Source organism: Pseudomonas sp. ML2-2023-6, from assembly GCF_037055265.1.
Classification (GTDB): domain Bacteria; phylum Pseudomonadota; class Gammaproteobacteria; order Pseudomonadales; family Pseudomonadaceae; genus Aquipseudomonas; species Aquipseudomonas kulmbachensis.
The window spans coordinates 3901657-4012057 of record NZ_CP146347.1 but is presented as its reverse complement, the minus strand read 5'-3'; the positions used below and the strand labels follow the sequence as shown (position 1 = coordinate 4012057).

The window sequence follows — 110401 nt, the reverse complement described above, 5'->3', positions numbered from 1 at the left end:
TCTGTCGATACCCACAAGAGCACCGGCGATTACAGTTTTACGGTGAGCAACTGAGTTGATTGTCAGCGCAATGGTCATCTGCCGGTTTGTACACTTTTGCGTGCTGCTGCTGATGTTCGGGGCCTGTGCATTCAGGCCCTTGCTGCTCGGCGCCTACCCAGCCATCGACATTGATCGGCAACTGCGCAAGGTCAAACGCGGCCTGGCATGGCTGGGACTGCTCAGCGGTGTGGCCTGGTTATTGTTGACCACCCATTCCATGGCCGGTAGCTGGCCCGAAACACTAGAGCCCGCCACGCTGTGGCTGGTGCTGGGCAGCACTTTTTTCGGTCAGGTCTGGGCCTTTCATCTGCTGTTTTGCGTGTTGCTACTGATTGCCTTGTATCGCCCGGGACGTTTTTACCTCGTGTGGACGCTGAGCTTTCTATTGCTGGCCACTTTGGCGCCGGTGGGGCACGGCGCGATGCTGGATGGCTGGCGCGGGCAACTGCTGATGCTCAACCAACTGGTGCATTTGGTGTGTGTCGGGACCTGGGTCGGAGGCCTGATGGGGTTGTTGCTGATCCTTGTACGTCCTGCCGGGCAAGCCGTGAGCGCGGTTTTGCAGCGCTTCAGCAATCTGGGGTTTGTGTTGGTTGCCGGGATCATTCTTACCGGGCTGATCAATACACGAGTATTGACCGGGGCACTCTGGCCTACGCCATTGTTTGAAGGCTTCGCACTGATCCTGTTGATCAAAGTGACGCTGGTGGGCGTGATGCTATTGCTGGCGCTGTTCAATCTGCTGATGAGTCGCGCGGGGCACTTGGCCATTTTGCGCAGCAGCGTGGCACTTGAGTGGCTCTTCGGGCTGGCGGCCGTGGCTGCGGTTTCATTGCTCGGAACCTTGCCGCCACTGGTGGTGCGCTGATTCCTGTAGCCGCTGTCGAGGCACGAGGCTGAGATAAGGGCCGTAGGTCCTTCAAATTTTCGGGGCCGCTGCGCAGCCCATCGCAGCCTCGTGCCTCGACAGCGGCTACAGGTCTAAATCAATAAAAACACGCCCAGCAACGCGCCGAACACTAACCACTTTTCCAGGTAATAACGGGTGCGGTTGCGCTTTTTCAGTTCTTTGCCGCGCAGGCGAATCTTGTACAACCGGGTAAATGCGCGGTTCAAGCCCCCGGTTTTGTCATTGTCATCGTTTGGTGAACTGGCAGAGGCCATGACCGTGCGGCTGAACCACCGGTTGAAGGCGCTGGCCCAGCGATATTGCATCGGCCGTTCTACATCGCAGAACAGGATGATGCGGTTTTTGTCCGTGGCGTTTTCGGCGTAATGGATAAAAGTTTCATCAAACATCACGGCTTCGCCGTCACGCCACGCGTAGCTCTGCCCGTCGACGTTGATATGGCAGCCCGGATCATTTGGCGTGTCCAGGCCCAAATGAAAGCGCAGCGAGCCCGCATAAGGATCGCGATGGCGCACCAGCTTCGAACCGGGCGGCAACTCGGCAAACATGGCGGCCTTGATCGTGCCGATGCTGTTGAGCAGCTCGATGGTTCGCGGGCACAGTTCGACCGCTGACGGGTGATTGTCGCCATACCACTTCAGATAAAAGCGCTTCCAGCCGCTCTTGAAGAACGAATTGAACCCAACATCATTCGGTTGTTCAGAACGTTTGATTTCACCCGCCTGCATCAGGCTTCGCGCTTCTTCGCGGATTTCCTGCCAATGGTCCTGCAAGGGCTGCAGTTCGGGAAAGTCCGCAGGCTTGAAGTAAGGCTGGCTGGGGACTTTGGAGAACAGGTACAGAAAACAATTGATCGGTGCCAGGAAGGTCGAGTGATCGCTCAGCTGGCGCCCCAGCTTATGGCGTACTTTGCCCCGCAGGTGGACATATGCGATGGACAAAACGTAGACAGCAATAATGATGAGTTTCAAGAGTATCGTCACAAGTCAGGAGAAACGCAGCCCTGCATACACGCAAGTGGCCCGATGTCCTGTAGGAGATATCGGGCGCTGGTGTCGCTTGTTGGGAGCCAAGTCGTAAGGTTAAAACAGCACTTTGGGCATTTTCCAGCTTTTCATCCTGTTTTTGCACCTCTTTGGGTACAGTCTTTGGTCGTGTTGCGGGCAGGATGGTGGCCGGTTCTCATTCTGTCGAATTAAGGCATCGACCTCGGCAGGCCCCCTGAGCTGTGGCGGGGCCACGGCGGGTGACAGGGCGAGAACGACGCGATGTCGTCAGCCGCAGGCTTTGAGGTTGACCGGGCCAACGAACTCGTTGCCACGGCCCATCACGCACGCGACCGCCTGGTTGCGTTGACGTTCCCAGGCCTGGACGGGGTAGGTTTTGTTCCAGGCCTCGTACAGCTGTTGGTCCTGTTTTGATAGACGTAAATTGTATTGCTTGCTCATGTAAAAGTAGGTGCGCGCGATCATGCCGCGGATGGAAGGTCGGGGCATGACCTTTTTAGCCTTGAAATCGACCTGTGTCAGGCACGAGCCATATTGGCCCTTTTGCTCGGGTAGCCAGCCAAAACTGAAGTTGTTTCTGTCCCCATTTACCTCACCAATGCTGGGCACCAGGTTGTGCAGGTCAGCTTCTGCGACCTTGTACACGGGATCGTTACGTGTGCAGTTTTTTCGCCCACCACTTTGCCAGCATTGGCGCTGATGGCCGATCTGCCAGGCCGGAACGATGTGTTCCCATTCTATGCGCGCTGCCCGGTTGGCATTCTTGCGCGGGATGTAACCACAGGCTTTGAGGTCGACGCGGTTGCCGGTGTATTTGCAACCGCAATAAAACTCGGTGGACTGTGGTGCGTAGAGTTTCCAGGCGACTTTCTTGGCTGCGCTGAAGGTCTGCGGGGCTTCGGCCTGAACGCTTAGAACGGTGAAGAGACTGACCAGTGCCAGTAAACGAACCTTCATTTACTCAATCTTCCTCAAGCACGGTCCAGAAAATATTGACCCCGCCATCATCGCGATGGGCAACGGTGACGTTGTCGTTTTCGGAAATTTCTTCCAGCAGGCGCTCCCAGAACTCAGGGTTGTCGCCTTCGAGTCGCTCAAGTACCGCCATTTTGTCTTTTTGAGCTTTTGGCGAACTGATGATTTTTTGTATGCGCGTGCCGAAAATTTCGTAGGGGCTCGGAGGGGTCGGCTCTTTAGCCGCTTTTTTAGCCATGATGCGATCCTTGGTGTGCTGTATGCGCATACAGTATTTAACTGTGCCAGATTTGGCAACTGTTTGGTGTATTGGCGAGCATCTTCGACTGTTAATCAGCGCCAAAAAAAGGCCGCCTCCCACAGGGGAGGCGGCCTTTTCACGTTCAAATCGCTAGCGCTTCAAGCGTGCGACTTAGTACTCCCAGAACATCCGCTGCAGCTCTTTGCTGTCTTGGGTTTTGGTCAGTGCGACCATGGCCAGGATGCGAGCTTTCTGAGGGTTCAGGTCGTGGGCTACAACCCAATCGTTTTTGTCGTCAGGCTGCTCTGCGTTACGCAGTACGAAACCGCCGTTGTTTACGTGGGAAGAGCGAATGATTTGCACGCCATCCTTACGCAGGGCTTGTAAGGTTGGAACCACACTCGAGGCTACTGAACCGTTGCCTGTGCCAGCGTGGATGATGGCTTTGGCGCCGGATTGTGCCAACGCTTTGTAGGCGGTGTCGTCGACGTTGCCATAGGAGTAGGCGATGCCTACGTTTGGCAGGCTCTTGATGTCTTTAATGTCGAATTCGGAATCCATGGTGTGACGCTTGGCCGGCAAGCGGAACCAGTAGGATTTGCCTTCAACGACCATGCCCAGTGGGCCCCATGGGCTTTTGAATGCTTCGGTCTTGATGTTGATCATTTTGCTGACATCACGGCCGGACTGGATCTCGTCGTTCATGGTGACCAGCACGCCTTTGCCGCGAGCTTCTTTGCTGCCGGCAACGGCAACAGCGTTGTACAGGTTGAGCATGCCGTCAGCCGACATCGCGGTGCCTGGGCGCATGGAGCCAACAACAACAATCGGTTTGTCGGTTTTTTCGACCAGCGTCAGGAAGTAAGCGGTCTCTTCCAGAGTGTCGGTGCCGTGGGTGATAACGATACCGTCGACATCCTTGCTGTCAGCCAGTTCGGCGACGCGGCGGCCCAATTGCAGCAAGTTTTCGTTGGTGATGCTCTCGGATGCAATTTGCATCACTTGTTCGCCACGTACGTTTGCCAGTTGGCTCAGCTCGGGAACACCGGCGATCAGCTTGTCGATGCCGACTTTGGCTGCGGTGTAAGTGGCGCTGTTTGCAGAGCTTGCGCCCGCACCGGCAATGGTGCCGCCTGTAGCCAGAATGATGACATTAGGTTTGGCGACAGCTTCTTGTGCCTGAACAGTCGGCAGTGCCAGCAGAAGGGCCAGTGCGCCCGGAACAATCGTTTTCAACACAGCATTTTTCATTGTTTTTTCTCTTATTAGTGAGTGTGCCGATGTACACACCGAGCACGGCGCGCGCCATCCTTAGGCCACGAGCGGTGTTAGAAAGGCATTATTTGTGCCAGAGCGAGGAGTGTTGTGTTTTGAGGCTAACTAATTGATTTATAAGCATTTAATTTGTTGGTAATTTATTTTGTAATTAAATAAGACGGTTTTCCGAACAAAAGTCGATTTTGTGTTCGGAGAGTCGACTGCTGGTCGGTGAGGGGCAGGTTTTTTTCACGTTGACAAATAACAACCAGCTTTCCATAGTAAGGTTCAAGCAAACGTTTGCGCCGCTTTTTTTGAACCTGCATCTGCAAGTTCTCACCCATGACCTATTGCCAGTGACACGGTTTTTGGCAGTCAGGCGGAGCGCGAGCGGGACGTTGCTCACAATAATCATAAGATCGGAGTTACTTCCATGAAGCTGCCATTTGCTGGACGCCTCCTTGCTGTCGCCATGCTGGCTGCGGCATCCCTTACCCTCCCTGTTGCTTATGCGGATACGCCTCAAAAACCCAAAGTTGGCCTGGTGATGAAATCGTTGGCAAACGAGTTCTTTGTCACCATGCAGAAGGGCGGTGAGGACTATCAGAAAGCGCATTCGGCCAGTTTCGACCTGGTCTCCAACGGGATCAAAAATGAAACCGATACTGCAGGCCAGATCGACATCATCAATCAGATGATCATCGCCAAGGTCGATGCACTGGTGATTGCTCCCGCGGACTCAAAAGCTCTGGTTTCGGCCATCAAAAAAGCCAAGGACCGTGGCATCGTGGTAGTCAATATCGACAACCAGCTGGATCCCGAAGTGCTGAAAAGCAAAGGCATCGAAGTGCCGTTTGTAGGGCCCAACAACCGGCTGGGCGCTCGTGAAGTCGGGGAGTACCTGGCGACCAAGCTGCAGGCGGGCGACGAAGTGGGGATCATCGAGGGCGTATCGACTACCACCAATGCCCAGATGCGCACTGCAGGTTTCAAGGATGCGATGACCGCAGCCGGGATGAAAATTGTGCCGGTGCAGTCGGGCAATTGGGAAATTGACGGCGGCAACAAGGTCGCAGCGGGCATGCTCAGCGAGTACCCGAACCTCAAGGCCATCCTGGCGGGCAATGACAGCATGGCACTGGGTGCGGTGTCGGCCATTCGTGCTGCTGGTAAGGTCGGTAAGGTGCAGGTTGTAGGCTACGACAATATCGATGCGATCAAGCCGATGCTCAAGGATGGCCGAGTATTGGCCACGGCTGATCAGGCGGCAGCCCAGCAGGCAGTTTTTGGTATTGAAACCGCGCTCAAGCTGGTCAAGAAAGAGCCGGTCGAGAACCTCAAGGATGGCGTCATTGATACCCCTGTCGAACTGGTCATCAACAAGTAATCCAATTCGCTGTCGCAGGCACCTGCCCGGTTGGGCGGGTGCCCGGAGAAATGTTATGTCTGCTCCTGATGCCAGCGTGGTCCTCACGGTCAGCGGGATTGGTAAAACTTATACTCAGCAGCCGGTACTGGCAGGCATTGATCTGTCGCTGTATCGCGGCGAAGTGCTGGCTCTGACCGGCGAGAATGGCGCGGGTAAAAGCACTCTGTCGAAGATCATTGGTGGCCTGGAAGTTCCGACTCTTGGCCATATGCAGTTCAATGGTCAGGCCTACACCCCCGGCAGTCGCTCACAAGCCGAGATGCAGGGTGTGCGCATGGTCATGCAGGAACTGAACCTGTTGCCCACGCTGACGGTGGCTGAAAACCTGTTTCTGGATAATTTGCCCAGCCGCATGGGTTGGATCAGCCGTAAGCAATTGCGCAAAGCAGCCATTGAGGCCATGGCCCAGGTTGGGCTGGAGGCGATAGACCCCGACACCCTGGTCGGGGAACTGGGTATTGGTCATCAGCAAATGGTCGAGATCGCTCGCAACCTGATTGGCGACTGCCATGTGCTGATCCTTGATGAGCCCACGGCGATGCTCACTGCACGTGAAGTCGAAATGCTCTTTGTGCAAATCGAACGGTTGCAGGCACGGGGCGTGGCGATTGTTTACATCTCTCATCGCCTTGAAGAGCTGGCTCGGGTGGCGCAGCGGATTGCCGTGCTGCGTGACGGTTGCCTGGTGTGTGTCGAGCCCATTGCCGATTACAGCAGCGAGCAGTTGGTCAATCTGATGGTCGGGCGTGAGTTGGGTGATCAGCTGGATTTGGGCGAGCGCACCTTAGGGGATACTGCGCTCAAGGTCTGTGCGATCAGTCGTTCGGACAAGGTGCAAGATGTCTCTTTTGAGGTCAGAAAGGGCGAAATATTTGGCATTTCAGGGTTGATCGGGGCAGGGCGCACTGAGCTTTTGCGGTTGATTTATGGCGCTGACTTAGCCGATAGCGGCACGGTTGCAGTGGGCTCTCCGGTGCAGGTGGTCAGTATCCGTTCGCCCGCAGATGCGGTGAGGCAGGGTATCGCCCTGATTACCGAGGACCGCAAGGGCGAGGGGTTACTGTTGACCCAGTCGATCAGTGCCAATATCGGCCTGGGCAATATGCACCGGATCTCCCGAACGGGTGTGGTCAATGGCCAGCAGGAAGCCGCACTGGCTCAGCGCCAAATAGACGCAATGGGCATCCGCAGCACCGGCCCCGAGCAAGTGGTATCGCAACTCTCCGGCGGCAACCAGCAGAAGGTGGTGATCGGTCGCTGGCTGGAGCGCGACTGTACGGTCCTGCTGTTCGATGAACCCACTCGCGGTATCGACATTGGCGCCAAGTTCGATATTTACCGGCTGTTGGGCGAGTTGACGCGCCAGGGCAAGGCGCTGGTTGTGGTGTCGAGTGATCTTCGCGAGTTGATGTTGATCTGTGACCGGATCGGCGTGCTGTCTGCGGGGCGTCTGATCGATACTTTTGAACGTGACAGCTGGAGCCAGGAACAATTACTGGCAGCCGCTTTTGCCGGTTATCAAAAACGAGATGCGTTGCTCGCAGAAGCCGCGCCAAAGGAAGCCTCATGAAAGCCACCCTCGTGCCGCGAAAAAATGCACACAACTATTACGGAATGGGCACCTATCTGGGGTTGGCGGGCGCTTTGCTGGCCATGATTGTCCTGTTCTCCAGCCTGAGTGACCATTTTTTCTCTTATGACACGTTAAGCACCCTGGCCAATCAGATCCCGGATTTAATGGTGCTGTCTGTCGGCATGACCTTTGTACTGATTATCGGTGGTATCGATCTGTCGGTTGGCTCGGTGCTGGCCCTGGCGGCATCTGCGGTCAGCGTGGCGATCCTGGGATGGGGTTGGAGCGTTTTGCCCGCAGCGCTGTTGGGCATGGGCTGTGCAGCTCTCGCCGGGACAATTACAGGCTCGATCACGGTGGCCTGGAAAATCCCCTCGTTTATTGTGTCGCTGGGTGTTCTGGAAATGGCCCGGGGTGCGGCCTACCAAATGACCGGTTCGCGTACGGCCTATATCGGCGACGCTTTCGCCTGGCTTTCGAACCCGATTGCCTTCGGTATTTCGCCTTCTTTTATCATCGCATTGCTGATTATTGTGGTGGCTCAGGCCGTACTGACACGCACGGTGTTTGGCCGTTATCTGATCGGGATTGGTACCAACGAGGAAGCCGTACGCTTGGCCGGTATTAATCCAAAGCCCTACAAGGTTTTGGTTTTCAGCATGATGGGCTTGCTGGCCGGGGTGGCTGCGTTGTTCCAGATATCTCGTTTGGAAGCGGCGGACCCTAATGCCGGTTCGGGTCTTGAGTTGCAGGTTATTGCAGCCGTGGTGATTGGCGGCACGAGTCTGATGGGTGGGCGCGGTTCGGTGATCAGTACCTTTTTCGGGGTGCTGATTATTTCGGTATTGGCTGCCGGGTTGGCTCAAATCGGCGCAACCGAGCCTACCAAGCGTATTATTACCGGTGCTGTCATTGTGATAGCAGTGGTATTGGACACTTACCGCAGTCAACGTGCACAGCGACGGAATTAAGCGATGGCAACTATTAAAGATGTCGCGGCAATGGCAGGCATTTCGTATACGACGGTTTCTCATGTTTTGAACAAAACCCGTCCCGTCAGCGAGCCGGTCCGCTTGAAAGTTGAGGAAGCCATTGCGCATCTCCAGTATGTACCCAGCGCTGTAGCGCGCTCCCTTAAAGCAAAAACGACAGCGACTATCGGTCTGTTGGTGGCCAATAGTCTGAACCCATACTTTGCCGAGTTGGCCCGAGGCATCGAGGACTACTGCGAGCGCAACAATTACTGCGTGATCCTGTGCAACTGCGACGACGATCCTGACAAGCAGCGCAACTACCTGCGAGTGCTGCTGGAAAAACGGGTCGACGGGCTGGTTGTTGCTTCCGCAGGGGGCGACCTGGGGATGGCGAGCGGGCTGGTCGGGGTTCGAACGCCGATGGTGATCGTCGACCGCAGCCTTGAAGGTGTTGATGCTGATTTGGTGCGAATCGATCACGAGTTGGGCGCTTATCTGGCCACGCGTCATTTGCTCGACCTGGGCCATCGTGCCATCGCCTGTATTGGTGGGCCGGCTATTACCCGTGTTGCGCAGCAGCGTACGGCCGGGTATCTGCGGGCCTTGGCAGAGGCGGGTATTTCGGCCCCTGAGCACTGGATGGTCGAAAGTGATTTCAGCAGTGTTGGTGGCTATCAGGCCGCTGTCGGTCTGCTGGAGAGCAACCCGCCCTCGGCCATTTTTGCCTGCAACGACATGATGGGCATCGGCGTATTGCGGGCCGCTGCCGAGCGCAATATCCGGGTGCCGGAGCAATTGTCGGTTATCGGTTTTGATGATGTGCAGATGAGCCGTTATGTCTATCCATCGCTGACCACTGTCGGGCAGTCGATTCTGCAATTGGGCGAAATGGCCGCACAGTTATTGTTGCGCCGTATTGCATCGCCCGAGCGGGCTGTCGAGCAGAAAATCGTCAGCCCTGGGATTGTGCTGCGCGAATCCACCAAAGCTTATGTTGAGACGCCGCTTAAGTACCCCCAAAAAATCAATGGATGAGTGTCGATAGATGCAAGCAAATGTAGTGGTGATTGGCAGTCTGAACATGGACCTGGTCACGCGAACCGAGAGACTGCCGCATCCGGGAGAAACCGTGTTTGGGCAGTCCTTTGCCACGGTGCACGGAGGCAAGGGGGCCAATCAGGCAGTAGCGGCATCGCGCCTGGGCGCCCGGGTAGCCATGCTCGGGTGTGTCGGTAGTGACGCTTATGGCACGCAACTGCGCGAAGGGCTGCTGGCTGACCAGATCGATTGTCAGGCGGTGCGTACCGTGTCCGGTAGTGCAAGTGGTGTGGCGCTGATTACGGTCGATGCCAAGAGCCAGAACACCATCGTGGTCGTTGCGGGTGCCAATGGCTGCCTTGAACCGCAGGACATCAAGACCTTTGATCAGGTTTTGCAAGGCGCGCAAGTGCTTGTTTGCCAGCTTGAAGTGCCGATGGAAACTGTAGGTTGTGTGCTCGCTCGCGGGCGTGAGCTGGGTAAAGTTGTGATTCTCAACCCCGCGCCTGTGAGTGGCCCGCTGCCAGGGCACTGGTACGCCACCATTGATTATTTGATTCCGAATGAGAGCGAGGCGTGGGCACTCAGCGGGGTGACGGTTGACTCGCTTGAGTCGGCAGAGCTGGCGGCTCGTCGGCTCGTCGGGTTCGGGGCGGGCAAGGTGATTGTGACACTGGGCGCGCTGGGCGCTCTGTTTGTCAGCGCGCAGCGTGTTGCGCACTTTGCTGCGCCCAAGGTTGAAGCTGTGGATGCCACTGCGGCGGGAGACACCTTTGTGGGAGGCTTCTCGGCCGGGCTGGCGGCTGGCATGGATGAAGACGATGCAATCCGCTTTGCCCAGGTTGCGGCGGCGCTGTCGGTCACCCGTGCAGGTGCCCAGCCTTCCATTCCACTGTTGCGTGATGTCCAGGGTTTTGCCAAGTCATGAAAAAAACACCTTTGCTTAATATCGCCCTGTCGCGGCTTGTCGCTTCGTTGGGGCATGGCGACATAGTGGTGATCGCGGATGCTGGTTTGCCAGTGCCCAAGGGGGTTGAACTGATTGATCTGGCTCTGACCCAAGGCGTTCCTGATGTCGCCAGTACTTTGCGTGCGTTGCTCAGCGAGATGCAGGTGCAAAGCCATGTGCTGGCCCATGAACTGCTGCTAGCGCCTTGCCCGGCACTGACATGCATTGAACAACATGCCAGTAACGATGAGTTGGGTTCGAGGCTCTTGCTCACCCACAGCGCCTTCAAAGAGCTGTGCCAACAAGCAAGAGTGATTGTTCGTACCGGGGAGTGTCGCCCCTACTGCAACATTGCCCTGGTCTCGGGTGTAACCTTTTAGATAAAAATACAGGGAGTTGTTTATGTTGCGTTTTAACCGGTTTTTTAAACCATTGATCAGGAGTGTCCTGCTTTTGTCCGCTATCACGATTTCAAGTGTTCAGGCTGCAGACAAAATTGATTTGATTATCGACACGGACCCCGGTGCGGATGATGTTGTCGCGCTACTGTTGGCGCTGGCTTCGCCAGAGCAATTGAATGTGCGGGCGATTACCACCGTGGCGGGTAATGTGCGGTTGGACAAGACCTCGCGCAATGCTCGGCTGGCGCGGGAGTGGGCAGGGCGTGAAGACGTTCCGGTCTATGCCGGGGCGCCCAAGCCGTTGGTACGCTCTCCTATCTACGCCGAGAACATTCACGGTCAGGAAGGTGTGACAGGTGTACCTGTGCATGAGCCTGCGAAAGGGCTTGAGCCTGAAAATGCGGTTAACTACTTGATCGATACATTGCGGGCGGCCAAGCCTGGCAGCGTGACCATTGCCATGCTCGGGCCACAGACCAACCTGGCCCTGGCGTTGATTCAGGCACCCGATATTACTAAGGGGATCAAGGAAGTCGTACTCATGGGAGGCGCTCACTTCAACGGGGGGAATATTACCCCGGTCGCCGAGTTCAACCTTTATGCAGACCCGCATGCAGCCGATGTGGTGCTCAAAAGCGGCGTCAAGCTGACGTATGTGCCGCTCGATGTAACGCACAAGATTCTGACCAGTGAAGCGCGTTTGAAACAGATCGCTGCATTGGGCAACACGGCCGGCAAACTGGTTGGCGATATCCTCAATGAATACGTCAAAGGTGATATGGAACACTACGGGTTGCCAGGCGGGCCCGTGCACGATGCCAGCGTTATCGCATACCTGCTAAGCCCGGAGTTGTTTACCGGGCGTGAAGTGAACCTGGTAGTGGATACGCGCGAAGGGCCAACCTTTGGCCAGACAATCCCGGATTGGTACAACACCTTGAATCAGCCAAAAAATGCCTTCTGGGTCGAAGACGGGGACGCACAAGGCTTTTTTGATTTGCTGACGGCACGGCTGGGCCGGTTGAAGTGATCTAAGCGCGCGCAGGTTCAGGTCAGTTTCGCGAGTTCACCCTGTTTGTACTTTTCGAAAACCTGACTGACAAAAGCTCGGGCTGCATCTGTCCCGAGCTCTTTGACTAAAAGGTCGATGCCGATGATGGCCAGCTCTTCAGGGCTGCCTGGGCTGTAGGAACACTGGCCTTGAGGCCACTTGGCCTTGATATCTGCGTCGATGCTGACTGTTGTCATGGGGTGCTCATGAGGGGGCGTGAAAAACGATTTTAGCAAAAAGCCACCCTTAAGCTATCAGGAGACCAAAGTTTTCCTGTCTCAACTTTGACATCAGGTCTGTGGTGCATGCCACACTTGCGCTTTTCAAGAGCGGTGCAGGCCATGCAAATTGATTTAAACGACCCTGAGGGCCTGACCCTTGCTGCGGTGCGCCAGTTGCTGGCTTCGGCGGGTGACGATGAACACACTCAGCTGCGCGTGAGCAAGGCGGGTATTGCTTACATTTCATCTGGCGTAGTGGGCGGTGTAGATACCGACGGGCTGCTTTTCAGGTTGGAAACCTGGGCGGCTGGATCTGGCTATGTCGGAAAAGTCGCGGCTAGCGATGAGGTATGGGTGATGCAGATTTTCAACGCCCTTAAAGACAACTGGCCTAACCCGCCATTTGACTACATTGATGTGTACTGATTTCGTACACATATTTGGCAATGATTAGATGCGTGCGGTAACAGTCCGCGTGTGCAAAATCGTGCATGCGCAGGCCAATCAAGTGGGTGCAGTCAGGCGCCATGCAACCTATTTTCGAAAAAGCTGTCGCAAGGGTTCAGACTATTTATCTTAAGGAGGCTTCATGTCTTGGAAGCTAGTGTCATTGGGCTCGTTGTTGGCAGTCGTAGCACTGTCAGGGTGCAGCACCCAGAATTCAGTTAAAGAACCCGTCGCTGATGCAGGGCATAGCCGTTGCGATGCTAAATCAGCAGAGTTTGTGATCGGTAAAAAGGCTTCGTCCGAGCTTCTGGAGCAGGCCCGCGTAAAGGCCGGTGCGCAAAACGCGCGGATCTTGTCGCCGCACGACGTAATGACGCTTGAGTACCGTTCGGATCGTTTGAATCTCAATGCGGATGACGATGCAATCATTACCCGGGTTAACTGCGGCTAACGTACGGCTGACGATGCATCAGGCATAAAAAACCCCGTCACATGGACGGGGTTTTTTTGTTCGAGGGAGATTTACTCCGGACGAACCTGTGCAGCTTGCATACCCTTTTGGCCTTTCTCAGCCACGAAGGAAACGGTTTGGCCTTCTTTCAGGCTTTTGAAACCGTCGCTTTCGATAGCTTTGAAGTGTACGAACAGGTCGTCACCGCCACCTTGAGGAGTGATGAAGCCGAAGCCTTTTTCATCGTTGAACCATTTTACGGTGCCGGTTTGGCGATTAGACATGGTGTATCTCCAAGAAACTTATATTTTCAGTAGTACTGTGCTGCTCAGGCCAACTGGGCACACCGAGCTATCATAGTCGAAATGTGCGCTTTGGGAGCCCCCCCGAGCTGCAGATTGCTGCAATGTTAGCTTTTGTCTGCCGCTTAAAACCTTCGAAACCCCCGTATTACGGGGGTTTGATGGCCAAAAAGACTTGGAAAAAAAGCAGTCACGAATATATATTTTTTAAGCAAAAAGGATTTTTAGGCCGCTTTTGCTCTGAGCAAGACCCAAATTGGCCCTGAAAGCAGGGTCTATTTTGTTGCCCGGCAGGTCTGTATTGCATCCAGAGCCTTGGTACGAAGCTCGGCGCTCGGCTGAGTCGTCTTGCTCATCAACTGCTTGATCTCAGCAGTCGAGAACTTTTCAGACAGCTTGTCCGCGCCGCATGCGCAATGCTGCTGGGCTGTTTTGGCATCGACGTTTTGGCTTGCCGCTGCGACGCAGTCTTTCATGTAATCTTTTTTGGCCCCGGCTGGCCAGTTGTCGGCCTGGGCACTCAGGGGCAGCAGCATTGCCAAAGGTGCTGCGAGGGCGAGGAGGCGGATCATGCGCATAAGATGCTCCTTGTAAGTATTAAAACCGAGTGTGTATCACTGAGTATCTGAAAGGTTAGTGCAGCTCAAGTTCACCATGCTTGTAAGAATGTTTCCTTTATTTGGATGCAGGGCAGGGTCTACAACAGAGAGCGGACATCTGTGCTAGCATGCCGCCCTTGGCTGTTTTGTGCTTTTGTGTACTCCCTGAGTCGCAATGCCGGGCCATTAACCTTATTGATTTGAACTCCAGTCACTCTGGTTCGGTTCTCGTTTGGCCGCAAGGCTCCTGCCACTGTGAGGCAGGCATACTCCCGAATCGCGTACTGGCTCATCCCAACCCACGTGACCTTTGGTAGGGGTCACCACTAGGAGAGGAGGCGCCATGCCAACTATTACTCTTCCCGACGGCAGTCAACGCTCTTTCGATCATCCTGTATCTGTTGCTGAGGTAGCCGCTTCAATTGGCGCGGGCCTGGCAAAAGCCACCGTGGCCGGCAAGGTCAACGGCAAGCTGGTTGATGCCTGTGACCTGATTGAAAACGACGCCACTTTGCAAATCATCACGCCAAAGGATGAAGAGGGGCTGGAGATCATTCGTCACTCTTGCGCCCACTTGGTCGGTCATGCGGTGAAACAACTGTTTCCGACGGCCAAAATGGTGATCGGCCCGGTGATCGATGAAGGCTTTTATTACGATATCGCCTATGAGCGTCCGTTTACTCCGGATGACATGGCCGCTATCGAAGCGCGCATGCAGCAACTGATCGAAAAAGATTACGACGTCATCAAAAAAGTCACTCCGCGTGCCGAAGTGATTGATCTGTTTTCCGCTCGTGGCGAAGACTACAAGCTGCGTTTGATCGAAGACATGCCGAACGAACAGGCCATGGGTTTGTACTTCCATGAAGAGTACGTCGACATGTGCCGCGGGCCTCACGTCCCGAACACGCGCTTCCTGAAGTCGTTCAAGCTGACCAAGTTGTCGGGCGCCTACTGGCGTGGCGATGCCAAGAATGAGCAGTTGCAGCGTATTTACGGCACTGCCTGGGCTGACAAAAAGCAGCTCGCGGCTTACGTTCTGCGTATCGAAGAAGCCGAGAAGCGCGATCACCGTAAAATCGGTAAGCGTCTTGGCCTGTTTCATACCCAGGAAGAAGCACCGGGCATGGTGTTTTGGCACCCGAATGGTTGGACGCTTTACCAGGTACTTGAGCAGTACATGCGCAAAGTACAGCGCGATAACGGCTATCTGGAGATCAAGACTCCTCAGGTAGTGGATCGCAGCCTGTGGGAAAAGTCCGGGCACTGGGCCAACTACGCCGAAAACATGTTCACTACCCAGTCGGAAAGTCGCGATTACGCGATCAAGCCGATGAACTGCCCTTGCCACGTGCAAGTGTTTAATCAGGGTCTGAAAAGCTACCGTGAGTTGCCGCTGCGTCTGGCGGAGTTCGGTGCTTGCCATCGTAATGAGCCGTCGGGTGCCTTGCACGGCATCATGCGTGTGCGTGGCTTTACTCAGGACGATGCCCACATCTTCTGTACTGAAGAACAGATGCAAGCCGAGTCGGCAGCTTTCATCAAGCTGACCCTGGATGTGTACGCTGACTTCGGGTTCAAGGACATCGAGCTCAAGCTGTCAACGCGTCCTGAAAAGCGCGTGGGTTCTGATGATCTGTGGGATCGCGCTGAAAGTGCATTGGCCTCGGCCCTTGATAGTGCGGGTCTGCCCTACGACTTGCAGCCGGGTGAAGGCGCCTTTTACGGACCCAAGATTGAATTTTCTCTGAAAGATTGTCTGGGTCGTGTCTGGCAATGTGGTACCCTGCAGCTCGATTTCAACCTGCCTATCCGTCTTGGCGCAGAATATGTGTCCGAAGACAACAGCCGCAAGCACCCGGTTATGCTGCACCGTGCGATCCTTGGATCGTTCGAACGCTTTATCGGTATTTTGATCGAGCATTACGAAGGTGCGTTCCCTGCGTGGCTGGCGCCAACCCAGGCAGTGATCATGAATATCACTGATAAACAGGCAGATTTTGCTGCTGAAGTTGAAAAAACTCTCAATCAGAGCGGATTTCGTGCCAAGTCTGACTTGAGAAATGAAAAGATCGGCTTTAAAATCCGCGAGCATACTTTGCTCAAGGTTCCTTATCTCTTGGTTATCGGAGATCGGGAAGTCGAGATGCAGACTGTCGCTGTGCGTACACGTGAAGGTGCTGACCTGGGCTCGATGCCCGTCGCGCAATTCGCTGAATTCCTCGCACAAGCGGTTTCCCGGCGTGGTCGCCATGATTCGGAGTAATTATTATTAAGCGTGAAATGAGACAAGATAAACGAGCTGCACCGAAAGCCCCGATCAACGAGAATATCTCTGCACGCGAGGTTCGGTTAATTGGGGCTGAAGGCGAGCAGCTTGGGATTGTGTCAATTGAAGACGCGCTTCTTAAAGCTGAAGAGGCCAAACTGGATTTGGTGGAAATTTCCGCTGATGCAGTACCCCCAGTTTGTAAGCTGATGGACTACGGCAAATCTATCTTCGAGAAGAAGAAACAGGTTGCCGCTGCAAAGAAAAACCAGAAACAGATCCAGGTTAAAGAAATCAAGTTTCGTCCAGGGACGGAGGAAGGGGATTACCAGGTAAAACTGCGCAACCTGGTACGTTTCCTGAGTGATGGGGACAGGGCCAAGGTATCGTTACGATTCCGCGGCCGTGAGATGGCCCACCAGGAGCTGGGTATGGAACTGTTGAAGCGGGTTGAAGGTGACCTGCTTGAGTACGGGACCGTCGAACAGCATCCTAAGATGGAAGGACGCCAGCTGATTATGGTCATCGCCCCGAAAAAGAAGAAGTAATCACTAGGGCACGGCAGGCCTTTTGATTATGTTTATCAACTGAATGCGGAGTACCGAACATGCCAAAGATGAAAACTAAAAGTGGTGCTGCTAAGCGGTTTCTGAAAACTGCTAACGGCATCAAGCACAAGCACGCTTTCAAGAGCCACATCCTGACCAAAATGTCGACTAAGCGTAAGCGTCAATTGCGCGGTAGCAGCTTGCTGCATCCGTCTGACGTGGCAAAAGTGAAGCGCATGCTGCGCCTTTGCTAATTTCGGTCAAGAATAGAGGAAGTAACTCATGGCTCGTGTAAAGCGTGGCGTTGTCGCCCGTAAACGTCACAAAAAAATTCTGAAACTGGCTAAAGGCTACTACGGCGCACGCTCACGCGTATTCCGTGTTGCCAAGCAAGCGGTAATCAAGGCAGGCCAATACGCCTACCGTGACCGTCGTCAGAAAAAACGTCAGTTCCGCGCTCTGTGGATCGCTCGTATCAACGCTGGTGCACGTATTAACGGTCTGTCCTACAGCCGTTTCATCGCCGGCCTGAAAAAAGCTTCCATCGAGATCGACCGTAAGGTTCTGTCTGATCTGGCAGTGAACGAAAAAGCGGCGTTTGCTGCGATTGTCGAGAAAGCTAAAGCCACTCTGGCTTAAGTACCCCCGACAGTCACCTGGGCTTGCCTGTGTAAGCCCGGGTGCTAAACGTCTTAAATAGGGGAAGAGCCTTCAAGCTCTTCCCCTATTTTGTATCTGGAGTCTGTACATGGAAAACCTGGATGCGCTGGTCTCTCAAGCACTAGAGGCTGTGCAAAGCGCTGAAGATATCAATGCCCTGGAGCAAATCCGGGTTCAATACCTTGGCAAAAAAGGCGAATTGACTCAGGTGATGAAGACCCTGGGCAATCTGCCGGCCGAAGAGCGTCCGCAGGTCGGTGCTCTGATCAACGTTGCCAAGGAGCGTGTCACAGAGGTTCTCAATGCGCGCAAGGCGTTGTTTGAAGAGGCTGATCTGGCCGCCAAACTGTCCGCCGAGTCCATTGATGTAACCCTGCCTGGCCGTGGCCAGACCTCAGGCGGCCTGCATCCGGTTACCCGGACTCTGGAACGTATCGAGCAGTTCTTCACCCATATAGGCTACGGCATCGCCGAAGGTCCTGAGGTCGAAGACGACTATCACAATTTTGAAGCACTCAACATCCCAGGCCATCACCCGGCCCGGTCGATGCATGACACCTTCTATTTCAATGCAAACATGTTGCTGCGCACCCATACCTCGCCGGTACAGGTCCGCACCATGGAATCGAAACAGCCGCCGATCCGCATCGTCTGCCCAGGCCGTGTGTATCGTAGCGACTCCGATATCACCCACTCGCCGATGTTCCACCAGGTCGAAGGCCTGTTGGTCGATCGCGATATCAATTTCGCCGACCTGAAAGGGACGATCGAAGAATTCCTGCGGGTGTTCTTCGAAAAAGAACTGGCTGTGCGCTTCCGTCCTTCGTACTTCCCGTTCACTGAGCCTTCGGCTGAAGTGGATATGGAATGCGTGATGTGCAGCGGCAAAGGCTGCCGTGTCTGCAAGCAGACAGGCTGGCTGGAAGTCATGGGCTGCGGCATGGTTCATCCGAACGTACTGCGCATGTCCGGGATCGATCCAGAAGAGTTTTCGGGCTTTGCCTTCGGCATGGGCGTTGAGCGTCTGGCCATGCTGCGTTACGGCGTGAACGACTTGCGTCTGTTCTTCGACAACGACTTGCGGTTCCTCGCGCAATTTCGCTAGTCGTAACGAATTCTTAGGAGAGCAGGATGAAATTCAGTGAACAATGGCTGCGTGGTTGGGTTAACCCGCAGGTAGGTCGCGACGAGCTGGTTGCTCGTCTGTCGATGGCCGGTCTTGAGGTCGACAGCGTTACGCCGGCCGCCGGTGTATTCAGTGGCGTGGTCGTGGGCGAGGTGCTGAGCACCGAGCAGCACCCCGATGCCGACAAGCTTCGTGTTTGCCAGGTCAGCAATGGCTCGCAGACTTTTCAGGTAGTTTGTGGTGCGCCTAACGTGCGCCCAGGCCTGAAAATTCCGTTCGCCATGATCGGTGCCGAGCTGCCAGGCGACTTCAAAATCAAGAAAGCCAAGCTGCGTGGCGTCGAATCCAACGGCATGCTGTGCTCGCAAGCAGAGCTGCAAGTGGGCGAAGGTAATGACGGCCTGATGGAGCTGCCGGCCGATGCGCCGGTTGGTGAAGATATCCGTGTTTACCTGAACCTTGAAGATGCCAGCATCGAAGTAGACCTGACCCCGAACCGTGGTGATTGTCTGTCGCTGGCTGGTCTGGCGCGTGAAGTTGGCGCGTTGTACGCGGCACAAGTGACCCGTCCTGTTGTGGCCGTTGTACCGGCAGCGCATGACGAAGTTCGCTCTGTCGAAGTGCTGGCTCCTGCAGCTTGCCCGCGCTATTTGGGCCGAGTTATCCGCAATGTCGACCTGTCCCGGCCGACTCCGCTGTGGATGGTTGAGCGTCTGCGTCGCGCCGACGTGCGCAGCATTGATGCGGCTGTAGACATCACCAACTATGTGATGTTGGAGCTGGGCCAGCCGTTGCACGCGTTTGACCTTGCCGAAATCAATGGCGGCATCCGCGTTCGCATGGCCGAAGAGGGTGAGAAGCTGGTATTGCTCGACGGTCAGGAAGTTGCCCTGCGTAGCGATACGCTGGTGATTGCAGACCATACCCGCGCCTTGGCAATTGCAGGGGTAATGGGTGGCGAGCACAGCGGCGTAACCGCCAAGACTCGCGATTTATTCCTTGAAAGCGCTTTCTTTGATCAGATTGCTGTCGCTGGTAAAGCCCGTTCCTACGGTCTGCACACCGACGCATCGCACCGCTACGAGCGTGGCGTAGACTGGAAGCTGGCCCGTGAAGCCATGGAGCGCGCCACTGGCCTGCTGCTTGAAATCACTGGCGGCGAAGCCGGCCCGATTATCGAAACCGTAAACGAACAATACCTGCCGTCGATTGCGCCGATCACCTTGCGTGCCGCGCGTATCAGCCAGATGCTGGGTATGGAAATGGACTCGGCCGAAATTGAGCGCCTGCTCAGCGCCCTGGGCCTGACCATTACCGCTGAAGGGGCAGGGCAATGGCGCGTAGAAGTGCCAAGCCATCGTTTCGATATCAGCCTTGAAGTTGATCTGATCGAAGAGTTGGCACGTCTGTACGGTTACAACCGTTTACCGGTTCGTTACCCTCAGGCCCGACTGGCACCGCAAGCCAAGGCTGAAGCACGTAGCGACCTGCCTGAGTTGCGCCGTCTGCTGGTAGCGCGTGGTTATCAGGAAGCGATTACATACAGCTTCATCGACCCGAAACAGTTCGAACTGTTCAGCCCAGGTGTTGAGCCGCTGTTGCTGGCCAATCCGATCTCCAATGATATGGCCGCCATGCGTGCCTCGTTGTGGCCGGGCCTGGTCAAGTCATTGCAACACAACCTGAATCGTCAGCAAGATCGCGTTCGTTTGTTTGAAAGCGGTCTGCGTTTTGTCGGTCAGTTGGAAGGTCTCAAACAAGAGCCGATGCTGGCGGGTGTGGTTTGCGGCAGTCGCCTGCCTGAGGGCTGGGCCCAGGGGCGCGATGTCGTTGATTTCTTCGACGTCAAGGCTGATGTAGAAGCCGTGTTGGGTTTTGCGGGTGCTCTGGATGCATTCACTTTTGTGCCGGGTACTCACCCTGCGCTGCACCCGGGTCAGACCGCACGTATTGAACGTGATGGCCGAGAAGTCGGCTATGTAGGTGCAATCCATCCTGAACTGTCGAAAAATCTGGGTCTCGACCGACCAGTGTTCGTCTTCGAGCTGGTTTTGGCCGAAGTGGCACTAGGTAAAATGCCTAAATTCCATGAGTTATCGCGCTTTCCTGAAGTACGTCGTGACTTGGCGTTGTTGGCCGACCGTGACGTTGCAGCCAGTGCTGTGCTGGATGTAATTCGTGAAAATGCAGGCGAGTGGCTCACGGACCTAAGGTTATTTGACGTTTACCAGGGTAAAGGTATTGATCCGCATAGAAAAAGCCTTGCAGTCGGCTTGACCTGGCAGCATCCATCGCGCACTCTTAATGACGATGAGGTGAATACCACTACGCAAAATATCCTCACCTCGCTCGAAACAAGGTTGAACGCCACGTTAAGGAAGTGACGTATGGGGGCTCTGACGAAAGCTGAAATGGCGGAACGTCTTTATGAAGAGTTGGGCCTGAATAAACGCGAAGCCAAAGAATTGGTGGAATTGTTTTTCGAAGAAATCAGGCACGCTCTTGAAGACAACGAGCAAGTCAAATTGTCAGGTTTTGGCAATTTTGATCTGCGTGACAAGCGACAGCGGCCTGGCCGCAATCCGAAAACGGGAGAAGAAATCCCGATCACGGCTCGCCGTGTAGTCACTTTTCGTCCAGGGCAGAAGTTGAAGGCCCGAGTAGAGGCTTATGCTGGAACCAAGTCATAACGACGAGCTCCCGCCGATCCCAGGCAAACGCTACTTCGCCATTGGCGAAGTCAGCGAGCTGTGTGGGGTAAAACCACACGTGCTGCGCTATTGGGAGCAAGAGTTTCCTCAACTCAACCCCGTGAAGCGTCGCGGAAATCGCCGGTATTATCAGCGCCAGGATGTGCTGATGATCCGGCAAATTCGTGCGCTGCTCTATGATCAAGGGTTCACCATTGGCGGCGCGCGCTTGCGGCTTTCCGGTGATGAAGCCAAAGATGACACCACGCAGTACAAACAATTGATCCGCCAAACAATCTCCGAATTGGAAGATGTTTTGCTGGTTCTCAAGAAATAACAAAGGCTTTCAAAATACTTTCGTATTTCAAAAGCTTAAGGTATATTTCTCGACGTTCTATCAAGTTGTAACGCCTAGTCGGGGCGTAGCGCAGTCCGGTAGCGCACTAGCATGGGGTGCTAGGGGTCGAGTGTTCGAATCACTCCGTCCCGACCATATTATTCAATGACTTAGCCACCTTTTGGGTGGCTTTTTCATTTCTACCCTAGTGACTTTTCGAGTGACCTTGGGTTTTCCTGCTATCCCTGCCTCCTCTTCAGGATCGTCAGCGCTGGTGCGCGTGAGTCGGTTACTGATACCTTGTTTGCAGCCTCAATCAGTTGGTCCAGCTCTGCCGCTGAGTAGTGACTGGTGATGCTGCCGTTCTTATGGCCGAGCAAAGCTTTGCGATCCTCCTCAGTCACGCCTGCTGCACGCAGCCTTCTGCCAAAGGTGTGCTTCAGGTCGTGAATGCGGATCCGGGCGAAACCATCATGTGCCGGCCGCAAATACTTCTCCTGCCATTTCTTCGCTGCCCTGACCCTGGCCTTCTTCCAGGCTGAGTCATTCATGCGGTGAACCATTGTTTCGTCCCCGTCGCCGTCTGGCTTGCCGAAAGGGAAGACGTACAGCTTGTGCTGGCCTCGCTGCTTCTCAATGACCGACTTGGCCACCGTGTTGAGAATCACCAGGCGCTCGTCCCGGTTCTTCACGCCAGACCTTGCGCTTCGCCCGCCGAACCCGGCCGGAATTAAAAACACTGTGGTATCCAGCTCCGGTACCGCGATTTCCCAATCCCACTGAAGCTTGCAAACCTCTTGCTCCCGACACCCCGTATTGACCTTGAACATGGCCATGGTTTGGAGGTGTGCCGGCAGCTCAGCGAACAAGATCGACTGTTCTTCCCAAGAAAGCGGGTAGGGCTTGCGGCAGTTCGTCTTCTCATCCAGGAGCGAGATCATCGGCACAACATCGAGCCATGGTCTGCGCTCATCATCACGCCATTTGCGCGCGCATAGATTGAGAACCCTGATTGCCCGTTGAAGGGCAATATTGACCGTGCGATTCGTTACAGGCTTGCCCTCTACAGGGTGCAGCTTGGAATGAATGTACGGTGCCAGGGAGTCGTCATCGATGTGCGTGATCGGCATGTCCCCAATGAACGGATCAAGCTGAGCCATATAGGTTGCAGATATATGGATTGACGCCTGATCCTTCACCTCCAGCAAGAAGCGGGTAGCCGCTTCCCGCCACGTCCTGACCTTTTTGACACCGTAGACCTTTTCCTGTCGAAGCTTTTCCAGCAAGTGGATCAGGTACTGCTCGGCTTCTTGGCGGTCACAAGTGCCAGTACTCTCTTGAATTCGTTCTCCTCTGTACTTTTTGTCGATTTTCCAGATGCCGCTCGGCATTTTCTGGAGGCCGGTGATTGCTTTTTGGGCCATGGCGTAGCTCCGTTATCTTTGCCTTGGCGCTCGCTGCGAGGCCGATTGTTGTCCTGATTGACTGCTTTTTCAATCAGCCTGCTTGCGATATACGCATCTACCCACTCATCGAGCTCGATCCGATCAAAGCCGACACCTTGGGTACCGATGCGGAATTCACGGACGTGGGGCCTGACTGTTTTGTCGAATTCGCCGCGGCACATGCCGAGGTAACCAGGTGCTTCGCCGGCGCGAAGAATGCGCGGCAGGTGCTGTCCGACCTTTGCTGCTGTTGCGTTTGCCATAAGTTACCTCTGCGCCAAAAGCGCCATGCATTTGGCTAGGGCTTTGCGGGAAACCATTCGGTGTCGTATTCGGGTTGCGAAACCCGTTCAGGCGTTATATGGGGCAGGTCTCGCTCGAAGTTGAGGTTACCGCGTGGCTTTTCAATCCAGTCAGCGGCTTCGGACATGAACCGTTCTTTGTAAATTCGAAGCAGGTGGTCAGCTTCTTTTTCGTATTTACCTTCTCGATAGTTCGCCTCGCAGAGACCGCCTCGACATACCCGCCACACCGTGCGTTTTTTTTGGCGGGGGGCTCTTCGATAGCTTTGATCTTTGCATCCATGGCTTCACAGGCGTAACGCATATGGTCGATGGTTAGGATGGACACCCATTTGTCCGTACCGACGCTCATCGAACATCCGTGATGAGACTTAATTTCAGTCATGACTTCGTCCTTGCCGCTGTGGCGGCCTACTTTGAAGGATGAGGTTTTTTTCTTCCAAGTTATCGAGGCGACAGGTATTGTTGTTTGTTCTATTAAAGGATTTCAAAAAATGGATACAGAGTCAGCCGCTCTCGCAATCAATAGAGCAGAACAGGTTCTTGATACTGCTTATTTTGGGCTCAAGATTTTGGAAAGTGGTGATCGCTCTGAACGATCCGCAGGACTAAGGAATGTACTTTTATTTGGCAGGTCAGTTACCTTTGTTATCCAGAACCTTAAGTCGATAGTAGGTGAGGATAGATTTAATGCGTGGTACTCACCTCTCCAAGAAAAGATGCGTTCGGATCCGCTGATGAGATATTTCGTAGACGCTAGGAATAATCTTGAAAAGCAAGGTCGGCTAGATGTTTCGGTATCTACGACCATCCATAACTTCAACTCAAATGATTTGGCTAAATTAGAACAACCTCCATTTCAGACCAATTCTTTTTTTATGGGTGATTCGACTGGAGGGTCAGGCTGGATAATGGATCTTGGGGGCGGGGAGTCAGTAAAGTATTACATTAATATTCCGAGATCAATGGGGGGAAGTTAAGCAGGTATTTCATAGTCTCCCAGATAATATACCGGCAGAGCTTAAAGGGTTGGGTGTTGAAGAGTTGTCATCTATTTATTTGGGGCGGTTGAAAGAGTTGCTTGTGGCAGCCAAGAAGGAGTTTCTCTTGGGTCCGAAAGAAAGACCATATCTTCGCCTTGTTAAATAACGTTGCTGATAGCTAATAGTTAGTATTCGCTTTGGTTGTCTTATGCGAATTATTTTACTCCAATCGCAGAGTTTGAGAGTTATGCGGCTTTGGCTTGGTGTTTTTCGGCTCTCCAAGGATCGTTGGTTCTTGCCAGTGCTGCCATCGGTGGTGGGCTGACGCTGTTGCCACACATATGCACCTGCTGGGTTTTGGTGAAGGGCTTGCCGTCGGCGCCGTGGCTGATGACGTAGTCGCCCGGGAAGCCCTGGGCCTTGTACAGCTCGGCCGGCTGTAGCATCCGCAGGCAGATATCGACGATCACATACGGCGTGCCTTTGATTGTCACCGTGACGAGTGCCAGACGGTCGCGGGTGGTGATTGTCGGCGCTGGCTCGCTGGCGTCGCTCACATTCTCTGTGCCGTAATAGCTGATTAGGAAAGCTGCGACCCGCAGGGCACCGGCTTCAACCTCTGGTGAGAGCTGCAGCTCGACCAGCGAACTCTTACCGTCACCGCCCGCTGTGATGGTAGGTGCCGGATCATCCAGGCCCTGGCCGACACTGGCGCCGAACTGACGCTCAAGGAATGCCGTCATCAGCCCGTGATGGGTACCGCCTGCGCTGATGGTGTGCAGTGGGTCGTTCAAGTCCCGGGCATCGCAGTTACCGCGCAAGTGCACCAGGTTGGCAGTAACTAGTTGTTGCTGGCTGCCGGTATTGGTCACTGTGGTCATGGGGTCGGTGATGCTTTTCGCGGCAGTGGTGTTGAAGCCGCCATTCATTTGCGCCATGAACACAGTCGAGACTCCCATTGCATGCGCGGCACCGGCAGGCCGCTTGTAGTTACCGCCGCTGGTGATGGTGGGCAATGGCTCATCTGACGCTTTGCCTTCGTCGGTGAACCTGAACTTCACCAGGTGCGCCGCTGCGATCGCATGCTTAACGCCGCCTGCTACAACTGTACCCAAGGGTTGATCCAGTCCAGGTACACGCGGTGCTTGGCCTGCTCTCTCCCCGTAACCGGTTTGAACGAGTGTTGGGCTGACTATCGAGAAGGCGCCTCCCTTTGGGTAGGAGGTCACGGTGCGTAGAGGCTCGTCGGCAGACTCCACGCTTTCCCCTGACCAGTTCGCGATCGGCACGATAAATGGGTTGGCGGCATCGAGGACGAACTTGCGCATGCCTTTGGCAACGCGACGCAGGGTGGCCGGGGCCAGATCCTTTTTTCGACCAAAGATGCTTTTGCTTGGGATCGACCAGTCAATGCACTCGGCGGCGGTTCGCCATTTCTGCTGGCCCTTGGCGGGGTTCTTGGCGTGGGTTGGTTCGGGCCACACGATGGGCTGGCCATCGCAACGGGCAATCATGAACAGGCGTTCCCGGCTGGTGGGGGCCCCGAAGTCGCAGGCCTTGATTACGCGCCATTCGACGGCATAGCCCAGGCGCTGCAACTCCGCGACAAACACAGCCCAGGTTTGGCCGCGACGTTTCGGGTCGGGTACCAGAAATTGCGCGCTGACCGGCACCACTTCACCTGGCTCAGCAGTCCCGCCACCCAGCTTGATGACGCGCCCAGTCGATTTGCAGCGCTTGGCTATAAGCGGCCCCCATTGCAGGATCTGCTTCACGTTCTCCAGGCTGATTACCCGGGGTTGCTTCATACCGGCCCACTTCAAACCGATCCACGACAGGTTACGAATTTCGCGCTTGCGAGGCTGCCCGTATCGATAACCTGGTGGTCGATGGCGACAACTGTATTGTGCAAGCCAATGAAGTCCAGATCGATAAATGTCGGGCTTACAATATCGGCGGGCAACGAGACGGGGTCGTGGTCAACGGGGATAACTGCTCGATCAGCCACCTGAATGCGCTAGTTTGGAAGGACTCGGTGGGCAAGACCGCCCTGATCGTCAATGGCGCCAACGCCATGATTAACGGGGTGATCACCACCAATAACTCGGACAACGATGGGGTGGTGGTTAACGGCTCGGGCTGCACCACGAACGTCAACGTGAAGAACTTTAGTGCTCCGGGTCGCACCGGCTTGAAACTTAACGGCATCGGTAACGACGTTAAGGGCGACCTCCGCAACTGTGCAGTAGGGTTCAACTACCTCTCCGGGACCGATAACCGGGTAGACTTGAGTATTGTGACCACGGCTGGACAAGTGGCTGTCACTGGGCTGGGTCCGCGATCCGGGGACAGGATGAACATTCGTAGCCGTGGCAACACTATTGGGGGTTGCAAGACGAACCTCCAGACCGTTCCAGTGGCCATGGATATTACGACCTACACCATTGTCGTTATGGCTCATGGCTTACTGTATACGCCGCCTGGCGCCGTGAGCCCCAGCTGGTTGACCTCTTCGCCCGACTCGTCTGCCTGGGATGCGGCGAATCTGCGGGTGGTCACCACGACCGCGACTGAGGTGGTGGTGGGCTACAAGCTGGCCACTGCCGCCCCTGCTGGGACACAGGCGCGTATCGGTATCACGATCGATCTAACCTAATAGCTCATGTCCTATGGCGCTTCGCCTTAGGACAAATACAAACCGCGGCCCTCACCTCGCGGCAACTGCTGAAGGTCTTCGCATAAGCCGGCTTTGTTCCCACTCATGTGGAGTGCTTTTTTTCCAATCAGCCAAAGCCGACACCAAACTGTAGGTGTAGGTGTAGCCGTTTTCTAATAGAAAGGTGGGTAACACGTTGTTTGACCTTGCCAGCTTTTTTACTCTGACTGGGCTGAAAGGATGTTGTATTCCAAGTGGCCGAGCAATGGTGTCGATACAGTGAGCGACTGCGAGCAACAGCCTGAAAGGCACTGATGGCACATGCCTTTTAATATCGGCCACGGCACACACCGAATTCACATACTCATCTATGGAAGGGCCAGGGTTCATGGTCATATTGAAGAGGGAAAAATTCAACTTGTTATGTTGCTGTTTAGTAAGCACCCATAACATAGCGATGCATAGTTCTTTTACATAGGTGCCCGCTTTTCTGGTTTCGCGGTTTCCGGTATAGACGAAGTATCGATTTATAACCGATTTAACCAATCGAGAAACGTTGCCGCCTTCACTTGGGCCAAAAACCACACCCGGCCGAACAATGACTAGGTGGCGTGTCTGTTGGTTGGCCGCCAGCCATACTTGGTGGATCTTCTCAGCCGCGAGCTTTGAGCCGCCATAAGCAGTGGTAGGCACAGGCAAAGAACGCTCGTCTCTAATTTGCTCGCTAGGACCATACGTCGCAATGGAACTGGTGAAAATCATATTGTGGCAGCTTACTTTTTCAGCCCAGGCGCAAACATTATCAGCCCCCAGTAGATTCGTTTCGTAATACTCGAAATCTTCATGGCCTGGCTCTCGGTGTACCGCTGCAAAATTGGCAATGAGAAAAACACGTTCTGCCGGGACCCAAGTTACAGGGTGTCTAACGTCACCGTTGATTTCTTCTATATGTGGAATCTGTGAAATTAAAATTTCCCGGTAGGGGAAGGGCTTTTGATCGACCTGCTCTTTGTCATACAAATAAACCTTGTCAACCGTTTTTGACTCGATTAAATGTTTGGCAAAGAAAGTACCAATAAAACCAGAGCCTCCAAAGATCACCGCGCAGTTCATGATTTCCCTTAAATATTATTATACTGAGATCAATTAATTAGCCTGAAGGCGTATGGCTATCATCCTGAGTTTTCAGATTTTATCAACTACGTAGCGATCCAATTCGACTGGATCGATCGCGTAATAAATTTTTTATCCAGTCCCGCACGGGATTTTTATCGTCCGGAGAAAAGACATGCCCATAACGGCGCAGCAACTGCTGCAGATCTTCCCAAGCGCCGGCCCATCAGCCGGCGTTTTTGTTCCTGTCTTAAACACAGCGATGAATCGCTTCCAGATCATTGGCACTAATCGCATCGCAGCCTTTGTCGCGCAGGTCGGCCACGAATCCGGCCAGTTGATGCGCCTGGTGGAAAACCTCAACTACAGCGCCGATGCGTTGTGCAAAACCTGGCCCAGTCGTTTCAACTCTGAGTTAGCCAATGCAGTCGCACGCAAGCCAGAACAGATCGCGAACATCGCTTACGGTAACCGCATGGGAAACCGCGCCGGGCGACGGTTGGAAGTATCGCGGGCGCGGTCTGATCCAGATCACCGGCAAAGACAACTACCGCGCCTGCGGCGAAGCGCTTGGGCTGGACTTGATCGCCCTGCCTCAGCTTCTGGAAAAGCCACAGCATGCCTGCATGTCCTCGGCGTGGTTCTGGGCAACCAATGGACTGAACACCCTGGCCGATGCCGGGAAGTTCGACGCCATCACTCAGCGCATCAATGGCGGCCAGAACGGTGCGGCCGAACGGCAGGCGCTGTACGCCCGGGCGCTCAAGGTGTTGGCGTGAAGACCGATGGGGTGAAGTGGGGCGGGGTGCTGCTAATCTCCTGGCCCTGATGGCAGGCAGCGCGTGGGCTGCGTGGACGTGGCAGGCCAACGCCTACGGCCAGCAGTTGGCAGCTAAGGAGGCTGCCCATCAAATCGAACGCACAAATCTGGCCAATGCCAACTCTGCGCAAATTTTGGTGGAGCAGGGCAAGCGCATTGCTTTGGAGCAATGGCTGGCAGCCAGCGACCAATCCCATTACCGAGCCCTGACTGATGAGAAGTCGAAACAAGCACGACTACGTGATCGCCTTGCTACTGCTGACCTGCGGTTGTCAGTCCAACTCGGCGCCACCGCCGCAACTGGTTGTGACGGAGTGCAGCCCACCACCGGTGCCGGCTGCGTGGTTCATGGAGACGCGCGAGCCGAACTTGACCCAGCGCATGCTCAACGAATTATCGGAATCACCCAAGACGGCGACCAAGGATTGATCGCTCTGGAGGCATGCCAAAGCTATGTACGCCTCATCAAGTGAGTTTCTAGGCTTAAACCGGTATTAGCGCTACAAGGAAATCAGCGCCTTTTGGATAATCATCTCGGTACTTAGCTACCATATTGTTCTTTTTGAGGTCGAACCAGGGGTCCATCCATCCGTTCGGCGTTTTCAATATGTAGTGCTCATATTTGTAGCGCGACTTCCCACCGATACAAACGATCGAACCGTCTGGGTGATGCACAGCAGAATCCCAATCAGCAATTACTTTTACGCCTTCGGCCTGTAGGGCGAGTGCTATGTGGTGAAGCTCGAGGCCGTGTGGCTTGGCATTGACCGATCGGCCTTTAATATCCTCTACGAGGCTCTTTGCCTCTTGATAGGTCATCCCCAGAAGCGAGGCTACACAGGCTGCTCCGCAACCCCACTCATCCTCTTGTGTTACCAGATCATATTGCTTCACAAATTTATTCCTAATAGCTAGTCAATATTGTAGTGATGAACTGCTTTCGTGCCTTGGAAGGTTATAGGTCTTTTCTTCTTCTTTTGCACACCTGGATGGTTTTTGCAGGCAGGGATTGTTCGTTCGGCAGAGCGCCGGGGAGGAGGCTTAACACCGTGCGTGACTTTTGCGTGACGCTCTCACGCACCTAAGCCTGAATTCCGATCTTGCCTTCAGAAGCTTGCATCGCCCGTTTCTCTGTTAGGGGGGTAAAAATGGGCGGTGTACCGGTTGCCTGGAAATAAAGAAAGTAGTGCCCTGTGTCGGCCAATACAATCCGATACAGTTCTGATTGGCGGATACCACTTCTAATCCAAATGCTTTCTTTCAGGATCTCGAAGGTTCGGATCCCGTGTTGTTGCATTGTTCTTTCGAAGGTTTTGTAGAGTTCTTCTTTGCTGCGCTTGTTGTTTTGAATCGTCCTGCGAAGAAGAAAAATATGCAGTCCAATGATGACGAGTAAAAAAGTCCAGCCAGCTATTGCTCTCATACTTTGCGTTCCCTGCGAGCTGTCACCGTATGAGCGTCATTGTAGACATGGTTTTTGTAGTCATCGGCTTAAAGCACGTGTTCCTAACCCCGAGGCGAAATGACCACAACGGCATAGGTGAATAGAAGCTGATTGATGTGTTGATGGGCGTCGGGGAAGGGTAGGTGTGCCGCAGGTGAGTGCGGCACGAAGGATCACTGTTGTGGAGTATTCAGCTCCAGGCAGGCATCTTCAGCTCGCTGTTGCTCATTGTAAGGGTCACCAATTTGCTTTCCGCTCACAGCTTCACGAATTACCCAATGAAAGCCAGCTATCGGTTCGCTGGTAGTATTTCTGCCAAGGCGAGAACCTTGTACATGGAAGACCACGGGGACTTTTTGGACGATGTAGATCGTGCTCATTCAATTACTCCTTGCTTTGAGTGGGATATCACCAATGCCGGCAACATGCCACCATTTCAAGCATCAGAGATAAATCTATGACAACCAAGCAACCCGACTGGGAGGCCATCGAACGCGCCTAACGGGAAAGATCACGGCACATCACGATCATTCCGATTTCGGCCATGTCGGTACTGAAAGGGATTTCGCCCAGCGCCCCGAATCCAAAGCTCTCATAGAAGCGCTGCGCATTTGAGTTTGTCTTCAGTACGTCCAGCCATATGAAGCCTTCATTGCGGTCTTGCGCTGATTCAAGAATGAATTGGAGAAGCTGCTTTCCGTAGCCCTTACCCGCCTGAGACTTGAGGAAGTAAATTTTCTGGAGCTCTGCGCCAACCTGATCAGACATTGGGATTGGTTTGGACCAGTTGACCTTCGAGAATCCGACTGCCTGGCCTTCCTCGTCGAGTGCAATGATCCAGCAGTGATGGATAGGAGATCCGAGAGATTTCTGAAGCTCGCAAGCCGAGAAGTCCTCGCTTAGGAAGTTCTGTATTCCTGCAGCGGTCCAGATATCAGAAAAGTGCTCTTTGTAGGTCTTTATGCCGATGTCTTGGAGCGTTTGAAAGTCTTCAATCGTTGCCTCTCGAATCGTAATCACTGTCGTGCTCCTTGCACCAAATGGCTCTAACCAATACCGGCTACGAGCCACTATTTCAAGCCGAACGATTCATTGAATGACGTTCGAACGACGTTGAATGATCGTTCTGCGAAAACAAACCCCATGAATGAGGCTGAACATGGCCCTATGCGGCGCAAAGAAGCGCAGCAACGGGGAACCATGTAAGCGTCACGCAATACCGGGTTCCTCTCGCTGCAAGTTGCATGGCGGCAAGAGTTCTGGCCCCCAAAACCTGAGTGGCAATAAGAACGCCGCCAAGCCCGGCTCTATCTACAGTCAGTTCCTGACCGATGACGAAAACGACTTGCTCGCCAGAATTCAGCTAGGCAGGGTTGACGATGAGCTGCGCCTGACGCGCATCCGCTTGATGCGTGCGTTGGCTCGGGAGAATGAGTTTGGCAACACCCTTGAAGTGGATTCGGCGAAAGAGGAACCGATTCAGATCAATGGAAAAGAGACTGCTCTGATGTCAATCACCACAACAAGCAAGGTTCGGGACTACTCAGGCCTCATCGACCGGCTGACCGCCAGAGTCGAAAGCCTGGAGCGCACCAAGGAAGACCTTGAAACCCGGCGCCTCACCAACGAGAAGCTGCGCCGCGAACTGGAAGACCCGAACAAGGGCTTGCCGGAACCCAAGCAAGTCATCATCGGGGTAGAAGATGCAAGCGACCCTGAAGCTGAACAAGCCGCAGTATGAGTTCATCAAGCACCCGAAAAAGTTCTCTGCGTTTGTGGGGGGATACCGAAGCGGCAAAACGTTTGTTGGTTGCGTTCGGCTGTGTATCAATGCACTGGAGAACCCGGGTATTCCCCAAGGCTACTTCGCCCCGACCTATCCGCAGATTGCCGACATTTTCTACGACACCATGCCGGTGGTAGCCGAGGCGTTCGGGCTGTTCGCGGATATTGTGGCCAGTAAGAAACGGGTCTACCTGCGTGACAACCTTGGGCGCTGGCCGAGCGCTTCGAGGACTTTATCGATCAGGTGCTGCAGTATTTCGCCCTGTGGACCAAGCAACCGGAAGGCGGGCACGTTCAGGTCAATGGCAACTTCGATATCGACTTCGCCCCGGAAACCACACTGCCGCTGCTGGTGAGCATGGCCAGCCAGGGGCGTCTGTCTGATGAAACCCTGTTCAGGGAAATCCAGCGCCGCGGTGTGATCTCGGATGACCTGGACTGGGATACCGAAAAGCAGAAGATCGCCGATCAAGGTCCAAGCCTCGGAGTGCTCTAGATGGCTACGGTTAACTCGCTGCTGGAGAATGAGCACGTTGCCCACGCGGTATCCCTGGAGCAGTACAAGCTCGGCGTGGTGCGGCGGATCATTGCCCAGCTCAACCGGTCAGATGCCAGCCTTGCCGCTGCGCTGACCGAAGCGCTGGAGCGAATGCCCGCCGAGTCGTTCACGGTTGAGCGTTTGGAGTTGCTATTGGACGAGGTTCGTTCGATCAATGCCCAGGCTTATGCGCAGGTACCGGGAGCACTGCGGCCTTGGGTGAACAACTCGCTCACCCGACTGCGCAATCGAAGGCGTTCTACATCCGATGTGCGGCGCCTGAGACGCCGAACGTAGTAGCACGAGCGGGTCACTTCAAACACCTTGCACAGCCAATCAACCGGCTCGTGGATGCTCAACTGGTCAATCAGCGCGAACGCTCGAGATCTTCCGACATCAAGAGCGCGGTGGCCTTTTTTAAGATCGATTTTTCCCGCTCAAGGCGAGTAATTCGGGCTTCCAGCTCTTGGATTTTCTGCTGCTCCGGGGTCAGCGCTTTGCTCAGCGGGGTCACGCTCATGCGTTCTTGCTGCACCTGGTCGACCCATCGGCGCAAAGCCGACTCGCCGACACCAAGCGAGCGGCTGGCCTCAATGAAGCTGTAATCCTGCTGGAGAACGAGGTCGGCAGCCTCGCGTTTGAATTCAGGGGAAAAGGTACGGCGTTTTTTGGTCATCTGACACCTCGTTCTGGCGAGCATTCTCGCCTAAATGGGTGTCCGGTTTCATTAGACCACTACACCTGCTGTTTGGCCCGGTCAACCGCTGGAGCTACCCCACGCTTGTCACCGTTGTGAACCCATCGAGCGGCGGCAACGTCACGGTAGAAGGCATGCCCTATGACGCCCGGGTTTATCAGTACGACAACAGCGCGCCGACATGAACCCACCAGCGGCACAAAGAGGCAGTAAATGATTGCATATCCAGAGTTTCTGCCCGAGCCGCAGCGTGACGGTTATGGCTTCCAGCCAGTGAGCCCGATGGCCCGCTCTGAACTCCAGAGCGGGCGAGCCAGGCAGCGACGACGATTTACCTCGGTTCCCACCGTGGCTTCTGTTACCTGGTTGATGGATGACGGCGAAGCGCAGCTATTTGAGGGGGGTTTGAACACATCCTGCTGTCGGGCAGCTTGCGGTTTCAATGCCCACTCAAAACGCCGCTGGACATGGATGAACACCGCGCGCGATTCGTTGATATCTACGAGGGGTCGATTCTGGTCGGTGAGAGCTTTTGGCGCTTTACCGCGAAGCTTGAACTGTTCAAGCGGCCGATTCTGGATGCCGAATGGGTCATCGAGGTGCCGGACTACATCGTTATGGCTGACATCTTCGATATCGCCATGAACCGGAAGTGGCCGCGCCAACATGAAACTTGATTCATTCCGGTAATGGCCAGTCTGGCCATTACATCTGTACGAAATTTCCACCGGTATAATGCCGACTTTTCCTGCATTTTTGAGGTTTGGTCGTCATGGTAAGTCGCCGGCACTTGTTAAAACTCAGCGCTCTCGGCACCGCATCCTTCGCGGCGCCGCTGGCGTACTCTGCGAGCAACACAACCATGACTCACAATACCGGCAACCCGATTGGCTCAACCTCGCCGAAAGATCTGTCTGACAACTCCCGGAATCTGGATTATCTGTGTCTTGGCCCCGACCATTCCTACTGCGATCGTAAGGGGGTGCCACGCAAGTCCTGGGCAGGTATGGAGCAGGATTTTGACAGTGATCGAGTACGCCGGGACTCCGAATTTGGTGGTGATCAGGCAGTACGCTCCGAGCAATTCAATCGTTTAATGGCCTCTAGTGGCTTTGAACCTCCTGTGCCGTATGCGGCGGGCATAACCTTAGAACGCCCTACTCAAAGCGTGACCTATCAGGGAAATGACTACCGGGTAAAAAGCCAGTTTCTCCCACTGTTAACCACAGCTTGGGCGATTGACGAATCAAAACTAAAGCTGATTGGCGACGACTCGCTTCGTCAGGAACTCGCTTTCTCAACTGATCCAAATAAAATGGCAGGCATGGTGGGGGTAATTCGCACACCACTAGCCGTAGCAATTGAAGGGACGGTAGCCAAAAGCCTGTCTCAGACCCAGATTGATCTATGGGAATTCTCAGGGCTGGTGACCTCTCGCCCTGTGCCCGGTGACTACGGAACATGGGACTGGACCCCTGCTTTTGAAGCCGCCCGTATCACACTGGGCTCCTTTGGCGGCGGTGACCTAACATTTGGTACCGGCGGGGTATACCAAGCACGGTATATCCATTTGGATCGCTCTATTGTGCTCAACGGGCGGGGCGTTAACTCCACCGAACTGAAACAGATTGCAGGCGCCAATCAGGACTTTATCAAGTCAGAAAACTTTGATGTATTGACCGGTACTGGTCTGACGGTGGCTGACTCCCGTGTTCCATCTTGGATGGGCCTCAAAGATATTCGCGTCAATGGCAATCGTTACAACGCATCAACCAACCCCAAGGGCAACACCTCCGGCGTTCCGGTGAAACTTTATGGTCCTTCAATGATCCTGGCCGGTACTGTGCTTGTTTACGATGGTGCGGGCGGAGGGCTTTACACCGAAGACTCTACAAGTGCTTCTGGCGTCAGTTGGCGTGGGCAGGAAGAAGGTAAATTCGGTAACATAATTTGCCGATCTAATGGTGGGTTCGCTGGTTGGCATTGCCGTGGTCCCCACAATAGCGATGCAAACAGTATTATTTGTTGCTTTAACGATGGATGGAATTTCCGCTCTGAGGAAAGCGCGTTGTACGGCGGCAGTTTTGACCGCATCGGCCTGTTGCACTCCTATGCCGGCGGGCGATCTGCGGAGCCCGCACTAGATACAGGTGTTTATATTGGTAGCATTGCGCGCATCGACACTCTCGTGGTCGACGGCGACAATGCGGTTCTGCAAGCCAACGAGCTTCAAATCGATAAGATGCGGGCGTACAACATTGGCGGGCAGCAAGATGGTGTGGTTGTTAACGGAAGGAACTGTTATATCGGCCATCTGAATGCGCTTGTTTGGAAGTCGTCAGTCGGAAAAACTGCTTTAATTGTCAATGGGGATAATGCTGATATTAGCGGTATTCTTGCTACCATCAACCCTGATAACGAAGGCGCTTTAGTCAAGGGCGCTGGTTGTAATTTAGAGCTGACAATCATAAATTTTAGTGGTGCCGATCGTACAGGTCTGAAGCTGGATGGGATTGACAATGAAATTGATTGTAAGATCCGAAATTGTAATACAGCTTTTGATTATGTTTCCGGGGGTGATAATCAAGTTGATCTGAGTATTGCGACCACAGTTGGCCAAACGGCTGTCAAAGGGCAGGCTCCCAGAGCATCCGATCGTATAAATATTCGTAGTCGTGGAGATACAGTTGGTGGCTGTAAAGCGAATTTAGAAACCGATAAGGTAGCAATGGATGTTACGACTTACACCATCGTCGTGATTGCACACGGTCTGCTGTATAGGCCGCCGCGTAAAGCTGTACGTGCTAACTGGCTGGCCAGTGATCCGGACTCATCAACTTGGGATGAAGCTCTTTTGCGGATAGTTACTACGACCGATAAAGAAGTTGTCCTTGGCTACAAATTGGCGGGGGCAGCTCCTGCCGGGACAAAGGCGCGGATCGGAGTAACTATTGATCTGACCTAAAACAAATTGCTTTATCATTAAAAAGCCCGCTTTGTGCGGGTTTTTTAATGGGCTGGAAAACCACTTGCGAAATATTAATATTCGATATGAAGGTCGTCGCGTGAATTACTAATGGTTGAAGCTGGTTGGGAAGTTGCCCAATGGGTTCGGCGGAACGGCTCAAGGTCCGCTAATTAAAATATTGCCGAAGTATGAAGACGATGCCGGTTTGATTGAGCATGAAAAAGTGCATGTGCGCCAATGGTACGCATGGCTTTGCTTGGGACTTTTGCTCAGCACGTTACTGATGCTTCTGGCTTCGTCGTCCCTCTGGCCGCTGTTCAGCGTGGTGCCGTTCCTCCACCCGCTTTTGTACAAATTCGTCCGCCCATACCGGTGTTGGTCTGAGGTGCAGGCCTATCGCAAGCAACTCGCCGTCGGTGGCTATGACAGAAACGACTTTGCAGTTAATGCCCTAGTCGAGAGGTACGACCTGAACCTATCTGTCAACGAAGCCATAGCGCTGCTGTTCGACTAACCAACACCCTCAAGCCAATCCGCCATCAAGCGTTTTTTCAGTCTGGAGAAACCCATGCCCATTACCGCGCAGCAACTGCTGCAGATCCTCCCGAACGCCGGCCAAGTTGCCGGCGTTTTTGTTCCTGTCTTAAACACCGCTATGAGCCGGTACCAGATTGTTGGCACCATTCGTATTGCAGCCTTTGTTGCGCAGGTCGGCCACGAATCCGGCCAGTTGAGGCGGCTGGTGGAAAACCTCAACTACAGCGCCGATGCGTTGCGTAAAACCTGGCCCAATCGTTTCAATTCTGAGTTAGCCAATGCAGTCGCACGCAAGCCAGAACAGATCGCGAACATCGCTTACGGTAACCGCATGGGAAACACCGAGCCGGGCGACGGTTGGAAGTATCGCGGGCGCGGTCTGATCCAGATCACCGGCAAGGACAACTACCGCGCCTGCGGCGAATAGCTTGGGATGGACCTAGTCGCCCTGCCTCAACTTCTGGAAAAGCCACAGCATGCCTGCATGTCCGCAGCGCGGTTCTGGGCGACCAATGGACTGAATACCCCGGCCGCTGCCGGGAAGTTCGACGCCATCACCCAGCGCATCAATGGTGGCCAGAATGGTGCGGCCGATCGGCAGGCGCTGTACACCCGGGCGCTCAAGGTGTTGGCGAGAAGACCGATGGAGTGAAGTGGGGCGGGGTGCTGCTGATCATCCTAGCCCTGATGGCGGGCAGCGCGTGGGCTGCGTGGACGTGGCAGGCCAACGCCTACGGCCAGCAGTTGGCAGCTAAGGAGGCTGCTCATCAAACCGAACGCACAAATCTGGCCAATGCCAACTCCGCGCAAATTTTGGTGGAGCAGGGCAAGCGAATTGCTTTGGAGCAGTGGCTGGCAGCCAGTGACCAATCCCATTACCGAGCCCTGACTGATGAGAAAACGAAACAAGCACGCCTGCGTGATCGCCTTGCTACTGCTGACCTGCTGCTGTCAGTCCAACTCGAAGCCACCGCCGCAACTGGTTGTGACGGAGTGCAAGCCCCCACCTGCGCCGGCGGCCTGGTTCATGGAGCCGCACGAGCCCAAGTTGACCCAGCGCATGCTCAACAAATTATCGGAATCACCGCCGACGGAGATCAAGGACTGATAGCATTGCAGGCATGCCAGGGCTATGTTCGCCTCATCAAGTAATTTATTAGACGCTTACCGGCACAAGTGCGACTAGGAATTCAGTATCTTCTGGATAGTTTTCGCGGTATTGGGCAACCATATTGTTCTGCTTGAGATCGAACCACGGGTCCATCCATCCGTGGGGAGTCTTCAGAATATAATGCTCGCGGTCATAGGGCCATTCACCTCCTAGGCAAACAATCGTGCCGAAGGGCATTTCGGTAGGAGCCCAATCAGCGATAACCTTCACATGCTCATTCTTGAGTGCAATCGCTATATGATGAAGCTCAAGTCCTGGCCCCGGACCAGGTCTAGGGATGTCTTCGTTGATAGAGGCTTCTTTAACTTCCTCTACAAGCTTCTTTGCTTTCCGATAAGTAATCCCCAAAAGAGAGGCGACGCACGCTGCGCCGCAGCCCCACTCATCCTCTTGGGATACAAGCTCATATTTCTTCATGATCAGCTCCTTACGATCCGACAAAATTAGGGGAAGCAGTTGAGGCATCAGTGTGGATGATACGTGTTTATCTGGACAAGTTGGCGCGAGGCAATCTTGTGGGTGGTCGATCATCAGGATGAGGTCAGCTGTCTTTCCGGCTGGGCGGCGCTTTATCCATGCGCTCCGAACTGGTACAAATACTGTTCATTAATACAGTTATTTGCAATGGCACCTTACGTAGAAGACCCGCTTGCAGAATGGCATGCCGCGAGCAAGCAGCGCTTTGGCTTGGTCACCGACCTCGAAGGCCATTGGCGCAAGCTTGTGGCGCTGGCGATGCTCGCTCATGAGCGCTGTCAGGTGCGCAGAGATGAGCTATCGGAAATGCTAGAGCTTGCTGACGCAGCCAGGCTTTGGAGATTAGTTGAGTGGGAGGAGGCTGACGGCGTCGGACTATTCCTGGATCATTCTATTGATCCCGACGATGTTTCTTTTTTCGCAAAAAGGGGTAGGTGAACTTTGGCAGGACGCCGGGGCAGGGGAGAATTATGCGTCGGGGGAAATTCGGGGAATGGCTCATCATGGTAGAGCATCGTGGGGCGTCGTTGCAGCGAGCGCTAGATGTAAAGCCCTGATTTAATTGGGCTTTTAGGAGCTATGCAAGCATGGGGTGCTAGGGGTCGAGTGTTCGAATCACTCCGTCCCGACCATATTCTGTAAGGGGATCAAGTACTTAGGTGCTTGATCCCCTTTCTCGTTTTTGGCCTGCGCAAAACTGGCGCAATATGGGCGCAAAACTAACCGGTAATTTCGCTGATATTCAGCTCTGGAATCGCATCCGACCAGATCACATCGGCGTGGTCTTTCTGGTAGTTCTTGGTCATGGTCTCGCTTGCATGGCCCGCAATGGTCTGGCCATCTTTACCGGCTCTTTTGTACAGGTGCAGCGACAGCGCGCGCACTTCGTGAAAGCCCGGCATTTCCTCTTCTTTCCATTCCGCATAACAGCCAGCAAGTTCCCGCGCCTCTTGAAAAGAGCGCGTTAGAAAACGATCCTCGACCTTCGTCCAGTGCTCTTTAGTCTGCGCCTGCTTCTGCAGCAGTCGTTGCGGTTTGCGATGAATCAGGAAAGGGGAGGCGATGTTGTCCTGGCAGCGGGTTATGACGGTCTGCAGTTTGTCAGTCACCTTGAAACGAATCCACGCTGTATCACTGGCCTTGGCTGTCTTCTTTTGTACCAGGTACAGGAACCCATCCCGAACGCCATCAAAGCGCATGTCCAGAATGTCTGAGCGCCGCTGAGCAGTGATCAGTGCCAAGTCGATGGCGTTGCGCAGCCAGGGTGGGGCCACTTCTCTGATTGCCTTCAGGCCTTCCACGGTATGGCGTTTGCGTTGCGTATCGCGGCCGTGGCCTGATCCAGATCACCGGCCGGGCCAACTACATGACCTGCGGTGAAGCGCTGGCACTGGATCTGCTCAAGCAGCCCGAGCTTCTGGAAAAGCCACAACATGCTTGCATGTCAGCGGCATGGTTCTGGGCCACCAAGGGACTCAACACCCTTGCCGACGCTGGCCAGTTCGACAAGATCACCCAACGTATCAATGGTGGCCAGAACGGCGCGGCCGATCGGCAGGTGCTGTATGCCCGTGCGCTTAAGGTATTGGCGTGAAGATCGATGCGGTGAAGTGGGGCGGGGTGCTGCTGGTGGGCCTAACCCTTATGGCGGGCAGCGCGTGGGCTGCATGGGCGTGGCAGGTCAACGCCTACAGCCAGCAGCTGGCCGACAAGGAAGCTGCCTACCAAACCGAGCGCACAAATCTGGCCAATGCCAACTCCGCGCAAATCCTGGCAGAGAACGATAACAATCAGCGTTGATGGAGGCAGTCGAGGTGCACATTCAGCCAACGCATTACGAATAAATCCGCTCCTACAACAGCGCGAGTGACTGCCAACAAAGCAGAACAGCTATCTTGGACTAGCTTTATTTGGATCACTGAAGCCTCCGACCACAACTCAACCAGGCCAAAGTTCGTAATGCTCAAAAAAATCGATTTGACGATCACCCACGATTACCTCAATCCATTTGCCTCGCCGGACGCACCCAAACTAAGCCCGGAGCTGGCGGACTACCTGTTGGATAGTGCCTGGTACTACCCCAAACTGTGCCTGCAGATCAGCTGCCCCGAAAATGAGCGAGAACGCCTACAGCAAGCTATCAGCAATACCTTTGCAGAAAAGAGCGAGCAAGTCAGAGGGGATATTCTCATCCTACAGTTGGAAGCGCTGACACTCCTGGGCCTGGCACTGGCGGTGGGGCTGATAGGCAATGCTCTAGACATTGAAAGCACCATCCCGGTGGCAGTATTTACCGTTACGGTGTGGATGCTGCTCTGGCGCAGCGCAGAGATATTTTTTCTGGATATCCGCAGCGCTTATCGGGAGTTGCGTAGGTACCGGCGTATAGCCAGCGCAACAAAGCAGTATTAATTGAAAATGTTGAATCGCCGCTGATTTAATAAGTACCCTCGAAGACCAGCTCTTGGCAGATTTCAACCCCTCGTGGCAGACAGAAACGATGCCATCAAGCAGTCCACGAAAATGGGTGTGACTACTTATAGCCGGTAGTTGCCTGTTACGAAAGGCAACTACCGGCCAAAAGCGGACATTGTCTAGGACTCTTACTATAGTGTCGAAGGTCAATAAGCTGAACCACCGCTTCGCCAGAAATAAGATTATCACCCCTCAAAATTCAAAGGAATGGTATGAAACAGATACCAATCTGCGCGCTAGTTACGTTCGCTGCCGTAACAGTGCTGGGCGCGGCCCACGTCAATGAATCGACATCGGATCTAGGGACTTCGCTAGTGACAGTAGATATCTACCCCATCTAATCGCCGAGATCGTAAATGCTTCGCATCGGTTGCAAATTGGACCCCGCAACCTATCGAGATTGCCTCCATATCTAGCCGTTGAGCAGAGCAACGGGCAGGTCGATAAACATTGAACCTGACCGCCCGTTTAAATCCATCCGTCAGTCGTTAGCTGCTTTAAAAGATTTTTACCGATCGAGGGGGCAGTCGGTAGATGTTCTGCCGGAAGCCTCACTGATTATGGCGGCCAGGCGCTTTACGTTGTTTTGGTGGGCCATTACCAAGTCATCGATGGTAGGTCCAGCTGGCGAACGAAGGGTCGTTCGGCATGTCATCAGCGAATAATCGTTGTCGCCTGTTGTACGCAAGCGCCATTTCACGTCTAGCAAGGCGTACTGGTCAGGTATCGAGTCAAAGCGCTGCACGTCCAGTCGCACCGAAAACTTGCGGCTGGGCGTACTGTTAGTCAATTGACCAACCAGCGCACTGCGCAATTCATCGACTAGACTCGCCGCCCACCATTGGGTTTCCAGAATCGCAAGGCCACTGTTTCCCTGCCGGATAACGATCTGCGGACGATCAACCTGGGGCGGCACGCTAATGCCTACAATTTGGATATCCGCTGCGCCTGACCTTGAGTTGCCGCTCAGGTGAGCTGGCATCAGGGTGTGAAATTGAATCGGGTCACTGCGGCAAGCCGCGAGCAGCAGCAACGCTGTTAACAGGCTGATCTTTAGTGGCAAAAACATGAATGTTGCTCCTATGGTCAGTTACGCGGTGGCGCCTTTAAATCCATCGGCGGGGCATTATCGGGACGACCGCGTAGCAGCGATTCCGGATGCCTGCCGAGGTAATCTGAGAGTTCTCGCAAGGAGCGCGACATTCGGCCGAGTTCGTCGAGGGTCTGGGTCAACTGTTCCCGTTGCGGCGAGTCTTCGGCCAAGGTCGAACTGGCCGATTGCAGGGTTTTGCTGACGTCCGCCAAGGTGGTTTGCACACTGGGGAGGGTTTTTGCGTTGAATTGAGTCAACCCCTTACGCAGTTCGACGAGGTTGCTATCGAGGTTCCCGGCGATTCGCTCGATGGGCAACTGATTGATCTTGTTGACCATGCTTTCCAGTTTTTCCTGCAACTGCTCCAAGCTGCCAGGAATGGTTGGGATGGTGGCAGGGCGGGCAGTCGAGTCGAACACGACCTTTTCCGCCTTTGGGTAGAAGTCGAGAGCGATGTACAGCTGGCCGGTCAACAGGTTTCCGCTGCGGGCCTGTGCGCGCAGGCCGTTTTCGATGAAGGTACCTATCAGCTTGATGCCAGCAGCTTCGTCATTGGGGTCGTGCTTTAAGGCCTCAAGCATTTTAAGGTGGGCCTGACCTAGGCGTTGCGGGTAGATCACTATGCCGACATTGACCGGAAAGCTGCGCTTTTTCACGTCGAAATCGAGGTTGACCGATACTACTTTTCCAAATTCAATGCCGAGAAACTCCACTGGCGCATCGACCTTAAGTCCGCGCAAGGACTGATCAAAACGCAAACTCAAGTACTGCGCCTTGCCGCTGGGCGGAGCGAGGGCGGTTTGCTGGTCTTCGAACAGGTCAAAGGCTTTTTCCTCTCCGGCAGGTTGGTCGTTTGGGCTGTATTCCGGAGCACGGAAGGCGATGCCCCCCACCAGCAATGACGACAGCGACTCGGTCTTCACCGCAAACCCGTTTGCGCCCACGTTCACGTCGATCCCGCTGGCATTCCAGAATCGAGTGTTTTCGGTGACGTAGGCATCATTCGGGGCGTGGATAAACACTTCGATATTCACCCCTTTACCATCGGCGTCCAAGGCATAGGCGACCACCTGGCCAACAGGGATTTTGCGGTAATAAACCGGCGAACCGATGTCCACAGATCCCAGGTTCTGGGTGCGCAGGGTGAAGCGTTTGCCCGGCTCGCCATAGGTAATCGGCGGCGGGTTTTCCAGGCCGGTAAAATTTTTCGCCCGGGCGCTCGACTGGCCAATATCCGCGCCGATGTAGTCACCGGAGAGCAGGGTATCGATGCCCGAGACGCCGCCAGCTCCGATACGCGGTCGCACGACCCAGAATTGCGAATCTTCGCGGGTAAAACTTTCCGCTTGTTTGACCAGTTTGATGGTGGCGTTGACACTCTTCTGGTCGTCGCTCAATTCCACGTCGGACACTGTTCCGATCACCACGTTGCGGTACTTGACCACGGTTTTGTTAGCCGTCAGACCACTGCCGGTCTTGAAGTTCAGAGTGATGGTCGGTCCTTCCTGCATCAAGCTGTGCACCACCAGCGAGATCCCCACGAGCACCGCAACGATCGGAACGATCCACACCAGCGATACACTGAAGCGTCGGGTTTTGATGGGGGCTTTGCCCGGGAGTTTCGGCCCGTCAGTGGCTTTCAGCGTCATCCATTTGCTCCTTGTTTTGTGGGGTATCCCAGATCAGGCGTGGATCGAAACTCATCGCCGACAGCATGGTGAATATCACCACAAGGCCAAAAAATAGAATGCCCACGCGCGGCTCGATATCGCCCAGCGCTTGGAATTTCACCAATGCTGCCACCAGCGCGACGACAATCACGTCCAGCATCGACCAATAGCCGATCAGCTCGACGAAACGGTAAAGTTTTGATCGTTCCTTGCGCGCCCATTGGCTGTTGCGCTGCACGGTAACCAGCAGCAACGTCAGGGCGACGAACTTGATACCTGGCACGGCGATGCTGGCAATGAAAATAATTAAGGCAATGTCCCAGGCACCGTGCTGCCAGAACTCCAGCACACCGCTCATGATGGTGCTGTCGGCTCCGGAGCCGAGCATGGTGGTATTCATCACCGGCAGCAGATTGGCGGGGATATAAAACACCAGCGACGCCAGCAGGTATGCCCAGGTTCGGGTTAGAGAATTGATTTTTCGGTAGTGCAGCGGAGCGTCACATCGTTCGCATTGATGTGCACGATTGCTCAAGTCACAAGCCAGGCCGCAGGTGTGACACAAGCAGAGGTTGAGTTCGCTGGCTGTCGGTGGCGTATTCATAGGATGCCCCACAGATCACGGATATCGCGCCCGGCAAGACGGATCATCATCAGGCTTAGGACCGCCAGGGCAAACAGGCCGATACCTGGCAGCACATCGAGTAATCCTGCGAGTTTGAACACCGCCACCATCGCCCCCAGCAGACAGACTTCCAGCATGCTCCAGGGACGAAGGGTTTCCAGCCAGCGCATACACGACTTAAACGCCGGCGAACGTCTGTTCGCAAGTGCGAAACTCAAGACCCACATTAATAAAAGCAGCTGAAAAACTGGTGCGATGATGATGGCAATCGCCGCCACCAACGCGATGAACGTGATCGGCCCTACGCTGAGTGCCAGTACCGAATCCCATAACGTGGCGCTGCTTTTCAGGCCTTGCAGGTTGATGCTCATGACCGGATAGAAATTGGCGAAAATCCACAGCACCGCAGCAGTAAAGGTCAACGCTAAACGCTGCTCCACCGACAGACCGTTAAAGCGCTGAAGCACGCCATCGCAACGCGAACAATAGGAAGTTTGATAGTTGACGAGAGTAATCTTGTCATACACACAGTCACAATGCTCACAGATGACTAGGTTGTCATAATTCGCCATGAATATTACTCGTCCAAAAGCCGATGAATACTGAGGTGAGCCAATATAAAACGGTTAGAAAAATGCGTAATATTATAAAATATAGTGGCTAAACCTGTGAGTCGACGCACTGCTTGTCAACGCTCAGGACTGGGAAAGTTCCATCCGTTACGCGCGGAAGCTCCAGACCATCTCCACAACCCGTGCGGAAATTATTATATAGACGAGCACTATCAAAAGCTGAAAGGCGAGGTGGTAGCGGAGTTGGGCTAGGCGGCGAATGCCATCACTGAGGTTCAGGAGCATCAGTAATCCAGATACGGTGATCACTCCCCACCCAGCCAGGTTGGTGGCAGTGATGCTCATAAAAATCTTGTGATCACTTTGCAAAGCGTTCGTACCCGCTGCAAACAGAAGCGCGCATAGAACCATATTTTTGAAATTGTCGAAGATCTTGGCATTGAGATCCTTGTCGAGTAATTCCGAGTAGCGCATCCATAACTTTTGCATGTTCACCGCCTCAAGAAGGAAGGATCAAATAAGCATAGTTCGTCTCAACAACTGCTCGGGGATTATCGGGCACACGTTGCATTCTGCAGCGCGCCACCGCAGATTTTAAGCTCGTTGGGGCGGTTGGGTGGATACGCTGTTGTAGCTGGCTTCAAGTGTAAGGATTTAACAAGCGTGCTTCCACGGCTTTGCGAACGTCTTCTTTTGGCCGATTCTGTTGAAAAAGTAGCTCCCTTGTCTGGCCTGCGGCAAAATCGCTTCATTGGCCGGCGAGGGATCACACAGCATGATGGGACAGTTATCGAGTGGGCAGGATCGACTGTTTTACTCGTTCAACCTTGAAGATCACATCCCAGCCAATCACCTTCTTCGCAGCATTGATCGATGTCTCGATCTGAGTGATCTGCGCCATTACCTCGCCGATTTCTATAACCCGATTGGGCGTCCGTCGATTGATCCTGAACTGATGATCCGCATGCTGATCGTGGGTTATTGCTACGGCATTCGCTCAGAGCGACGGTTGTGCGAAGAGGCCCATTTGAACCTGGTGTATCGTTGGTTCTGCCGGTTAAGCCTTGAAGATGAAGTCCCCAATCACTCGACGTTTTCCAAAAAACGACATGGCCGTTTTCGGGACAGCGATCTGTTTCGCTGGTTGTTTAATGAAGTACTGCGGCGCTGCATGGACGCAGGTCTGGTCAAGGGCGAAGGCTTTGCCGTGGACGCCAGCATCATCAAGGCGGATGCCAGTCGTCAGCGCGGCGTACCGGGCGATGAACCGGTCAACTGGAGCGATCCGTCCCTGAGCACCCGCGCAGTGCGTGAGTACCTTGAGGCACTCGATGAAGAGGCTCTAGCTTAAACGCTACCGAAGCGCCTGTCACTGACTGATCCTCAAGCCCGCTGGACCGCCGCTCCTGGAGGCCCAGCGTTCTTCGCCTACTCCACCAACTATCTGATCGATACCGAACACGGCGTCATCGTGGATGTGGAACCCACACCAGCTCATCGAACGGCCGAGGTCGAGAGCACCAAAACAATGGTTGATCGTATCGAAGAGCAGTTCGACATCATGCCGGAACGCCTCATCGGCGACACTGCTTACGGAACCGCGCCGATGCTGGCTTGGATGGTGGAGGAAAAAGACATCGAACCGCATGTGCCGGTGTGGGACAAAACCGAGCGCAAGAACGACAGCTTCTCGAGCAATGATTTCCGCTGGAATGAAGAGGCTGAGGAATACCGCTGTCCGACCGGCAACGCATTGCGCAGCGAATGGCGAGCCTTCAAAAGCGAGCGTTCACACGTCACCAAAGCCAACACGATCATCTTCCGATCCAGGCAGAGCGACTGCGTAGCCTGTCCGATGAAAGCCAAGTGCTGCCCGAACACGGCGTTCCGCAAAATCGCTCGCAGCGTCCATGAAGCCGCTCGTGATGTGGCTCGACGCATCGCGACGACGCCAGCGTATCAGCGCTCTCGCCATGAACGTAAGAAGGTCGAAATGTTGTTTGCCCATCTCAAACGCATCCTGAAACTGGATCGCTTGCGACTACGTGGCATGAGTGGCGCGACCGATGAGTTCACGTTGGCTGCTGCGGTGCAGAACCTGCGTCGACTGGCCAAATTTACATCTCAAGGGCCACCTGCCACGGGATAGGTGCGCCTGCACTAGGCAAAAAACCTCAAATTAACCCAATAACAGAGCAGTAAAGGTCAACGAAGGGCCGAGAAACCACTCAATGTTGTGAGTAGGCTCTCCGGTGGTAGTCGTGCCTGAGTTCAGGCGAACTGAAAATCCGCCTTTTTCAACAGAATCGGCCAATTGCAGTCATTCGTACCAGACCACAATCGGCCATGAGCAGTCGCTCAAAGGTTTCTACGAAACTTGGGGCGACTCATTCTTTGGATTCATTCCAAGACAAAACATTTTCCGATAGTCAGATGGCGATGTACCTAGATGAGCTGCGAAATGTTGTCTTAAGGAAAGGGACGTCCCAAATCCTACATCACCCGCGATGTATTCAATCGATAACTCGGTCGTCTCGAGTAGTTCCTGCGCTCTGACCACACGTTCCGCGTTTAACCATTTGGATACGGTAGTGCCAGTGGCCTCCTTGAACCGACGGGTAAAGGTGCGCCTGCTCATTTTTGCGATTTCAGCCAGGACATCTAGCGACAGATGGCTGGCCAGATTCATGCGAGCCCACGCCAATACATCAGACAAATGAGTTTCGCTGGAGAGGTGCGGTACAGGGTGTTCTACGTATTGAGCCTGGCCCCCCTGCCTGTGTGGTGGTGTCACCAGCAATTTGGCGGTGCGATTGGCTACATCAGCTCCTAGACGCTGGCGTACCAGATGCAGGCAACAATCAATTGCTGCCACGGTTCCAGCGGAGGTCATGATGTTGCCGTCACTGACATAGAGTACTTCAGGCCGAAAACTGACCTCTGGAAAACGCCGCGCGAATTCGTCGCGTGCCATCCAGTGAGTCGTCGCCTCTTTCCCGTCAAGCAGCCCGGCATCGCCGAGCACAAATGCCCCGAGGCATAACCCGACGATCAACTTGTCTTTGGAGTGGGCGAGTTGCAGCGCCTTCACAAGCTGTGCAGATGCGGCGACCGACGAATCACTCCACGCGGGAATGACAATTACGTCACTTGCTTCCATCAGTTCTAGGCCGTGGGTTACAGACAGCCCAATGCCCTGGTCACTGCTCAGCATACCCGGCACCTCTGCGCAGAAATTGACCTCGTATTCAGGTTCACCCTGCGCGGTTTGAGCAGTTCCCAATACAATGCCAGGAACAGAAAGGTGAAAAAGGCTCACGCCGTTGAATGCTAGAACTGCAACACGTATGGCTTCCATCAGGCTGCCTCAAATTGATCCTGTATTGGCCCACTGTCTGTCACACACAGGAATGGGAGGGCCGCTCACGCGGATTTTTTCACTCCAAGGGAAGCCCCAAATACCCTTGTCCCTCCCTTACAATACAGATTATCTGGCCCGATTATATCGAATTATGTCATTCGGGCCACTGTTGGGCTCTAAGACGCTAGCCCAGAATGGTCTCCTTGATGTACCAACAGGATTAATTCCATGAAATTTATAGCGCTTCCTCTCGCCCTTGGCATTGCCTGCGGTGCAGTCGCTACAGCGGCGTTCGCGGATACCAATAACCCCCAGGCACCTGAGGCCTCCCACAAAGTGGATCTGCAGCAGGTTCGCAATGCCACGGTAAAAATCACTTACGGTGACACCACGTTCTTGATCGATCCAATGTTGGCTAAAAAAGGGGCTTACCCCGGGTTTGAAAATACCTACCGAAGCAACCTTCGCAATCCGCTGGTCGATCTACCCGAATCCCCTGACAAGGTTATCTCGGGTGTCGACGCAGTCATCGTCACGCATACACACCTTGATCACTGGGATGATGCGGCACAAAAAGCGCTACCTAAAGACATCCTGCTGTTCACTCAACACGAAGACGATGCACAGCTGATTCGTTCCCAGGGTTTCAAAAATGTACGTGTACTGACTGACGAAGCTGAATTCGGCGGCGTCAAAATCACCAAAACCGGTGGTCAGCATGGCACCGACGAAATGTATGCCGTACCAGCCCTCGCAAAACCGCTGGGCGAAGCCATGGGTGTGGTGTTTCAAGCGCCAGGCTATAAGTCTCTATACCTCGCCGGCGACACCATCTGGCGCAAAGAGGTCGACCAGACCATCGATAAATATCACCCTGAAGTCATCGTCCTGAACGCAGGGAAAGCAAAAATGACGGGGTTCGAGGGGGCGATCATTATGGGTGAGGAGGACGTCCTGCGTGCCGCACAGACCGCCAAAGGCGCAAAAATTGTCGCAGTGCACATGGACGCGGTTAACCATATGTCCCTGACCCGTGAAGAGTTGCGCAATTACGTCAAGAAACAAGGTATCGAGAGTCGCGTTGATATACCGGAAGACGGCGCTTCGCTGAAGTACTGATTTAAACCGTATTGGGCCGTGGTAGCGGGCAGGTTTCTTACCTACCAGCAATCTCAGCCCTCAGTGCAACATCACTTTGATTTGATCGGAGATCGCTCATGAAACAAGGTCTTGTAGTAGTTGATCTGCAAAACGAATACCTGGCCACTGGTAAATTGCCTTTGAGCGGCATCGAGGCGGCTGTGGCGAATGCTCGACGGGTCATGGACCATGCGCGGAATACAGGTATTCCCGTTTTTCACATACGGCACGAATCAGATAATGCTGATGCCCCAATCTTCGTAAAGGGATCTAAAGGCGCGCAAATTCAGCCAGCGGTAGCCCCTGAGGATGAAGAACCTGTGATTGTTAAAAAGCACATTAACGCCTTCAGAGACACTGACCTCAAAAAGCAGCTGGATGCTTTCGATGTTCAAGATATCGTGGTGGTAGGTGCAATGAGCCACATGTGTATCGACGCCGTCGTACGTGCTGCGGCGGACATGGGTTATCCGGTTACGGTGCTGCATGACGCTTGCGCCACCCTGGATCTCAAATTCAATGGCGTTAACGTGCCAGCCGCTCAAGTGCATGCAGCGATGATGGCCGCGTTTGAATTTGGGTACGGCACGGTTAAATGTGTGGATGATTATCTCTCGGCGTGAGTTCGTACTAATGCAGTTTCGCGTCAGATAAGCTTGAAAGCCAGCAGGTCCAATACCCTTTCTCTACATATGTTATGGGTCTTAAGCATCTATTTACGAAGGGCCGCTTTTAGCCGGAAGCAGCCCTTCGTGCCCGAACACACAGCCTGCGGGCGCTGACTACGATGGCTACATATCAACCTGTTACGCTTCTTTCGAGGCGGAACCCAGTGAAGGTGATGTCGAATCCATCCATGTTGGACAGCTGATGCATTCAGCGGCAGAGGGTTAAAATTGTCCAAGTGCTCTGGGCAGTGGGTCATGATTCGCCAAGGATGGAGGCTTTGGGTCGATTGGTACTTCGGGACAGGCTGCCCTCCAGTTATCATGAGACACTCTCTATTTGCTTAATACAGGAGAAGGCAGAGTGCTGAACATTGGAGTTCTGGGTGTCGGCGAACTGACGGAGAAGATCGTGATTGGCTTGCGCCGAAGCGGATTCTCCGGGAAGATTTTGCTTTCACCGCGCAATAATGACCGTGCCCGAGAGCTAGGCAGGCTCTGGGCCTGTGAGATTGCTCAGAACAACCAAAGTGTGGTCGATGACTGCGACCTGCTATTTCTGGGCGTCCGACCTGATGCTGTTGAGCAACTTGCCAATGAGGTACGACTCAAGCCCGAACAGACGCTGGTTTCGCTCGTAGCGGGTATGAGTATCAGCGAATTGGAACACAACTTTCCTAAAGCGCGGCACGTCCGGGCGATGCTGTCCTATGCAGCTCAGATTAACCAATCAACAGTTGTCGTGACCCCAGGCGGCCAGCCTCATGAGAGCTTACTCGGCGCCCTTGGGTCACTGATCGTGATCGACCAAGAGGACGCGTTTGAGCTCGCCACTGTGGCGGCGTGCATGAACGGCTGGTTTTATTTCTTCCTCGGCGATCTTCAGGAGTGGTTTACCGGGAAGGGCCTCTCTCATGAGCAGGCAGCACAGTTGGTGATGGGCAATATGCAGGATTGTCTGACCAGTGCACGGCACCAACCTCACGTCAGCATGGAAGTTCTTGGCGGTAGTATTGCAACACCTGGTACGTTCACTTCCGCCGGGTTAGAGAAGCTTCGAAAGAATGGCGCAATGCTGGCTTGGAGAGAAGCATGTGATGAGGTGTTCGCGCGTATGAGAAAGGACGTTTAGCATCTGCGTTCGCAATGCCTGCTTTTGGCCGAATGCAGACGATCACCCGGCACTGCCAGTTCTGAGTATCTGGAAATAAAGAATAGGGTGGATGCATACCAAAGTCTGCGCAAAACCTACCCGGGAGGCCACGGTTTATCGTTTGCTAATGCACGAAAAACCGTTAACTTCGCCAGCCTTGATGAGGATATTTATTCTTTAATTACAATGACTTATAGCGATATAAGATCGAACATGGGGTGCTAGGGGGCGAGTGTTCGAATCACTCCGCCCCGACCATATTTTTCAATGACTTAGGCCAATGTTTAACGCATTGGCCTTTTTCATGTGCGTGACTTTTGCGTGACTTCTATTTCGGTAACACCCGCCGCCCGAAGACCCCGACCAAACGTGTGTTTCAAATCGTGAATCCTGATAGACAGATAGCCGGGGTGAGCGGGGCGAAGGTTTTCCTCCTGCCAGAGTTTGCCGCCCTCACTCGTGCTTTCTTCCAGATTGAGTCATTCATGCGGTGAACCATTGTTTCGTTACCATCGCCGTCTGGCTTGCCGAAAGGGAAGACGTACAGCTTGTGCTGGCCTCGCTGGTTCTCAATGATTGACTTGGCCACAGTGTTGAGAATCATCAGGCGCTCGTCCCGGTTCTTCACTTCGCCCGCCAAACCCGGCCGGAATCAAAAATACTGTGGTATCCAGCTCCGATACCGCGATTTCCCAATCCCGAGGAGTTAGGCGTCGAACTTGAGATGGGGTCAGTAACGCAGGTGGAGGACTGCACGCATCGAGTGACGCTGTGCAGTCCTATAGCTTCCCGGCACCGCGTAAGCGGTAGCAATCGGCTGCTCACGGCCTGTACCGTCTTCACTGCCATCAAAGCCCTCAGCTTTAAGCGCGTAAGCAATTTCATTCGTAATCCTGCCCCCATTCTGTGACGCTTGATCCAGGGTGTGCCAGCGGCTTCAATGCCGCTGCAAATGCTTCCGTATGTAATAGGTATGAAAGATCCTCACCGGATGGCGTGATTCGTTGAAGTGGGGTATTTGTGTTCGCCCGGCATGGAGCCGGAGTAGCCCTTGATCAGGATGGAATTTGAAAGATGCTCAAAGTATTTGCTGCACCTCTGGTATTACTTTTCTCGGCATCTTGCCTTGCTGACTTAAAGCAAACAGCTCCGGAGTCGGTCTGTGCATTTCTGAGCAATTTGGACCTGAAAGGGCGGAAATGGACCGACTATGGTGACGGTACGTCTGGTTGCGCAAGCAACTACAAGGACATCGGGAGTGGTTCTCCGATGGCTAACAATCTTGCGTTTTATGCGACAGGCAGTGACTCAACTGTCGATCAGGTAAAGCTGGTTCTCAACTTCAATCAGGTGAAGTCTGTGGGCATGTCAATTAGCGCACTGGGTAAGGCTTCGGAAAAACTCTCCCTTGAAGCCCTCGGAGCTCCACTCCCGAACAGCATTAAAAAAGCCATAGTTCTCGGCCAGCCCTTAACCGCTGCCGCAGGCACAGGAACCATTGAGGTAGTTCGGGATAATTGGCCTACAGGTAAAGGTTATGAGGTTCAGGTAATCATGAAATGACATCACTCCGGACCTGATGCCCCTCTGGGCGTGTCGGTAGGCTCTAGGCAGATGCGCGCTTGAGCTGATAAATGAGCTGAGTTGGCAGGCCGTAGTCCTTGTAGCGGATGAAGTCGCGGAAGTACTCCGAGGACTTCGTGCCAGTTTTACTTTTGATAAATGAAATGTACTGCCGTGAGTTTGGGTTGTTACTCCATTCCGAAAGGTTGATCCGGGCTGCCAGGCTGTTGCTGCCGAAATCCAGGTGCTTGGAAGGCTTAATGCTGAGGTCAGTACTAACCGTGATGCTCTCGCTGTGCTGGAGCAGGCCGATAATCATGTAGTCGGTCAGGCCTTGCTGGAAGTGCGCGAACAAGACGTGACCACCAACGGAAAGGTTCGATTTTTCCATCAAGCTGGTCAGGTGCTCGACAGCGGTGAAGCTGAACTCAATAAAGTCGCCGCCATCGTAAAAGCCCTTCATCCAGCCGCTGAAAGGGTAGGCGCCTGATTCGGGGTGGAACAGGCTCCAGCCTTTGCCCTGTTTGGCGTTGTACGCTTCGTTGAAGTCGTGCAGCAGGTTTTCAGTGACCTGAGATTCGACCAGTTCGGTGCTGCTGACGTGCAGCACGGCAGGTGTATCGCCTGGCTTCTTGTCGATCTGGTGAATGATGCTGTGGCGGATGGGCATGAGATTACCTCGGGATGGCCCTCCGTGACCGGATGCAGCGAGTGGATGGGTTATACGGAACTAAAATCGGTAATACCGTCTATATTTCAAGGGGTATTCCCTTTCGGAGAAGACGGTCATGCTTAAGCCTCGCTCGCTCCTAGTAGCTATTACCTGCCTTGCTTTGGCCGCAGGCCCAGTTACCACTTTGGCCGATCCTGGCAATGGAAAGGGGCAAGGTAATGGACAAGGCAACTCCCAAGGCGGCCAAGGACATGGAAGCCAGGGTCACAAAGGAAAGGGCTCGAACGGGAGTGATTGGGCGCGCGGCCCCAGCATTGACCGGGGCAGCATATTGGGTGTGCTTGGCGGCCACCGTGACTACTGGAGTTCAGACCATTCACTGCCACCTGGGATACAGAAGAACCTAGCTAGAGGAAAGCCTCTTCCTCCGGGCATTGCCAAGAAGCTGGATGGCCGGTTGTTGGGCAGGCTGCCACATTACGACGGCTACGAATGGCAGCAGGCTGGGACCGATTTAATACTTGTCGCAATTGCTTCCGGCATAATTTATGAGGTACTCAACGGAGCCTTTGATTAAGGTACGAGAGGTTCAATGATCTCGTCCCCAGGGTCTTTCTGAATTACCAGAAGGCTTTCATTGCGGAACTCTCTCGACACCTTTAGTGCATTAACGGGCAAGGAAGGTTAGCGCGGTGGGTACGAAGTCGGAATTAAACTGAAAGATGCCCCAATGACCCGCATCAGGGTAGATGTGTAGTGGTCTAATGAAACCGGACACCCATTTAGGCGTGAATGCTCGCCAGATCGAGGTGTCAGATGACCAAACAACGCCGTTCCTTTTCCGCTGAATTCAAACGCGAGGCTGCCGACCTCGTACTCAAGCAGAATTACAGTTTCATCGAAGCTGGTAGCTCGCTCGGAGTTGGCGAATCGGCCCTGCGCCGCTGCGCTGTCAGCCAGTGCCGATGTGTACGGTGTGGCTTGTGTGATCTACGAATTGCGTGATGCTTTCGCTGTCACTTCGTCCTGGCTGCAACGCTTGATGCATTGGCGTAACGGATGACTGCCGAACAGATAACCAACGATGTTCAACAGTTCTAACTAAATGCGCTTCTGCGTGACTACAACGCAACTTCAAATGCCCGACGAATCGTTGCTTAATCGACAGTCAAACAGGGCTTGCTGTGGTCAAGGCAGGAATGACCAAGGATGGTCTACACCGTCTCAACATCGCCAGTTGCCGTCAACACCTTGGCCACCAGAGAGCGTCTGCCGCTGTCCGACGATCCCTGCTTATCCCTACCGTTAGTCAGGTATTTATGAGGGGGCTGACGCAACGGCTAGCCTGCAGCTTAGCGTCAGGGACAACGCTGAACATTCGGTCCATGAAGGGCCAGCACTCATCGTCCCGACGCTTTATCTGCTGAGGAGACGATAATGATAATAACCTTGAAGCGGTTGGCGTGTTTGGGTGCAAGCTTCACCAGCGCGCTCGTCATGGCCGATGCGGCCAGCCCACCGGTGCTGTCACCTGCGATTCCCTTCGATGTCACCGCCAACCCCCCCTTTACTCTGGACAACCTGCAACACGATTTCGACGTGCTTTCGTGGCAGACCTTCGTCGCCCTGAACTGGCCCGCAAGCGCCGACGGCAGCGCCAACACCTCGGCGAAGATTGGCGCGCCGGGGCAGACAGTTTGGGAGACGTGGAAGGAGAGCTACGAGGTTTTCCTGCCCAAAGGCCAGAAGCCGGTCGCCTGGAACCAGAAGGCGCCGCTACCCTCCGCCTGCCAAGGCAAGGGTGACCTGCCCGTACTGCAACAGATGGGCAAGGTTGCCGGTGTGCTCGATGAATTCATCCAGCCGTTCAAGACCGGCCCACTGGTGGACCAGAACGGCGCCTACACGCGCAACGCGATCATGATCAACCAGCCGATGTTCGACGACATCGTCAGCAATGACCTCTACAGCAAGGAAGGCCAGCAGGCTTTCTTCACCAAGGCTGACAACCGCATCGCCTTCTCCTGCGGCTCGCAGAAGGCCCAGCAGGTCGGCGCGATCATGGTCAAGTCGGCCTGGAAGGTACTCGGCGACAACGACAACCCGCAAGACTTCCACGCCGTCGACGCCTTGGTCTACACCCCCGGCAACGCCGACCCGAACAAGGGCGCGGTGATCCCCGAGTCGTGTGACGCGCAGAAGGTAGGGCTGGTCGGCCTGCACATCGTGCACAAGACCCAGAGCTCGCCGCAGTGGGTATGGTCGAGCTTCGAGCACGTGCGCAACGTGCCGGAAAAGACCACGCCGATGAACGAGCGCAAGGGTCCCTACCTATTCTACGACGCCCAGGCCAGCGACCGCCCGGTAAACGAGCCGCCAGTGCAGCCGTGGGATCCGTCGAAGAAAGCCACACCCTCGCAGATCGTGCGGGAAATCCCGCTCACCGCCGCGACCCACCAGCTCAACGCGCAGTGGCAAGGCGCGCTCAAGGGCACGGTCTGGGCCAACTACCAGCTGATCAGCACCCAGTGGCCGACCGACCCGGCCAACGATTGCCAAGTGCCGTCGCCGACCAACCCGCTGGGCAGTCCTGCCCCGACCTTTCTGGCCAACGCCACCCTGGAAACCTTCAACCAGGGCACCACGCCACAGGCCTCGTCAAGCTGCATGGAATGCCACAACAACGCGACCACCCGGGTGACCCAGTCCCCGCGCACCAGTTTCGCCGATTTCACCTTCTTGCTTGAACGTGCCCAATCCACCGGCGCCAAGGAGTGATGCCATGAGTGACCCGAACCTGCAGAACTTCATCGACCTGTCTGCCGTACTCACCGGCCTTGCGGCCGACCTGCTCGCGCCGTCCGTCGACCCGATCAACCTGCCGCCACTGTTCTTCACCACTGCCCAGCAAGGCATGGGCACCGCAGCGTTCAGCAACCTGCTGGATCTGTACGCCAGCATCGAGAGCCAACAGCCTGCGCAAATCGCCAGCGCCGTGCTCGGCAACTCGAACCCGCAGATCGCCCAGGGCGCCCGCTCGATCATGAAGCTGTGGCTGCTTGGCAGTTGGTACCAGCCTTATGATCAAGACAACGCCCACACGGGTGACACCCTCGTAGTCTCCGACCAGGCCTACAAGGAAAGCTGGGCGTGGAAGATCGCCCAATCCCACCCCATGGGCTACAGCCAGTACCATTTCGGCTACTGGGCCGAGCAGCCACCGACCCTCAAGCAATTCACCGGTGTCGACGCCAAGGAAGGGCAGCAGCCATGAACAATCTACAAACCCAGAACATCGAAACTGCCGATGTGATCGTCGTGGGCGCCGGCATGGCCGGCAGCGTTATGGCCTATCAGTTGGGCCTGGCCGGCCTGAAAGTGCTGGTGCTCGAGTCGGGCCCGGCGATTCCGCCTAACCGCAGCGAATACCTGGAGCGTTTCTACACCGCCGTGCTCAAGTCGCCCGAGTCGCCATACCCACCGGAGCAGACCGAGCAAACCCCGGCCACGCAGTTCGCCCCGCGAGCGACTATCCAGGACTTGATCACTGCCGGCAGCACCGACCCGAACAAGGTGCAGAAGAGCTACTTGGTACAGAAGGGGCCGCAACTGTTCGCCAGCACCTACGAGCGGGTAGGCGGCGGCACCATGTGGCACTGGATGGGCACTGCCCTGCGTCTGTTGCCCAACGACTTTCGCATGCGCACTGCGTACAACGTCGGGGTCGACTGGCCGATCAGCTACGACGATCTGCAGACCGCCTACTGCCGCGCCGAGGAGGAGATGGGCGTGTCCGCCGATGTCGCCTCGCAGACCTACCTGGGCGTGACCTTCCCGCAGAGCTATGAATACAGCATGCACGGCATCCCGATGTCGTTGGTCGACCAGGGCCTGGGCAAGAACGTCACGGGCACGGTGTATCAGAGCCCGGAGAAGGCGCCCGATGGCAAGCCGTACCCAGGTGTCACCCTCAACGTCCGGCAGACCCCGGCCGGGCGCAATTCGCAGAGCGACAACGGCCGCCGGGTGTGCGCCGGCAACACCAGCTGCACGCCGATCTGCCCGATCCAAGCTAAGTACGATGCCACCGTGACCATGGCCAAGGCACTGGATACCGGCAACGTGCGCATCCTCTACCAGGCCGTGGCGAGCCAGGTGCAGGTCGATAGCAATGGGGTCACGGGTATCGATTTCATCCAGTACCAGAACAATGGCCCGCGCCAGAACGGCACGGCCCAGGGCAAGCGCTACGTGATCGCCGCCCACGCGATCGAAACCCCGAAGCTGCTGCTCAACTCCATCGGCCCGAACAGCCCTAAAGGGGTCGCCAACAGCAGCGGCCAAGTCGGCCAGGCGTTGGCCGACCACCCGGTGTATTTGGCCTGGGGCCTGATGCCCGAAGGCAAGCCGCTGTTCCCATTCCGCGGGCCGTTGTCCACCTCGGGGATCGAGGACATGCGCGATGGCCCGTTCCGCAGCCAGCGTGCCGCCTGGCGTATCGAGATCGGCAACGAGGGTTGGAACTGGTCGGTGAACGATCCCTACACCTCGGTTTGCGATTTCATCGACGGCACCAACAACGGCGGCGCTAACCCCAACAAGCTGGCGCTGTCCGGCAAGATGCTGGTGCAGCAGCTCAATAGCGTGCTGACCCGCCAGTTCCGTCTGGGCTTCTTGATCGAGCAGGTAGAGAAAGACCCCGACAATGCGCTGTGCCGGGTGGAGAGGACCATGGAGTTCACCGACGGCTTGGGTCTGCCTCGGCCACAGATAACCTACGAACTGTCCGACTACACCAAGGAGGGCTTCAAGCAGGCGCGCCTGGCCGCCACGCATATCATCACCGAGCTGATGGGCGCCACTGAACTGACCGACCTGAACCCTAAGATCGAGCCCGGCTCGCAAACGGTGTTCAACTACGACGGTCAGAACTACGCGTTCTTCGGCGCTGGCCACCTGATGGGCACCTACCGCATGGGCTCGGACCGCACTAAGTCGGTGGTGGACAAGGACCAGCGCAGTTGGGACCACCCCAACCTGTTCCTGGTCGGCGACGGAGTGTTCCCCGCCACCGGCACCGCCAACCCGACCTTGACCATCACCGCGCTGACTCTCCAGGCCGCCGACGTGGTCGCCAGCGATCTACTCAAGCGTACCGTGCAGGTGCAGGCCAACCAAGCCTGGCAGGGCACCGGCGTACAGGTCAACGGGCAGAACTGGCAACTGGCGATGTGCACCGGTGGGCAGTGGACGGCTAACCCGGCCACCGGGATGGTCAGCGCGGCGGGCAACCCAGGGTTTATAGCCAAGCCCGGCTATGCCTTGCCCGGTCAACCGGAAGGAGCGCTGATCGGGCGTATCGGCAACAGCGGCGTGCCGTTCCTGGTCGGCAATAAGGCGCAATTGCCGCGTGCCCAGCAGGGGGAGTTGCAATTGTGCATCAATGACGACCTGGACGGACATTACGGAGCTGGTCTGAGCGATAACCTGGGCAGCCTGTCGGTGGAGGTGCGTTTCGGGACTGTGTAGGCGCTGTCATACCAACCCCACAGTGCTACGGCAAAGCCGCAGTATTGTGGGGTTGCTTTCTCAGCCCAGCTGAATGCGGTTCAGATAGCCGTAGATGTAGGTCTTCAGGAGAATCGCGGGATGCTAAGCAGACCGGCCAGTTCTGCCGGTATGACGCCTTCAAAACCCCGTTTGACCAGATAGACTTCGTCGACAAAGACGTCGACTGCGCTCACCGGATTGGTATCGCTGACGTAGTCGTCAGTATTCACCTTGGATAAAGCGCTTCATGGGCGGTTCCTGCGATGAAATCCTCAGGAATAGTGGCAAGTATTCGCGAAGGCCTTTTTACACACTCTGGGCCGATAGCAGTCCTTCACAAAAGTGCGCTTTAGAAAGCGATCTTCAACCTTCGTCCAGTGCTCTTTGGTCTGCGCCTGCTTGTGCAGCAGTCGTTGCGGCTTGCGATGAATCAAGAAGGGGGAAGCGATATTGTCCTGGCAGCGGGTTATGACGGTCTGCAGTTCGTCAGTCACCTTGAAACGAATCCACGCTGTATCACTGGCTTTGGCTGTCTTCTTTTGTACCAGGTACAAGAACCCATCCGAACGCCATCAAAGCGCATGTCCAGGATGTCGGAGCGCCGCTGAGAGTGATCAGTGCCAAGTCGATGGCGTTGCGCAGCCAGGGTGGTGCCACCTCCCTGACCGCCTTCAGGCCTTCCACGGTATGGCGTTTTCGTTGCTTCTTCTCGATACGGTGGATGGTGCTCGATGCGGGGTTGTCCGGACACAAGCCCTTCCGACGCGGCATGATTGAAAATGTCCACCAGCAGAGCGCGACTCTGATTGGCGCTCCTTGGGGTCAAGGAAACCGCCCACCAAACCGAACGCACAAATCTGGCCAATCTCAATTCCGCGCAAATTCTGGCGGAGCAGGGCAAGCACTTCGCCCTGGAGCAGTGGCTGGCAGCCAGCGACCAAGCCCATTACCTAGCCCTTACCGATGAGAAAACGAAGCAGGCACGTCTGCGTGATCGCCTTGCTACTGTTGACCTGCGGTGTGGTTCATGACGCCCATAGAGCCCGACTTGACCCAGTGCATGCTCAACGAGTTATCGGAATTACCGGTGAAGGCGATCATGGACTGATCGCTCTGCAGGCTTGTCAGGCTTACATTTAAGAGGTCTCAGGCACTAAGTCAAACATTGGGAATAAACCGTAGATTCGTATAATCCGCTCATTCAAGGATGACATTGCGCGTGTAACGAGGATTAGTGTTTAAGAAACTGTTTATCTATGCGCAAAGGTACCGGTTGTGGCTAGTTGAAAGTGTATGGCCAGTGGAGTTTTATAAGCTAGTTATAGCTGATAAAATTAGTTGCTTGTAACCGCTTAAAAAGCATGGATGCTAGTTGGATTAATAACGAGGAGTTCAGCCCGCCGCGTTGAAGTTTCGATTGAATTCAACCACCTCATTATGAGAAGGGTTTTTGGCGAATAAGGTCAGGATTTGTGTGTTGTACGCCTCGCGTTTCTGAGCTGCGGCACCCTTCACGGCGGCATTTAACGCGGGAGTCATTTCATCTGCGGTGTAGTCGCAGCAGTACGCTGGTGTGCAGGGTTGCTGGCGCCATGAGGCCTCGAGACGGCCACCGTCAACTGGATCAAATCCAACGGCATCGACAAGTTGCATTACGAGGCGCTTATGGTTTGCGTCGTCACCGGCAACAGCGACTCCCAGGCGGTTTTCCGCATCTTTTGGCTTACTAAGATGCTCCAGCGAATACGCCAGAATGTTATTGAATGCCTTGATCACCGGTCGACCAAGCTGCTCGCTAACCCAGATGCTCTCTGTCTGACCATTTTCCAAAGCGTCGATGCACTCGTCTCTCAAACCTGGGTAGTAGTTGCTCGTGTCGACCACTGGAGTCGAGGATGACAACACAGCCAGCAGGTTCTTGGGAAGAGCTGTCATGGCCGGTAGGGGGATGGCAAGAATCACCGCATCGGCGCCGTCGAAGACATCTTTCAAGTCGCAAGGAGCGGCCCCTACTTCCGCGGAAAAAGCCCTTACTGCCTCTTTTCCCCGAGAGTTGGCCACACTGACTTCGTGACCAGCGCTTACAAGCTTGCGGGCTAGGGTTGAGCCGATAGATCCAATACCAACGATTGCGATTTTCATAACGCCTCCAGGGATTCAAAGTCTGCATACGTTATGATTTATGCTGCAGTAGTCGCAAGAACCAACGTTTTTGTCTGTAACCCACCAAAAGGTAAGTATTGATGGAGCGCAAGTGGGAGTGTGACAACCCTTTACGGCGACAGGCTTGGTCGGCCGCAATCAACGCTACGCTTCGTGTTTTGGAGGGTAAGTGGAAAATTGTGATTATCAATGAGCTGATGGCCGCTAAAGGCCGGCCGCTTCGGTTCTCTGAATTGGAAAGGCTCATTCCGGATGTTACGCAGAAAATGCTCATTCAGCAGTTGAAAGGGCTTCAGCAAGACGACATCATTCGGCGCACCGTATACCCGCAGGTGCCTCCGCGGGTGGAGTACGCGCTGACAACGTTGGGCCATGCACTCGGCCCGGCCATGACAGCCCTCATCGACTGGGCTGAGCTTCGTCACCAGCACGAAGTCAATGGCATGGACCCACGTGGGGTTAGCGACGATGGACGTGTTGAGCGCTGATACGACCCGTTCGATGACTCAAGCGTCAGCCCGTTCTCATCCCGAACTACGGTGGTTCCAGAAAGTTCGATTTATGACTATGTACTCTAAAGGTCACAATTTGTAAGTCCTCGACAGGGTGAGTAAGCTATCCCCATGAATCAGCCATCAATATCTTCGCCCAGCTCCCGTGGCCCGGCCGATCACGACATTCGCGATCAAATTGTCGCGGCGGCCAACCAGCACTTCAGCCAATACGGCTACGGTAAAACTACGGTTTCCGACCTGGCCAAGGCCATCGGTTTCTCCAAGGCTTACATCTACAAATTTTTTGATTCCAAGCAGGCGATTGGTGAAGCCATCTGCTCAAATTGCCTGGCAGAAATCGTCGCGGCTGTGGAACACGCTATCAATGTAGAGAACCTGTCGCCGACGGAGCGCTTTCGACGCTTGGTCAAAACTGTGATTGCCACAGGCGTGAATCTGTTCTTCAACGACCGAAAACTCTATGACATAGCAGCGTTTGCAGCGTCTGAGAGCTGGCCGAGTTCACAGGCCTATGACGCACGTATCAAACACTTCGTGTTGCAAATCGTGCGGGAAGGGCGAGAGATCGGCGAGTTTGAACGCAAGACTCCGCTGGACGAGACAGTTGAAGCGATACATCTCGCCCTGCGACCATTCGTCAACCCCTTGCTACTGCAGTACAACCTCGATTTCGTCGAGGAGGCTCCCACGCTCACCTGCAACCTGATCTTGCGCAGCCTGATGCCTTGATCTTCGGCTGAAGGTTCACTGCATACCCGGGTAAGCGACAGCTCATCAGCCGGCTTTTCACTGAGTCCTTCTCTATCAGTAGGAGGGTATTTTATTTGTTTGTTTTGTGACCATTGACTGATTTGGTCACTTGAATGAATATGGGTGTTCACCGCTTCTAATGCTTCATCTCAGTGATACCCATAGAGTTCAAACAATGAAAAAAATAGCGCTCAAGACCCCATTTGGCATTGCTGTTGTGCTCGCATCTTCAAGCGCTTTTGCAAGCGGCTTCGCGCTCAACGAACAAAGCATCAGTGGAATGGGGGCCGGGTTTGCCGGTCGCTCTTCCGCCGCTGAAGACGCGAGTACGGTCTTCGGTAATCCGGCGGGCATGTCTCGTTTGAAAAGAGAGCAGGTCAGCGTGGGAGCAGCGACTCTGTTCGCCAAGTCCGACATCAGCCACACCCGGAGTACATTCGGCGGCCAGGAAGACGGCGACATGGTGCCCACCACTACCGTACCGATGGGATATTACGTCAAACCCATCGATGAGCATTGGGCGTTCGGTGTGGGTTTTTATGTGCCTTTTGGTCTGATGACTGACTATGGCAGCGGTTTCGCCGGGCGCTACTACGCCAACAAAAGCGAGGTCACGACCCTCACGTTCCAGCCCACCATCAGCTTTGCCTTCAACGATAAAGTATCGATTGGGTTCGGTCCGACCATCAATCACATCAGTGGTGAGCTGACGGGTATGGTGCTCAATCCACTTAGCCCCGGTCGTAATGACGGAAAACTCAAAAGCACGGGTGACGACACTGCGCTTGGTTTCAACGCCGGTATCTTGGTGCAGGCTACGGACCGAACCCGCCTGGGTATGACCTACCACTCCAAGGTCAGTTATCAACTGGATGCCAAGACCAAGGTCACTGACGGCATCTTTAGCGTGTTGGGGGTTAGCGGCCGCAGTTATGACGCTTCGCTGGAAGTGGATACCCCGGAGTCAGTGGATTTCTCGATGACTCATCAGCTCAATAATGACTGGACCCTCTACATGGGGAGCACCTGGACTCGCTGGAGTCGCTTTAAAGACTTAACCATCGAGAACACCGGTTTACCCCCCGCGTTGAGCGGCTCGCTGGGCACGATTACCGAAGAGCAAAATTGGCACGATACGTGGGCACACGCTATCGGCGCTGCTTATGCGCTGAATAAAGAGTGGGTGCTTCGCGCAGGCTTTTCGGTGGATCAGTCACCCACCAATAACACCCATCGTGGACCGCGCATTCCTACGGGCGACAGGAAGGTCATCAGCTTCGGTGCTGGCTGGACTCCGGCGGACAATCTCACGATCGATGTGGCTTACTCCTACTTGTGGGAGGAGAGCGTACAGGTCAACGACACTTCGCCGACCAAAGGTGCCTACAGTGCACACTACAAGAACAGTGCAAGCGGGCTTGGTACCTCTGTGAGTTACCGTTTCTAGTTGAATGCTGTTATCGGCATTTAAATATGCCCTTTACGCCTGGCTCGCATCGTTTGTGCAAAGAAGCGAGTCATGGCGTTCAGTCTGCGCGCTACCAGAATCAGCGATCTTCCTATCGACTCGTCACCGTGACATCCCATGGTTGCCAGCCACCTCCGAGTGACTTGAATAGCGCAACCGCCGCGAGTGCCGATTCTGTTCGCGCTTGCGCCCGAGCATCGGAGGCCTGGAGCATCGTCTCATCCGCGTGCAGGACATCGATCAGGCTGGCCGTGCCCTTCTGATAGGCAATGAACGACGATACTCGAGCCTGACTTAGAGAGGCCTCGCCTGCGGTGAGGGTGGTTGGCGGCGTGCCGAGCATGACATCCAGTGCATTCATGGCAGCCTCCAGCCCGGCCTGCAGGACCGGCACGGTCGCCTGGACCTGTGACAGCGCGCCCTCGGTCTGATGAACCTGATAGGTAGCATTGAGTCCCTTGGCGTGGAGCAACAGGACTTTTTCTAGCAACGCCTGCTGCGTGTTGACTTGCCGACTCGCAATGTCCAGCCGGGCCTGCAATCCCCGGACAGTGATGTAGGCGTCCGCGGTCTGTGCGGCGATGGCCAGTCGCGTGGCCGCGACGCCAGCCCGGGACGCCTGGTACTCGGCCAGAGCGGCCTCGCGTCCGCGTCGCAGGCCGCCAAAGACATCGGCCTCCCAGCTGGCATTGAGGTTGACCTCGTAGGCGTTTGCGTACCGATCATAGCCAGGTGTTGAATTGAGCACCTGGCTCAGTGGGGTCTCGAGTGATTGGTAGGCGCGCGCGGCTTGGCCGTTGACATTCCCCGAGGGCAGTAAGGCGGCATTGGCGGCACCTAGTCCGGCCCGCGCCTGCGTGACTCGCGCCGAGGCCTGCGCCAGGTCCAGATTTTGCTCAAGAGCCTTGGAGATGAGCGCGGTCAGTAAGGGGTCACCAAAGCCTTCCCACCAAGCGACAAGATCAGTCGGCGTCGCTCCAGGGCACTGTTCGAGGCAAGCATGGCCCACGTAACGATTCGAAAGCGGAGCGTCTGGACGATGGTAATCCGGACCGACCGCGCAACCTGCCATTACGCCGGCGCTGACCAAAAGTGCAATTGGACGGAGGGGAGGCATTGAGGTTCCTTAAGCAGAGGATGATATGTGACCATATTACTTATTGGTCACAATCTGTCAATTAACGCTTCCTTAGGGTAGTGGGGGATATCCCGGCATCAGCAGTAATATTGGCGGTTATCATTAATTCTCATAGGTCCTGCTGAACGTGACCGTTGACACATATGGTCACTAGACTGAGAATATGTCACTCGTCATATCTATAAATAAGGGAACCTATGCGCCGGCTTCGACCTTTCCCCTTTGCCGTTTTCTTGCTGCCTCTCGTCCTGACAGCGTGCGGTGATTCATCCACTGCTGAAGATCCGCGCACGTTGGCCCCTGTGGTGAGGTCCGTTGCTGTTCAGGCTTCGTCCGACACCTCACGTTCATTCACGGGTGTAGTGGCTGCCCGTGTCCAGGGCGACCTGGGGTTTCGGGTATCAGGCAAGGTACTTGAGCGTCTGGTTGACACCGGTCAGACCGTTAAACGTGGTCAGCCGCTTATGCGCCTCGACCCAATCGATCTGGGCTTGCAGGCGCGTGCACAACAAGAGTCGGTCATGGCTGCTCGGGCTCGAGCCAAGCAGACAGCAGATGATGAAGCTCGATATCGCGACCTGGTCGGCGCAGGCGCTATTTCTGCATCGGCTTACGACCAGATCAAAGCTGCAGCGGATTCTGCAAAGGCGCAACTCAGCGCCGCTGAAGCGCAGGCTGATGTGGCCCGCAATGCCTCTGGTTATGCGGTGCTGTCTGCCGATTCCGATGGCGTTGTGGTGGAGACCCTCGCCGAGCCGGGGCAGGTTGTCAGCCCCGGGCAGCCCGTGCTTCGTCTGGCGCGGGCCGGCCAGCGCGAAGCCATCGTGCATCTGCCCGAGACATTGCGCCCCGCAGCCGGCTCCACTGCGCAAGCGACGCTTTATGGCAACATCACGGGGGCTGTTACCGCGAAGTTAAGGCTGCTGTCCGACTCGGCTGACCGTATGACCCGCACCTTTGAGGCGCGGTATGTGCTTGAGGGGGCGCTGGCCAATGCACCAATAGGTTCGACCGTTACTCTTCGAATCGCTGAAGGCGCCGCGCAAGGGCAAACGATGCAAGTGCCGATCGCAGCCGTTTATGACCCTGGCAAAGGCACTGGCCTGTGGGTGATCGCCGGTACACCTGCGAAGGTGGTCTGGAGACCTGTTCAGGTCTTGGGATTGAGCGACGACTTTGCGCTCGTCGCGGGTGATCTAAAGGTGGGCGAGCAGATCGTGGCGCTGGGCGCACATCTGTTGCGCGAGGGTGACGAGGTGAGGTTGCCTCAACTGGATGACACCACCGCCGGGGGGAGTCGTCCATGAGCGAGGGGCGCTTTAATCTATCCGCGCTTGCCGTTCGCGAGCGCTCAATCACCGTATTCCTGATCTTTCTGATCGCCGTTGCAGGCACTCTGTCGTTCTTCCAGCTGGGGCGCGCAGAAGATCCTCCGTTTACGGTCAAGCAGATGACGGTCATTACCGCCTGGCCGGGCGCAACTGCGCAGGAAATGCAGGATCAGGTAGCTGAGCCACTGGAAAAACGCCTGCAAGAATTGAAGTGGTACGACCGCACGGAAACCTACACCCGCCCTGGTCTCGCCTTCACGATGCTGTCACTGCTCGATAGCACGCCACCCGCGCAGGTGCAGGAGGAGTTCTATCAAGCGCGCAAAAAGCTCGACGATGAAGCCCGAAAGTTACCATCAGGTGTCATCGGGCCAATGGTCAACGACGAGTTTTCGGATGTGACATTTGCTCTTTTCGCCCTCAAAGCCAAGGGCGAGCCGCAGCGGTTGCTGGTGCGTGATGCTGAGTTGTTGCGCCAGCGCCTTTTACATGTGCCGGGGGTGAAGAAGGTCAACATTATCGGGGAGCAACCCGAGCGTATCTTTGTCTCCTTTGCCCATGATCGGCTGGCCACCTTGGGCGTGTCTCCTCAGGATATCTTTGCTGCCCTCAATAGCCAGAACGTGCTCACGCCTGCCGGTTCGATCGATACCGCAGGGCCGCAGGTTTTCCTCAGGCTGGAGGGCGCCTTCGATACGTTACAGAAAATTCGGGACACGCCCATTACGGCTCAGGGGCGTACGCTCAAGCTCTCTGACGTGGCGACCATCGAGCGCGGTTATGAAGACCCCGCAACCTTTCTCGTGCGTAACAATGGTGAAGACGCGCTGTTGTTGGGGATCGTGATGCGTGAGGGCTGGAATGGCCTTGAACTCGGCAAGGCACTGGACGCCGAAACGCTCAAGATCAACCAAGGCATGCCCTTGGGCATGACGCTCTCCAAGGTCACCGACCAATCTGTAAATATTGATTCGGCCGTGGGCGAGTTCATGGTCAAGTTCTTCGTTGCGCTGCTCGTGGTCATGCTCGTGTGCTTCCTCAGCATGGGCTGGCGCGTGGGCTTTGTGGTCGCAGCGGCTGTTCCGTTGACGCTGGCCGTGGTGTTTGTGGTGATGGCGGCCACTGGCAAGAGCTTTGACCGTATTACCCTAGGCTCGCTGATTCTGGCGCTTGGGCTGCTGGTCGATGACGCCATTATTGCCATTGAAATGATGGTGGTGAAGATGGAGGAGGGCTACGATCGCATCAAAGCGTGCGCCTATGCTTGGAGTCATACGGCCGCTCCGATGCTGTCCGGTACGCTGGTGACGGCTATCGGTTTTATGCCCAACGGCTTCGCGCAATCAACCGCGGGCGAGTACACCAGCAACATGTTCTGGATCGTAGGCATTGCCCTGATTGCCTCCTGGGTGGTCGCGGTAGTCTTTACCCCGTACCTGGGGGTAAAGCTGCTGCCGGATATCAAGAAGGTCGAGGGTGGTCACGGGGCAATCTACAACACCCCTAACTACAATCGTTTTCGCCAGCTTTTGACGCATGTTATCGCGCGTAAATGGCTGGTGGCCGGGGCTGTTATCGTTTCTTTTGTCGTGGCTGTCCTGGGTATGGGCGTGGTCAAAAAGCAGTTTTTCCCAACTTCGGACCGTCCCGAAGTATTGATTGAAGTGCAAATGCCGTATGGAACCGCCATTGAACAGACCCGCGCGACTACCAGCTCTATAGAGGCCTGGCTGCAAAAGCAGGATGAGGCAAAAATCGTTACGTCCTACATCGGCCAGGGTGCGCCGCGTTTTTATCTGGCGATGGCGCCGGAACTCCCTGATCCGTCGTTCGCGAAGATTGTAGTGCTGACCGACAGCCAAGAGCAGCGCGAGGCCCTCAAGTTCCGCCTCAGAGCGGCTGCCGCTGAGGGGCTCGCCCCGCAAGCGCGTATCAGGGTGACTCAACTGGTGTTTGGCCCGTACTCGCCATTTCCGGTTGCCTACCGGGTCATGGGGCCTGCCCCCTCAAAACTGCGTGAGATAGCGGGGCAGGTGCAGGACGTGTTGCAGTCGAGCCCGATGATGAGGACCGTCAACACAGACTGGGGCCCGCTGACCCCGACGCTGCATTTCACTCTCGATCAGGATCGCCTGGAGGCGGTGGGGCTGACGTCCAGTTCAGTGGCGCAGCAACTGCAATTTTTGCTGAGCGGAGTGCCCATCACCGCGGTTCGCGAGGACATTCGTTCGGTACAGGTGGTCGGGCGGGCCGCGGGTGATATCCGCCTCGATCCCGCAAAAATTGAAGGCTTTACGCTGGTGGGGGCTGCAGGCCAGCGTCTACCGTTGTCTCAGGTAGGCAAGGTCGATGTGCGAATGGAGGATCCGATCCTGCGGCGTCGTGATCGCACGCCGACCATCACCGTGCGAGGTGACATCGCCGAAGGTCTGCAGCCACCTGATGTGTCGAGTGTGATCATCAAGGCATTGCAGCCGGTCATCGATCAGTTGCCTGACGGATACCGGATCGAGCAGGCGGGGGCAATCGAGGAGTCGGGCAAGGCGGGCAAGGCGATGTTGCCACTCTTCCCGATCATGATTGCCTTGACGCTGCTGATCATCATTGTGCAGGTCCGGTCGATTTCGGCGATGGTCATGGTGTTCCTTACCTCGCCACTTGGGTTGATTGGCGTGGTGCCGACCCTGCTGATCTTCCAGCAGCCATTTGGCATTAATGCCCTGGTCGGCCTGATCGCACTTTCAGGCATTTTGATGCGCAATACGCTGATTCTGATTGGGCAAATCCATCACAACACGCAACAAGGGCTGGATCCGTTTCACGCAGTGGTCGAGGCCACGGTACAGCGAGCCCGTCCGGTACTGCTGACGGCGCTGGCGGCAATACTGGCGTTTATCCCCCTGACGCACTCTGTTTTCTGGGGGACGCTGGCCTACACACTGATCGGGGGAACGTTCGTGGGGACTATCATCACCTTGGTGTTCCTGCCGGCGATGTACTCCATCTGGTTCAAGATCCGCCCTGAGGCTTCAGGCAAAACGCCCACCGTCCTCTCGCCGTAGAGGTTTGATCCTAGGCATTAGCGCGCTGCTTTTTACCAGCGTCGACTGAAAAACAAAGAGGTTTCAATGATTAATCTCGAAGCTCAAAAGCGAATCGTAGTGACAGGCGTCGGAATAGTCGGGCCTCTGGGATGCGGAGCAGAAGAAGTCTGGAGCAGGTTGCTGTCTGGCCGTTCCGGCATCCGTAACTTGCCAGGCGATATCACCGAGGGTACGGGCGTTACCGCAGGAGGTCCGGTGCCGTCTCTGGAGGAGGATGCCATCGCTGGCTACGATCCGGAGCGAATCATTTCGGCCAAGGACCGCAAGAAGATGGACCGCTTTATCGAGTTTGCACTGGTGGCCGCCCACGAAGCACTGGAACAGGCAGGTTGGCAGCCCACAATGGCCGCGGAGCAGGAACGGACGGCAACGATCATTGCATCGGGCGTCGGTGGGTTTGGCGTGATTGCCGATGCTGTACGAACCACCGATACACGCGGCCCCCGTCGATTGTCGCCGTTCACTGCACCGTCTTTTCTAGCCAACATGGCGGCAGGGCACATATCCATCAACTACGGCTTCAAAGGGCCGCTCGGCGCTCCTGTAACCGCCTGTGCGGCCGGGGTGCAGGCCATCGGCGATGCGGCACGAATCATCCGCAGTGGTGAGGCAGACATCGCCCTCTGCGGGGGCACCGAAGCTGCAATCGACCGAGTGACACTGGGCTGCTTTGCGGCGGCCCGCGCGCTGTCTACAGGTTTTGCCGAGCACCCGCAGCAGGCTTCACGCCCTTTTGATCGTGATCGCGACGGCTTCGTTATGTCCGAAGGTGCGGGGTTGCTGGTGATCGAGACACTGGAGCACGCCCTTGCGCGCGGTGCCAAGCCCCTGGCGGAGCTGGTCGGCTATGGCACCAGCGCCGATGCTTATCACCTGACGGCAGGCCCAGCGGACGGCGGTGGTGCACGACGCGCCATGGAGCAGGCGTTGCGCCAGGCTGCTGTTAGCCCTGCCCAGGTGCAGCATATCAATGCGCACGCCACCTCCACACCGGTCGGTGACAGGGGCGAACTGGCAGCCATCCGCTCGTTGTTCGGGACTGACTCCAGCGTGGCGATCAGCGCGACCAAATCCGCCACCGGGCATCTTCTGGGAGCGGCTGGAGGCATTGAAGCGATCTTCACCGTTCTGGCACTTCGAGACCAGGTCGCGCCACCCACACTGAATCTGACTCATCCCGATGAGTTGGCCGACGGGCTCAATCTGGTCGGTCCTACTAAACGAGAGATGTTAATTACTCATGCACTTTCAAATGGTTTTGGGTTCGGTGGAGTTAACGCCAGCGTGCTGTTCCGTCGCTGGGAGCCTGAGCATTGAGAATAGATGTTGGTTTCAGAACCAATTATTTAGCATCAAGGCCGCAGTTTTCCAGCAGATAGCCACTTCATTGTGCAGGTAGGGAGGTGAAGCTGCGCAAAACCTACCTGGTAGGTCACGGTTTGTCGTTTGCTAGCGCCCCGTTGGATTTCTGCCTAAAGCTCCTGCCAGTCATAATGTGCAGATGATCAAGAGTCTCCAAGCATCCAGATGTTTGGAGACTACAAGGATGCGCAACTAACGGAGTAGTCAAACGATGATTTTGGTTGTTGAGGGGATCAGTGCCAGCGGGAAAACCACCTGGTGCGCCAAGCATGGAGGGCAGCATGTTATTGCTGAAAACGGTCGTTTTGAAAACGAACCGGATCGGATAAAGGATTCATTTGGAGCTGCACGTTTTTGGGCAGAGCGAAACGTGGATCGCTGGCAAACGGCGCTGGCCATGGAAGATATTTCTTCGTGGGCTATGTGTGACAGTGACCCTCTCAAACTCCACTACATTTGGTGTCTTTGGCAGATCGGCGAGGCGAGCGAACACGACTGGCAAATAGAGTTGGAAGCCACAAGAGAAACGATCGCACAAGGGCGTATTGGTTTTGCTGACTGTTACATTGTTGGCCGCATAGATCCGATGCTCGCGCGAGAACGAGCCAAAGCAGACACTACCCGCCGACGGAGCAAGTTCGAACTTCATGTGCGCCTCCAACAGGCTTTGCTAACCTGGTACGCATCTATGGACGAAGTGCTTCCCGGCAGAGTGCGATTTGGGTTTCCTTCCAAAATGCCCACTTTAGAAAAGCTTGAGGGAAGATATTCGGTTACGTCCTTTGATCAAATGATCGCATTGCTCCCCCAAAAATAGTCAGCGCTTCTGCAGATAGGGATGTGAGAGGTTGATGCATAGAATGTGATTTGACGTGAATGCACTGAACAGGGGTATTAGGCAGCCTCTTACATTTTTGTTGCACGTCCGCTTCTGGCCCCGGGTGTGTAAAAACGCATATGGATTCGCGGTGACGGTTACGCCCCCGGTGTGAAGACAGCTGCATCTACCAGCATCTCCACTAACGCCTCTGGCCATACCGTTTCTCCAGTAGATCTAAGCTCAAGAGCGGACCACCAGTGATGATCTGCCATGACCTGAGTCTCGTGTAAGGTCCATTCGGAGCTAGAGATAATCTGGCTGTCCACGTGCACAACGAAATACTGCTCAACGGCGAATACCGTCTCGCCGCTGGGCAGGAGCATTGAAAACCTCCGATCTGCCACAGGCCCTACAACAGTGTTGACTTGAATACCAGTCTCCTCACGCAGTTCACGTATTGCAGCGGCGTGGAATGTTTCTCCGTCCTCAAGACCACCGCCAGGGGTGGCCCAGTAATTTTTACCGGCTAAAGCTCCATCTTTATGGAGAAACTTGAAAAGCAGAACATCTCGAGAGGGGCTTATAACTAGTAATCGTGCTGCCTTTCGCTCACGCATTTGACGTATATCGCTCCTGAAGTTTTGTGAGGTGGATTGCAGCCCTGATTAGTTGGAGGTCACCCACAAGCCCTCAAACCTGAAATGGCTCTTGGGTTTCTGTGCATGCCTCTCAACTCAACAATCATCGATTTTTTGAAATCATTCCATTCATGTATTGATTTAAATCGCGTAGATCTTTAATTCCCCATGAATACGGCGATAGCTTTACACCATTCTCTCGCAACGTCTTTGGAATCAAGTCTCCATTTGGGCGAAGTATTATCGATGATACAATCACGCCCGGATAATCATTTAATCGTTTTTTGAAAGCAGAAGTTGTTAGATCAGGTGTAGCAGGATTGCTTTTATTAGCCAATGGCCCTGTTGCTTTGAGATCTAATCCGTGGCACATGGAGCATCGCTGTAAATAGAGATTTTTCCCATTAACATTATCCGCGAAGGACAGTGGTGTTTGAATTAGCGACAAGATTCCTAGCGTAGCGATGAATGATATTTTCATTATTTTTATCCTCCTTGATGGATCAGCGTCGATTGGACCCGATTTAGTGCGCGGGGAAGATATCAGCCTTCGTATCTGCACTCACAGTCATTTCTGATGCCCATTGAATCAACTCGTTTTCCAGGCGCATTCCAGTGACCGCTTCCGGCCCAGAGTGTGTGAAAACGTCAGAGGGCTTCTCGTTCAAGGCGTCTGCTCGACTGAATGTGGTTGAAATAGCCGTAGATATAGAGCTTCAGCAAGATTGCGGGGTGGTAAGCAGGTCGACCAGTATCGGCTGGAATAACGCCTTCAAAACCCAAATTGACCAGGTCGAGTTCGTCGGCGCCATCGTTATTGCGCGGTGGGCATGGACCTTGATGGGGGCCACCGCAGGTGTGCTGCTGGATCAGACTGATGCGCACGTTGCCGAGGAAATTCGTGAACTGGTTGAGACTCCGGGGGATGCAACCATTACGGACTTGCACGTCTGGCAGATTGGGCCGCAAGCCCATGCGGCTATCGTCAGCGTCCTTGGTGAGGGCACTGCGAACGCCGACAGCATTCGTGAGCGTCTTAAGCCGGTTCACGAGGTCAGCCATCTCACGGTCGAGTTTCGAACGGCCTGATTCTGCTCTCCGTGACCGAGCGCGATAGTACGCTGGTGGCAATTTACTGTTAGATGGAGTATTTATTTTGCTCCGGCACCGGGTCGGCTCAAGGAGCAGAATAATGAACAGGCAAGCCTATTTTTTGGAGGCCGAACGTCTTTCTGACGATTTTGCAGATAAGGTCAAGGCCGTCGACGACTACATGAAAACCGCACCCGACCTTGCAGACGACGAAGCCTACAAGAAGCTTTGTGACCTGCAGAGTAAGGCAAGTGCTGCAGCTGGGCGCTGGTCTTCACACTGTGAAAATAATCGTAGCCATATTCGATCCGTTTAATGGTCGCGACAGATCCGCATCGATTATCGTAGCCAAGCCAACTCAAGTTTCCGCGACACGTTTTCAGATTTCACGAAGTCGTGTTGCGCAGGAGTTATAAATGGTGAAGAGCCGCCTGGGCCAAGGCCGTGCAGGTGATGAATGATCAACATTACTGTTTCGCCTTACTCATCGATGCCATCCCAGGTCATCAACTCACCTCTGGCGCTAGATGGCTCATGAACGTCAGATTTTCAATAGCGTACATATACTCAGAGAATCTCGGATCTCCATCGTTGAACGCCTTTGCCACTTTTTGTGCGTTCTCAAGGCTGTCCCACATTGCCAGGTCCGCGAATATTCGGTCGTCGCTCGTAGGGCAGTAGGCTCGGTACTCGAGCAAACCCGCAAAGCTCTTTAACGTTTCGCGAAGCCCTGCGCGGAGCACTGGTATTTGTTCAATGCATTCTTGTTTGACCTTGAAAATGGCTAATTCGAGTACATGAGATGAGCGCTGCATAGGGACGGCCTTCTGTGTGTTGAGGAGTCCCGATTATCAGTGGCTCATACTGACAGCGTTGTGTCAGTAGTGGTGATCGCTTTCCACTGGCTTGCCTGGTGCTTCATATACGCTTGTAGATCAAGGGCCGGGTTGTTGGGAGATGGTTGTTGAGTAATAGCAATGGAGGCTATGCGATCGACCCGAAAATCACGATATGCCGCTCTGGTACTACACCAGCTTCCAACGGTCCACTTTCCTCCCCAATAGAACAGTCCAAGGGGGGATATGAGGCGCTGCGAAACCGAACCGTCCAAGCGGGTATACGTTATTTTCAGCGCCTGAGTGTTTTCGATGGCATTTCGCAGGGTTGCCAGATGGGCACGTGTCGAAGAAGACGTTGTTCCGAGTGCCCTGATTTTTGCAGCGCAGGGATCAACCGTGTGAAGGGCACTGGACGCCGAGATTTTGCTCAACAACATACGTGCTGCAGCGCTTAGATCGTTATCGGCGCAAGCTGAGAGCATTTCCATCCCTAGCATCAACGCATCCAGTTCGAGTCTGTTCAACGTTAAAGGTGGCATCTCAAAATCGGCATCCAAGGCATATCCCACTCCTGCGGTGCCATAGATTGGGATCCCACTGAAAGAAAGGTCGTCGATGTATCGATAGATTGAGCGAACGGAAACACCAATTCGACTAGCCAGCCGTTCAGCAGAGATTGGCTGATGAACACGAATCAGATTTACCAACTGAAACAAGCGATCAGCTTTACGCACCTGATGTGCTCGACCGAGAGTCCTTTGCAAACTGAATGGCTGCGTTAATCGCCGCTCTGGCTTGGGGGCTGTTTTTCCAGCAAGTCGATCCCACTGCTGCCGATGCCTGAGCCAGGATGTCAGTGGTGTTGGCTTCGCTGAGCACCGCGAGCGAGTCAATGCCCATCTGCTCAAGGCGAGCGATAACGGTCGGTCCGACGCCCTTCAAGGCTAGCAAGGCATTATGTTCCGTCAATGGAAATGGCATCCGTAAACTCCTGTTCTCGGGTAATGAGGTCGCCTGATTTTGCCTTACGGGAGAGGGCATCTCAACTCGCTTCGGATCGCACGCGGGGTGGCCCGGCACATGCGGGCATGTCGGGAGCAACTGTTCGATATAGCTCAAAGCTAGGGTGTTATTCCATTAAATCAGTACAAATAGGATTTATAGTACGTTTTAATCTATTCGTATGACTTTGAAATGATTGGAGTATTGGTCTTTGAAAACAATAGCGCTCTTACCCTTTGGCCTGGCTTTGCTCGCAACCTGTGCCACCGCTTTTGCTGGGCCCACCCTGGATCGTGTGACTAAAAAAGGGGAGATGACAGGGGTTCTGATGGAGAGCTATCCGCCATTTTCATTTCTCAACGATCAGAACCAACTGGACGGGTTTGACGTTGATGTCGCCAAGGCCGTAGCGCAACGACTAGGGGTAAAACTCAAGCTGGAAACACCGTCCTGGGATGTGATTGCTGCTGGCCGCTGGAGTGGGCGTTATGACATCTGCGTCTGCTCAATGACCCCAAGCAAGGCCCGTGCTGAAGTATTCGATTTCCCGGTCGAGTATTACCAGTCGCCAGCGGTCATCGTGGTCAACGCCAAAGACAACGCTATCGTCGAAGGCAAGGATTTATCAGGGAAGAAAATCGGTGTGATCAGCGCATCGACCTATGAAGCTTATTTGAACAAGGACCTGGTGATTGAGGGCGCAGAAGACAAACCTTTGAAATATCCGTTCGATACCGTGCAGATTGCCCCCTACGACAATGAAACCGTGGCGTTCCAGGACTTGGCACTGGGCAGTGGAGTGCGTCTGGATGCCATGGTCACCAATCTCATCACGGCCCGTGAACGCATTGCCCAGGATCCCCGCTTCAAGATTACCGGCGACACGTTGTATGCAGAGCCCAATGTGGTAGCGATTGAAAAGGGCGACCCGCAGTGGAGCGCCAAGGTGACTGAAGCCATTACTCAACTTAAAGCCGACGGCACACTGAGCAAGATTTCGCAGAAGTGGATCGGTGCCGATATCAGCCAATGACAGCTCACAATCCACACCCCGCCAAGACGAATTTAATTGCCAAGACCGAGCCGCGTCGTTTGAGCCTACGGTTCGGTTTTCGCACTCGGCTCTATCTCACGTGGGCAGTTTTACTCGGTTTGTGCGTCATGTTTTTCATGAGCTTCGACCTGAAGTTATCGATCATTCTGGATAAATTGCCGAACCTGGTGGGCTGGCATCTGGGCCCCAACGGTTTCTTGCAAGGCGCAGCGCTGACGTTATTTCTGTGTTTCTGCTCAATCTGGTTGTCATTGCTGCTCGGTTTTGTGACCGCGCTCGCACGCCTGTCGCGCAGTGCCGTGGCCTTTGGGATCGCGAGCTTCTACGCGTCTTTTTTTCGCGGCACTCCGTTGCTGATCCAGATCCTGCTGATCTACCTGGGCCTGCCCCAGATCGGTGTTGTTCCAGGTGCAATCAGCGCGGGCATCATTGCCTTGTCGCTGAATTACGGCGCTTACCTCAGCGAGATTTTCCGCGCCGGGATCATGGCGGTAGCCCCCGGTCAGCGTGAAGCTGCGATGGCTTTGGGGCTTTCGCCGACAGCGACTTTTCTGCACATCATCCTGCCCCAGGCGATGCGCACGATTATTCCGCCGACAACCAGTCAGTTCATTTCAATGCTCAAGGACTCCTCCCTGATTTCGGTCATGGGCGTCTGGGAAGTGATGTTCCTGGCGCAGTCGTATGGGCGTTCGTCTTATCGCTATATCGAAATGCTCACGACCGCAGCGGTTATCTATTGGCTGATGTCGATTGGTCTGGAGTTGCTCCAGAACCGCCTCGAGCGCCATTACGGCAAAGGGTTCGTAAATCAGCGGTAAGCCGATCCCTTCACCAGCAAGCCAGTGACTGCGGTGAATGGATATTCAAAAGGTGACGCGCTCTGGATGTTGGATCATTTTTTGGCGCTTGCACTTATTAATCAGCTACACGTCTCAAACTTAGAGAAGTGACATGAAGGAACGATCAATGGTTATTCTTGATGGTGGTATGGGGCGGGAGTTGCAACGTTGTGGCGCACCTTTCAGGCAACCCGAGTGGTCGGCTCTTGCATTGAGCGAAGCGCCGCAAGTGGTAGTTGCCGTGCATACAGCGTTTATCGAATCCGGTGCTCAAGTTATTACCAGCAACAGTTATGCAGTTGTTCCCTTTCATATCGGGGAAGAGCGATTTGCTAACGAGGGATTAAAACTGGCCTCGATCGCAGGTCAACTGGCACGCACAGCTGCTGACGCAAGCGCCCACCCGGTCAAGGTAGCGGGTTCTCTTCCGCCGTTGTTCGGCTCCTATCGGCCTGACCTGTTCCAGCCGGAGCGCGTGGCAGAGGTTCTTACGCCTCTGCTTCAAGGCTTGGGAGCGCACGTGGATCTGTGGTTGGCAGAGACTCAAAGTTCGCTTGCCGAAGTGCAGGCGATCCATGCTCATTTGCCATCTGACGGTAAACCGTTCTGGGTATCCTTCACGCTTCAAGATGAAGACGTCGACGGTGTGCCTCGCTTGCGGTCCGGTGAGACCGTGGCTGAGGCAATCGAAGTTGGCGCAAAAATGGGCGTGGCTGCGCTGTTGTTCAACTGTAGCCAGCCGGAGGTGATCGGTGCTGCAGTGGATGTGGCGCAATCGATTATCAAGCGTTTGGGCGCTGATATCGCGATTGGTGTCTACGCCAATGCCTTCCCGCCGCAACCGAAAGAGGCGACGGCCAATGACGGCCTGGATGAACTGCGTGAAGACCTAGATCCTTGGGGTTACCTGCAGTGGGCCAAGGATTGGCAACAAAGAGGAGCCAGTATGATTGGCGGATGCTGTGGGATCGGCCCGGAGCATATTGCCGAGCTTAAACGCAGCCTGACATGATCCAGAAACACTCGCGCACAGAGTGAGAGTCAGCACGGCCGCTGCAAGATTATCGGATGTAAGCGATTGTCTTGTAAGCGGCTTTGTTTATTCACGGTCACGCGTTGCAGGGCGCCAGAGGAGTGCACAAATGGAACCGTGCTCAGCACTCTAACCGTCCGCCCAACATAGTTTGTTGAGCGACGTTCCTGCTCACCTGCTACTGCATCACTACGGCACTGTTAATCTATTACAGATGACAAGCTCATTTGGAGTGGCTGGAGGGCGGAGTCTTGACATTGAAGTAACTAGAGGGGTCAGGCTGCACAAAATCACGGAGGATTTGGCTATGAGCAAGCAGCAGGATCAGGACTATCTAGGACGTACTTCAATACTCGACTTCGACGCCCCCAGCATTACTCAGCTCATCGACGTACGCGGCTGGCGTCAATTGCCGCATGAGCAGGCTGCTAGAGCCGTCTACGAATTCTGTCGCGACGAGATTCTTTTCGGCTATAACGCTGGCGCCGATAACTTACCAGCGTCCGCCATCCTTGAAGAAGGCCTGGGCCACTGCAACACCAAATCGACACTGTTGATGGGATTGCTGCGTGCGCTGGGCATTCCTTGCCGACTGCGCGGTTTCACCATCGACAAACGCCTGCAGAAAGGTGCAATGACCCCCTTTGTCTACTTCATGTCACCGAAGGAAATCCTTCATACCTGGGTCGAGGTCAGCCTGCACGAACGCTGGGTAGTGCTTGAAGGGGTGATTTTGGACGAGCAATACCTGCGTGCAGTGCAGAACAGATTTAGTAACTGCACGCACGCTTTTCTTGGCTATGCCGTAGCAACGCCTTGTTTGGCCAAGCCCGCAGTGCAATGGACCGGTCGGGATACCTTCATCCAGCGCGAAGGCATTGCCCGGGAACTGGGGTTGTATGCCTCACCGGACGAGTTCTATACCGAGCACAAGACTAACTTGACCGGTTTGAAGGGTTGGCTTTACCACCATTTTTTTTACAAGGTACTCAACAATAACGTGCGTCGCATCCGTGAGGGGGCACACGACAGCACTGCGCTGAGCCGTGAATGCGAGCATCGTGAGCCCCCCAGTCCATCGTTTTAATAAGTGTTTTACACTGAAAGGTGCACTCAAAAAGCTGCTGCGATCGCTTGCGCCAATTGCTGGTCGGACATCAGCGGCGCAGGGTAAGTCTCGCGATAATAGCGAGATGCCTGTTCAAACTGCGCCCCACGAATTTCGCCGTCAGAACCAATGAACGCAAGGGCATCGGCTTTGGATGATTTGAACATCTGTGGAATGCTGGAGGTCAGGCCTGTAGTGCCTGCGACTATCAAGAAGGGAATCGCAGTGGTAATCATGAGTGCTGCCTGGAACGGGTTGTTATTTTCAGCGGCCACGGTTTGGGTGCTTATAGTCATCAGAAAGGCGACCCCTACAGCTTTCCATGAGTCCATTCTTAACACTTCCATTGCGTTTGGATGGCCGCCACCATAGCAGAGGAGGGGGCTTTTCAAAAACCTGAAGCCTGGCGCAGGGGCTGTGACGGTTGAAGAATCTGAGCGCTCGTCAGCTCATCAATCCCATGACCGCCAACCCGATTGAAATGTAGTTTGGGTGGCAAATACTCTATTTGAACTGGCTACCAACTCCAGTAATCAGGCAGAGCCACCCAAGTGCATCAGGCAGCGCGTTTTGAAGTGCCAAGAGTTTTTTTCAGGGCCGCTTTCATCGCCAGCATTTGTTCACCCAGCTCATCCAGTTCGGCTTTTCCAAGCAGCTTCTTTGCTTGTGGGAACATCTCCGTTTCTTCCTCCTCGATATGGTGCTCAAGTAGCTCTTTCACTACTTTGCACCTCCCGGCAAATTCCGGGGTGGACGGGTCAGTGTTCTTGAGATCAGGAAGAACCAGCGAGTCGACAGTACGGTGCTCTTCCTTTGCCTCGTAATACATTTCTTCTTGTTCTTTACCGCCCGCTTTTTTAAATGCCGGATAGAGAATTTTCTCTTCAAGTTGCGTGTGTATGCTGATTTCCAGCTCAAGCTTGTGCAGTAGCTCGGTGCGTTTTTTCAACGCTTTATCTGTTGTGGCGCTGAGCTGGGCAAGGATCGATTTAACTTTTTCGTGGTCGGCCAGCAGAATGTCAATGGCGTTCATTTTTGCCTCACTATCACGGATGGATGGTTCCCGCTCTGTCTGGGCGGTTCAATTGTCGTGATGGATTTCGCAATTGCTGTGCCAAAAACGAAATTTAAAAATCATAGTATTTTCAATGCGTTATAAAAATAGTAGCCAAATATAATCATGCATCCTGCCCGAGATTTTTCTTTGCGCATTGCAAAAAGCAGATAGCTGAAAAGGCTGCGCTACCGGATCAATCGCACCGGTTGCAGCAATCTCCTTGTCTGGATTCCTTGATTGACGTCAACCGCAGGGCTCGGCCTGCTCTGTATTGTGCTCTGTAATCGACAGGTGGAAGGGCAAGGCTTATGCATTGCTTGAAACCCCGCGCGCCATTCTGGAAAACCCAGCAGGTGGCCGAGGGTCCCATTGGGTCGAGGCCCGCAACAGTGATCGCGAGGCCGCGCAACGACGGGATTGACGGTTTTTAATCGCGGTGAGCGAATCGTTTTCAGCTGAAATGAGAGCCAGAATCCCATGCTCTATCCGCTATTTCTGACCTTGCATCTGTTTGCTGCGCTGATTTTTATCGGCACGGTTTTCTTTGAAGTCCTGTTCCTGGGAAGTATCCGCAAACAGCTGCCCGCCAAGGTCATGCTGCTGGTCGAGCAGGGCATCGGTCAACGCGCCCGCATCTTGATTCCATGGGTGTTGCTGGTGCTGTTCGGTGCCGGGTCAGGGATGGTCTGGCTGCGTTATGTGCCGGTTTTGGCCACACCCCTGGCCTCATCGTTCGGCACCTTGTTGATGCTGAAAATCGTGCTTGCCGTCAGCGTACTGCTGCACTTTCTGGTCGCCATGTACCTGTTCAAAAGTGGCCGGATGAATGCTCGATACCTGCATTTCATCCACGGCAGCCTGTTTTGCCACATGATTAGCATCGTACTACTGGCCAAGGGCATGTTTTACCTGACCTGGTGAGCTGGCTTGCCCGCGAGCTCAAGCTCCGCTGCGATCACGGTGTGCCCCACCGTGAGATCGACCTTTGATCTGCGACAACGGTGATTGATCGCCAATACCCGATGATGGAGCCCGGAATTACTTCGACGCTTGCGCGCCGGCAACACGTTAGAGGAGTGGTGTTATGCAAGTGCTTGAGCGCCGTAAAGCGATGGCGATTACACCGCTGCTACGGTTGGCCTTCAGGCCGTTTTTCCTCGGTGGTTGCCTGTTGGCGGTGTTGGTCATACCGCTATGGCTGGCTGCTTTCAGCGGTTTGATTGGCCACTGGACCCCTGCAGGCGGCTGGTTGGGCTGGCATCGACATGAGCTGCTGTTCGGGTTCGGGTTGGCGATCATCGCGGGCTTTCTGCTGACAGCGGTGCAGACCTGGACCGGTCGCCCAGGTATCAGTGCAACACCTCTGGCGGCGCTGGCGCTGCTGTGGCTGTGCGCGCGGCTGGCCTGGCTGGCCAATGCGCCCTGGCCGTTGCTCGTGGTGCTGGAGTTGGGGTTCCCGCTGGCGCTAGCGGTGTTGATGGGCATGACCCTGTGGCAGGTGCGGCAGAAACGTAACTACCCGATTGTGCTGGTGTTGTTGCTGTTGGCCGCGGCCGACGGGCTGTCCCTCCGGGGCCTGGTCCAAGGGCACGAAGGCTGGCAGCGCCAGGGCGTACTGGCCGGTATCTGGCTGGTGGCGGCGATGATGGGTTTGATCGGCGGGCGAGTCATTCCATTCTTCACCCAGCGCGGCCTCGGCCGGGTCGAGGGCGTTGCCCCCTGGGCGTGGCTGGATTGGTCGTTGTTGCTCGGTTCAGTGTTGGTTGCGTTGCTGTATGCGGCGGGACCTGCACTCAACCCCGATGTACGGGTTGGTTTACTGTTCGCGGTATTGGCAGTGGGGCATCTGCTGCGCCTGGTCCGTTGGCATGATCGGGCACTCTGGCGCGTGCCGTTGTTGTGGTCGTTGCACCTGGCGTATGGCTGGTTGGCGGTGGCGTGCCTGGGCATGGCGCTGTGGCATTTCGGTGTATCGATCAACCCGAGCCTGGCGGTGCATAGCTTGACCATCGGTGCCATGGGCGGACTGGTACTGGCGATGATTGCGCGGGTCACCCTTGGGCATACCGGTCGTCCGCTGGAGCCGCCATCGGGCATGACCCTGGCGTTCATTTTGCTCAATCTGGCGTGTCTCAGTCGGGTCGGGCTAGTTGTCTTTTTTCCCTTGGCGGCGTTGTGGCTGGCGGGTCTGTGCTGGACGCTGGCGTTTGCGCTATATGCCTGGCGTTACGGGCCGATGCTGCTGCGCTCCCGGGTTGACGGTCATCCAGGTTAGGCCCGTAACTCGTAGGAGTTGGTCAGTGATGTATCCCTTTTTGCTGGTGATTCACTTGCTCGCGGCAATCGCCTTCATCGGCACGTTATTTTTCGAAGTGGTTATCTGGCATCACGCTCGCCAGCAGTTGCCGGATGCCCCACAGTTGACGGCGGATCGGGCGATTGCAGTACGCTCGCGCAAGGTGCTGCATGGCGTGGTATTGCTGCTGTATGGCGCTGGCATAAGCCTGGCGTGGCAGTACCGGGGGGCCTTGAGTCAGCCGCTGGCCAGCAGTTTTGGCACCTTGCTGAGTCTGAAGATCCTGTTGGCCCTGAGTATCATTGGTCATTATTTGTTGTTGGCGTATTGGCTCAAAAGCGCACGGCTGACCTGCGCCCGGGCGAGCTGGATTCGTCGCAGCATTCTGGGGCATATGGTGTTGATCGTGATCCTCGCCAAGACCATGTTCTATTGGCATGGCTAAGCACTTTCCCATAAACCCCAAACACCCCGAGCGGACAAGGGCATGCTTTTATCACAGTCACTTTCCTGCAAGCTTCGATATTCAGCCGAGGGGGAAGAGTAGCCCTTCGGCCTGATCATCCCTTTGTAGCAATGCGCCCATGAAGCACACGGTCTAATGACCTGCCCAATACTGGCGCACCTGTCTTGCACCAAAAATAGACTTGGCCGACCTATGTCGAAGCATTTGGCTGCCTGGCATTTCAGAACTGCCACTTTTCCTGCGTTTCTCAATTTATGGCATACCGCTTGCTCTAGGGGATCACCGGGCGCAGACATTACTGTGGTCGGGCGATGCCATTAGCCGGGTTGTTCGTCAGTTATTGCCTGCGTATTTCCCTTCGATTCAAAGGATTGGTCATGCAAGAGAAATCAATGGTTGTGAGCCGTCGTACAGTATTGAACTGGATTGGAGTGACAGCGGGCGCTGCTGCGATGTATCAGGCAATGACTGCTTTAAGTTTTGCCGCTGAATCCAACCATGATCGCAACTTTGCATTAAGCGGTGCACCCAAGGGCACGCGAGTGTTGATCCTGGGAGCGGGGCTGGCAGGCATGACCGCGGCCTACGAACTGCGAAAGGCGGGCTATCAGGTCAAAGTACTGGAGTTCAATGCCAGACCGGGCGGGCGCTGCTGGACACTGCGCGGTGGCGACCGTTTCACCGAGTTGGGCGGCGCGACCCAGCATTGCGAATTTGACAAGGGACTTTACCTCAATCCCGGCCCATGGCGGATTCCGTACCACCACCATGCGGTACTCGATTACTGCCACAAATTTGGTGTCGCGCTGGAGCCTTTTGTTCAGGTCAATTACAACGCAATGGTCCATTCCACCAAAGCATTTGGCGGCAAGCCACAGCGTTATCGCGAAGTGCAGGCTGACTTTCAGGGGCATGTTGCCGAGCTGCTGAGCAAGGCAGTCAATCAGCACGGCCTGGACCAGGCGCTGACCCGGGAGGACCGCGAGCGCTTGCTGGAAGTGATGCGCAAATGGGGCGCGCTGGACGCCGGCAACAGTTATAAAAAATCCCTGGAAACCAGCCTGCGTCGTGGCTTTGCCATCGACGATGGGGGTGGCCTGATGCCCGAGGCCGTGCCGTCCGAACCGATGGACTGCAAGGCGCTGCTCGATTCCAACCTGTGGCAAAGCATCGCCAGTGGCCAGGAGTACGAATACCAAAGCAGCATTTTTCAACCGGTTGGCGGCATGGACATGATCGCCCAGGCCTTCCAGAAGCAGGTCAATGACCTGATTCACTACAACGCCAAGGTCACGCGCATCCAGCAAAACGATACCGGCGTGACCGTCACTTACCAGAACAGCGATGGTAGTGGCGGGCTGCAGCAGGAGCAGGCGCACTGGTGCGTTTGTACCTTGCCGTTGTCGATTCTCGGGCAACTGCCGATCGATGTCAGTGCACCGATGATGAGCGCGATTCGTGCGGTGCCTTACGAGTCTTCGGTAAAAATCGGGCTGCAATTCAAGCGCCGTTTCTGGGAGCAGGACGAGCATATCTACGGCGGTATCAGCTACACCGATACGCCGATCAGTAAAATCAGCTACCCGAGCACTGACTACGGAAAACAGGGCAAAGGTGTTCTGCTCGGTGCCTACATCTGGGGCCCGAACGCATACGAATTCACCGCTATGAGCCCGCAAATGCGTGTGCAGAAGGCTGTTGAATACGGCGCGCAGATTCACCCGCAATACCCGAGCGAGTTCGAGAACGGGATTGCTGTCGGCTGGCATCGGGTGCCCTGGACTAACGGTTGCTACGGGCTATGGACCCCCGAGACCCGTCAGCAGCATTACAAAAATCTGTGCCAGATTGACGGTCGGATCGTCCTTGCCGGTGAGCATGCGTCCTATATCCCGGCCTGGATGGAGGGTGCAATTCTGTCGTCACAGGATGCGATCAAACGTCTGCACACCCATATCATCGCCAGCGCGAAAGCTGCCTGACTCCGGAGTTAGCCATGCGAACAACTTTCACGATAGCCACTCTGTTGAGTCTGCTGGCCAGTACCTCAGTGCTTGCAGAAGAGACGCCAATGCTTTCCACCTCCGGCAAGTTCGATCAACCCAGTGGCGAGGCCCTGTTCAATCAGGTCTGTCAGGGCTGCCATATGGCTGAGGGCCAGGGCTCTCACGGTGCAGGTGCGTATCCGGCCCTGGCGACCAACCAGAAACTGGGGGCCAAGGTCTACCCGGTGTACATGGTGTCATCGGGGCAGGGCGGCATGCCGGGCTTTAAAAAGTACATGGATGATCAGCAGATTGCATCGGTGGTCAACTATGTGCGTACCCACTTTGGTAACCAATATGCCGATAGCGTGACGGTCGAAGATGTTCGGGCGGTCACCCAGCGCTGACACAAACATGGACGGCGCGCTTTGTTCACATCCCTAAAGGAATAAAAAGATGTCTAAAAAAATCATCCCCGCTTTTCTCCTGACCTCCCTGTTGGCTGGCTTGATGGCTTCGCAGGTAAATGCGGCTGAAGTGATACGCCACAAGTTGCCGAACTCGGACTTCCCGATCTCCCTGGCCGTCGAAATTCCGCCGGGTGTCACCCTGGTCAACCTCAGTGGTGTTGTGCCTCCCGTCGCGGATAGCAAGGCAGACCCCAAGACTCTCGCGGCCTATGGCAATACCGAAGTGCAGACGGTCAACGTGCTGAAAAATATCGAGGCCACATTAAAAAACCTGGGCCTGACCATGGGTGATGTAATCAAAATGCAGGTCTATCTGGTGGGCACGCCAGAGACGGGCAAGATGGACTTTACAGGCTTTATGAAAGGCTACACCCAGTTCTTTGGCACCAAGGATCAGCCTAAGCTGCCAACCCGCTCGGCATTCCAGGTGGCCGGCCTGGCCAACCCGAATTATCTGGTTGAGATCGAAGTGACTGCGGTTCGGCCGTAATTCGGCGAGGCGTCAGGCGTCATGACCACTGAGTTTCAGTAGTCATGGCGTCAGTAGTGGCAGAGCGCATTTTAGGCAGTAGGTAGTGTTGCCGTGTAACTTTTGGAGTTCTTTTTCACCAGAGTGGAAATGGGTTTTTCAATCCATCTGAAACTTGAGTAGGACACAACAAGAATACCTGCGATGGTCAAGGCAAATGTCACCGCATCGTGAAGATTCAAGAGCTCCTGAATTTTCATCATTGAGCACATAACCAGCACATGGCACAGATAAGTTGAGTATGACCAGTCGCCAAGGCGGCTAATTAACCCCGAGCCAGGACTGAAGCGCTCAAGAGATACGGCCGCAAAGAGAATCATTGCGCAAGGAAGGCCTGACTTTAGAGGGTTATGGGAGACTTGCCCGTAAAAGATAATCATCCCGATAGCAACAAGGATTACAGCGATAGCGACTAACGAGGGTGTTTTTTGTACCCAACCTTTTTTATAGGCGATGGCAATCAGTATTCCGAATAAAAATTCATAGATGATTTTGTTGCCATAAAAGGCAAGATCACCTCCTAGACGGGAGATAAACTTGCAAAGTAGAAAAAGCCCAATCGCTACCATCAGCAGTTGGAGTTTTCTCGGAAAATAAAAGCTCAGCAAGAAAACGCTATAAAATGCCATTTCATAGTTCAGCGTCCAACCCACCGTCAACAGGGGATACGGACCAATGCCTGAGGGGTTTTGAACCGGTATAAATAGCAGACTCTGCAGAAGGAACGTCGGGTCGAATGCCGTGAGTGGCAAGAAAGTTGGCGCATTGAGCAAAATAACCGCCGAAATAAAGGTGAAAATCCAATACGCCGGCACAACCCTGGCCAAGCGATGAACCGCAAAAACACCCGGTGTGACATTCTTGCCCGCCACTGAGAGATAAATAACAAAGCCGCTGATGATAAAAAATAAATCGACACCAATAGCGCCATACATATGAAGCGCTTTAGAGAGCGGGCCGCTCAGGTTATTGCCATGCACAACTTGAATGTAGTGATGAAACACTACGAGCCATGCAGCCAAGGCTCTTAAGAGTTGAATTGAATTGAGCATAGCAAAAGGCCATGCAATAAAGAGGCCGAGTATAGTCAAAGGATTGTATTTGTCTTTGTTATAAATGTATTTTTGCCAACTCAGTCATAAACCGGGTTTGGATGTAGGGCTTTTCATTCAAACTATTTCGTCACGCCGCACAAAAACTGTTCTTTTTATTATGAATATCATGTTCAGTTTGAGGGTGTATCAAGCAGGCGCCATGTCCAGTTGTCTGGCGCCTGCCCGTTACACTAGAAGCTGACTTCCCCCGTCAATCGCAGCGTCCTTCCTTCGCCCCAACTTACTCGTCGGGTAGTGCCACCCGAAGCCACAAAATAGCTGCGGTCGGTCAGGTTGCTGGCATTGAGTTGCAGCGAGGTTTCCTTGCCCAGCAGATGGCTGGTCTTCCAGGATGCGAAAGCGTCCACCGTGGTGTAGTCAGGAAGCTCGAAGGAGTTGCTTATATCCCCTGCGCGCTTGCCCACATAACGGGCGCCGGAACCAAGACGCAAGCGACCTGCAAAAATGTCGGCCGGGACTTCGTAGGTGAGGTAAGCACCGCCCACATGACGCGCCACGTTGAACAGGCGATTGCCTTCGGTTTGCTCAGTGTCTTTCTTGATTCGGGCATCGGTGTAGGCGTAGTTGGCGATCACACTCCATTGCGCACTCAGGCGTCCGGTCATGCTCCATTCCAGGCCGCGTGACTGCACTTCACCCGCCAAACGTTGCACCATGTTGCCGAACTCGTCGAGTTCACCGGTGTTCTGCTGCACGTTGTTTTTCAGGATGTCGTACAGCGCCAACTGACTCGTCCAGTCGCCGTTGTCATACTTCATTCCCACTTCGTACTGGCGGCCGGTCTCTGACTTGTAGGTGCCTTCGAAAGTGGTGCCGTTTTCCATCTCGTTGGGCGCGAACGACTGGCTGTAGTTGGCATACAGCGAGAGATCGTCACGCATCTGATACACCAGCCCTAAAAAAGGCAGGAGCTTGGACTCGCCCTCATCGGTGGTTTGCTTGAAGTCCAGACCCGCGCCCGAATCTATCGAGTAGTGCTGGTAGCGCAGTCCCGGTGCCAGAATCCATTTTTCGCCCAGATGGATATTGTCTTTGACGTACAGCGACTGACCCTTGATATGGCTTTTGCCGTTGGTGTTTGACGGGTTGACCGTACCCACGGGCGGGAGCAAGCCATATTGCGGGTTGGCCGGGTAGAAGCCGCCAACGTTGCGGCTTTGCAGGAAGTCCCCGTTGGCTTCGCGGCGGGTTTCATAGTCGGCGCCGGTGACCAGATCATGATCGATGCCGTACCAGGTCTTGTTGCCAATCCAGTCGAGGGACAGGTAAGCGTTTTCCCGATTGGCACCCACATTGCGTCGAAAACGTCGCGTCAGCTCGCCAGTTGCGGGGCGATACTCACTGGGGTCGGCCTGGTAATCGTTGTAATGGTCATACACCCAGCCCGTGGTCAGGCGCACCCGCGAACTCGGGTCGAGGCGGTATTCGGTGGTGGTGTTGAACGACTGGCGCTGGCCTTCGGCGCGGGTCCACTTTTCGTCCAGGCGCTTGTCGCGGCTGCCCACATGGTGGCCGTTGTAAAACAACGCGCCGCGGTCCAGCGTGTTGCTGTAGTCGTTGTATTCATAGGCGGCGAGAAACGACAGGTCGTCAGACTCGTAGGCCAGTGAGGGAGCGACCAGTTTTGACGTGTTCTGGCCAAAGTTGCGCCAGTAATCCTCATCGCGGTTTTGCCCGATCAAACGAAACGCAAAACCGCTGTCAGCCAGCGGGCCGGTGATGTCGAACCAGCCATCGCCACCGCCCTGATCACTCCGGGTGCCGCCCAGCGAACTGCTCCATTGGTATTGCGGCTTTTTGGTGATTACGTTGATTACCCCACCTGGCTCCTGCATCCCGTACAGCAATGAGGCGGGGCCTTTGAGCATCTCCACACGCTCGGTGGTGACACGTTGAAAATTACGTCCGATGGGCATGCGCACACCATCGCGCAAAACGCCGCCATCATCAGAGTTGCCGAAGCCGCGCTTGATAAAACTGTCCTGTGTGCCACCAAAGTTGTTACTGACGACCACTCCGGGCATAAATTTAATCACGTCCTCGAGGGTTTGTGGCGCTTGATCCTTGAGCTGCTGACGGGTCACCGTATCGACTGTTTGTGACTGCTGCAGATAGGGTGTTTCAGTCTTGTCTGCAGTCGAGCTATAGCCCGCACGGTAGTCCGTATCGTCTACGGTAGATTGCACACCGTCGACCTGAATACTTGGCAGTTGCATGGGGGCGTTTTCGCCCGCCAGCGCCGTACAGCTAATCACCAGACTGGTACATACCCCGAGGGGCACAATGCCTGCCCGTTTAAAACCACGCTTCCTTTGCAACATCCGTAACACTCCACACCAATGACGGCAGATAACTGAATTCGCTGCCGATAACCGAACAATGAAGTGGGCGAGGTTCTTGTTGCCTCCCTTTTCAGTGCGCCGGTTGAAACGTCTATTACGGGCGTCTCAGACTATTCGACAGAGCTGAATCGTATCAGCAAGGAGAATGTTTATCATTTACTTTGGTATGGCAAAGGGTAATTAGCGGTAACGGGACAGGTGAGTTCTATAGCCAGTACTTGGGATAACTGCCTTTATTACGGGCGTTATTCAGGCACCAGGCCACCATCACAATCACGATGGAGCCGGCCAGTACCGGTGTAACCAAAAATGACAGCGGCGCACCTGCGGTTAGTACCACTATGGGATTTGCACCTGCTGGGGCATGCACGGTTCGGGTTTGCTGCATGGCCACCAGTGCCAGGCCTACGGCTAGCGCACATGCCCACCATGAATTGCCTAGGGTGTTGAGAATGATCAGCCCGATCAGCGTCGAGATGAAATGCCCGCCGATAATGCTGCGTGGCTGAGCCAGTGGCGAGTCCGGCAAGCCGAAAGCCAGCACGCAACTGGCTCCCAGTGACGCCATCAGCCAGGGGGTGCCTGAGATAGCGTTAAGCCAGCCTGTGGCACCGATGGCGATAACCACGCCGATAAACGACGTCAGGGTAAAACGCAGTGAAGGTGCGGCTGGCGCACCCGATTTGAGCAGGCGATGTGTTGGCATGGAGGTGCTCGCAGGGAGGGTGAAGTCACCAAAGGATACCGATCGGTATACCTGCAAGTCAACCGATCGGTATACACTGTTCGGCATCTCCCATGAGGTCCTTGGAAATGAGTACATCCGATGCAATAACCGGTTCTGCCTTGCGCCTGTTCTATCGTCAGGGTTTTCATGCGACCGGAGTGGAGCAGCTGAGCCAGGAGGCAGGGGTTACCAAAAAGACCCTGTACCGGCATTTTCCAAGTAAGGAACATCTGGTCGAGGCTGCTTTGGCGCTTCGTCACAACGAGTTCATGGCCAAAGTGAACGCAGCGGTTGAGCAGGCTCCGCCAGCGCTGCGACCCGAAGCCTATCTCGACTTTATTGGCGCCTGGGTACAGGAGCCTGACTTCCACGGCTGCGCCTTTATCAATGCCTCTGCCGAATACGCCAGCCTGACACTGGCGCCGCATATTTTGGCCAAACGACACAAGCAGGCACTTGTGGCTTATCTGGAGCAAATATGTGCCCAAGCACACCTCAACAACCCTCGCTTGGCAGCCATGCAACTGCTGTTGATCGGTGAAGGGCTAATCGTGTCGAGTCAGGTCAACGGTGTGTGCCGCGAGTTGATCGCGGCGGGCAAGGAGATGGTGGGGCTATTAGGCTGTGATCCGAAGCAATAAACCTGCTCCCACAGTCGGGGTAACGCGGACCTTAAGTGAACAGCATTACCGCGTCGCCCTTGCAAAATCTGCCCTGTGGCAGGACTGCCCATCCGCCTTTCTCAGCTCTTGTCCCGCAGCGAAGCCATCGGCAACAACTCATCTATCAAACTGAACACCGTCGTTTTAACCGCGCTGTTCAGATCCGTCCAAGCCAGGCCGGTAGTTGCCCGGTAACTACCCAGCTCCAGGGGCCTGGAGATGACATTGGCGGGTAAGGCGCGTCCGGCATTGGCCGGTAGCAAGCCAACGCCGAGCCCGGCGGACACCAAGGCGAGCATGGTGGTGAATTCGCCCAACTCCGTCGCGATTTGCAGTTGCGCGCCGTGGCGTGCAAGCGATTGCATCAGTTCATCGTAAAAACCGGGAGCGTAGCGTCTGGCCAGGATAAACACCGGCAATTGGGCGAGGGCAGTCGGGGGCAGGGTGTCGCAGGCCACCAGCGGGTGATCGCCGGGCAGGGCAACGATAAAGGTTTCCTGCAGTACCTCGCGGGTCTGGATGCCCGGGATGGCAGCGGGCAAGCGCATTAGACCGAAATCAAGCTGACCGTTTTTCAAGGCGCTAGCCTGGTCCGGGCCGGGCATATCCTTGAGTTCCAGCTCGATACGCGGAAAGCGGGTATGCAGCGCGCGGATCAGTGAGGGCAGCAGTTCGGGCAATACCGATGAGACAAAACCCAAACGCACACGGCCGATTTCCCCTCGCCCACAGGCCCTGGCCACATCAGCCGCATGGGCCGACTGATACAGCGTGGCCCGGGCTTCGGGCAAGAAGATGGCACCCACTTCGGTCAGCGTGACCGAGTGCCGGTTACGCTCGAACAGGCGCACCCCCAGCTCTTCTTCGAGCATCTTGATCTGCATGCTCAGGGCCGGTTGCACAATGGACAGGCGTTGCGCAGCCCGGCCGAAGTGCAGCTCCTCGGCCAGGGTCACAAATGATCGCAGGTGTTTGATTTCCACAGAGCACTCCCGGCTACGTAACGACGTCTTGGCGGTGCTCATGGTACTGGATCACAGGATCATTGGTGACGCCGGGTCGCAGGTTTAATCAGAAGGTTTTGCTGGCGCTGGCCACCAGCGTTGCACCGCACACATCGTCGTAGCCGGTAAAGCTGGTGCATTGGGCTTTCGACAGGTCGGTATCGATATAGCTCAGCGCCCAGTCAATGCCGATCAGTTGGCGGCTGAGTTTGACTTCCCAGTCGTAGTAATCGGCCTGGCCCTTGCCGCTGTTGCTGAAAAATACGTCATCCTTGTAGTCGACGTATTCGTAGCGCAACGCCAAACCGATTTCGGCGGGCAGCACGGTGTGGTAACCGATAAACACCGTGGATAAGTCCTCGTCTTTCTTGCCCTCGTGGAACTCGCCGTTTTCATCCTCGTAATCCGGGCCTTTCATGTTGTTGACGTATTTGCCACCGAGTAAAACGCCGTATACATCGAGGGTGGCCTGGACATCGCTCTGGTTGTATCCGCTTTCACGGGGGTACTCGTAGCGGGTGTAGAAGGTGTCCAGGCTGATGTTGTCGTTGATTTGCCAGAAGTACCCGGCAAAGTATTCGAGCTCCTGACGGGTTTTAGAGTCGTAGCCAAAATCGACATTCGAGGTCCACAGGCCTGCGTACAAGCCACTGCTGTGGTTGAGGGTGATCGACAGTTGCGCAGCAGGGTCGCCCAGGGTTTGCGAGAGGCCGTTGGCCCGGTAATCGCTGATTAGCGTGGGCGTAATCACCAGCTGGAAATCGTCGTTGAGCTCCAGCGCCTGGGCGCTGAGCAGGGGTGTAAGGGCCAGGCCCGTGAGCATGCAGACAGACAATGCGTTCATATCAGTTCTCTTGTTTTTATAAGGCGCTATGAGCAATGTTTTTTTCGACCGCCCCGAGTGCAGGGACGGTCACAAGCCTGGCGAGCCAATCAGGCGTCGGGCGCGTAGACCTGCTTGCCGGCGAAGTAGGTCTTCAGGACTTTGGTGTCCGAGAGGGCTTCGTCATCAACGCTGAATACGTCACGGTCGAGGATGATCAGGTCGGCCTGCTTGCCGGGTGCCAAGGAACCGATTTGCGTATCCAGCCCCAGGGTTTTGGCGGCATTGCTGGTGTAGGCATAAAACATGGTCTGGCGATCAACGCTTTCCTTGGCATTGAGCACGCCCAGCGGGCCTTTGCGGGTGGCGGCCTGGGCGATGGCATTCCACGGGTTGGGGCTCGATACCGGCCAGTCGCTGGCGCCCGCGATCATGGCCCCGGCGTCTTTCAGGGATTTGGCCGGGTACTGATAGCCATAGGCAAATGCGCTGATGTAAGGCTTGACCAGGTCGACGGTGTAGCTTTCTTCGGTGGCCCACAGCAGTTGCATGGACGCCACTACCCCCAGTTGCGCAAAGCGCGGGAATTCCTTGGGATTGACCAGTTGCAGGTGGCTGATGCTATGGGTGACCGGTGCCGGGCCGAGCTTGCGCGCATATTCAAAGCCATTGAGGGACTCGCGCACCGCGCGGTCGCCGACTGCGTGCATATGGACGATCCAGCCGCGTTTTTCGGCTGCGACCACCAACTCGCCAAAGTGCGCCGGGTCGATCAGCAACTCGCCGTTTTTATTGTTGTTTTTGTAAGGCACGATGACCGCTGCGGTTTGCCCCGGGTATTCCAGAACGCCGTCGGCAAACACCTTGATGCCGGGGAAGGTCAGGTTGGGCACGCCTTCGAACTGCTTCATCACCTTGGCCAGCACTTCAAGGTCGGCGGGCTTGCTTTTGGAGTTGGTCAGCAGCAGTGCCGCGACGTGGGCTGACAGCTCGCCATTCTCTGCCAGCTGGCGATACAGCGGCAATACGCCGACGCTTTGTTCGGTGGCGGTGAAATCAAATAGCGAGTCGGAATGGCCTGCGTTCGAGGCTGCGTCCATCCAGCCCGTCACCCCATACTGATTGTTGATTTTCACGGCTTCACGGGCCGCCTTGAGCATCACCTCTGCGCTTGGCGGCGGGACCTGGCCGCGTACCTGGTCCCACATGGACTCGGCGACAAAACCGGTGGGGGTGAAGTCCGCCGCGTGACCGATATAATCGCGCTCCTTGCTTGGCAGGTTTTTAATGTAGGTGGCATCAATCCCGATGCGCTTGAGCATGGCATTGTTGGCCCAACCGGTATGCCCGTCGATACCGTTCAATACCAGTGGTTTGTCAGCCCAGCGGCCTTGATTGAAGTGTTTGCCCAACTCGCTGCTTTGCTCCCAGTAGGCCGAACTGACGCCCGCAATATTGACGACTCCGCCTTCCCCGGTAGTGCCCGCCTGCTCCTGCTCGGTGATCCATTGCTCAAGCTCGGGCAGGGGGATTTCTTCATCGAGCAGGTTCGCCCCAAGGCTGGCCAGGCCGGCAGCTACAGGGTGGCTGTGGGTATCAATCATGCCGGGCATCAGTACCTTGCCCGCCAGGTCAATGCGCTGGGTGCCGGAGTCGGCCAATGCATTGATCTCGGCATCGCTGCCGGCCTTGATGATCTTGCCGTTTTCGACGGCCACGGCTTTCACCAGTGGCTGGCCGGGCACGCCGGTGAACACCTTGCCGTTGGTGAATACCAGATCGGCAGCGGCCATAGCCTGCAAGGAGGGCAGGGAAAACAGGGCTGCCAGCAGGCAGGGGGTAAATCGCTTCATAGGAACGTCCTTTTTATTGTTGGTATTTTTGAATGGTGAGAGCAGGGCTTATGCGCCTATCAATGACCTGCGATTTCCTTGAGTCGATACCAGAGCATGCCCAGGGCCAATAAAGGCGAGCGCAGATGTTTGCCGCCCGGGAATGTCATGTGCGGCACGCGAGCGAACAGCTCAAAGCCCTGGCTTTGCTCAAGGCTTATCGCTTGTGCAACCAGTCGCGCCGCCATGTGCGTGGTATTGATGCCATGCCCGGCATAGGCCTGGGCATAGAACACATTGGGGTGGGTCTGCAAACGACCAATTTGTGGCAGCCGGTTGGCGCCGATGCCGATCATGCCGCTCCACTGAAAGTCGATGCGCTTACCCGCAAGCTGGGGGAATACTTCAAGCATTTTGGGGCGCATATAACCGGCGATGTCCTTGGGCGTGCGCCCGGAGTAGTGGCACGCGCCGCCAAACAGCAAGCGCCGGTCGGCCGACAGGCGATAGTAATCCAGGCCGACACGCTGATCGCACAGCGCCCGGTTCTCCGGAATCAGGGTGTGCGCCAGCGCTTCGCTCAAGGGTTCGGTGGCAATCACGTAGCTGCCGGCGGCCAGCACCTTGCCGCTGAGCGCCGGTTCCAGATCACCAAGATGGGCATTGCCGGCGAGTACCAGGGTCTTGGCGTGCACCACGCCGTTGGCCGTGTGCACCCGAACCTGGCTGCCATAATCGATGCGCATCGCCGCGCTGTTTTCGTAAATGCTGACTCCCAGTTGCTGAGCCACCCTGGCCTCGCCCAAGGCCAGGTTGAGCGGGTGCAAATGCCCCGACCCGGTATCGATCAGCCCGCCCAGATAGCGGTCCGAGGCGACTACGCGATGCATGTCCGCACGCTCAACCAGCTCGACCTTATGCCGATACCCCAGGTTTTGCAGTGACGCCTGCTCGGCGATAAGGTTTTCGACATGGCGCGGGGTGTTGGCCAACTCGCAAAAGCCCCAGCGTAGGTCACAGTCAATGCCATGCTTTTCGACGCGCTGGCGCACCAGATCCACCGCGTCCAGGCCCAGCCGCTCCAGCACCTTGACGCCTTCGCGGCCGATGGTTTTTTCGTGGGCGTCGAGGTCGTGGCCAACCCCGCGAATCAGTTGCCCGCCGTTACGGCCGGTGGCACCCCAGGCGACTTGCTGCGCCTCGAGCACAATCACCGAATGACCGCGTTCAGCCAGTTCAATGGCCGTGTTCAAACCGGTAAAGCCCGCGCCAATGATGCACACGTCTGCCTGCACCTTACCTGCAAGGGGCGGGCAACTGAGCTGCAGGTTGCGTGTGGCGCGGTAATAGGTGTGCGGTAAAGACATCGTGGACGTCATAAAAACTGCCTACTGAGTTGCCGGGCAGCCATTGCTGCCCGGCACAGGATTAACGACCGGACTTGAACTTGTTCCACGAACGCGTCATCCAGCGCATAAGGTCAGGCGGTAGCTCCGATGACACATAGAGCTTGGCCTGTACCGCCTCGGGTGGGTAAATCGATGGGTTATGAGTAATTTCCTCACCCATCAAGGCCGTGGCCGAGGTGTTGGCATTGGCGTAGCCCACGTGCTCGCTGATGTCGGCAATCACCTCAGGCTTGAGCAGATAGTTGATAAACGCATGGGCTTGCTGCGGGTTCTTGGCATCGGCCGGGATGGTCAGCATGTCGAACCACAGGTTGCCGCCTTCCTTGGGCACCACGTAGGCCACATTCACCCCGTTACCGGCTTCTTGCGCACGATGGATCGCCTGATACACGTCGCCGGAATAACCGAAGGCAATACAGATGTCGCCGTTGGCCAGGTCAGTCACGTATTTAGAGGAGTGGAAGTAGCTGATGTAAGGCCGCAGCGGTTGCAGTTTTTTCGCGGCGATCTTGTAGTCTTCAAGCTTCTCGCTGTTCGCATTGAGCCCAAGGTAGTTGAGCATCGATGGCATCACCTCATCTGGCGAGTCCATAAAGGCCACGCCGCAGCTTTTCAGCTTCTTGAGGTTTTCCGGTTCGAACAAAACGCTCCAGGAATCAATCTTGTCGATGCCCAATACCTGTTTGACCTTGTCGACGTTGTAACCAATGCCGTTGGTACCCCACAGATAGGGCACTGCGTATTCATTGCCGGGGTCGTTGGCTTGCAGTCGCGCGAGCAAGAGCGGGTCGAGGTTTTTCCAGTTGGGGATCTGCGACTTGTCGAGCTTCTGAAAAACCCCGGCCTTGATCTGCCGTCCCAGAAAGTGGTTGCTGGGCACCACTACGTCATAGCCGGTGCGCCCGGCCAGCAGCTTGCCTTCCAGGGTTTCATTGGAGTCGAACACGTCATAAATCGGCTTGATGCCAGTGTCGTGCTGGAAGTTAACCAGGGTGTCTGCAGCGATATAGTCGGTCCAGTTATAGATATTCACCGTGTCTTGCGCCGAGGCTTGGCCAGCCAGGGCGAAGAGGGTGGTGAAGAGCATTTTTTGGGCGGTACGTTTCATCCACATGTCCTTTCTGTGAGTCCATTTTGGAGTGCGTTTGGAGCTACACGCTAAACAGCAGGAACTCGCGTTCCCAGGAACTGATCACCTGCTTGTAGTTCTCGTGTTCGACCCGCTTGACCGCCACAAAACCTTTGGTAAAACGTTCACCCAGGTATTTTTTGGCCATGTCCGACTGCTCCATGCATTCCAGCGCGGCTTCCAGGGTCAGTGGCAGGCGCAGGTTACGGCGTTCGTAGCCACGGCCAACCACGGCTGCGCTCGGCTCTACGCCCTCGACCATCCCGGCGTAGCCGCAGAGCAGGCTGGCGGCCAGGGCCAGGTAAGGGTTGGCATCGGCGCCGGCCAGTCGGTTTTCAACCCGACGGTTTTGCGGGTCGGAGTCCGGCACGCGCAGGCCAACGGTGCGGTTTTCTTCGCCCCACTCAACGTTCACCGGCGCAGAGGTGTCGGGGAGGAAGCGGCGAAACGAATTCACGTTAGGGGCGAACAGCGGCAAGGTTTCGGGGATGTACTTTTGCAGGCCGCCGATGTGGTGCATAAACAGCTCGCTCATGCTGCCATCGGGGTTGGAGAACACCGATTCGCCGGTCTCCAGGTCAACCACGCTCTGATGGACGTGCATCGCGCTGCCGGGTTCGCCGGTCATTGGCTTGGCCATAAAGGTCGCGCTGACGTCATGCTTGAGTGCGGCTTCGCGCATGGTGCGCTTGAAAATAATGATCTGGTCAGCCAGTGACAGCGCCGCGCCGTGACGGAAATTGATCTCCATCTGCGCCGTGCCTTCCTCATGGATCAGAGTGTCCAGATCCAGACCCTGGGCTTCGCTCCAGTCGTACATGTCTTCAAACAGCGGGTCGAACTCGTTGGTCGCCTCGATCGAGTACGACTGGCGTCCGGTTTCCTGGCGCCCGGAGCGGCCAACCGGCGGCTTCAACGGATAGTCAGGATCGGGGCTGCGCTGGGTCAGGTAGAACTCCATTTCAGGCGCAACAATCGGCTTCCAGCCACGCGCCGTGTACAGGCTCAGAACCTTTTTCAGCAGGTTGCGCGGCGACAGCTCAATGGCATTGCCCTGCTTGTCATAGGTGTCGTGGATCACCTGTGCGGTGGGTTCGCTTGCCCAAGGCACGATAAACACCGCGTCCTGATCCGGGCGGCAGTGCATGTCGATATCCGCGGCATCCAGCAACTCGTAGTAGATATCGTCATCTACATAGTCGCCGGTCACGGTTTGCAACAAGACGCTCTCCGGCAGGCGCATGCCTTGCTCGTTGAGGAATTTGTTGGTGGGTGAGATTTTGCCCCGAGCGATGCCGCTCAGATCAGAGATCAGGCACTCGACTTCAGTGATTTTGTTTTCTTTGAGCCAGTGGCTCAGCCGATCCAGATTGCCTTTCATAACGCCTCTTGCAGGGAAATGCCTGAGCGCCCCCTGGCTGCTCAGTTCCGTGTTGCGAGGTGATAGTGCAATCGTGAGGCGGCGGGCTTCTATCCGATTTGCGTTTTAATGTGCGCCCTGTTTTGGTGCGCTAGCGGGTGCGCAGGAGGGTGCAACTGGGTAGTTCGCCGAACAGGCTGTTATAGGTCTGCGAGAAGCGGCCCAGGTGCCAGAACGACCAGCGCATGGCGATTTCGGCCACGGTGGTTTCGGCGGGGGACATGCGCAGCAAGTCGCGGCGGGCAAAATTCAGTCGCCGCAAGCGTTGCCACTGGCTGGGCGAGACGCCGGTGAAAGAGGTGAAGCTGTGTTGCAACTGACGCACCGAAACCCCTGCAGCATTGGCCAGTTGCAGTACGTTGAAGTGCTCTTGCGGGGCGGTCATGACCAGATCGAACACACGCCGGATCAGGCGGCGGTCATGGGCCAGGTGTTTTTGGTGGGCGTAGTCGAGTGTCTGGCGCGGACAGTCGAGGATATACAGGCAATCGTCGACCAGTTGCTGTGCCAGGCCTTCATCGGGGGGTGGCGAATCATCCGCGGCCAATTGCTGCAGGGTGTTGCTTAGCCAGCGGCCAAAAATCCGGCTGTGCTGGGACACCAATGGCGTGAGGAACAGGCCATCGAGTGTGTTCAGATTCAGGCAATCGAGTTGCTTGAGATACTGCGGCCCGATCACCACTGCCACTTCCTTGTAGTTCTCCGGTGTGATCCAGGTGTTTTGGGTTTCTTCGTTGAGCAGGTACAACGAGCCGTTTTGCGTGTCAAAACTGAACACCAGGGACGCTGCGGGCGCTTGAAAATGCTGCTCGATACGGGTGTTCATCTGCTCTTCGTACACTTCGATGCCGTTGAGTTGCAGGTGCACCACCTTGCCCTGGAAGTAACCAGCCGACATTTGTTGGTAGTGTTCCTGCCAGCCGGCAATCACCAGTTGCTGATCCACGTCCGCAGTGTTGTGGGATTGAATCTGCATGGTTTGCTTCCTCGCTCAGGGCGAAATTTATACTTATTGTTTCAGCGCACCCTAGCAGCGTGAAAAAAACCGCGCAAGGCACGGGCGGAGGTTGGAGAATATGTTTTTTACTTCTTGCAAGAGATCCTTATGACTCAACAGGACATTACCTACATCCCTGATCCTGATGCTGAATCCATCTCGTCTGATGTTGCCGGTTTCGGCGGTTTACTGGTTTCGACGCAGATCCCGACCCGCGCGGACGGTAGTCTGGAACTGGGCGGGATTGTCGAGCAGAGCGAGTGCACCCTGCAGGCACTCAAGTTGGCGCTGGAGAAAGCTGGCAGCTCGATGGATCGGGTGCTCCACCTGACTATTTACCTGACTGACATGGCGGATCGTGCGGCATTCAACGAGGTGTACAAACGCTTCTTCGCCAAGCCGTGGCCGGTTCGTGCTGCCGTGGGTGTGGCGGCGTTGGCGGTTGAGGGCATGCGCGTGGAAGTAACGGCGATGGCGGCCAAGGGCTGAAAACGGGAAGGACGGTAAATTTCCTGTAGATACTCTGTTCCAGGTCAAGCCCCAGTGGGAGCGAGCCTGCTCGCGAATGATCTTCGCGAGCAGGCTCGCTCCCACGCTTGATGTATCTCTGTAGATACTCTGTTCCGGGTCAAGCATTAGCGAAGTGTTTCTCGCTAAACAGCTTGGCCGGATCAAAGGGCTCACCTGTGCGGAAAGTCTCGATAATCAGTGGGGAAAACAACCCCCACCCTGGCCCTGTATTCCGCTCAGCAACCTGACAGCGGTGGCGTACGCGGCGGAACCAATCGCTTGGATCCCGTGGCCTCGAATGCCGAAGCAAAGCGCAGCAAGGCCGAGTCGTCATAGGCACGGCCGGCAAAGGTCAGCCCCACCGGCATGCCGATATCGGCCATCACGCCCATTGGTACCGTAACGGTTGGTACGCCCAAATGGCGGATGGCGAGGTTGCCGTTGGCCACCCATACACCGTTGCTCCAGGCGATATCCGCAGAGGCAGGATTCACATCTGCATCCGCTGGGCCAACATCGGCGACGGTCGGGAACAGCACGGCATCGAGACCCAAGCGGTCCATCCAGTCTTCCAGGTCGATGCGCCGCGTTTGCTCAAGGCCGCGCAGGCCGTCCGGGACGGTGCTGATCTGGTCCCACGGCGTGATTGTGCGCTGGGCCATGCGTACGTATTCGTCCATGCCCGCGGCCAACTCATCTTCACGATTGGGCAGGGTGCCTGGGTCGTGTGGAAAAATCAGCGAGCCATCAACGTCGGCCAAGCGATTCAGTTTTGGGTCGCCGTTGGCGCGCAGGAAGTCATCAAACGCCCAGCCCGACAGCTCCCAAAGCTCATCATGCAAAAACGCTTTCGACACCAGCCCACGGTTATACACCGTCGGCGCGCCTGGGCGATCACCCTCGCAGTTGGAGACCAGCGGGAAGTCGACTTCGATCACTTCGCCGCCTTGGGCTTCGATGGCTTGACGTGCGGCTTGCCACAGGTCGATCACCGAGGCGCGGGTGATGATGCGTTGCCCGGTCGGACCGCCGATGCCCGGTGTTTCGGCCGTGCCCGCTTCAGGGTCGGCATTGATGTACATGCGCGGCACGCCAAAGCGCTTGCCTGCGAGTGCGTCGCCTTTAACGGCAAGTTCTGCATACGAAGCCGGGCGCACCGAGGCAACACTCGGGATCGGCACCCAGGGTTGCAGGCGCCACAGATCACCACGGGTGTCCGGGTCTTCAGCCACCACCACATCGAGCACTTCCAGCAGGTCGGCCATGGTTCTGGCAAACGGCACCACCACGTCCATGGTCGGTGTCAGCGGCCAGTTACCGCGCACCGAGATCACTCCGCGAGAAGGCGTGTAGGCACACAAACCGTTGTTGGAAGCGGGCCCGCGTCCGCTCGACCAGGTTTCTTCGGCCAGGCCGAACGCCGAGAAGCTGGCCGCCGTGGCCGTGCCTGCACCGTTGGAGGAGCCGGAAGCGAAGGGGGCCGTCAGATAGTCGGCGTTGTACGGGCTTTCGGCGCGGCCATAAACCCCGCGCTGCATGCCGCCGTTAGCCATGGGCGGCATATTGGTCTTGCCCAGGCAGATGGCGCCGGCGCCGCGCAGGCGTTCGATGGTGAACGCGTCACGATAAGCGATCAGGTCCTTGAAGGCCGGGCTGCCCGACGCTGCAGTCAGGCCCTTGACCAGGTAACTGTCCTTGGCAGTGTAGGGAATGCCATCCAGTGGGCCCAGGGTCTGGCCCTTCGCCCGGCGGGCATCGGAAGCCTGCGCCTCGATCAGCACCTGCGGGTTGCGCACCACCACCGCATTCAGCGCGGTGGGCGTGTCGGGAGTGTCGTAGGCATCGATCCGTGCGAGATAGGCCTGCACCAGCTCGACCGCCGTGGTTTGGCCAGATTCAAGCGCCGCGCGCAGTTGGGCTATGGAAACCTCGGTCACTTCAATCATGGACTTACCGCTGGTGGCTGATGGGAGGCCGCAGAGCTTATCGAATGTCCTGCCTGCTCAGCCAGCCCATGTCGCATTTGTTGTCGTAAATCGTCACCAGAGCTTCCAGGTGTAATCGATATTGACCCGCAGTTCGTTGTCATCCCGGTGGCTGGCCTGTGCTGTGAAGTCGTTGCGGTACCAGGCGTTGCGCAACCGCAGCGAGAGGTCCTTGAGCGGTCCGCTCTGCAGCACATACGAGACCTCGATATCCTTTTCGCTCTCGCTCAGGTTCGAGCCGCCGAATCGGGCCAGCTCGATATTGTCGCCACTTACGTAGCGCAGCATGCCGTTGAGTCCCGGCGCCCCCATTGCAGCGAAATTGTAGTCGTAGCGCACCTGCCAGCTGCGTTCCTTGGGGTTGAGGAACTCCGAACTCAGGGTGCCTTCGGTAATCACCAGCGGTTCGGTGCCAAACAGATACGGCATGCCGGTCTTGCCGGTCAGTTGCATGTAGCCGGCGCCGAATTTGTGGGCGCCCAGGCTGTAGGTCAGCATCAGCGCCGCATTGCGGTTGTCCACCGTTCCGGCCTTGGCTGCCCCGTCCTCGCCGGTGACAAATAGACGAAAATCGCTTTTCAGGCTGCCGGGGCCCACCGGGCGATTATCGACGAGGCCGTAAAAATCCTTGCGGTACAACTGCGCGAGTTCAGCGTGGTAGTACTTGAGAGTCAGGTGCGGTGACCAGGCATAGTCGCCGCCGATGAACATGAAACGGTTGGACTCGGCCGCGCCATTAAAGCGGCCATTGGGCGAGCCGACCGACATTTTCTGGTAGTCGGTAGAGTCACGCAGGTTGATGCGGTCCAGCCAGCCGACATGCAGCGTCAACTGCTCAATTTCCTGAGACTTCAGGTACGCGCCGCGAAACGTCTGCGGCAGCAAGCGGGTAGGGCTGGCGAAGGCGATCGGTAAAAAGGTGCTGATGGTGCCCAGTTGCAGCTCGCTTTTGGAGGCGCGGACCTTGGCTGTCAGCCCCAGCTCCGAGTACTCAACGGCAGGTTCGCGGGTGGTAGCGTTGTAGGGCAGCAGGCCGGTGCCGGTGCGTGCGCGTGAGGAGTCCAGGCGCACGCCGAGCAAGCCTTGGGCGTCCAGGCCGAACCCGACCGGGCCTTCGGTGTAGCCCGAGCGCAAGTTGAGGATAAACCCCTGTGCCCATTCCCGGGCAGCAGCCTGGGGCGTTGCATTGACGTAGTTGCGATCAAAGTAATAGTTGCGCATCACCAGATCAGCGTGGCTGTCATCGATAAAACCGCTGGCCAGGGCGGGGCCCATGGATAAAACGCAGGTGCAGGCGCTGAGCGCCCGAAGAACAGTCTTGAGCATGGCGGGTTCACTTTTATTGTTATTGGGGGTGGAGCTCTGCGCGCCTTTCGACGCGCAGGTTGTCAGTCCGGCGCTGCTGCGTTGCGCCGCACCGACAGGTAAAACATGGCCACGGCCGCGATCACGATGCCCGGCGCCGACGCCAGCATCACCCCGGCGGTGCCGGTGCCCAGCGCGAGCATTTTGCCGGCCACCAATGGGCCGCTCATGGCACCGAGGCGACCGATTGCCACCGCGCTGCCCACGCCCGTGGCGCGTATGGAGGGACGATAGAAATGTGGCGCCAGGGCGTAGAGCACGCATTGGCCACCGGTGGCAAAGAAGCCGGCGATAAAGCCCGCTGCCAGCATACCCGGCAAATGACTGGCCAACCCGAGGGCGGTCAGTGACACGAGGATGCCTATATAGATAAGCGCCGACAGGGCCCAGGCGGGCAGGCGGTCCATGACCCAGCCCAGAAACAGAGTGCCGGCCGCTGCGCCAATTTGCAGGGCGAGCATCACCCAGCTGGCTTGACGCCCGGTGAAACCCTGGCCGATCACCAGGCTGGGCAGCCAGTTGATCAGGATGTAGACCACCATCAGGGTGAAGAAATAGCTGACCCAGATCAGCGCAGTCGGCAGTGCCGCGCCATCGCGAAACAGGCCCTGAACCACACCGACAGGCGCCTCGCCCTGAACCTTGCGAAACTGCTGCGATTCTGGAAGGTAGAACCCCAGCAGCGGCACGATCAGCAGCGGCACCACACCGCCGACGTAGAACACCACTTGCCAGCCACCGACCAGGTCGGCGATGCCGATCATGGCGGCCAGCGCAGCGCCCAAAGGCACGCCGCAATACATCAGGCTTACCGCCGTACCGCGCAAACGCGGGCCAGCCACTTCGCTGGTGAGGGCAATCAGGTTGGGTAGTGCCGCGCCCAGTCCGACGCCCGTCAGGCAACGGGCGACCAATAGGCTGTTGAAGTCCCAGGCCAGCGCCGTGGCCAGGGAAAACACCCCGAACAGCACCACCGAAGCCATCAGTACGCGCTTGCGGCCAATGCGGTCAGCCAGCCATCCACCCGCGAAGGCACCGGGCAACAGGCCGAAAATCCCGGCGCTGAAGACCCAGCTCATGTGTAATTTATCCAGTTCGAACGCGGCAGCCATGCCTTGAGCAGCGATCCCAGCGGCCTGTAGATCAAGGCCCTCCATCAGTGCCACGAGGAAGCACAGGCCGATAGTGCGGGCCATTTGCAGATTGAGTGAAGTCATGGGCTGTACCCGTTTTATTGTTGTTATGGATGAAGCAGCGTTAACCCCTGTTTCTGTGGGAGCGGGTTTGCTCGCGATTGGATCAATGCGGTTCGTCAGGTGCACCGCGTTGCCAGCATCGCGAGCAAGCCCGCTCCCACAAGGGGGCAAGTAGGGCTTTAGCGTTTAAGCAGGTCCAGCGCCACGTCGACGATCATGTCTTCCTGGCCGCCCACCATCCGCCGTTTGCCAAGCTCCACCAGGATGTCCAGCGTCTTGAGCCCGTACTTGGCCGCAGCGATTTCGGCATGGCGCAAAAAGCTCGAATACACCCCGGCATAACCCAGCGCCAGGGTTTCGCGGTCGACCCGTACCGGGCGATCCTGCAACGGTCGGACGATGTCATCCGCTGCATCCATCAGCGTGTAAAGGTCCGTGCCGTGGTTCCAGCCCAGGCGCTCGGCGGCGGCGATAAACACTTCCAGCGGGGCATTGCCGGCCCCGGCACCCATGCCCGCGAGGCTGGCGTCGATCCGGTCGCAGCCTTCTTCAACCGCCGTAATCGAGTTGGCCACGCCCAGCGACAGGTTGTGGTGGGCATGCATGCCGGTTTCGGTCTCAGGCTTGAGCACCGCCTTGAACGCGCGGAAGCGGTCGCGGATATCCTGCATGTTCATGGCGCCGCCGGAGTCGGCCATGTACACGCAAGTGGCGCCGTAGCTCTCCATCAGCTTGGCCTGTGCGGCCAACTGCTCGGCCGGGATCATGTGGCTCATCATCAGAAAGCCCACGGTGTCCATGCCCAGTTCACGGGCGTATTCGATGTGCTGCTTTGATACATCGGCTTCGGTGCAATGGGTGGCGATGCGCACCACCCGGGCACCGGCGTTGTACGCGGCCTTGAGGTCGTGAACCGTGCCGATGCCGGGCAACAGCAAGGTGGTGATTTTGGCGTGGCTGATTACATCCGCCGCCGCTTCGATCCACTCCAGATCGGTGTGCGAGGCAAAGCCATAGTTGAAGCTCGAACCCTGCAGTCCATCACCGTGGGCTACTTCGATGGCGTCGACACGGGCCTTGTCCAGGGCGCGGGCGATATCCTGCACGTTCTGCAACGAGTACTGATGGCGCACCGCGTGGCTGCCGTCGCGTAGGGTTACGTCGCTGATATAGATCTTTTTACCGTTCATGGTTTTCCCCTCAGGCGTTGAGCATCGACAGCGCCATGCGCTCGGCGGTGGCCAAGGCTGCGGAGGTCATGATGTCGAGATTTCCGGCGTAGGCCGGCAGGTAGTGGGCGGCGCCTTCGACTTCAAGAAACACCGACGTCTTGAGGCCGGAAAACCTGCCCAGACCGGGAATGGTCAGCGGCCTGTCTTCAGGGATTACGTCAAACTGCACGCGTTGCTTGAGGCGATAGCCCGGCACATAGGCTTGCACCGCTGCGGCCATTTCAACGATGGATGCCTCGACCAGTGCCTGGTCTGCGGCCTCGCTTAGCACAAAAACGGTGTCGCGCATCATCAACGGCGGCTCTGCCGGATTCATCACGATGATCGCCTTGCCCTTGGTTGCACCGCCAATCACTTCGATGGCCCTGGAGGTGGTTTCGGTGAACTCGTCGATATTGGCGCGGGTGCCGGGACCGGCAGATTTGCTGGCAATCGAAGCGACGATTTCGGCGTAATGCACTTTGGCCACACGGGACACGGCGGCGACCATCGGGATGGTCGCCTGCCCGCCGCACGTGACCATATTGACGTTTAGCTGGTCGAGGTTCTGTTCCAGATTGACCACTGGCACGCAGTACGGGCCAATGGCCGCAGGCGTGAGGTCGATCAGGCGGATACCGGGTTTGATGCCGCGCAGAAAGGCGTCGTTCTTGACATGGGCGCCGGCGGAGGTGGCATCGAACACGAAGTCGATGTCCTTGAACACGTCCATGCGCGTCAGGCCTTCAACCCCTTCGTGGGTGATCGCAACACCCATGCGGGCAGCGCGGGCCAGACCGTCGGAGGCCGGATCGATACCGACCATGGCGCCCATTTCCAGGTGCTTGGCATTGCGCAGGATTTTAATCATCAGGTCGGTGCCGATATTGCCGGAGCCGATGATGGCGACCTTGAGTTTCTTGTTCATTATTGTTGCCTCATGTGCACGCAAGTCGCCGATTACTCGGCGCCGCTGTGTTGCGAGAAGTCCACACCGACACTGCCGATGCCTTCGATATGCGCGTCGAAACGATCACCGGCGGCCACGGCCACCATTGGCCCCAGTGCGCCTGTCAGGATGATGTCGCCCGCTTGCAGCGGATTGCCCAGACGCGCCATGGTGCAAGCCAGCCACACGGCCGCATTGAGCGGATGGCCCAGGCATTGCGCGCCGCTGCCACTGGAAACCTCTTCACCATTGCGGGTCATGCGCATGCCCGCATTGCGCAAGTCCAGCCCCTCGAGGCTGCGGGCCGGGCCGCCGAGTACGTAGCAGCCACTGGAGGCGTTGTCGGCTACCGTATCGACAAAGCGGATGTTCCACTGCTGCACGCGGCTGCCGACGATTTCCAGGGCCGGGACCACCCAGCCGGTGGCGCTCATGACTTCGTCGAAGGTGGTGTCGGGGTGGGGCAGGTCATGTTTGAGGATCAAGGCGATTTCAGCCTCGATCTTGGGTTGCAGCACGCGCTCGATGGGCACGGTCTGGTTGTCGCCGTAGCACATGTCTGCGAACAGGGTGCCGAAGTCTGGTTGGTCCACGCCTAGTTGCGCCTGAACCTTGGGGTTGGTCAGGCCGATTTTTCGGCCCACTACCCGGCGTCCATTGGCGATGCCGTGGGCGACATTGAGCTGCTGGATGGTGTAGGCGGCTGTCGCGTTGTCTTCACCGATCAGCTCGCGCAGCGGTGCGATGGCGTTGCCGTGAGTTTCGGCGTGACGCAAATCGGCGGCCAGTTTGGCCAGTGTCTCTGGAGTCGGGTTCATGGCGGTCTCGGTCATCAGTGGGTCAGGAAGTCCAGCACCATGCGGTTGAAGGTGTCGGCGTGCTCCCACTGCGCCCAGTGGCCGCAGCGGTTGAACACGTGCAACTGCGCTTTAGGCAGTCCGGCCAGCAGACGCAAGCCGGTGTCCATCGGCACAAAGCGGTCTTCGCGACCCCACACCAGCAGGGTTTCTGCGCTGATTTCGTGCAGGCGATGGCTGAAGTCGGGGAACTGCTTGGGATTGAGGGTGCTGCTTTTAACGAAGTTTTCCAGATGGTCGCGGCGCGCCAGGAGGTTATCCAGGCGGGTCTGGAACAGTTCTTCGGTCAGGCTGCTGGCGTCGAAAACGAAGACGTTCATCATCTTTTTCAGGTTTTCAATGGTCGGCTCGCGGTACAGCGCACCGATCAGTTTGATGCCTTCGGTGGGCTGGGGCACAAACGCGCTCGGGCCGCCGGTGCCGCCGCCCATGAGGATCAGTTTGCCGATGCGCTCCGGGTTTTCCAGAGCGAAGGCTACGGTGCTGTGGGCACCCATCGAGTTGCCGATGATGTGCACCCGGTCTAGGTCCAGCACATCGAGCAGCCCCTTGAGCGCCGACGCATTGAGGTTGGAGCGCGAACCTTCGCTGACCACCGGGTCGCTTTTGCTCCAGCCCGGGCAGTCGAGCAGGATCACCCGGTAACCGGCTGTCACCAACGGTTCGATGTTGCGGTGGAAGTTGGCCCAGCCGCTGGCGCCGGGCCCGGAGCCGTGGAGCATGACCACAGTCTCTGCACCTTGGCCGACGTCGTTGTAGTGCAATTGCAGGTCCAGGCCGCCTTCCTTGATACGGGCAAAGCGGCTGGTCGAGGCTTCAGTGAATACGCTGGCAGTGGTAGTCATGGCAGTGTTCCTTGAATTCAAAGGGTGTTGTTCAGCGGCTGCGCGCCAAGGGCGCCGAAGCCTGCGATCCACTCGGGAATCGGGCGGTAGTAGCGGCCTTCGGTTTGGTAAGGGCCGAAGGCGGACAGGGCGGCGAAGGCGGCGACCCAGGTTTTCACCTCGTGGGTCGACTTGCCGGCCAGCGCCGACAGCTCGTCATTGCCCAGGGCGTCGAGGTCGCTCAGGCGGCCCTGTTCCAGGGTGTCGAGAAACTGTTGGTCCCATACCGGGTTGAGCGGATGCAGGCTGTTCTGGTCTTCGACAAAGTGCCGTGCGGCCTGGATCACCCGCTGCTGGCGAGCCTCGCGCTCATCGGCTGGCAACTGGCGGCCGCTGCCCATCAGGCGGTCGGCCATGCGTGCATCGGCCTTGGCCAGCTCTGGCACCGGGGGTTGATGTGACAGGCCTCCGGACGCGAGAAACAGCACGCGCAGGTCCAGTGATTTGGCCCATTGGCCGATGGCCTCACCCAGCAAGCGCGCACGCTTGAAGCCGGGCAAGGGCACTGCCACCGAATTGATGAAAACCGGAATCACGGGGCAGGTGCGCAACCCGCCCAGCAACAGTTCCAGCGGTTGGGCAAAGGCGTGGTCAACCTGCATTCGATAGGACACGGCGGTGTCTATTCCGGCATCCATGACGGCTTGGGCGCAGGCTTCTGCCAGCGCTTTAGGTACGTCGAGGGGGCCGGCTGCCGTGTCGAAATCACCGATGGCATCGGCGGCCATGCCAATGCAAAAGGGCGGCATTACGTCGTAGAAAAAGCCGTTGTAGTGATCGGGTCCCAGGAGCACGATCAGTTGCGGATCGAAACGGGCAATACGCTCGCGGGCATCGCTGATCATGCTGTCCACTTCGGCCAGCACTTCAGGTGCCGGGTCGACGTAGCCCACCAGCGGCGTATGTGACAGGCAGTGCAGATATGCGCTCATTTCAGGCCACCTTGCTGACGATTGACGTCACGCTGGCTTGCGTCTGTGCGTTGAGTGCCAGGGCCAGTTCATTACAGGCTTTGCCAAGGGTTTGTGGTGTGGCCAACCCGGCGAGAAAGCGATCAGGGCGCAGCAGGGCGATGGACGATGAACCGCGAGCGAACCACTCGCGCAGGCGGCCACTGCTGTCGCCGATGCGAATCACGTCGTTGCCGGCGTCGCTCGGAGCCCTGAGCTGGACGTCCGGCAGCACTTGAATAAACCGCGTGCCCAGGGTTTTCCATTGCGCAATCTGCGCTGGCGTCAGGCCCCAGGTGGGGTCGCAACCCCAGGCGATAATGGCGAAGCTCTCGCCGATCACTTCATCGAGTAGAACGGTGGTGCCGGTGTCGGTCAGTACCTTGGGCTGAATAAACATCTTGCCCACCGGCGAGCCTTTTTCGCTTGGCACGATCAGGGCTCCGCGGGTGTATTGCGGCATGGGCTTGAAGCGCATTTCGACGAAGTAGCGTTTGACCGGTGGCACATAGTTGAGCAGCCACGACACGCCATCACGCAGAGTGCCCTGCCAGCGCTTGGGTGGCGCCAGTACATGGCCGGCCAGAACGGATAGGTCGATCATCGCCTTGGCGTGGTCGCGGCGTTCCAGCTCATAGCTGTCGAGCAAGCGGTCGCTGGCCAGACCCTTGATCACCAGCGACAGCTTCCAGGCCAGGTTGGAGGCATCGCGCATGCCGCTGTTGTAACCCTGGCCCTGCCAGACCGGCATGATATGTGCGGCATCCCCGGCCAGCAGTACCCGACCCTGACGAAAGCGTCCGGCGAGGCGTGCGTTATGGGTATAGACGCGGCTGCGGATCAGCTCGATGCGGTAGCACCTTGGCCAGCAGCTTGCGCATGTTTTCGGGCTTGCTCAGCTCGGCCTCGGTTTCGCCGGGCATCACCATAAACTCGAAGCGGCGCACGCCGTGGGGCAGGGCGGCCGATACGTAGGGCCGCACCGGGTCGCAGCACAGG

The 110401-nt window shown here is 55.9% G+C and carries 113 protein-coding genes, 2 tRNA genes and 15 pseudogenes (2 of these 130 running past the window's edge); 71 read left to right on the top strand and 59 right to left on the bottom strand.

Going from position 1 to position 110401, the window contains the following annotated elements:
- Positions 1–54: the end of a copper homeostasis periplasmic binding protein CopC gene (gene copC / locus V6L79_RS18590; protein ID WP_261738798.1), read on the top strand. Its footprint begins 321 nt before the window's first position; the window shows 54 of its 375 coding nt (coding positions 322–375); the start codon falls outside the window, past its left edge; the stop codon is at positions 52–54.
- A gap of 4 nt (positions 55–58) precedes the next feature.
- A complete protein-coding gene (gene copD, locus V6L79_RS18585) occupies positions 59–910 on the top strand; it encodes a copper homeostasis membrane protein CopD (protein ID WP_338580333.1) in 852 nt (283 codons plus the stop codon).
- A gap of 113 nt (positions 911–1023) precedes the next feature.
- Here the strand turns inward: copD and lpxO are convergent, their stop codons facing one another.
- The 4 genes from lpxO to V6L79_RS18565 all read right to left on the bottom strand — a co-directional run bounded on the left by lpxO (position 1024) and on the right by V6L79_RS18565 (position 4426).
- Positions 1024–1923, bottom strand: a complete 900-nt coding sequence (lpxO, locus tag V6L79_RS18580) for a lipid A hydroxylase LpxO (RefSeq protein WP_321833787.1) — start codon at positions 1921–1923, stop codon at positions 1024–1026.
- A 303-nt stretch (positions 1924–2226) separates the two neighbouring features.
- Positions 2227–2916 carry an endonuclease I family protein gene (locus V6L79_RS18575; protein WP_261738796.1) on the bottom strand — a complete coding sequence of 230 codons (690 nt, stop codon included), beginning with the start codon at positions 2914–2916 and terminating at the stop codon, positions 2227–2229.
- Positions 2917–2920: 4 nt separating this feature from the next.
- Positions 2921–3172 (bottom strand): DUF1654 domain-containing protein, encoded by a 252-nt coding sequence (locus V6L79_RS18570; RefSeq protein WP_248098305.1) that lies wholly within the window; start codon positions 3170–3172, stop codon positions 2921–2923.
- Between the two features lie 174 nt (positions 3173–3346).
- Positions 3347–4426: an asparaginase gene (locus V6L79_RS18565; RefSeq protein ID WP_261738795.1), complete on the bottom strand. Its 1080-nt coding sequence runs from the start codon at positions 4424–4426 to the stop codon at positions 3347–3349.
- A 439-nt stretch (positions 4427–4865) separates the two neighbouring features.
- Here V6L79_RS18565 and V6L79_RS18560 point away from each other — a divergent pair, with 439 nt between their 5' ends.
- The 7 genes from V6L79_RS18560 to V6L79_RS18530 are packed head-to-tail and all read left to right on the top strand — an operon-like array spanning position 4866 to position 11826.
- The gene (locus V6L79_RS18560; protein ID WP_261738794.1) at positions 4866–5819 is read left to right on the top strand and encodes a sugar ABC transporter substrate-binding protein; all 954 of its coding nucleotides are present in this window, start codon (positions 4866–4868) and stop codon (positions 5817–5819) included.
- 55 nt (positions 5820–5874) lie between these two features.
- Positions 5875–7431 (top strand): sugar ABC transporter ATP-binding protein, encoded by a 1557-nt coding sequence (locus V6L79_RS18555; RefSeq protein ID WP_321833783.1) that lies wholly within the window; start codon positions 5875–5877, stop codon positions 7429–7431.
- On the top strand, positions 7428–8405 hold the full coding sequence (locus V6L79_RS18550; RefSeq protein ID WP_261738792.1) for an ABC transporter permease: 978 nt from the start codon (positions 7428–7430) through the stop codon (positions 8403–8405). Before V6L79_RS18555 ends, V6L79_RS18550 begins: the two co-directional genes overlap by 4 nt.
- Positions 8406–8408: 3 nt before the next feature.
- The gene (locus V6L79_RS18545) at positions 8409–9443 is read left to right on the top strand and encodes a LacI family DNA-binding transcriptional regulator (protein ID WP_338579331.1); all 1035 of its coding nucleotides are present in this window, start codon (positions 8409–8411) and stop codon (positions 9441–9443) included.
- A 10-nt stretch (positions 9444–9453) separates the two neighbouring features.
- Complete coding sequence (rbsK, locus tag V6L79_RS18540; RefSeq protein WP_261738790.1) at positions 9454–10374, top strand: ribokinase; 921 nt, start codon at positions 9454–9456, stop codon at positions 10372–10374.
- The gene (gene rbsD / locus V6L79_RS18535) at positions 10371–10775 is read left to right on the top strand and encodes a D-ribose pyranase (protein ID WP_261738789.1); all 405 of its coding nucleotides are present in this window, start codon (positions 10371–10373) and stop codon (positions 10773–10775) included. Before rbsK ends, rbsD begins: the two co-directional genes overlap by 4 nt.
- A gap of 22 nt (positions 10776–10797) precedes the next feature.
- Positions 10798–11826 (top strand): nucleoside hydrolase, encoded by a 1029-nt coding sequence (locus V6L79_RS18530; RefSeq protein WP_338579330.1) that lies wholly within the window; start codon positions 10798–10800, stop codon positions 11824–11826.
- Between the two features lie 17 nt (positions 11827–11843).
- On the opposite strand, the gene V6L79_RS18525 is transcribed toward V6L79_RS18530, so the two are convergent.
- The gene (locus V6L79_RS18525) at positions 11844–12044 is read right to left on the bottom strand and encodes a hypothetical protein (RefSeq protein WP_261738787.1); all 201 of its coding nucleotides are present in this window, start codon (positions 12042–12044) and stop codon (positions 11844–11846) included.
- A gap of 144 nt (positions 12045–12188) precedes the next feature.
- Here V6L79_RS18525 and V6L79_RS18520 point away from each other — a divergent pair, with 144 nt between their 5' ends.
- Entirely contained in the window at positions 12189–12494 is a 306-nt protein-coding gene (locus V6L79_RS18520; protein ID WP_261738786.1) for a hypothetical protein, read from the top strand.
- Positions 12495–12657: 163 nt separating this feature from the next.
- A complete protein-coding gene (locus V6L79_RS18515) occupies positions 12658–12966 on the top strand; it encodes an I78 family peptidase inhibitor (RefSeq protein ID WP_261738785.1) in 309 nt (102 codons plus the stop codon).
- 71 nt (positions 12967–13037) lie between these two features.
- Here V6L79_RS18515 and V6L79_RS18510 read toward each other — a convergent pair whose 3' ends face one another.
- Entirely contained in the window at positions 13038–13250 is a 213-nt protein-coding gene (locus V6L79_RS18510) for a cold-shock protein (RefSeq protein WP_003179963.1), read from the bottom strand.
- 293 nt (positions 13251–13543) lie between these two features.
- Entirely contained in the window at positions 13544–13846 is a 303-nt protein-coding gene (locus V6L79_RS18505) for a hypothetical protein (RefSeq protein ID WP_261738784.1), read from the bottom strand.
- A 364-nt stretch (positions 13847–14210) separates the two neighbouring features.
- Here V6L79_RS18505 and thrS point away from each other — a divergent pair, with 364 nt between their 5' ends.
- The 9 genes from thrS (at position 14211) to V6L79_RS18460 (ending at position 21653) form a co-directional block, all read left to right on the top strand.
- A complete protein-coding gene (thrS, locus tag V6L79_RS18500; RefSeq protein ID WP_261738783.1) occupies positions 14211–16133 on the top strand; it encodes a threonine--tRNA ligase in 1923 nt (640 codons plus the stop codon).
- Positions 16133–16684, top strand: a complete 552-nt coding sequence (gene infC / locus V6L79_RS18495) for a translation initiation factor IF-3 (protein WP_171970586.1) — start codon at positions 16133–16135, stop codon at positions 16682–16684. The genes thrS and infC overlap by 1 nt, the downstream gene beginning before the upstream one ends.
- A gap of 59 nt (positions 16685–16743) precedes the next feature.
- Positions 16744–16938, top strand: a complete 195-nt coding sequence (rpmI, locus tag V6L79_RS18490) for a 50S ribosomal protein L35 (protein ID WP_003442181.1) — start codon at positions 16744–16746, stop codon at positions 16936–16938.
- A 28-nt stretch (positions 16939–16966) separates the two neighbouring features.
- The gene (gene rplT, locus V6L79_RS18485) at positions 16967–17323 is read left to right on the top strand and encodes a 50S ribosomal protein L20 (protein ID WP_003442184.1); all 357 of its coding nucleotides are present in this window, start codon (positions 16967–16969) and stop codon (positions 17321–17323) included.
- A 109-nt stretch (positions 17324–17432) separates the two neighbouring features.
- A complete protein-coding gene (pheS, locus tag V6L79_RS18480; RefSeq protein ID WP_048383162.1) occupies positions 17433–18449 on the top strand; it encodes a phenylalanine--tRNA ligase subunit alpha in 1017 nt (338 codons plus the stop codon).
- A 26-nt stretch (positions 18450–18475) separates the two neighbouring features.
- The gene (pheT, locus tag V6L79_RS18475) at positions 18476–20854 is read left to right on the top strand and encodes a phenylalanine--tRNA ligase subunit beta (protein WP_261738782.1); all 2379 of its coding nucleotides are present in this window, start codon (positions 18476–18478) and stop codon (positions 20852–20854) included.
- A gap of 3 nt (positions 20855–20857) precedes the next feature.
- A complete protein-coding gene (ihfA, locus tag V6L79_RS18470; protein WP_002553164.1) occupies positions 20858–21160 on the top strand; it encodes an integration host factor subunit alpha in 303 nt (100 codons plus the stop codon).
- Complete coding sequence (locus tag V6L79_RS18465) at positions 21141–21497, top strand: MerR family transcriptional regulator (RefSeq protein WP_095001969.1); 357 nt, start codon at positions 21141–21143, stop codon at positions 21495–21497. Before ihfA ends, V6L79_RS18465 begins: the two co-directional genes overlap by 20 nt.
- 79 nt (positions 21498–21576) lie before the next feature.
- Positions 21577–21653: transfer RNA gene (locus tag V6L79_RS18460), tRNA-Pro, on the top strand.
- 83 nt (positions 21654–21736) lie between these two features.
- Here V6L79_RS18460 and V6L79_RS18455 read toward each other — a convergent pair.
- The 3 genes from V6L79_RS18455 to V6L79_RS18445 form a co-directional block, all read right to left on the bottom strand.
- Complete coding sequence (locus V6L79_RS18455; protein WP_338580332.1) at positions 21737–22888, bottom strand: tyrosine-type recombinase/integrase; 1152 nt, start codon at positions 22886–22888, stop codon at positions 21737–21739.
- On the bottom strand, positions 22789–23205 hold the full coding sequence (locus V6L79_RS18450; RefSeq protein WP_228795892.1) for a hypothetical protein: 417 nt from the start codon (positions 23203–23205) through the stop codon (positions 22789–22791). The genes V6L79_RS18455 and V6L79_RS18450 overlap by 100 nt, the downstream gene beginning before the upstream one ends.
- Positions 23206–23299: 94 nt before the next feature.
- Positions 23300–23629 (bottom strand): hypothetical protein, encoded by a 330-nt coding sequence (locus V6L79_RS18445; RefSeq protein ID WP_338579329.1) that lies wholly within the window; start codon positions 23627–23629, stop codon positions 23300–23302.
- On the opposite strand from V6L79_RS18445, the gene V6L79_RS18440 reads away from it, so the two are divergent.
- Positions 23628–24224 carry a hypothetical protein gene (locus tag V6L79_RS18440; protein ID WP_338579328.1) on the top strand — a complete coding sequence of 199 codons (597 nt, stop codon included), beginning with the start codon at positions 23628–23630 and terminating at the stop codon, positions 24222–24224. The two genes, V6L79_RS18445 and V6L79_RS18440, sit on opposite strands and share 2 nt — an antisense overlap.
- Positions 24225–24472: 248 nt before the next feature.
- Here V6L79_RS18440 and V6L79_RS18435 read toward each other — a convergent pair whose 3' ends face one another.
- A complete protein-coding gene (locus V6L79_RS18435) occupies positions 24473–26035 on the bottom strand; it encodes a DNA cytosine methyltransferase (protein WP_338579327.1) in 1563 nt (520 codons plus the stop codon).
- A gap of 74 nt (positions 26036–26109) precedes the next feature.
- Here V6L79_RS18435 and V6L79_RS18430 point away from each other — a divergent pair, with 74 nt between their 5' ends.
- On the top strand, positions 26110–26883 hold the full coding sequence (locus tag V6L79_RS18430; protein ID WP_338579326.1) for a hypothetical protein: 774 nt from the start codon (positions 26110–26112) through the stop codon (positions 26881–26883).
- 51 nt (positions 26884–26934) lie between these two features.
- On the opposite strand, the gene V6L79_RS18425 is transcribed toward V6L79_RS18430, so the two are convergent.
- Positions 26935–27996 (bottom strand): NAD(P)-dependent oxidoreductase, encoded by a 1062-nt coding sequence (locus V6L79_RS18425; RefSeq protein WP_338579325.1) that lies wholly within the window; start codon positions 27994–27996, stop codon positions 26935–26937.
- Between the two features lie 175 nt (positions 27997–28171).
- Between V6L79_RS18425 and V6L79_RS18420 the strand changes: the two are divergent.
- Positions 28172–28775, top strand: a pseudogene (locus tag V6L79_RS18420) (glycoside hydrolase family 19 protein).
- Positions 28776–28824: 49 nt separating this feature from the next.
- The gene (locus V6L79_RS18415) at positions 28825–29289 is read left to right on the top strand and encodes a lysis system i-spanin subunit Rz (RefSeq protein ID WP_338579324.1); all 465 of its coding nucleotides are present in this window, start codon (positions 28825–28827) and stop codon (positions 29287–29289) included.
- Positions 29290–29299: 10 nt separating this feature from the next.
- Here V6L79_RS18415 and V6L79_RS18410 read toward each other — a convergent pair whose 3' ends face one another.
- From V6L79_RS18410 to V6L79_RS18395, 4 genes are all read right to left on the bottom strand, one after another.
- Complete coding sequence (locus V6L79_RS18410) at positions 29300–29710, bottom strand: hypothetical protein (RefSeq protein WP_338579323.1); 411 nt, start codon at positions 29708–29710, stop codon at positions 29300–29302.
- A gap of 187 nt (positions 29711–29897) precedes the next feature.
- Positions 29898–30239 (bottom strand): hypothetical protein, encoded by a 342-nt coding sequence (locus tag V6L79_RS18405; RefSeq protein WP_338579322.1) that lies wholly within the window; start codon positions 30237–30239, stop codon positions 29898–29900.
- A gap of 194 nt (positions 30240–30433) precedes the next feature.
- Entirely contained in the window at positions 30434–30640 is a 207-nt protein-coding gene (locus V6L79_RS18400) for a hypothetical protein (RefSeq protein ID WP_338579321.1), read from the bottom strand.
- 118 nt (positions 30641–30758) lie between these two features.
- Positions 30759–31280 (bottom strand): N-acetyltransferase, encoded by a 522-nt coding sequence (locus V6L79_RS18395; protein WP_338579320.1) that lies wholly within the window; start codon positions 31278–31280, stop codon positions 30759–30761.
- Between the two features lie 139 nt (positions 31281–31419).
- Between V6L79_RS18395 and V6L79_RS18390 the strand changes: the two genes are divergently transcribed.
- From V6L79_RS18390 to V6L79_RS18375, 4 genes are read left to right on the top strand one after another with little or no spacing between them, the layout of a single operon-like run.
- Positions 31420–32001 (top strand): HGGxSTG domain-containing protein, encoded by a 582-nt coding sequence (locus tag V6L79_RS18390; protein ID WP_338579319.1) that lies wholly within the window; start codon positions 31420–31422, stop codon positions 31999–32001.
- Positions 31964–32401, top strand: a complete 438-nt coding sequence (locus tag V6L79_RS18385) for a terminase large subunit domain-containing protein (protein WP_338579318.1) — start codon at positions 31964–31966, stop codon at positions 32399–32401. The genes V6L79_RS18390 and V6L79_RS18385 overlap by 38 nt, the downstream gene beginning before the upstream one ends.
- The gene (locus tag V6L79_RS18380) at positions 32290–32541 is read left to right on the top strand and encodes a hypothetical protein (protein ID WP_338580353.1); all 252 of its coding nucleotides are present in this window, start codon (positions 32290–32292) and stop codon (positions 32539–32541) included. Before V6L79_RS18385 ends, V6L79_RS18380 begins: the two co-directional genes overlap by 112 nt.
- The gene (locus V6L79_RS18375) at positions 32542–32880 is read left to right on the top strand and encodes a hypothetical protein (protein WP_338580352.1); all 339 of its coding nucleotides are present in this window, start codon (positions 32542–32544) and stop codon (positions 32878–32880) included.
- Here the strand turns inward: V6L79_RS18375 and V6L79_RS18370 are convergent.
- Positions 32778–33259: pseudogene (locus tag V6L79_RS18370) on the bottom strand (transposase); the annotation flags it as partial. The gene V6L79_RS18375 and the pseudogene V6L79_RS18370 overlap by 103 nt on opposite strands.
- A gap of 38 nt (positions 33260–33297) precedes the next feature.
- Here V6L79_RS18370 and V6L79_RS18365 point away from each other — a divergent pair.
- The 6 genes and pseudogenes from V6L79_RS18365 (at position 33298) to V6L79_RS18340 (ending at position 37937) form a co-directional block, all read left to right on the top strand.
- Positions 33298–33465: a hypothetical protein gene (locus V6L79_RS18365; protein ID WP_338579317.1), complete on the top strand. Its 168-nt coding sequence runs from the start codon at positions 33298–33300 to the stop codon at positions 33463–33465.
- A 282-nt stretch (positions 33466–33747) separates the two neighbouring features.
- Positions 33748–33957, top strand: coding sequence for a hypothetical protein (locus tag V6L79_RS18360; protein ID WP_338579316.1), 210 nt, complete (start codon positions 33748–33750; stop codon positions 33955–33957).
- A 185-nt stretch (positions 33958–34142) separates the two neighbouring features.
- Positions 34143–36245, top strand: a complete 2103-nt coding sequence (locus tag V6L79_RS18355) for a hypothetical protein (RefSeq protein WP_338579315.1) — start codon at positions 34143–34145, stop codon at positions 36243–36245.
- 133 nt (positions 36246–36378) lie between these two features.
- Entirely contained in the window at positions 36379–36762 is a 384-nt protein-coding gene (locus V6L79_RS18350; protein ID WP_338579314.1) for a hypothetical protein, read from the top strand.
- Between the two features lie 54 nt (positions 36763–36816).
- Positions 36817–37437, top strand: a pseudogene (locus V6L79_RS18345) (glycoside hydrolase family 19 protein).
- Positions 37438–37472: 35 nt separating this feature from the next.
- Positions 37473–37937, top strand: a complete 465-nt coding sequence (locus V6L79_RS18340) for a lysis system i-spanin subunit Rz (protein WP_338580331.1) — start codon at positions 37473–37475, stop codon at positions 37935–37937.
- Positions 37938–37941: 4 nt separating this feature from the next.
- Here V6L79_RS18340 and V6L79_RS18335 read toward each other — a convergent pair whose 3' ends face one another.
- Positions 37942–38373, bottom strand: coding sequence for a hypothetical protein (locus V6L79_RS18335; RefSeq protein ID WP_338579313.1), 432 nt, complete (start codon positions 38371–38373; stop codon positions 37942–37944).
- 63 nt (positions 38374–38436) lie between these two features.
- Between V6L79_RS18335 and V6L79_RS18330 the strand changes: the two genes are divergently transcribed.
- Together V6L79_RS18330 and V6L79_RS18325 are read left to right on the top strand one after the other, a co-directional pair.
- Complete coding sequence (locus V6L79_RS18330; RefSeq protein ID WP_338579312.1) at positions 38437–38871, top strand: hypothetical protein; 435 nt, start codon at positions 38437–38439, stop codon at positions 38869–38871.
- Between the two features lie 79 nt (positions 38872–38950).
- A tRNA-Pro gene (locus tag V6L79_RS18325) sits at positions 38951–39065 on the top strand.
- Between the two features lie 87 nt (positions 39066–39152).
- On the opposite strand, the pseudogene V6L79_RS18320 reads toward V6L79_RS18325, so the two are convergent.
- Positions 39153–39752 (bottom strand): annotated as a pseudogene (locus V6L79_RS18320) (tyrosine-type recombinase/integrase); the annotation flags it as partial.
- 2 nt (positions 39753–39754) lie between these two features.
- On the opposite strand from V6L79_RS18320, the pseudogene V6L79_RS18315 reads away from it, so the two are divergent.
- The 3 genes and pseudogenes from V6L79_RS18315 to V6L79_RS18305 form a co-directional block, all read left to right on the top strand.
- Positions 39755–40027 (top strand): annotated as a pseudogene (locus V6L79_RS18315) (glycoside hydrolase family 19 protein); the annotation flags it as partial.
- Positions 40024–40233, top strand: coding sequence for a hypothetical protein (locus tag V6L79_RS18310; RefSeq protein WP_338579311.1), 210 nt, complete (start codon positions 40024–40026; stop codon positions 40231–40233). The pseudogene V6L79_RS18315 and the gene V6L79_RS18310, both read left to right, overlap by 4 nt.
- Before the next feature lie 159 nt (positions 40234–40392).
- Entirely contained in the window at positions 40393–40845 is a 453-nt protein-coding gene (locus tag V6L79_RS18305; protein ID WP_315968165.1) for a hypothetical protein, read from the top strand.
- 571 nt (positions 40846–41416) lie between these two features.
- Here the strand turns inward: V6L79_RS18305 and V6L79_RS18300 are convergent.
- The 5 genes from V6L79_RS18300 to V6L79_RS18280 all read right to left on the bottom strand — a co-directional run bounded on the left by V6L79_RS18300 (position 41417) and on the right by V6L79_RS18280 (position 45357).
- On the bottom strand, positions 41417–41977 hold the full coding sequence (locus tag V6L79_RS18300) for a PqiC family protein (protein WP_338579310.1): 561 nt from the start codon (positions 41975–41977) through the stop codon (positions 41417–41419).
- A gap of 17 nt (positions 41978–41994) precedes the next feature.
- A complete protein-coding gene (locus V6L79_RS18295; protein ID WP_338579309.1) occupies positions 41995–43650 on the bottom strand; it encodes an MlaD family protein in 1656 nt (551 codons plus the stop codon).
- Positions 43631–44275, bottom strand: coding sequence for a paraquat-inducible protein A (locus V6L79_RS18290; protein WP_261738738.1), 645 nt, complete (start codon positions 44273–44275; stop codon positions 43631–43633). The genes V6L79_RS18295 and V6L79_RS18290 overlap by 20 nt, the downstream gene beginning before the upstream one ends.
- Positions 44272–44868, bottom strand: coding sequence for a paraquat-inducible protein A (locus V6L79_RS18285; RefSeq protein WP_338579308.1), 597 nt, complete (start codon positions 44866–44868; stop codon positions 44272–44274). Before V6L79_RS18285 ends, V6L79_RS18290 begins: the two co-directional genes overlap by 4 nt.
- Positions 44869–45015: 147 nt before the next feature.
- Positions 45016–45357, bottom strand: coding sequence for a hypothetical protein (locus V6L79_RS18280; protein WP_261738736.1), 342 nt, complete (start codon positions 45355–45357; stop codon positions 45016–45018).
- Between the two features lie 286 nt (positions 45358–45643).
- Here V6L79_RS18280 and V6L79_RS18275 point away from each other — a divergent pair.
- Positions 45644–47017, top strand: a pseudogene (locus tag V6L79_RS18275) (transposase).
- A 219-nt stretch (positions 47018–47236) separates the two neighbouring features.
- Here V6L79_RS18275 and V6L79_RS18270 read toward each other — a convergent pair.
- On the bottom strand, positions 47237–48226 hold the full coding sequence (locus tag V6L79_RS18270; RefSeq protein WP_338579307.1) for a helix-turn-helix domain-containing protein: 990 nt from the start codon (positions 48224–48226) through the stop codon (positions 47237–47239).
- 231 nt (positions 48227–48457) lie between these two features.
- Between V6L79_RS18270 and V6L79_RS18265 the strand changes: the two genes are divergently transcribed.
- From V6L79_RS18265 to V6L79_RS18255, 3 genes are all read left to right on the top strand, one after another.
- A complete protein-coding gene (locus tag V6L79_RS18265) occupies positions 48458–49348 on the top strand; it encodes an MBL fold metallo-hydrolase (protein ID WP_338579306.1) in 891 nt (296 codons plus the stop codon).
- A gap of 98 nt (positions 49349–49446) precedes the next feature.
- On the top strand, positions 49447–49992 hold the full coding sequence (locus tag V6L79_RS18260; protein ID WP_321833747.1) for a cysteine hydrolase family protein: 546 nt from the start codon (positions 49447–49449) through the stop codon (positions 49990–49992).
- A gap of 406 nt (positions 49993–50398) precedes the next feature.
- A complete protein-coding gene (locus V6L79_RS18255; protein WP_261738732.1) occupies positions 50399–51166 on the top strand; it encodes an NAD(P)-binding domain-containing protein in 768 nt (255 codons plus the stop codon).
- Positions 51167–51519: 353 nt separating this feature from the next.
- On the opposite strand, the pseudogene V6L79_RS18250 reads toward V6L79_RS18255, so the two are convergent.
- Positions 51520–51885, bottom strand: a pseudogene (locus V6L79_RS18250) (site-specific integrase); the annotation flags it as partial.
- 376 nt (positions 51886–52261) lie between these two features.
- Between V6L79_RS18250 and V6L79_RS18245 the strand changes: the two are divergent.
- Positions 52262–52750 carry a hypothetical protein gene (locus V6L79_RS18245; RefSeq protein ID WP_261738731.1) on the top strand — a complete coding sequence of 163 codons (489 nt, stop codon included), beginning with the start codon at positions 52262–52264 and terminating at the stop codon, positions 52748–52750.
- 106 nt (positions 52751–52856) lie between these two features.
- Here the strand turns inward: V6L79_RS18245 and V6L79_RS18240 are convergent.
- Positions 52857–53420: pseudogene (locus V6L79_RS18240) on the bottom strand (nucleoid-associated protein); the annotation flags it as partial.
- A 118-nt stretch (positions 53421–53538) separates the two neighbouring features.
- Here V6L79_RS18240 and V6L79_RS18235 point away from each other — a divergent pair.
- Complete coding sequence (locus tag V6L79_RS18235) at positions 53539–54000, top strand: anti-virulence regulator CigR family protein (RefSeq protein ID WP_338579305.1); 462 nt, start codon at positions 53539–53541, stop codon at positions 53998–54000.
- Positions 54001–54239: 239 nt separating this feature from the next.
- A pseudogene (locus V6L79_RS18230) lies at positions 54240–54368 on the top strand (transposase); the annotation flags it as partial.
- Positions 54369–54580: 212 nt separating this feature from the next.
- Here the strand turns inward: V6L79_RS18230 and V6L79_RS18225 are convergent.
- Positions 54581–54718, bottom strand: a pseudogene (locus V6L79_RS18225) (site-specific integrase); the annotation flags it as partial.
- A gap of 142 nt (positions 54719–54860) precedes the next feature.
- On the opposite strand from V6L79_RS18225, the gene V6L79_RS18220 reads away from it, so the two are divergent.
- From V6L79_RS18220 to V6L79_RS18210, 3 genes are read left to right on the top strand one after another with little or no spacing between them, the layout of a single operon-like run.
- Positions 54861–56201 carry a cytochrome C gene (locus tag V6L79_RS18220; RefSeq protein WP_261738729.1) on the top strand — a complete coding sequence of 447 codons (1341 nt, stop codon included), beginning with the start codon at positions 54861–54863 and terminating at the stop codon, positions 56199–56201.
- Positions 56202–56205: 4 nt separating this feature from the next.
- Positions 56206–56697, top strand: a complete 492-nt coding sequence (locus V6L79_RS18215; protein WP_261738728.1) for a sorbitol dehydrogenase — start codon at positions 56206–56208, stop codon at positions 56695–56697.
- Entirely contained in the window at positions 56694–58952 is a 2259-nt protein-coding gene (locus tag V6L79_RS18210; protein ID WP_338579304.1) for a GMC family oxidoreductase, read from the top strand. Before V6L79_RS18215 ends, V6L79_RS18210 begins: the two co-directional genes overlap by 4 nt.
- A gap of 69 nt (positions 58953–59021) precedes the next feature.
- On the opposite strand, the pseudogene V6L79_RS18205 reads toward V6L79_RS18210, so the two are convergent.
- Positions 59022–59222, bottom strand: a pseudogene (locus V6L79_RS18205) (IS5/IS1182 family transposase); the annotation flags it as partial.
- Positions 59223–59311: 89 nt separating this feature from the next.
- Positions 59312–59802 (bottom strand): annotated as a pseudogene (locus tag V6L79_RS18200) (integrase); the annotation flags it as partial.
- Between V6L79_RS18200 and V6L79_RS18195 the strand changes: the two are divergent.
- Positions 59780–60113: pseudogene (locus tag V6L79_RS18195) on the top strand (hypothetical protein). The pseudogenes V6L79_RS18200 and V6L79_RS18195 sit on opposite strands and share 23 nt — an antisense overlap.
- A gap of 252 nt (positions 60114–60365) precedes the next feature.
- On the opposite strand, the gene V6L79_RS18190 reads toward V6L79_RS18195, so the two are convergent.
- Positions 60366–61115, bottom strand: a complete 750-nt coding sequence (locus V6L79_RS18190; RefSeq protein ID WP_261738726.1) for an NADPH-dependent F420 reductase — start codon at positions 61113–61115, stop codon at positions 60366–60368.
- A gap of 101 nt (positions 61116–61216) precedes the next feature.
- Here V6L79_RS18190 and V6L79_RS18185 point away from each other — a divergent pair, with 101 nt between their 5' ends.
- The 3 genes from V6L79_RS18185 (at position 61217) to V6L79_RS18175 (ending at position 63848) form a co-directional block, all read left to right on the top strand.
- Positions 61217–61624, top strand: coding sequence for a helix-turn-helix domain-containing protein (locus tag V6L79_RS18185; RefSeq protein WP_321836830.1), 408 nt, complete (start codon positions 61217–61219; stop codon positions 61622–61624).
- A gap of 135 nt (positions 61625–61759) precedes the next feature.
- Positions 61760–62380 carry a TetR/AcrR family transcriptional regulator gene (locus tag V6L79_RS18180; protein ID WP_338579303.1) on the top strand — a complete coding sequence of 207 codons (621 nt, stop codon included), beginning with the start codon at positions 61760–61762 and terminating at the stop codon, positions 62378–62380.
- 196 nt (positions 62381–62576) lie between these two features.
- Positions 62577–63848 carry an outer membrane protein transport protein gene (locus V6L79_RS18175; protein ID WP_338579302.1) on the top strand — a complete coding sequence of 424 codons (1272 nt, stop codon included), beginning with the start codon at positions 62577–62579 and terminating at the stop codon, positions 63846–63848.
- Positions 63849–63960: 112 nt separating this feature from the next.
- Here V6L79_RS18175 and V6L79_RS18170 read toward each other — a convergent pair whose 3' ends face one another.
- Positions 63961–64986, bottom strand: a complete 1026-nt coding sequence (locus tag V6L79_RS18170) for a TolC family protein (protein WP_338579301.1) — start codon at positions 64984–64986, stop codon at positions 63961–63963.
- A gap of 218 nt (positions 64987–65204) precedes the next feature.
- Here V6L79_RS18170 and V6L79_RS18165 point away from each other — a divergent pair, with 218 nt between their 5' ends.
- From V6L79_RS18165 to V6L79_RS18150, 4 genes are all read left to right on the top strand, one after another.
- Positions 65205–66314: an efflux RND transporter periplasmic adaptor subunit gene (locus V6L79_RS18165; protein WP_338579300.1), complete on the top strand. Its 1110-nt coding sequence runs from the start codon at positions 65205–65207 to the stop codon at positions 66312–66314.
- A complete protein-coding gene (locus V6L79_RS18160) occupies positions 66311–69400 on the top strand; it encodes an efflux RND transporter permease subunit (protein ID WP_338579299.1) in 3090 nt (1029 codons plus the stop codon). Before V6L79_RS18165 ends, V6L79_RS18160 begins: the two co-directional genes overlap by 4 nt.
- Positions 69401–69466: 66 nt before the next feature.
- A complete protein-coding gene (gene fabF, locus V6L79_RS18155) occupies positions 69467–70759 on the top strand; it encodes a beta-ketoacyl-ACP synthase II (RefSeq protein WP_338579298.1) in 1293 nt (430 codons plus the stop codon).
- Positions 70760–71015: 256 nt separating this feature from the next.
- Positions 71016–71621, top strand: a complete 606-nt coding sequence (locus tag V6L79_RS18150) for a hypothetical protein (RefSeq protein ID WP_338579297.1) — start codon at positions 71016–71018, stop codon at positions 71619–71621.
- Between the two features lie 158 nt (positions 71622–71779).
- Here the strand turns inward: V6L79_RS18150 and V6L79_RS18145 are convergent, their stop codons facing one another.
- The 3 genes and pseudogenes from V6L79_RS18145 to V6L79_RS18135 form a co-directional block, all read right to left on the bottom strand.
- Positions 71780–72241 (bottom strand): NUDIX domain-containing protein, encoded by a 462-nt coding sequence (locus V6L79_RS18145; protein ID WP_321833729.1) that lies wholly within the window; start codon positions 72239–72241, stop codon positions 71780–71782.
- Between the two features lie 124 nt (positions 72242–72365).
- A complete protein-coding gene (locus V6L79_RS18140; RefSeq protein WP_261738716.1) occupies positions 72366–72743 on the bottom strand; it encodes a cytochrome c in 378 nt (125 codons plus the stop codon).
- Between the two features lie 173 nt (positions 72744–72916).
- Positions 72917–73132: pseudogene (locus V6L79_RS18135) on the bottom strand (transposase); the annotation flags it as partial.
- On the opposite strand from V6L79_RS18135, the pseudogene V6L79_RS18130 reads away from it, so the two are divergent.
- Positions 73064–73351: pseudogene (locus tag V6L79_RS18130) on the top strand (cation transporter); the annotation flags it as partial. The pseudogenes V6L79_RS18135 and V6L79_RS18130 sit on opposite strands and share 69 nt — an antisense overlap.
- A 103-nt stretch (positions 73352–73454) precedes the next feature.
- Positions 73455–73670, top strand: a complete 216-nt coding sequence (locus V6L79_RS18125) for a hypothetical protein (protein ID WP_261738715.1) — start codon at positions 73455–73457, stop codon at positions 73668–73670.
- A 543-nt stretch (positions 73671–74213) separates the two neighbouring features.
- Here V6L79_RS18125 and V6L79_RS18120 read toward each other — a convergent pair.
- The gene (locus V6L79_RS18120) at positions 74214–74927 is read right to left on the bottom strand and encodes a YafY family protein (protein WP_261738714.1); all 714 of its coding nucleotides are present in this window, start codon (positions 74925–74927) and stop codon (positions 74214–74216) included.
- The gene (locus V6L79_RS18115) at positions 74920–75174 is read right to left on the bottom strand and encodes a helix-hairpin-helix domain-containing protein (RefSeq protein WP_261738713.1); all 255 of its coding nucleotides are present in this window, start codon (positions 75172–75174) and stop codon (positions 74920–74922) included. Before V6L79_RS18115 ends, V6L79_RS18120 begins: the two co-directional genes overlap by 8 nt.
- 232 nt (positions 75175–75406) lie before the next feature.
- Here V6L79_RS18115 and V6L79_RS18110 point away from each other — a divergent pair, with 232 nt between their 5' ends.
- From V6L79_RS18110 to V6L79_RS18095, 4 genes are all read left to right on the top strand, one after another.
- A complete protein-coding gene (locus V6L79_RS18110; RefSeq protein WP_405046601.1) occupies positions 75407–76228 on the top strand; it encodes an ABC transporter substrate-binding protein in 822 nt (273 codons plus the stop codon).
- Positions 76225–77070, top strand: a complete 846-nt coding sequence (locus tag V6L79_RS18105) for an amino acid ABC transporter permease (protein ID WP_321836844.1) — start codon at positions 76225–76227, stop codon at positions 77068–77070. The genes V6L79_RS18110 and V6L79_RS18105 overlap by 4 nt, the downstream gene beginning before the upstream one ends.
- A 148-nt stretch (positions 77071–77218) precedes the next feature.
- Positions 77219–78103, top strand: a complete 885-nt coding sequence (locus V6L79_RS18100) for a homocysteine S-methyltransferase family protein (protein WP_338579295.1) — start codon at positions 77219–77221, stop codon at positions 78101–78103.
- A 328-nt stretch (positions 78104–78431) separates the two neighbouring features.
- Positions 78432–79211, top strand: coding sequence for a transglutaminase family protein (locus V6L79_RS18095; protein WP_261738709.1), 780 nt, complete (start codon positions 78432–78434; stop codon positions 79209–79211).
- A 26-nt stretch (positions 79212–79237) separates the two neighbouring features.
- Here V6L79_RS18095 and V6L79_RS18090 read toward each other — a convergent pair whose 3' ends face one another.
- Together V6L79_RS18090 and V6L79_RS18085 are read right to left on the bottom strand one after the other, a co-directional pair.
- Entirely contained in the window at positions 79238–79564 is a 327-nt protein-coding gene (locus V6L79_RS18090) for a DUF2388 domain-containing protein (protein WP_261742455.1), read from the bottom strand.
- Positions 79565–79788: 224 nt separating this feature from the next.
- Positions 79789–80265: a hemerythrin domain-containing protein gene (locus tag V6L79_RS18085; protein WP_338579294.1), complete on the bottom strand. Its 477-nt coding sequence runs from the start codon at positions 80263–80265 to the stop codon at positions 79789–79791.
- 501 nt (positions 80266–80766) lie between these two features.
- On the opposite strand from V6L79_RS18085, the gene V6L79_RS18080 reads away from it, so the two are divergent.
- The 6 genes from V6L79_RS18080 to V6L79_RS18055 all read left to right on the top strand — a co-directional run bounded on the left by V6L79_RS18080 (position 80767) and on the right by V6L79_RS18055 (position 85996).
- Positions 80767–81210 carry a hypothetical protein gene (locus tag V6L79_RS18080; protein ID WP_338579293.1) on the top strand — a complete coding sequence of 148 codons (444 nt, stop codon included), beginning with the start codon at positions 80767–80769 and terminating at the stop codon, positions 81208–81210.
- A gap of 163 nt (positions 81211–81373) precedes the next feature.
- Positions 81374–82564 (top strand): NnrS family protein, encoded by a 1191-nt coding sequence (locus tag V6L79_RS18075; RefSeq protein ID WP_338579292.1) that lies wholly within the window; start codon positions 81374–81376, stop codon positions 82562–82564.
- A 28-nt stretch (positions 82565–82592) separates the two neighbouring features.
- Entirely contained in the window at positions 82593–83030 is a 438-nt protein-coding gene (locus V6L79_RS18070; RefSeq protein ID WP_338580330.1) for a hypothetical protein, read from the top strand.
- A gap of 473 nt (positions 83031–83503) precedes the next feature.
- Positions 83504–85033 carry a flavin monoamine oxidase family protein gene (locus V6L79_RS18065; RefSeq protein ID WP_321836521.1) on the top strand — a complete coding sequence of 510 codons (1530 nt, stop codon included), beginning with the start codon at positions 83504–83506 and terminating at the stop codon, positions 85031–85033.
- 14 nt (positions 85034–85047) lie between these two features.
- Positions 85048–85443 carry a cytochrome c gene (locus V6L79_RS18060; RefSeq protein ID WP_261738704.1) on the top strand — a complete coding sequence of 132 codons (396 nt, stop codon included), beginning with the start codon at positions 85048–85050 and terminating at the stop codon, positions 85441–85443.
- Positions 85444–85492: 49 nt separating this feature from the next.
- The gene (locus V6L79_RS18055) at positions 85493–85996 is read left to right on the top strand and encodes a RidA family protein (RefSeq protein ID WP_338579291.1); all 504 of its coding nucleotides are present in this window, start codon (positions 85493–85495) and stop codon (positions 85994–85996) included.
- Positions 85997–86067: 71 nt separating this feature from the next.
- On the opposite strand, the gene V6L79_RS18050 is transcribed toward V6L79_RS18055, so the two are convergent.
- The 3 genes from V6L79_RS18050 to V6L79_RS18040 form a co-directional block, all read right to left on the bottom strand.
- Positions 86068–87087 carry an acyltransferase gene (locus V6L79_RS18050; protein WP_338579290.1) on the bottom strand — a complete coding sequence of 340 codons (1020 nt, stop codon included), beginning with the start codon at positions 87085–87087 and terminating at the stop codon, positions 86068–86070.
- A 233-nt stretch (positions 87088–87320) separates the two neighbouring features.
- Positions 87321–89471, bottom strand: a complete 2151-nt coding sequence (locus tag V6L79_RS18045) for a TonB-dependent siderophore receptor (protein ID WP_338579289.1) — start codon at positions 89469–89471, stop codon at positions 87321–87323.
- Positions 89472–89697: 226 nt separating this feature from the next.
- Positions 89698–90198: an HPP family protein gene (locus tag V6L79_RS18040; RefSeq protein ID WP_261738700.1), complete on the bottom strand. Its 501-nt coding sequence runs from the start codon at positions 90196–90198 to the stop codon at positions 89698–89700.
- A 107-nt stretch (positions 90199–90305) separates the two neighbouring features.
- Here V6L79_RS18040 and V6L79_RS18035 point away from each other — a divergent pair, with 107 nt between their 5' ends.
- Entirely contained in the window at positions 90306–90860 is a 555-nt protein-coding gene (locus tag V6L79_RS18035; protein ID WP_261738699.1) for a TetR/AcrR family transcriptional regulator, read from the top strand.
- A gap of 101 nt (positions 90861–90961) precedes the next feature.
- On the opposite strand, the gene V6L79_RS18030 is transcribed toward V6L79_RS18035, so the two are convergent.
- The 7 genes from V6L79_RS18030 to V6L79_RS18000 form a co-directional block, all read right to left on the bottom strand.
- Positions 90962–91864: a LysR substrate-binding domain-containing protein gene (locus V6L79_RS18030; protein WP_261738698.1), complete on the bottom strand. Its 903-nt coding sequence runs from the start codon at positions 91862–91864 to the stop codon at positions 90962–90964.
- Between the two features lie 88 nt (positions 91865–91952).
- Complete coding sequence (locus V6L79_RS18025) at positions 91953–92729, bottom strand: TorF family putative porin (RefSeq protein ID WP_321833711.1); 777 nt, start codon at positions 92727–92729, stop codon at positions 91953–91955.
- Between the two features lie 89 nt (positions 92730–92818).
- The gene (locus V6L79_RS18020) at positions 92819–94561 is read right to left on the bottom strand and encodes an amidohydrolase (RefSeq protein WP_338579288.1); all 1743 of its coding nucleotides are present in this window, start codon (positions 94559–94561) and stop codon (positions 92819–92821) included.
- A 59-nt stretch (positions 94562–94620) separates the two neighbouring features.
- Positions 94621–95919: an FAD-binding oxidoreductase gene (locus V6L79_RS18015; RefSeq protein ID WP_338579287.1), complete on the bottom strand. Its 1299-nt coding sequence runs from the start codon at positions 95917–95919 to the stop codon at positions 94621–94623.
- Positions 95920–95968: 49 nt separating this feature from the next.
- The gene (locus tag V6L79_RS18010) at positions 95969–97057 is read right to left on the bottom strand and encodes a polyamine ABC transporter substrate-binding protein (RefSeq protein ID WP_395246761.1); all 1089 of its coding nucleotides are present in this window, start codon (positions 97055–97057) and stop codon (positions 95969–95971) included.
- Between the two features lie 43 nt (positions 97058–97100).
- Positions 97101–98459, bottom strand: coding sequence for a glutamine synthetase family protein (locus tag V6L79_RS18005; protein WP_261738693.1), 1359 nt, complete (start codon positions 98457–98459; stop codon positions 97101–97103).
- Between the two features lie 130 nt (positions 98460–98589).
- The gene (locus tag V6L79_RS18000) at positions 98590–99474 is read right to left on the bottom strand and encodes a helix-turn-helix domain-containing protein (protein ID WP_261738692.1); all 885 of its coding nucleotides are present in this window, start codon (positions 99472–99474) and stop codon (positions 98590–98592) included.
- A gap of 129 nt (positions 99475–99603) precedes the next feature.
- On the opposite strand from V6L79_RS18000, the gene V6L79_RS17995 reads away from it, so the two are divergent.
- Positions 99604–99984, top strand: coding sequence for a RidA family protein (locus tag V6L79_RS17995; RefSeq protein ID WP_321833707.1), 381 nt, complete (start codon positions 99604–99606; stop codon positions 99982–99984).
- A gap of 257 nt (positions 99985–100241) precedes the next feature.
- On the opposite strand, the gene V6L79_RS17990 is transcribed toward V6L79_RS17995, so the two are convergent.
- From V6L79_RS17990 to V6L79_RS24770, 10 genes are all read right to left on the bottom strand, one after another.
- Positions 100242–101951: an amidase gene (locus tag V6L79_RS17990; protein ID WP_338579286.1), complete on the bottom strand. Its 1710-nt coding sequence runs from the start codon at positions 101949–101951 to the stop codon at positions 100242–100244.
- A 93-nt stretch (positions 101952–102044) separates the two neighbouring features.
- Positions 102045–103316: an OprD family porin gene (locus tag V6L79_RS17985; RefSeq protein ID WP_338579285.1), complete on the bottom strand. Its 1272-nt coding sequence runs from the start codon at positions 103314–103316 to the stop codon at positions 102045–102047.
- Between the two features lie 62 nt (positions 103317–103378).
- The gene (gene mhpT / locus V6L79_RS17980) at positions 103379–104572 is read right to left on the bottom strand and encodes a 3-(3-hydroxy-phenyl)propionate transporter MhpT (RefSeq protein WP_261738688.1); all 1194 of its coding nucleotides are present in this window, start codon (positions 104570–104572) and stop codon (positions 103379–103381) included.
- Positions 104573–104730: 158 nt separating this feature from the next.
- A complete protein-coding gene (gene dmpG, locus V6L79_RS17975) occupies positions 104731–105741 on the bottom strand; it encodes a 4-hydroxy-2-oxovalerate aldolase (RefSeq protein ID WP_046808984.1) in 1011 nt (336 codons plus the stop codon).
- A 10-nt stretch (positions 105742–105751) separates the two neighbouring features.
- Positions 105752–106690 (bottom strand): acetaldehyde dehydrogenase (acetylating), encoded by a 939-nt coding sequence (locus V6L79_RS17970; RefSeq protein ID WP_321836858.1) that lies wholly within the window; start codon positions 106688–106690, stop codon positions 105752–105754.
- 32 nt (positions 106691–106722) lie between these two features.
- On the bottom strand, positions 106723–107529 hold the full coding sequence (mhpD, locus tag V6L79_RS17965) for a 2-keto-4-pentenoate hydratase (RefSeq protein WP_338580329.1): 807 nt from the start codon (positions 107527–107529) through the stop codon (positions 106723–106725).
- A 14-nt stretch (positions 107530–107543) separates the two neighbouring features.
- Positions 107544–108413: an alpha/beta fold hydrolase gene (locus V6L79_RS17960; protein ID WP_261738686.1), complete on the bottom strand. Its 870-nt coding sequence runs from the start codon at positions 108411–108413 to the stop codon at positions 107544–107546.
- A gap of 17 nt (positions 108414–108430) precedes the next feature.
- Positions 108431–109384 carry a 3-carboxyethylcatechol 2,3-dioxygenase gene (gene mhpB, locus V6L79_RS17955; RefSeq protein WP_338579284.1) on the bottom strand — a complete coding sequence of 318 codons (954 nt, stop codon included), beginning with the start codon at positions 109382–109384 and terminating at the stop codon, positions 108431–108433.
- 1 nt (position 109385) lies between these two features.
- Complete coding sequence (locus tag V6L79_RS24775; RefSeq protein ID WP_405046647.1) at positions 109386–110243, bottom strand: FAD-dependent monooxygenase; 858 nt, start codon at positions 110241–110243, stop codon at positions 109386–109388.
- Positions 110218–110401, bottom strand: the end of a protein-coding gene (locus V6L79_RS24770; protein WP_405046600.1) for an FAD-dependent monooxygenase. Its footprint extends 632 nt past the window's final position; 184 of the gene's 816 nt are visible here — the last part of the coding sequence; its start codon lies off the right edge, out of view; the stop codon is at positions 110218–110220. The genes V6L79_RS24775 and V6L79_RS24770 overlap by 26 nt, the downstream gene beginning before the upstream one ends.

What these genes read in the sequence shown, in the direction of transcription:
- V6L79_RS18575 (WP_261738796.1), bottom strand. Translation starts at nt 2,916, where the DNA reads ATGAAGGTTCGTTTACTGGCACTGGTCAGTCTCTTCACCGTTCTAAGC.
- V6L79_RS18570 (WP_248098305.1), bottom strand. Translation starts at nt 3,172, where the DNA reads ATGGCTAAAAAAGCGGCTAAAGAGCCGACCCCTCCGAGCCCCTACGAA.
- V6L79_RS18565 (WP_261738795.1), bottom strand. Translation starts at nt 4,426, where the DNA reads ATGAAAAATGCTGTGTTGAAAACGATTGTTCCGGGCGCACTGGCCCTT.
- V6L79_RS18560 (WP_261738794.1), top strand. Translation starts at nt 4,866, where the DNA reads ATGAAGCTGCCATTTGCTGGACGCCTCCTTGCTGTCGCCATGCTGGCT.
- V6L79_RS18555 (WP_321833783.1), top strand. Translation starts at nt 5,875, where the DNA reads ATGTCTGCTCCTGATGCCAGCGTGGTCCTCACGGTCAGCGGGATTGGT.
- V6L79_RS18550 (WP_261738792.1), top strand. Translation starts at nt 7,428, where the DNA reads ATGAAAGCCACCCTCGTGCCGCGAAAAAATGCACACAACTATTACGGA.
- V6L79_RS18545 (WP_338579331.1), top strand. Translation starts at nt 8,409, where the DNA reads ATGGCAACTATTAAAGATGTCGCGGCAATGGCAGGCATTTCGTATACG.
- rbsK (WP_261738790.1), top strand. Translation starts at nt 9,454, where the DNA reads ATGCAAGCAAATGTAGTGGTGATTGGCAGTCTGAACATGGACCTGGTC.
- rbsD (WP_261738789.1), top strand. Translation starts at nt 10,371, where the DNA reads ATGAAAAAAACACCTTTGCTTAATATCGCCCTGTCGCGGCTTGTCGCT.
- V6L79_RS18530 (WP_338579330.1), top strand. Translation starts at nt 10,798, where the DNA reads ATGTTGCGTTTTAACCGGTTTTTTAAACCATTGATCAGGAGTGTCCTG.
- V6L79_RS18525 (WP_261738787.1), bottom strand. Translation starts at nt 12,044, where the DNA reads ATGACAACAGTCAGCATCGACGCAGATATCAAGGCCAAGTGGCCTCAA.
- V6L79_RS18520 (WP_261738786.1), top strand. Translation starts at nt 12,189, where the DNA reads ATGCAAATTGATTTAAACGACCCTGAGGGCCTGACCCTTGCTGCGGTG.
- V6L79_RS18515 (WP_261738785.1), top strand. Translation starts at nt 12,658, where the DNA reads ATGTCTTGGAAGCTAGTGTCATTGGGCTCGTTGTTGGCAGTCGTAGCA.
- V6L79_RS18510 (WP_003179963.1), bottom strand. Translation starts at nt 13,250, where the DNA reads ATGTCTAATCGCCAAACCGGCACCGTAAAATGGTTCAACGATGAAAAA.
- V6L79_RS18505 (WP_261738784.1), bottom strand. Translation starts at nt 13,846, where the DNA reads ATGCGCATGATCCGCCTCCTCGCCCTCGCAGCACCTTTGGCAATGCTG.
- thrS (WP_261738783.1), top strand. Translation starts at nt 14,211, where the DNA reads ATGCCAACTATTACTCTTCCCGACGGCAGTCAACGCTCTTTCGATCAT.
- rpmI (WP_003442181.1), top strand. Translation starts at nt 16,744, where the DNA reads ATGCCAAAGATGAAAACTAAAAGTGGTGCTGCTAAGCGGTTTCTGAAA.
- rplT (WP_003442184.1), top strand. Translation starts at nt 16,967, where the DNA reads ATGGCTCGTGTAAAGCGTGGCGTTGTCGCCCGTAAACGTCACAAAAAA.
- pheS (WP_048383162.1), top strand. Translation starts at nt 17,433, where the DNA reads ATGGAAAACCTGGATGCGCTGGTCTCTCAAGCACTAGAGGCTGTGCAA.
- pheT (WP_261738782.1), top strand. Translation starts at nt 18,476, where the DNA reads ATGAAATTCAGTGAACAATGGCTGCGTGGTTGGGTTAACCCGCAGGTA.
- ihfA (WP_002553164.1), top strand. Translation starts at nt 20,858, where the DNA reads ATGGGGGCTCTGACGAAAGCTGAAATGGCGGAACGTCTTTATGAAGAG.
- V6L79_RS18465 (WP_095001969.1), top strand. Translation starts at nt 21,141, where the DNA reads ATGCTGGAACCAAGTCATAACGACGAGCTCCCGCCGATCCCAGGCAAA.
- V6L79_RS18455 (WP_338580332.1), bottom strand. Translation starts at nt 22,888, where the DNA reads ATGCCGAGCGGCATCTGGAAAATCGACAAAAAGTACAGAGGAGAACGA.
- V6L79_RS18450 (WP_228795892.1), bottom strand. Translation starts at nt 23,205, where the DNA reads ATGGCAAACGCAACAGCAGCAAAGGTCGGACAGCACCTGCCGCGCATT.
- V6L79_RS18440 (WP_338579328.1), top strand. Translation starts at nt 23,628, where the DNA reads ATGACTTCGTCCTTGCCGCTGTGGCGGCCTACTTTGAAGGATGAGGTT.
- V6L79_RS18445 (WP_338579329.1), bottom strand. Translation starts at nt 23,629, where the DNA reads ATGACTGAAATTAAGTCTCATCACGGATGTTCGATGAGCGTCGGTACG.
- V6L79_RS18435 (WP_338579327.1), bottom strand. Translation starts at nt 26,035, where the DNA reads ATGAAGCAACCCCGGGTAATCAGCCTGGAGAACGTGAAGCAGATCCTG.
- V6L79_RS18425 (WP_338579325.1), bottom strand. Translation starts at nt 27,996, where the DNA reads ATGAACTGCGCGGTGATCTTTGGAGGCTCTGGTTTTATTGGTACTTTC.
- V6L79_RS18415 (WP_338579324.1), top strand. Translation starts at nt 28,825, where the DNA reads ATGGCAGGCAGCGCGTGGGCTGCGTGGACGTGGCAGGCCAACGCCTAC.
- V6L79_RS18405 (WP_338579322.1), bottom strand. Translation starts at nt 30,239, where the DNA reads ATGAGAGCAATAGCTGGCTGGACTTTTTTACTCGTCATCATTGGACTG.
- V6L79_RS18400 (WP_338579321.1), bottom strand. Translation starts at nt 30,640, where the DNA reads ATGAGCACGATCTACATCGTCCAAAAAGTCCCCGTGGTCTTCCATGTA.
- V6L79_RS18390 (WP_338579319.1), top strand. Translation starts at nt 31,420, where the DNA reads ATGGCCCTATGCGGCGCAAAGAAGCGCAGCAACGGGGAACCATGTAAG.
- V6L79_RS18385 (WP_338579318.1), top strand. Translation starts at nt 31,964, where the DNA reads ATGCAAGCGACCCTGAAGCTGAACAAGCCGCAGTATGAGTTCATCAAG.
- V6L79_RS18375 (WP_338580352.1), top strand. Translation starts at nt 32,542, where the DNA reads ATGGCTACGGTTAACTCGCTGCTGGAGAATGAGCACGTTGCCCACGCG.
- V6L79_RS18360 (WP_338579316.1), top strand. Translation starts at nt 33,748, where the DNA reads ATGGATGAACACCGCGCGCGATTCGTTGATATCTACGAGGGGTCGATT.
- V6L79_RS18355 (WP_338579315.1), top strand. Translation starts at nt 34,143, where the DNA reads ATGACTCACAATACCGGCAACCCGATTGGCTCAACCTCGCCGAAAGAT.
- V6L79_RS18340 (WP_338580331.1), top strand. Translation starts at nt 37,473, where the DNA reads ATGGCGGGCAGCGCGTGGGCTGCGTGGACGTGGCAGGCCAACGCCTAC.
- V6L79_RS18335 (WP_338579313.1), bottom strand. Translation starts at nt 38,373, where the DNA reads ATGAAGAAATATGAGCTTGTATCCCAAGAGGATGAGTGGGGCTGCGGC.
- V6L79_RS18305 (WP_315968165.1), top strand. Translation starts at nt 40,393, where the DNA reads ATGCTCAAAAAAATCGATTTGACGATCACCCACGATTACCTCAATCCA.
- V6L79_RS18300 (WP_338579310.1), bottom strand. Translation starts at nt 41,977, where the DNA reads ATGTTTTTGCCACTAAAGATCAGCCTGTTAACAGCGTTGCTGCTGCTC.
- V6L79_RS18295 (WP_338579309.1), bottom strand. Translation starts at nt 43,650, where the DNA reads ATGACGCTGAAAGCCACTGACGGGCCGAAACTCCCGGGCAAAGCCCCC.
- V6L79_RS18290 (WP_261738738.1), bottom strand. Translation starts at nt 44,275, where the DNA reads ATGAATACGCCACCGACAGCCAGCGAACTCAACCTCTGCTTGTGTCAC.
- V6L79_RS18285 (WP_338579308.1), bottom strand. Translation starts at nt 44,868, where the DNA reads ATGGCGAATTATGACAACCTAGTCATCTGTGAGCATTGTGACTGTGTG.
- V6L79_RS18280 (WP_261738736.1), bottom strand. Translation starts at nt 45,357, where the DNA reads ATGCAAAAGTTATGGATGCGCTACTCGGAATTACTCGACAAGGATCTC.
- V6L79_RS18270 (WP_338579307.1), bottom strand. Translation starts at nt 48,226, where the DNA reads ATGGAAGCCATACGTGTTGCAGTTCTAGCATTCAACGGCGTGAGCCTT.
- V6L79_RS18265 (WP_338579306.1), top strand. Translation starts at nt 48,458, where the DNA reads ATGAAATTTATAGCGCTTCCTCTCGCCCTTGGCATTGCCTGCGGTGCA.
- V6L79_RS18260 (WP_321833747.1), top strand. Translation starts at nt 49,447, where the DNA reads ATGAAACAAGGTCTTGTAGTAGTTGATCTGCAAAACGAATACCTGGCC.
- V6L79_RS18245 (WP_261738731.1), top strand. Translation starts at nt 52,262, where the DNA reads ATGCTCAAAGTATTTGCTGCACCTCTGGTATTACTTTTCTCGGCATCT.
- V6L79_RS18235 (WP_338579305.1), top strand. Translation starts at nt 53,539, where the DNA reads ATGCTTAAGCCTCGCTCGCTCCTAGTAGCTATTACCTGCCTTGCTTTG.
- V6L79_RS18220 (WP_261738729.1), top strand. Translation starts at nt 54,861, where the DNA reads ATGATAATAACCTTGAAGCGGTTGGCGTGTTTGGGTGCAAGCTTCACC.
- V6L79_RS18215 (WP_261738728.1), top strand. Translation starts at nt 56,206, where the DNA reads ATGAGTGACCCGAACCTGCAGAACTTCATCGACCTGTCTGCCGTACTC.
- V6L79_RS18210 (WP_338579304.1), top strand. Translation starts at nt 56,694, where the DNA reads ATGAACAATCTACAAACCCAGAACATCGAAACTGCCGATGTGATCGTC.
- V6L79_RS18190 (WP_261738726.1), bottom strand. Translation starts at nt 61,115, where the DNA reads ATGAAAATCGCAATCGTTGGTATTGGATCTATCGGCTCAACCCTAGCC.
- V6L79_RS18185 (WP_321836830.1), top strand. Translation starts at nt 61,217, where the DNA reads ATGGAGCGCAAGTGGGAGTGTGACAACCCTTTACGGCGACAGGCTTGG.
- V6L79_RS18180 (WP_338579303.1), top strand. Translation starts at nt 61,760, where the DNA reads ATGAATCAGCCATCAATATCTTCGCCCAGCTCCCGTGGCCCGGCCGAT.
- V6L79_RS18175 (WP_338579302.1), top strand. Translation starts at nt 62,577, where the DNA reads ATGAAAAAAATAGCGCTCAAGACCCCATTTGGCATTGCTGTTGTGCTC.
- V6L79_RS18170 (WP_338579301.1), bottom strand. Translation starts at nt 64,986, where the DNA reads ATGCCTCCCCTCCGTCCAATTGCACTTTTGGTCAGCGCCGGCGTAATG.
- V6L79_RS18165 (WP_338579300.1), top strand. Translation starts at nt 65,205, where the DNA reads ATGCGCCGGCTTCGACCTTTCCCCTTTGCCGTTTTCTTGCTGCCTCTC.
- V6L79_RS18160 (WP_338579299.1), top strand. Translation starts at nt 66,311, where the DNA reads ATGAGCGAGGGGCGCTTTAATCTATCCGCGCTTGCCGTTCGCGAGCGC.
- fabF (WP_338579298.1), top strand. Translation starts at nt 69,467, where the DNA reads ATGATTAATCTCGAAGCTCAAAAGCGAATCGTAGTGACAGGCGTCGGA.
- V6L79_RS18150 (WP_338579297.1), top strand. Translation starts at nt 71,016, where the DNA reads ATGATTTTGGTTGTTGAGGGGATCAGTGCCAGCGGGAAAACCACCTGG.
- V6L79_RS18145 (WP_321833729.1), bottom strand. Translation starts at nt 72,241, where the DNA reads ATGCGTGAGCGAAAGGCAGCACGATTACTAGTTATAAGCCCCTCTCGA.
- V6L79_RS18140 (WP_261738716.1), bottom strand. Translation starts at nt 72,743, where the DNA reads ATGAAAATATCATTCATCGCTACGCTAGGAATCTTGTCGCTAATTCAA.
- V6L79_RS18125 (WP_261738715.1), top strand. Translation starts at nt 73,455, where the DNA reads ATGAACAGGCAAGCCTATTTTTTGGAGGCCGAACGTCTTTCTGACGAT.
- V6L79_RS18115 (WP_261738713.1), bottom strand. Translation starts at nt 75,174, where the DNA reads ATGCCATTTCCATTGACGGAACATAATGCCTTGCTAGCCTTGAAGGGC.
- V6L79_RS18105 (WP_321836844.1), top strand. Translation starts at nt 76,225, where the DNA reads ATGACAGCTCACAATCCACACCCCGCCAAGACGAATTTAATTGCCAAG.
- V6L79_RS18100 (WP_338579295.1), top strand. Translation starts at nt 77,219, where the DNA reads ATGGTTATTCTTGATGGTGGTATGGGGCGGGAGTTGCAACGTTGTGGC.
- V6L79_RS18095 (WP_261738709.1), top strand. Translation starts at nt 78,432, where the DNA reads ATGAGCAAGCAGCAGGATCAGGACTATCTAGGACGTACTTCAATACTC.
- V6L79_RS18090 (WP_261742455.1), bottom strand. Translation starts at nt 79,564, where the DNA reads ATGGACTCATGGAAAGCTGTAGGGGTCGCCTTTCTGATGACTATAAGC.
- V6L79_RS18085 (WP_338579294.1), bottom strand. Translation starts at nt 80,265, where the DNA reads ATGAACGCCATTGACATTCTGCTGGCCGACCACGAAAAAGTTAAATCG.
- V6L79_RS18080 (WP_338579293.1), top strand. Translation starts at nt 80,767, where the DNA reads ATGCTCTATCCGCTATTTCTGACCTTGCATCTGTTTGCTGCGCTGATT.
- V6L79_RS18075 (WP_338579292.1), top strand. Translation starts at nt 81,374, where the DNA reads ATGCAAGTGCTTGAGCGCCGTAAAGCGATGGCGATTACACCGCTGCTA.
- V6L79_RS18070 (WP_338580330.1), top strand. Translation starts at nt 82,593, where the DNA reads ATGTATCCCTTTTTGCTGGTGATTCACTTGCTCGCGGCAATCGCCTTC.
- V6L79_RS18065 (WP_321836521.1), top strand. Translation starts at nt 83,504, where the DNA reads ATGTATCAGGCAATGACTGCTTTAAGTTTTGCCGCTGAATCCAACCAT.
- V6L79_RS18060 (WP_261738704.1), top strand. Translation starts at nt 85,048, where the DNA reads ATGCGAACAACTTTCACGATAGCCACTCTGTTGAGTCTGCTGGCCAGT.
- V6L79_RS18055 (WP_338579291.1), top strand. Translation starts at nt 85,493, where the DNA reads ATGTCTAAAAAAATCATCCCCGCTTTTCTCCTGACCTCCCTGTTGGCT.
- V6L79_RS18050 (WP_338579290.1), bottom strand. Translation starts at nt 87,087, where the DNA reads ATGCTCAATTCAATTCAACTCTTAAGAGCCTTGGCTGCATGGCTCGTA.
- V6L79_RS18045 (WP_338579289.1), bottom strand. Translation starts at nt 89,471, where the DNA reads ATGTTGCAAAGGAAGCGTGGTTTTAAACGGGCAGGCATTGTGCCCCTC.
- V6L79_RS18040 (WP_261738700.1), bottom strand. Translation starts at nt 90,198, where the DNA reads ATGCCAACACATCGCCTGCTCAAATCGGGTGCGCCAGCCGCACCTTCA.
- V6L79_RS18035 (WP_261738699.1), top strand. Translation starts at nt 90,306, where the DNA reads ATGAGTACATCCGATGCAATAACCGGTTCTGCCTTGCGCCTGTTCTAT.
- V6L79_RS18025 (WP_321833711.1), bottom strand. Translation starts at nt 92,729, where the DNA reads ATGAACGCATTGTCTGTCTGCATGCTCACGGGCCTGGCCCTTACACCC.
- V6L79_RS18020 (WP_338579288.1), bottom strand. Translation starts at nt 94,561, where the DNA reads ATGAAGCGATTTACCCCCTGCCTGCTGGCAGCCCTGTTTTCCCTGCCC.
- V6L79_RS18015 (WP_338579287.1), bottom strand. Translation starts at nt 95,919, where the DNA reads ATGACGTCCACGATGTCTTTACCGCACACCTATTACCGCGCCACACGC.
- V6L79_RS18010 (WP_395246761.1), bottom strand. Translation starts at nt 97,057, where the DNA reads ATGAAACGTACCGCCCAAAAAATGCTCTTCACCACCCTCTTCGCCCTG.
- V6L79_RS18005 (WP_261738693.1), bottom strand. Translation starts at nt 98,459, where the DNA reads ATGAAAGGCAATCTGGATCGGCTGAGCCACTGGCTCAAAGAAAACAAA.
- V6L79_RS18000 (WP_261738692.1), bottom strand. Translation starts at nt 99,474, where the DNA reads ATGCAGATTCAATCCCACAACACTGCGGACGTGGATCAGCAACTGGTG.
- V6L79_RS17995 (WP_321833707.1), top strand. Translation starts at nt 99,604, where the DNA reads ATGACTCAACAGGACATTACCTACATCCCTGATCCTGATGCTGAATCC.
- V6L79_RS17990 (WP_338579286.1), bottom strand. Translation starts at nt 101,951, where the DNA reads ATGATTGAAGTGACCGAGGTTTCCATAGCCCAACTGCGCGCGGCGCTT.
- V6L79_RS17985 (WP_338579285.1), bottom strand. Translation starts at nt 103,316, where the DNA reads ATGCTCAAGACTGTTCTTCGGGCGCTCAGCGCCTGCACCTGCGTTTTA.
- mhpT (WP_261738688.1), bottom strand. Translation starts at nt 104,572, where the DNA reads ATGACTTCACTCAATCTGCAAATGGCCCGCACTATCGGCCTGTGCTTC.
- dmpG (WP_046808984.1), bottom strand. Translation starts at nt 105,741, where the DNA reads ATGAACGGTAAAAAGATCTATATCAGCGACGTAACCCTACGCGACGGC.
- V6L79_RS17970 (WP_321836858.1), bottom strand. Translation starts at nt 106,690, where the DNA reads ATGAACAAGAAACTCAAGGTCGCCATCATCGGCTCCGGCAATATCGGC.
- mhpD (WP_338580329.1), bottom strand. Translation starts at nt 107,529, where the DNA reads ATGAACCCGACTCCAGAGACACTGGCCAAACTGGCCGCCGATTTGCGT.
- V6L79_RS17960 (WP_261738686.1), bottom strand. Translation starts at nt 108,413, where the DNA reads ATGACTACCACTGCCAGCGTATTCACTGAAGCCTCGACCAGCCGCTTT.
- mhpB (WP_338579284.1), bottom strand. Translation starts at nt 109,384, where the DNA reads ATGAGCGCATATCTGCACTGCCTGTCACATACGCCGCTGGTGGGCTAC.